93 protein-coding genes, 1 pseudogene and 2 riboswitches (1 of these 96 running past the window's edge) are annotated in these 115,343 nt (G+C 49.6%); of the genes and pseudogenes, 47 read left to right on the plus strand and 47 right to left on the minus strand.

Going from position 1 to position 115,343, the window contains the following annotated elements:
- Positions 1 to 235: 235 nt before the first annotated feature.
- Both ACY2RQ_RS07330 and ACY2RQ_RS07335 read right to left on the minus strand, forming a co-directional pair.
- Positions 236 to 1,660 carry a hypothetical protein gene (locus ACY2RQ_RS07330; protein WP_490112309.1) on the minus strand — a complete coding sequence of 475 codons (1,425 nt, stop codon included), beginning with the start codon at positions 1,658 to 1,660 and terminating at the stop codon, positions 236 to 238.
- Between the two features lie 107 nt (positions 1,661 to 1,767).
- On the minus strand, positions 1,768 to 3,588 hold the full coding sequence (locus ACY2RQ_RS07335; RefSeq protein ID WP_490112310.1) for an MFS transporter: 1,821 nt from the start codon (positions 3,586 to 3,588) through the stop codon (positions 1,768 to 1,770).
- A gap of 183 nt (positions 3,589 to 3,771) precedes the next feature.
- Here ACY2RQ_RS07335 and ACY2RQ_RS07340 point away from each other — a divergent pair, with 183 nt between their 5' ends.
- From ACY2RQ_RS07340 to ACY2RQ_RS07350, 3 genes are all read left to right on the plus strand, one after another.
- Entirely contained in the window at positions 3,772 to 4,080 is a 309-nt protein-coding gene (locus tag ACY2RQ_RS07340) for a high-potential iron-sulfur protein (RefSeq protein ID WP_490112311.1), read from the plus strand.
- 117 nt (positions 4,081 to 4,197) lie between these two features.
- The gene (locus tag ACY2RQ_RS07345) at positions 4,198 to 6,603 is read left to right on the plus strand and encodes a penicillin acylase family protein (protein ID WP_490112312.1); all 2,406 of its coding nucleotides are present in this window, start codon (positions 4,198 to 4,200) and stop codon (positions 6,601 to 6,603) included.
- Between the two features lie 85 nt (positions 6,604 to 6,688).
- Positions 6,689 to 7,363, plus strand: coding sequence for an HD domain-containing protein (locus ACY2RQ_RS07350; RefSeq protein ID WP_490112313.1), 675 nt, complete (start codon positions 6,689 to 6,691; stop codon positions 7,361 to 7,363).
- 57 nt (positions 7,364 to 7,420) lie between these two features.
- Here the strand turns inward: ACY2RQ_RS07350 and asd are convergent, their stop codons facing one another.
- Together asd and ACY2RQ_RS07360 are read right to left on the minus strand one after the other, a co-directional pair.
- Entirely contained in the window at positions 7,421 to 8,272 is an 852-nt protein-coding gene (gene asd, locus ACY2RQ_RS07355) for an archaetidylserine decarboxylase (protein WP_490112314.1), read from the minus strand.
- A 91-nt stretch (positions 8,273 to 8,363) separates the two neighbouring features.
- Complete coding sequence (locus ACY2RQ_RS07360) at positions 8,364 to 9,221, minus strand: sulfurtransferase (RefSeq protein WP_490112315.1); 858 nt, start codon at positions 9,219 to 9,221, stop codon at positions 8,364 to 8,366.
- Positions 9,222 to 9,396: 175 nt separating this feature from the next.
- Here ACY2RQ_RS07360 and ACY2RQ_RS07365 point away from each other — a divergent pair, with 175 nt between their 5' ends.
- Positions 9,397 to 10,551 carry a hypothetical protein gene (locus ACY2RQ_RS07365; protein WP_490112316.1) on the plus strand — a complete coding sequence of 385 codons (1,155 nt, stop codon included), beginning with the start codon at positions 9,397 to 9,399 and terminating at the stop codon, positions 10,549 to 10,551.
- A 2-nt stretch (positions 10,552 to 10,553) separates the two neighbouring features.
- Here the strand turns inward: ACY2RQ_RS07365 and ACY2RQ_RS07370 are convergent, their stop codons facing one another.
- Together ACY2RQ_RS07370 and rsgA are read right to left on the minus strand one after the other, a co-directional pair.
- The gene (locus ACY2RQ_RS07370) at positions 10,554 to 11,930 is read right to left on the minus strand and encodes a hypothetical protein (protein WP_490112317.1); all 1,377 of its coding nucleotides are present in this window, start codon (positions 11,928 to 11,930) and stop codon (positions 10,554 to 10,556) included.
- A gap of 111 nt (positions 11,931 to 12,041) precedes the next feature.
- Positions 12,042 to 13,058 carry a small ribosomal subunit biogenesis GTPase RsgA gene (gene rsgA / locus ACY2RQ_RS07375; RefSeq protein WP_490112318.1) on the minus strand — a complete coding sequence of 339 codons (1,017 nt, stop codon included), beginning with the start codon at positions 13,056 to 13,058 and terminating at the stop codon, positions 12,042 to 12,044.
- A gap of 188 nt (positions 13,059 to 13,246) precedes the next feature.
- Here rsgA and orn point away from each other — a divergent pair, with 188 nt between their 5' ends.
- A complete protein-coding gene (orn, locus tag ACY2RQ_RS07380; protein WP_490112319.1) occupies positions 13,247 to 13,804 on the plus strand; it encodes an oligoribonuclease in 558 nt (185 codons plus the stop codon).
- 224 nt (positions 13,805 to 14,028) lie between these two features.
- The gene (locus ACY2RQ_RS07385) at positions 14,029 to 14,904 is read left to right on the plus strand and encodes a TauD/TfdA dioxygenase family protein (protein WP_490112320.1); all 876 of its coding nucleotides are present in this window, start codon (positions 14,029 to 14,031) and stop codon (positions 14,902 to 14,904) included.
- A 20-nt stretch (positions 14,905 to 14,924) separates the two neighbouring features.
- On the opposite strand, the gene queG is transcribed toward ACY2RQ_RS07385, so the two are convergent.
- Positions 14,925 to 16,025 (minus strand): tRNA epoxyqueuosine(34) reductase QueG, encoded by a 1,101-nt coding sequence (queG, locus tag ACY2RQ_RS07390; RefSeq protein WP_490112321.1) that lies wholly within the window; start codon positions 16,023 to 16,025, stop codon positions 14,925 to 14,927.
- Between the two features lie 129 nt (positions 16,026 to 16,154).
- Here queG and ACY2RQ_RS07395 point away from each other — a divergent pair, with 129 nt between their 5' ends.
- The 6 genes from ACY2RQ_RS07395 (at position 16,155) to hflX (ending at position 22,680) form a co-directional block, all read left to right on the plus strand.
- Positions 16,155 to 17,663, plus strand: a complete 1,509-nt coding sequence (locus ACY2RQ_RS07395; RefSeq protein WP_490112322.1) for an NAD(P)H-hydrate dehydratase — start codon at positions 16,155 to 16,157, stop codon at positions 17,661 to 17,663.
- A 7-nt stretch (positions 17,664 to 17,670) separates the two neighbouring features.
- Complete coding sequence (tsaE, locus tag ACY2RQ_RS07400; protein ID WP_490112323.1) at positions 17,671 to 18,162, plus strand: tRNA (adenosine(37)-N6)-threonylcarbamoyltransferase complex ATPase subunit type 1 TsaE; 492 nt, start codon at positions 17,671 to 17,673, stop codon at positions 18,160 to 18,162.
- 37 nt (positions 18,163 to 18,199) lie between these two features.
- Positions 18,200 to 19,561 carry an N-acetylmuramoyl-L-alanine amidase gene (locus ACY2RQ_RS07405; RefSeq protein ID WP_490112324.1) on the plus strand — a complete coding sequence of 454 codons (1,362 nt, stop codon included), beginning with the start codon at positions 18,200 to 18,202 and terminating at the stop codon, positions 19,559 to 19,561.
- Between the two features lie 62 nt (positions 19,562 to 19,623).
- Positions 19,624 to 20,571: a tRNA (adenosine(37)-N6)-dimethylallyltransferase MiaA gene (gene miaA, locus ACY2RQ_RS07410; RefSeq protein WP_490112325.1), complete on the plus strand. Its 948-nt coding sequence runs from the start codon at positions 19,624 to 19,626 to the stop codon at positions 20,569 to 20,571.
- A gap of 218 nt (positions 20,572 to 20,789) precedes the next feature.
- Entirely contained in the window at positions 20,790 to 21,044 is a 255-nt protein-coding gene (hfq, locus tag ACY2RQ_RS07415; RefSeq protein WP_490112326.1) for an RNA chaperone Hfq, read from the plus strand.
- Positions 21,045 to 21,366: 322 nt separating this feature from the next.
- Positions 21,367 to 22,680 (plus strand): ribosome rescue GTPase HflX, encoded by a 1,314-nt coding sequence (gene hflX, locus ACY2RQ_RS07420; RefSeq protein WP_490112327.1) that lies wholly within the window; start codon positions 21,367 to 21,369, stop codon positions 22,678 to 22,680.
- Positions 22,681 to 22,689: 9 nt separating this feature from the next.
- On the opposite strand, the gene cfa is transcribed toward hflX, so the two are convergent.
- Entirely contained in the window at positions 22,690 to 23,943 is a 1,254-nt protein-coding gene (gene cfa / locus ACY2RQ_RS07425; protein ID WP_490112328.1) for a cyclopropane fatty acyl phospholipid synthase, read from the minus strand.
- A 328-nt stretch (positions 23,944 to 24,271) separates the two neighbouring features.
- Between cfa and hflK the strand changes: the two genes are divergently transcribed.
- From hflK to ACY2RQ_RS07450, 5 genes are all read left to right on the plus strand, one after another.
- On the plus strand, positions 24,272 to 25,489 hold the full coding sequence (gene hflK / locus ACY2RQ_RS07430) for an FtsH protease activity modulator HflK (protein ID WP_490112329.1): 1,218 nt from the start codon (positions 24,272 to 24,274) through the stop codon (positions 25,487 to 25,489).
- Complete coding sequence (gene hflC / locus ACY2RQ_RS07435) at positions 25,486 to 26,358, plus strand: protease modulator HflC (RefSeq protein ID WP_490112330.1); 873 nt, start codon at positions 25,486 to 25,488, stop codon at positions 26,356 to 26,358. The genes hflK and hflC overlap by 4 nt, the downstream gene beginning before the upstream one ends.
- A gap of 129 nt (positions 26,359 to 26,487) precedes the next feature.
- Positions 26,488 to 26,679: a DUF2065 domain-containing protein gene (locus ACY2RQ_RS07440; RefSeq protein WP_490112331.1), complete on the plus strand. Its 192-nt coding sequence runs from the start codon at positions 26,488 to 26,490 to the stop codon at positions 26,677 to 26,679.
- A gap of 93 nt (positions 26,680 to 26,772) precedes the next feature.
- Positions 26,773 to 27,957, plus strand: a complete 1,185-nt coding sequence (locus ACY2RQ_RS07445; protein WP_490112332.1) for an ATP phosphoribosyltransferase regulatory subunit — start codon at positions 26,773 to 26,775, stop codon at positions 27,955 to 27,957.
- A gap of 101 nt (positions 27,958 to 28,058) precedes the next feature.
- Entirely contained in the window at positions 28,059 to 29,354 is a 1,296-nt protein-coding gene (locus ACY2RQ_RS07450; RefSeq protein ID WP_490112506.1) for an adenylosuccinate synthase, read from the plus strand.
- An 80-nt stretch (positions 29,355 to 29,434) separates the two neighbouring features.
- On the opposite strand, the gene ACY2RQ_RS07455 is transcribed toward ACY2RQ_RS07450, so the two are convergent.
- From ACY2RQ_RS07455 to ACY2RQ_RS07465, 3 genes are all read right to left on the minus strand, one after another.
- A complete protein-coding gene (locus tag ACY2RQ_RS07455) occupies positions 29,435 to 30,223 on the minus strand; it encodes a hypothetical protein (RefSeq protein WP_490112333.1) in 789 nt (262 codons plus the stop codon).
- Between the two features lie 192 nt (positions 30,224 to 30,415).
- Entirely contained in the window at positions 30,416 to 31,561 is a 1,146-nt protein-coding gene (locus tag ACY2RQ_RS07460) for a hypothetical protein (RefSeq protein ID WP_490112334.1), read from the minus strand.
- 234 nt (positions 31,562 to 31,795) lie between these two features.
- Positions 31,796 to 32,437, minus strand: a complete 642-nt coding sequence (locus tag ACY2RQ_RS07465; RefSeq protein ID WP_490112335.1) for an isochorismatase family protein — start codon at positions 32,435 to 32,437, stop codon at positions 31,796 to 31,798.
- Between the two features lie 360 nt (positions 32,438 to 32,797).
- Between ACY2RQ_RS07465 and rnr the strand changes: the two genes are divergently transcribed.
- Together rnr and rlmB are read left to right on the plus strand one after the other, a co-directional pair.
- Positions 32,798 to 35,401, plus strand: a complete 2,604-nt coding sequence (gene rnr / locus ACY2RQ_RS07470) for a ribonuclease R (RefSeq protein WP_490112336.1) — start codon at positions 32,798 to 32,800, stop codon at positions 35,399 to 35,401.
- A gap of 69 nt (positions 35,402 to 35,470) precedes the next feature.
- A complete protein-coding gene (rlmB, locus tag ACY2RQ_RS07475) occupies positions 35,471 to 36,214 on the plus strand; it encodes a 23S rRNA (guanosine(2251)-2'-O)-methyltransferase RlmB (RefSeq protein WP_490112337.1) in 744 nt (247 codons plus the stop codon).
- A 110-nt stretch (positions 36,215 to 36,324) separates the two neighbouring features.
- Here the strand turns inward: rlmB and ACY2RQ_RS07480 are convergent, their stop codons facing one another.
- The 3 genes from ACY2RQ_RS07480 to ACY2RQ_RS07490 all read right to left on the minus strand — a co-directional run bounded on the left by ACY2RQ_RS07480 (position 36,325) and on the right by ACY2RQ_RS07490 (position 39,575).
- Complete coding sequence (locus ACY2RQ_RS07480) at positions 36,325 to 37,215, minus strand: ChbG/HpnK family deacetylase (protein WP_490112338.1); 891 nt, start codon at positions 37,213 to 37,215, stop codon at positions 36,325 to 36,327.
- A 2-nt stretch (positions 37,216 to 37,217) separates the two neighbouring features.
- A complete protein-coding gene (locus tag ACY2RQ_RS07485; protein ID WP_490112339.1) occupies positions 37,218 to 38,252 on the minus strand; it encodes a glycosyltransferase family 2 protein in 1,035 nt (344 codons plus the stop codon).
- 300 nt (positions 38,253 to 38,552) lie between these two features.
- On the minus strand, positions 38,553 to 39,575 hold the full coding sequence (locus tag ACY2RQ_RS07490; RefSeq protein ID WP_490112340.1) for an MBL fold metallo-hydrolase: 1,023 nt from the start codon (positions 39,573 to 39,575) through the stop codon (positions 38,553 to 38,555).
- A gap of 208 nt (positions 39,576 to 39,783) precedes the next feature.
- Here ACY2RQ_RS07490 and ACY2RQ_RS07495 point away from each other — a divergent pair, with 208 nt between their 5' ends.
- Positions 39,784 to 40,404 carry a TetR/AcrR family transcriptional regulator gene (locus tag ACY2RQ_RS07495; protein ID WP_490112341.1) on the plus strand — a complete coding sequence of 207 codons (621 nt, stop codon included), beginning with the start codon at positions 39,784 to 39,786 and terminating at the stop codon, positions 40,402 to 40,404.
- Between the two features lie 276 nt (positions 40,405 to 40,680).
- Positions 40,681 to 41,529: a hypothetical protein gene (locus ACY2RQ_RS07500; protein WP_490112342.1), complete on the plus strand. Its 849-nt coding sequence runs from the start codon at positions 40,681 to 40,683 to the stop codon at positions 41,527 to 41,529.
- Here the strand turns inward: ACY2RQ_RS07500 and ACY2RQ_RS07505 are convergent.
- The gene (locus ACY2RQ_RS07505) at positions 41,489 to 41,803 is read right to left on the minus strand and encodes an Mpo1-like protein (protein ID WP_490112343.1); all 315 of its coding nucleotides are present in this window, start codon (positions 41,801 to 41,803) and stop codon (positions 41,489 to 41,491) included. The genes ACY2RQ_RS07500 and ACY2RQ_RS07505 overlap by 41 nt on opposite strands.
- A 310-nt stretch (positions 41,804 to 42,113) precedes the next feature.
- On the opposite strand from ACY2RQ_RS07505, the gene selD reads away from it, so the two are divergent.
- On the plus strand, positions 42,114 to 43,151 hold the full coding sequence (selD, locus tag ACY2RQ_RS07510) for a selenide, water dikinase SelD (RefSeq protein WP_490112344.1): 1,038 nt from the start codon (positions 42,114 to 42,116) through the stop codon (positions 43,149 to 43,151).
- Between the two features lie 65 nt (positions 43,152 to 43,216).
- Here selD and ACY2RQ_RS07515 read toward each other — a convergent pair whose 3' ends face one another.
- The 3 genes from ACY2RQ_RS07515 to ACY2RQ_RS07525 all read right to left on the minus strand — a co-directional run bounded on the left by ACY2RQ_RS07515 (position 43,217) and on the right by ACY2RQ_RS07525 (position 45,508).
- A complete protein-coding gene (locus ACY2RQ_RS07515; protein ID WP_490112345.1) occupies positions 43,217 to 43,465 on the minus strand; it encodes a hypothetical protein in 249 nt (82 codons plus the stop codon).
- Positions 43,466 to 43,645: 180 nt separating this feature from the next.
- Positions 43,646 to 44,086 (minus strand): secondary thiamine-phosphate synthase enzyme YjbQ, encoded by a 441-nt coding sequence (locus tag ACY2RQ_RS07520; protein ID WP_490112346.1) that lies wholly within the window; start codon positions 44,084 to 44,086, stop codon positions 43,646 to 43,648.
- Between the two features lie 324 nt (positions 44,087 to 44,410).
- A complete protein-coding gene (locus ACY2RQ_RS07525; RefSeq protein WP_490112347.1) occupies positions 44,411 to 45,508 on the minus strand; it encodes a DUF2891 family protein in 1,098 nt (365 codons plus the stop codon).
- 213 nt (positions 45,509 to 45,721) lie between these two features.
- Between ACY2RQ_RS07525 and ACY2RQ_RS07530 the strand changes: the two genes are divergently transcribed.
- Together ACY2RQ_RS07530 and ACY2RQ_RS07535 are read left to right on the plus strand one after the other, a co-directional pair.
- Positions 45,722 to 46,063 carry an ATP-binding cassette domain-containing protein gene (locus tag ACY2RQ_RS07530; RefSeq protein WP_490112348.1) on the plus strand — a complete coding sequence of 114 codons (342 nt, stop codon included), beginning with the start codon at positions 45,722 to 45,724 and terminating at the stop codon, positions 46,061 to 46,063.
- Complete coding sequence (locus tag ACY2RQ_RS07535) at positions 46,060 to 46,353, plus strand: ATP-binding cassette domain-containing protein (protein ID WP_490112507.1); 294 nt, start codon at positions 46,060 to 46,062, stop codon at positions 46,351 to 46,353. The genes ACY2RQ_RS07530 and ACY2RQ_RS07535 overlap by 4 nt, the downstream gene beginning before the upstream one ends.
- Positions 46,354 to 46,757: 404 nt before the next feature.
- Here the strand turns inward: ACY2RQ_RS07535 and ACY2RQ_RS07540 are convergent, their stop codons facing one another.
- Positions 46,758 to 47,489 carry an isochorismatase family protein gene (locus ACY2RQ_RS07540; protein ID WP_490112349.1) on the minus strand — a complete coding sequence of 244 codons (732 nt, stop codon included), beginning with the start codon at positions 47,487 to 47,489 and terminating at the stop codon, positions 46,758 to 46,760.
- Positions 47,490 to 47,768: 279 nt separating this feature from the next.
- Positions 47,769 to 49,793 carry a PhoX family protein gene (locus ACY2RQ_RS07545; protein WP_490112350.1) on the minus strand — a complete coding sequence of 675 codons (2,025 nt, stop codon included), beginning with the start codon at positions 49,791 to 49,793 and terminating at the stop codon, positions 47,769 to 47,771.
- Positions 49,794 to 50,309: 516 nt separating this feature from the next.
- Here ACY2RQ_RS07545 and ACY2RQ_RS07550 point away from each other — a divergent pair.
- Positions 50,310 to 51,443, plus strand: coding sequence for a hypothetical protein (locus ACY2RQ_RS07550; protein ID WP_490112351.1), 1,134 nt, complete (start codon positions 50,310 to 50,312; stop codon positions 51,441 to 51,443).
- A gap of 14 nt (positions 51,444 to 51,457) precedes the next feature.
- Here ACY2RQ_RS07550 and norR read toward each other — a convergent pair whose 3' ends face one another.
- Positions 51,458 to 53,008, minus strand: coding sequence for a nitric oxide reductase transcriptional regulator NorR (gene norR / locus ACY2RQ_RS07555; protein WP_490112352.1), 1,551 nt, complete (start codon positions 53,006 to 53,008; stop codon positions 51,458 to 51,460).
- Positions 53,009 to 53,210: 202 nt separating this feature from the next.
- On the opposite strand from norR, the gene norV reads away from it, so the two are divergent.
- From norV to ACY2RQ_RS07570, 3 genes are read left to right on the plus strand one after another with little or no spacing between them, the layout of a single operon-like run.
- A complete protein-coding gene (gene norV, locus ACY2RQ_RS07560) occupies positions 53,211 to 54,446 on the plus strand; it encodes an anaerobic nitric oxide reductase flavorubredoxin (RefSeq protein WP_490112353.1) in 1,236 nt (411 codons plus the stop codon).
- 30 nt (positions 54,447 to 54,476) lie between these two features.
- Entirely contained in the window at positions 54,477 to 55,055 is a 579-nt protein-coding gene (locus ACY2RQ_RS07565) for a class I SAM-dependent methyltransferase (RefSeq protein WP_490112354.1), read from the plus strand.
- Between the two features lie 51 nt (positions 55,056 to 55,106).
- Entirely contained in the window at positions 55,107 to 55,448 is a 342-nt protein-coding gene (locus ACY2RQ_RS07570) for a TehB family protein (RefSeq protein ID WP_490112355.1), read from the plus strand.
- A 29-nt stretch (positions 55,449 to 55,477) separates the two neighbouring features.
- Here ACY2RQ_RS07570 and ACY2RQ_RS07575 read toward each other — a convergent pair whose 3' ends face one another.
- Positions 55,478 to 55,852 carry a hypothetical protein gene (locus ACY2RQ_RS07575; protein ID WP_490112356.1) on the minus strand — a complete coding sequence of 125 codons (375 nt, stop codon included), beginning with the start codon at positions 55,850 to 55,852 and terminating at the stop codon, positions 55,478 to 55,480.
- Between the two features lie 68 nt (positions 55,853 to 55,920).
- Positions 55,921 to 56,586: a hypothetical protein gene (locus ACY2RQ_RS07580; RefSeq protein WP_490112357.1), complete on the minus strand. Its 666-nt coding sequence runs from the start codon at positions 56,584 to 56,586 to the stop codon at positions 55,921 to 55,923.
- An 89-nt stretch (positions 56,587 to 56,675) separates the two neighbouring features.
- On the opposite strand from ACY2RQ_RS07580, the gene ACY2RQ_RS07585 reads away from it, so the two are divergent.
- Positions 56,676 to 57,311, plus strand: coding sequence for an MBL fold metallo-hydrolase (locus ACY2RQ_RS07585; protein ID WP_490112358.1), 636 nt, complete (start codon positions 56,676 to 56,678; stop codon positions 57,309 to 57,311).
- Positions 57,312 to 57,982: 671 nt separating this feature from the next.
- Here the strand turns inward: ACY2RQ_RS07585 and ACY2RQ_RS07590 are convergent.
- The 4 genes from ACY2RQ_RS07590 to ACY2RQ_RS07605 all read right to left on the minus strand — a co-directional run bounded on the left by ACY2RQ_RS07590 (position 57,983) and on the right by ACY2RQ_RS07605 (position 61,771).
- Positions 57,983 to 58,831 (minus strand): hypothetical protein, encoded by an 849-nt coding sequence (locus ACY2RQ_RS07590; protein WP_490112359.1) that lies wholly within the window; start codon positions 58,829 to 58,831, stop codon positions 57,983 to 57,985.
- A gap of 136 nt (positions 58,832 to 58,967) precedes the next feature.
- Positions 58,968 to 59,816, minus strand: coding sequence for a hypothetical protein (locus tag ACY2RQ_RS07595; RefSeq protein WP_490112360.1), 849 nt, complete (start codon positions 59,814 to 59,816; stop codon positions 58,968 to 58,970).
- A gap of 130 nt (positions 59,817 to 59,946) precedes the next feature.
- Positions 59,947 to 60,786: a hypothetical protein gene (locus ACY2RQ_RS07600; RefSeq protein ID WP_490112361.1), complete on the minus strand. Its 840-nt coding sequence runs from the start codon at positions 60,784 to 60,786 to the stop codon at positions 59,947 to 59,949.
- Between the two features lie 136 nt (positions 60,787 to 60,922).
- Positions 60,923 to 61,771: a hypothetical protein gene (locus tag ACY2RQ_RS07605; protein ID WP_490112362.1), complete on the minus strand. Its 849-nt coding sequence runs from the start codon at positions 61,769 to 61,771 to the stop codon at positions 60,923 to 60,925.
- A gap of 191 nt (positions 61,772 to 61,962) precedes the next feature.
- On the opposite strand from ACY2RQ_RS07605, the gene ACY2RQ_RS07610 reads away from it, so the two are divergent.
- From ACY2RQ_RS07610 to ACY2RQ_RS07625, 4 genes and pseudogenes are all read left to right on the plus strand, one after another.
- Entirely contained in the window at positions 61,963 to 62,247 is a 285-nt protein-coding gene (locus tag ACY2RQ_RS07610) for a hypothetical protein (protein WP_490112363.1), read from the plus strand.
- 367 nt (positions 62,248 to 62,614) lie between these two features.
- Positions 62,615 to 63,031 (plus strand): annotated as a pseudogene (locus ACY2RQ_RS07615) (IS1595 family transposase); the annotation flags it as partial.
- 206 nt (positions 63,032 to 63,237) lie between these two features.
- Complete coding sequence (locus ACY2RQ_RS07620) at positions 63,238 to 63,942, plus strand: isochorismatase family protein (protein ID WP_490112364.1); 705 nt, start codon at positions 63,238 to 63,240, stop codon at positions 63,940 to 63,942.
- 30 nt (positions 63,943 to 63,972) lie between these two features.
- Positions 63,973 to 64,158, plus strand: a complete 186-nt coding sequence (locus ACY2RQ_RS07625; protein ID WP_490112365.1) for a hypothetical protein — start codon at positions 63,973 to 63,975, stop codon at positions 64,156 to 64,158.
- On the opposite strand, the gene ACY2RQ_RS07630 is transcribed toward ACY2RQ_RS07625, so the two are convergent.
- Complete coding sequence (locus ACY2RQ_RS07630; RefSeq protein WP_490112366.1) at positions 64,159 to 64,473, minus strand: hypothetical protein; 315 nt, start codon at positions 64,471 to 64,473, stop codon at positions 64,159 to 64,161.
- Positions 64,474 to 64,560: 87 nt separating this feature from the next.
- The gene (locus ACY2RQ_RS07635) at positions 64,561 to 66,210 is read right to left on the minus strand and encodes an AMP-binding protein (protein WP_490112367.1); all 1,650 of its coding nucleotides are present in this window, start codon (positions 66,208 to 66,210) and stop codon (positions 64,561 to 64,563) included.
- 413 nt (positions 66,211 to 66,623) lie between these two features.
- Between ACY2RQ_RS07635 and purE the strand changes: the two genes are divergently transcribed.
- Positions 66,624 to 67,106 (plus strand): 5-(carboxyamino)imidazole ribonucleotide mutase, encoded by a 483-nt coding sequence (gene purE, locus ACY2RQ_RS07640; RefSeq protein ID WP_490112368.1) that lies wholly within the window; start codon positions 66,624 to 66,626, stop codon positions 67,104 to 67,106.
- 54 nt (positions 67,107 to 67,160) lie between these two features.
- On the plus strand, positions 67,161 to 68,312 hold the full coding sequence (locus ACY2RQ_RS07645) for a 5-(carboxyamino)imidazole ribonucleotide synthase (RefSeq protein WP_490112369.1): 1,152 nt from the start codon (positions 67,161 to 67,163) through the stop codon (positions 68,310 to 68,312).
- 144 nt (positions 68,313 to 68,456) lie between these two features.
- Here the strand turns inward: ACY2RQ_RS07645 and ACY2RQ_RS07650 are convergent, their stop codons facing one another.
- The 5 genes from ACY2RQ_RS07650 to ACY2RQ_RS07670 form a co-directional block, all read right to left on the minus strand.
- On the minus strand, positions 68,457 to 69,323 hold the full coding sequence (locus tag ACY2RQ_RS07650) for a hypothetical protein (RefSeq protein ID WP_490112370.1): 867 nt from the start codon (positions 69,321 to 69,323) through the stop codon (positions 68,457 to 68,459).
- Positions 69,324 to 69,515: 192 nt separating this feature from the next.
- Positions 69,516 to 70,313: a hypothetical protein gene (locus ACY2RQ_RS07655; protein ID WP_490112371.1), complete on the minus strand. Its 798-nt coding sequence runs from the start codon at positions 70,311 to 70,313 to the stop codon at positions 69,516 to 69,518.
- Between the two features lie 202 nt (positions 70,314 to 70,515).
- The gene (locus ACY2RQ_RS07660; protein ID WP_490112372.1) at positions 70,516 to 71,346 is read right to left on the minus strand and encodes a hypothetical protein; all 831 of its coding nucleotides are present in this window, start codon (positions 71,344 to 71,346) and stop codon (positions 70,516 to 70,518) included.
- A gap of 108 nt (positions 71,347 to 71,454) precedes the next feature.
- Complete coding sequence (locus ACY2RQ_RS07665) at positions 71,455 to 72,318, minus strand: hypothetical protein (protein WP_490112373.1); 864 nt, start codon at positions 72,316 to 72,318, stop codon at positions 71,455 to 71,457.
- A gap of 192 nt (positions 72,319 to 72,510) precedes the next feature.
- Entirely contained in the window at positions 72,511 to 73,317 is an 807-nt protein-coding gene (locus ACY2RQ_RS07670) for a hypothetical protein (protein ID WP_490112374.1), read from the minus strand.
- 168 nt (positions 73,318 to 73,485) lie between these two features.
- On the opposite strand from ACY2RQ_RS07670, the gene ACY2RQ_RS07675 reads away from it, so the two are divergent.
- The 3 genes from ACY2RQ_RS07675 to ACY2RQ_RS07685 all read left to right on the plus strand — a co-directional run bounded on the left by ACY2RQ_RS07675 (position 73,486) and on the right by ACY2RQ_RS07685 (position 76,616).
- Complete coding sequence (locus ACY2RQ_RS07675; RefSeq protein ID WP_490112375.1) at positions 73,486 to 74,127, plus strand: YfdX family protein; 642 nt, start codon at positions 73,486 to 73,488, stop codon at positions 74,125 to 74,127.
- A 439-nt stretch (positions 74,128 to 74,566) separates the two neighbouring features.
- Positions 74,567 to 75,247, plus strand: coding sequence for a response regulator (locus ACY2RQ_RS07680; protein WP_490112376.1), 681 nt, complete (start codon positions 74,567 to 74,569; stop codon positions 75,245 to 75,247).
- Positions 75,248 to 75,329: 82 nt separating this feature from the next.
- On the plus strand, positions 75,330 to 76,616 hold the full coding sequence (locus tag ACY2RQ_RS07685) for a sensor histidine kinase (protein ID WP_490112377.1): 1,287 nt from the start codon (positions 75,330 to 75,332) through the stop codon (positions 76,614 to 76,616).
- Positions 76,617 to 76,692: 76 nt separating this feature from the next.
- On the opposite strand, the gene ACY2RQ_RS07690 is transcribed toward ACY2RQ_RS07685, so the two are convergent.
- The 6 genes from ACY2RQ_RS07690 to ACY2RQ_RS07715 all read right to left on the minus strand — a co-directional run bounded on the left by ACY2RQ_RS07690 (position 76,693) and on the right by ACY2RQ_RS07715 (position 85,589).
- Complete coding sequence (locus tag ACY2RQ_RS07690) at positions 76,693 to 77,964, minus strand: ammonium transporter (RefSeq protein WP_490112378.1); 1,272 nt, start codon at positions 77,962 to 77,964, stop codon at positions 76,693 to 76,695.
- Between the two features lie 159 nt (positions 77,965 to 78,123).
- Complete coding sequence (gene glnK / locus ACY2RQ_RS07695; RefSeq protein WP_490112379.1) at positions 78,124 to 78,462, minus strand: P-II family nitrogen regulator; 339 nt, start codon at positions 78,460 to 78,462, stop codon at positions 78,124 to 78,126.
- Positions 78,463 to 78,911: 449 nt separating this feature from the next.
- Positions 78,912 to 81,644 carry a hypothetical protein gene (locus tag ACY2RQ_RS07700; protein ID WP_490112380.1) on the minus strand — a complete coding sequence of 911 codons (2,733 nt, stop codon included), beginning with the start codon at positions 81,642 to 81,644 and terminating at the stop codon, positions 78,912 to 78,914.
- Positions 81,645 to 81,935: 291 nt separating this feature from the next.
- A complete protein-coding gene (locus ACY2RQ_RS07705) occupies positions 81,936 to 83,051 on the minus strand; it encodes a hypothetical protein (protein ID WP_490112381.1) in 1,116 nt (371 codons plus the stop codon).
- Positions 83,052 to 83,300: 249 nt separating this feature from the next.
- On the minus strand, positions 83,301 to 84,161 hold the full coding sequence (locus ACY2RQ_RS07710) for a hypothetical protein (protein ID WP_490112382.1): 861 nt from the start codon (positions 84,159 to 84,161) through the stop codon (positions 83,301 to 83,303).
- Between the two features lie 282 nt (positions 84,162 to 84,443).
- The gene (locus tag ACY2RQ_RS07715) at positions 84,444 to 85,589 is read right to left on the minus strand and encodes an ABC transporter substrate-binding protein (RefSeq protein WP_490112383.1); all 1,146 of its coding nucleotides are present in this window, start codon (positions 85,587 to 85,589) and stop codon (positions 84,444 to 84,446) included.
- 76 nt (positions 85,590 to 85,665) lie between these two features.
- A riboswitch (guanidine-I (ykkC/yxkD leader) is annotated at positions 85,666 to 85,785 on the minus strand.
- Between the two features lie 368 nt (positions 85,786 to 86,153).
- Between ACY2RQ_RS07715 and ACY2RQ_RS07720 the strand changes: the two genes are divergently transcribed.
- The 7 genes from ACY2RQ_RS07720 (at position 86,154) to ACY2RQ_RS07750 (ending at position 94,778) form a co-directional block, all read left to right on the plus strand.
- Complete coding sequence (locus tag ACY2RQ_RS07720; RefSeq protein ID WP_490112384.1) at positions 86,154 to 87,233, plus strand: putative urea ABC transporter substrate-binding protein; 1,080 nt, start codon at positions 86,154 to 86,156, stop codon at positions 87,231 to 87,233.
- 23 nt (positions 87,234 to 87,256) lie between these two features.
- A complete protein-coding gene (locus ACY2RQ_RS07725) occupies positions 87,257 to 88,081 on the plus strand; it encodes an ABC transporter permease (protein WP_490112385.1) in 825 nt (274 codons plus the stop codon).
- Complete coding sequence (locus ACY2RQ_RS07730) at positions 88,081 to 88,974, plus strand: ABC transporter ATP-binding protein (protein WP_490112386.1); 894 nt, start codon at positions 88,081 to 88,083, stop codon at positions 88,972 to 88,974. The genes ACY2RQ_RS07725 and ACY2RQ_RS07730 overlap by 1 nt, the downstream gene beginning before the upstream one ends.
- Positions 88,975 to 89,014: 40 nt before the next feature.
- A riboswitch (guanidine-I (ykkC/yxkD leader) is annotated at positions 89,015 to 89,134 on the plus strand.
- Positions 89,135 to 89,194: 60 nt separating this feature from the next.
- Complete coding sequence (locus tag ACY2RQ_RS07735) at positions 89,195 to 89,962, plus strand: urea amidolyase associated protein UAAP1 (protein ID WP_490112387.1); 768 nt, start codon at positions 89,195 to 89,197, stop codon at positions 89,960 to 89,962.
- 11 nt (positions 89,963 to 89,973) lie between these two features.
- Complete coding sequence (locus ACY2RQ_RS07740) at positions 89,974 to 90,612, plus strand: urea amidolyase associated protein UAAP2 (protein WP_490112508.1); 639 nt, start codon at positions 89,974 to 89,976, stop codon at positions 90,610 to 90,612.
- 203 nt (positions 90,613 to 90,815) lie between these two features.
- On the plus strand, positions 90,816 to 94,418 hold the full coding sequence (uca, locus tag ACY2RQ_RS07745; protein ID WP_490112388.1) for an urea carboxylase: 3,603 nt from the start codon (positions 90,816 to 90,818) through the stop codon (positions 94,416 to 94,418).
- Positions 94,419 to 94,493: 75 nt separating this feature from the next.
- Entirely contained in the window at positions 94,494 to 94,778 is a 285-nt protein-coding gene (locus ACY2RQ_RS07750) for an accessory factor UbiK family protein (protein WP_490112389.1), read from the plus strand.
- Between the two features lie 34 nt (positions 94,779 to 94,812).
- Here the strand turns inward: ACY2RQ_RS07750 and ACY2RQ_RS07755 are convergent, their stop codons facing one another.
- The 4 genes from ACY2RQ_RS07755 to ACY2RQ_RS07770 form a co-directional block, all read right to left on the minus strand.
- Positions 94,813 to 95,469, minus strand: a complete 657-nt coding sequence (locus tag ACY2RQ_RS07755) for a DUF799 domain-containing protein (protein WP_490112390.1) — start codon at positions 95,467 to 95,469, stop codon at positions 94,813 to 94,815.
- Positions 95,469 to 95,837: a DUF4810 domain-containing protein gene (locus tag ACY2RQ_RS07760; RefSeq protein ID WP_490112391.1), complete on the minus strand. Its 369-nt coding sequence runs from the start codon at positions 95,835 to 95,837 to the stop codon at positions 95,469 to 95,471. The genes ACY2RQ_RS07755 and ACY2RQ_RS07760 overlap by 1 nt, the downstream gene beginning before the upstream one ends.
- Positions 95,838 to 95,853: 16 nt before the next feature.
- The gene (locus tag ACY2RQ_RS07765) at positions 95,854 to 96,534 is read right to left on the minus strand and encodes a CsgG/HfaB family protein (RefSeq protein ID WP_490112392.1); all 681 of its coding nucleotides are present in this window, start codon (positions 96,532 to 96,534) and stop codon (positions 95,854 to 95,856) included.
- Between the two features lie 254 nt (positions 96,535 to 96,788).
- Positions 96,789 to 96,956 (minus strand): hypothetical protein, encoded by a 168-nt coding sequence (locus ACY2RQ_RS07770; RefSeq protein ID WP_490112393.1) that lies wholly within the window; start codon positions 96,954 to 96,956, stop codon positions 96,789 to 96,791.
- Positions 96,957 to 97,443: 487 nt separating this feature from the next.
- Between ACY2RQ_RS07770 and ACY2RQ_RS07775 the strand changes: the two genes are divergently transcribed.
- A complete protein-coding gene (locus ACY2RQ_RS07775) occupies positions 97,444 to 107,286 on the plus strand; it encodes a hypothetical protein (RefSeq protein WP_490112394.1) in 9,843 nt (3,280 codons plus the stop codon).
- 47 nt (positions 107,287 to 107,333) lie between these two features.
- On the opposite strand, the gene ACY2RQ_RS07780 is transcribed toward ACY2RQ_RS07775, so the two are convergent.
- The 3 genes from ACY2RQ_RS07780 to ACY2RQ_RS07790 all read right to left on the minus strand — a co-directional run bounded on the left by ACY2RQ_RS07780 (position 107,334) and on the right by ACY2RQ_RS07790 (position 114,394).
- On the minus strand, positions 107,334 to 109,391 hold the full coding sequence (locus ACY2RQ_RS07780) for an FAD-dependent oxidoreductase (RefSeq protein WP_490112395.1): 2,058 nt from the start codon (positions 109,389 to 109,391) through the stop codon (positions 107,334 to 107,336).
- A 188-nt stretch (positions 109,392 to 109,579) separates the two neighbouring features.
- On the minus strand, positions 109,580 to 111,700 hold the full coding sequence (locus tag ACY2RQ_RS07785) for a dihydrolipoyl dehydrogenase family protein (protein ID WP_490112396.1): 2,121 nt from the start codon (positions 111,698 to 111,700) through the stop codon (positions 109,580 to 109,582).
- 66 nt (positions 111,701 to 111,766) lie between these two features.
- Positions 111,767 to 114,394, minus strand: a complete 2,628-nt coding sequence (locus ACY2RQ_RS07790) for a ubiquitin carboxyl-terminal hydrolase family protein (protein ID WP_490112397.1) — start codon at positions 114,392 to 114,394, stop codon at positions 111,767 to 111,769.
- A gap of 147 nt (positions 114,395 to 114,541) precedes the next feature.
- On the opposite strand from ACY2RQ_RS07790, the gene hemB reads away from it, so the two are divergent.
- Positions 114,542 to 115,343 carry the 5' portion of a porphobilinogen synthase gene (gene hemB / locus ACY2RQ_RS07795; RefSeq protein WP_490112398.1) on the plus strand. 206 nt of this gene lie beyond the right edge of the window, so the window shows 802 of its 1,008 coding nt (coding positions 1-802); the start codon lies at positions 114,542 to 114,544; its stop codon lies off the right edge, out of view.

A 115,343-nucleotide genomic window follows, 5' to 3' on the forward strand; every position in this document is an offset into this window, starting at 1 on the left:
ATGGACATGGAGAAAATCTTTGAAATCACCTGATGCCATCCTCTCTTCATGGCCGGTCGAAAAAAGCTCCCTGCCTTTTAAAGAGTATGTCATCGCCAGGCGCTAAATTAACCTTGGGTTCGCTCAAGGCTGTGAAAACGACTGGTTTTTTCTGTCTGCACTTTTCCCAACAGTTTTGCCTGACGACGAAAGGTCTTTAACTCCCTGAATCCATCTGCTTTTTATATTTGCGGTGCTACAGAGGTGTGCCCATCTTTGATGGACTAAAGGAAGGCAATGAAGCCCTGGGGGGCAATATCAATTTTCTGGTTTTAGAGTAAATTGCTTTTGGTGTCACAATTGTCGGTTCATTTCTTTTATGGGTTTCTGCCCACTCTTTCAGGATGTTTTTCAGTCTTTTGAATGTTCCTGCTGTTCGGGGGGTTTCATATAAACCTTCTCCAGCTTTCTCACTGTATGCAGAGAAGAGACGTTGATATAGATGCTGTGCCATGCGAACCCGCAGCATAAGCGCCAGGTCATGGTCTGACACATAGATTCTTTCTTTTGTGATACATCTTTTTACAAGTGATATATCAACCTTTGCGATGTTGAGCAGGAATTCATCAAATTTATAATTCTTCCCTTGTGATGGATTAAGTTTGAACATGTTATTGAGGAAATCAAAAGTTCTGGTCTTGGCATCAGGCTGTTCCATTGGAGGAGCGTAAATCTGGGAAATAATGCCTTTCACTCGAGCAAGTGTAATTTCGGATATAAGTTTTTCACAGTCTGGAACAGATAAATCAACAAGAAAAACCTGCAGGGCCATATCGGCGATTTCTTCAACCGTGTTATTGAAGAAGGTAATCGCAGCTTCATCTTTATGCCCTTTATAAGAGGTGCCTTCAACTTCTGTCTTAGATTTTCTGAGCACGAATAATCCGGCGAGACTTTGAAAACAGGTGCCACTTCGGCTTGAGAGGTTCATTGGAATGAGGCCGTCTTTTTTCTCTAATTTTCGGGGTTGTTCAAATCGGATTGCGTCACTGTAACGTTGGCACCAAATCTCAACATATGCGGTCATTTTTATGTTTGCGCTGTCTGCGGCGTGGCCTTTCGCCATTTGCTTTATTACTGAGATTGTCTCGAAGGCTATGACCTCTTTGAGGAAGTGTAAGAAGTAATCTTTAAATCTTGGCAGATAGTCTCTGGAAAACGCGTCAAGAATGACTTCTTGGAATATTTCATGGAAGCCTTTATCCGCTTCAGTTGTCAGGCATTTAAGCTCGTTGTGGGCGGAAGGAAACTCTGAAACTATTACATAATTTACAAGCCTTTCTATTTTCTTTCTGTACCAGTCTTCAGAAGTCGGGGCGATAGGTATTGACTGGGGTGACCTGAATTTTGTAAACAGCAGGGGAACAGGAGGAAGCGAAGGTGTAGCAAAGCCAGATTGTGTCATCCTCCCTGGTCGTGCGGTCTGTGGAGGTTGATTAAGTCCAGTCTGGCCAGGCACTCCGGTTATTGTAGCCTTTCTTTGGAAAGCCTGAACAGGTTCCACTTTCAGTCCAGATAGAAACTCGGGGCAAGGATCCTTACCGCTGGTTTCTTCCTGGCTCCAGCTCATTCTGCATGTTGATACTGGTCGTCCGTCCGACCCTCCAGATCTGACAGCCATAGTTTACTCCAGTTCATTGCTCAATAATGCTTTCAGGGAAGTCAGAGATATATGACTGCAAATAGAGAGATATATTCAAACAATCCGTAACAGGAGTGTTAGGTTATTTAGAGCAGGCTGTTAACTTTTGCTTCCAGTGATTTGGCGCTACATTCTTTCGCTTCCAAAACCGGTTCTGCAATAATCTCTACTCTGGACCAGAATCGTCTCGGGGCTTTGGTCAGCGCCATAGGTACGACGGGAACAGGATCTTTTTGCAGAATCAGGTTAATGCTTTTCTTGAACTCTTCAAGCTCGCCATCTTGCGTCAGACGCCCTTCTGGAAAGATACAAACGATATTGCCTTTCCGCAGCTCTTCGCTGATTTTCTCAAACGCCTGATTATAGACCTCAGGGTTTCTATGTTCTGAGCAGACAGGTATGGTTTTGCTCATTCGGAAAAACCAGTTCAGGCCAGGCATATTGTAAACGCTTAAATCCATAACGAAACGCACAGGTCTGCGCACAGTGCCTCCGATTAAAAGTGCAGCGACGTATGAGGTATGGTTGCAGACCATAACCGCAGCACCTTCTTGAGGGATATAGTCGAGGTTCTTATGGGTCACCCTGTACATGGTGTGGGAGAGCATCCAGATGACAAACCGCAGTATAAACTCCGGAACCTGAGTGTAGACATAACAGGCAACAATAATATTGGTGAGGGCAATGATTAAGAAGAAAACAGGTATAGAAAGTTTCAACACGCCGAGCAGAACAATACCGGCAATAGCGCTGCCAACCATAAACAGGGCGTTCATGACATTGTTGGCGGCGATAATCTGTGCCCGCTGTTCCGGTTTTGCCCGTTGTTGAATCAGGGCGTAAAGGGGAACGATAAACAATCCACCAAAGGCTCCAATCATTCCAAGGTCAAACAGAACACGCATATTATCGGAATGGCTGATAAATTCACCAGCACTCATCAATGGTGTGATGCCAGGTTCAGTCGCGAAATACAGGTCGATACCAAAAATGCTCAGCCCAAGGGAACCAATGGGCACAATGCCTATTTCAATAACATGGCCAGACAGGCGTTCACAGACGAGGGAACCCAGGGCAACACCAATGGTAAACAGAGCCAGAATAAGAGTAACCACCTGAGGGCCGCCCAAGAGAATATCCCGGGCAAAGTTCGGAAGCTGGGTCAGGTAGGCGGCTCCAAGGGCCCAGAACCAGGAGATTGCCAGAATGGACTGGAAGATGTCTTTATCCTGTCGTGCATAGCCCATGGTGCGCAGGGTCTGGGTGATTGGGTTCCAGTCCATCTTGAGTGCAGGGGCGGTTGCAGGAACAGAAGGTATGCTTCGACTGAACAGGTAACCGATAAGCGCGAAGATAATGACAGAGCCGGCAATCCAGTAATTGGATTCCGGAAAGGTGGTCAGAAAACCCGCTCCAATAGTGCCAGCGAGAATGGCAACAAAGGTGCCCATCTCTACCAAAGCATTGCCGCCTACCAGTTCTTTATCATCCAGAGCCTGGGGTAACAGCGCATATTTTACTGGGCCAAAGAAGGCGCTTTGGGTGCCCATAATAAACAGCAGAACTAACATGGCCGTATAACTGCCGGTCACAATGGCTGCGGCGGCAATAACCATAATGGCAATTTCCAGAAGCTTGATCTTGCGAATAATGGATGACTTCTCGTATTTGTCGGCAATCTGCCCTGCGGTGCCGGAGAACAGGAAAAACGGCAGAATAAACAGCCCGGCAGCAAGATTAACCATTGTATCTGCATTGACGGGGAGAGCGCTGGTTCCAGCAAAGGCCACCATCAGCATCAGGCTGTTTTTATAAACATTATCGTTGAATGCTCCCATAAACTGGGTGCCGAAGAATGGCAGAAAACGCTTCTTTCCTAGAAGGTGGAATTGGCTCTGGTCTGACATAACATCGTCCCTGAATAATTATCTTCGTCGCCGGAAAATTATATTAACGCCCGTTCAATAGAGTGAGTAGTTGGAATATGTAACACCGGGTATCAGGTGCTTTGCCTCAATGAATTAGCGTAATGATGTGGCAGCTTCTAAATTGTTGGTTTTAAACAGACAGAGGATTAAGGAGTCCACACCATGACGACTACAAGGCGCCGGTTTCTGCGTTTAGCTTCAGGAATAACCTTAATTCCCCTGCTTAATATTCAGAGCATTCACGGGGCAGTGTTAACTCCTCTTTCTGAATCTGAGTCAATGGCGAAGAGTCTTAAATACAGGAAAAACGCTTCAGAAGCGGAGAAAGAGAAGCTTCCCGGATATGTAAAAGGACACAGGTGCGATAACTGCATGCACTTTGTCAGTGGTAGCAATGGATGTCGGATTTTCCCGGGAAAGTCTGTTGAGCCGGGAGGCTGGTGCGCGGTCTGGGTGGCTAAACCTGCCTGATTAGAGGCAGCTTTGGAACAAAAACCACACTCCTGACTGTTTAAGTGCATTTTTCACTGGAACTCAGGAGTTTCTGCCCGTAGCCTTGAGTTCATAAGAATAATAAGGTGCAGTCTTATGTTGGCTAAACTGAACCGTCTGCTGTTACTGATCATTGTATTGATGGTGCTGGGTGCTCTGTCCCTGTATGGCCTGTTATCCCTTAGTCTTCCCAATCTTAATGATGATACCAGTACGCCACAGGTATCCAGCCCCGTGCGGATTGACCGTGACACCCGTGGTATTCCTACGGTGTCTGGTAAACACCGCCGTGACCTCGCTTTTGCCACGGGCTATCTCCATGCCCAGGATCGTTTCTTCCAGATGGATCTGAACCGGCGTAACTCGGCCGGTGAGCTGTCGGCTCTTGTCGGGTCAGTCGCCCTTGACCATGACAGTCAGGTAAAAATCCACCAGTTCCGTTCCGTCGCTGAAAGAGTTGTGAAAAACCTTGATCCGGAACTCCAGTCTTTTCTTCAGGCTTATACTGAAGGTGTAAACAAGGGCTTAAAAGACCTGGGAAGTCGTCCCTTTGAATACTGGGTTTTGGGGGAGCGCCCTAAGCCCTGGCAGCCGGAAGATTCGTTTCTGACGGTTTTCAGCATGTACCTGGATTTAAGTGATGACCAGGCATTCATGGATGACGCGAAAGGTTTTCTCTCCAGTATTGCCGGTAGGCAGGTAACGGAGTTTTTATCACCGCCGGCAACCCGCTGGGATGCGCCGTTGCAACCAGACACTTCTGGCCAGTTCCGTGAACCTGATATTCCTGCAGCCGACAAGATTAACCTGCGCAGTTTTTCCCCGAAAGATTTCGACAGCCTGACCGGCGAGCGGTACCCGGAAATTTTTGCCGGTAGCAATAATTTTGCCGTATCAGGGCAGCTGAGTAACCATGGTGGCGCCATTGTTGAAGACGATATGCACCTTAACCTGCGGATACCCACCAATTGGTATCGTATGCAGCTGGTTTATTCCGATGGTGAACAGGAACGGCGTATCAATGGCCTGAGCCTTCCCGGAACACCGTTTATTGTTGTGGGCAGCAATGGTTCCGTGGCCTGGGCGTTCACCAATACTTATGGTGACTGGAATGACAGAGTTGTGCTTGAGAGCTCTGGCAACGATATGTACCTCACGGAATCCGGAGCTCGTCCGTTTGAAACCATAGAAAGTATTATCGAAGTCAAAGGGGCGCAGCCGGTCACTGTGACCAATAAATATACAGTCTGGGGGCCGGTGGTTACGGCTTATGATGGTTCCCTCCATGCCCTGCGCTGGACAGCTTATAATCCTGAGGCCACCAATGCCAATCTGTTCCGGCTGGAAAAGGCTGAAGATGTTTTCCAGGCCATAAAGTTTGCCAATATCAGTGGCATTCCTCCCCAGAACTTCACTGTGGGGGATAAACACGGCAATGTGGCCTGGACTGTGGCTGGACGTATTCCCAATCGTTCAGGTGTTGATTCCACCTACCCACTGTCTGTGAATGAAGCTGCTGAAAACTGGCAGGGTTGGCTGGCTTCAGAAGAATACCCACGGGTTGTGAACCCTGGGAATGGTCGTATATGGACGGCCAACGCCCGTGTAGCCAGCGGCGAAGATTACGAGAAACTGGGCAATGGCGGCTATGCTCCTGGCCCGAGAGCCATGCAGATTCGTGATGCTCTGGTGAGCCGCTCGGACTTCTCTGAACAGGACATGTTGAATATCGCTCTTGATAATAAAGCCGGATATATGGGCGCATGGCGGCAGGTTGTACTGACCGCATTGAACAAAGACCCTGGAAATAACCCCGTGACGCTTGAAGGCAGAAAAGCTTTCCAGACGTTGATTACCAACTGGTCTGGTTCTGCGGATATAGCAGACAGCGGCTATCGCATGGCCAGGGAGTTCCATGATGCGGCAAAATTTAAGGTGCTCAAGCATCTGGGTCGTTATTTCCTTCTCCGTGCCGGTAAGGTTGGGCAGGTTGATGATGGCTGGCTGCAGAACCTGAACCGGAAAGAGTCGGCAGTTTTGCATTTGCTGGAGCAACAGCCACAACACTGGCTGCCACCTGTTTATACCAGCTGGGATGAACTGGTTCTGGAAACTGTGGATGAAGTGGTTGCGAACCTTGGAGGAGCAGAAGCTCTGCCTTTCCGCACCTGGGGTGAGAGAAATACTGCCAGAATTGCACATCCCCTGGCTTCTGCGATTCCTGGTGGTGAAGCGCTGTTGAATATGCCGAGCGCTCCCTTGCAGGGCGATCTCTGGACACCTCGAGCCCAGGAACCTTCCGGTGGTGTTTCTGAGCGTATGATTGTGTCACCGGGCCGGGAAGAAGAAGGCATTATGCATATTCCCGGCGGTCAGAGTGGTCATCCGTTGTCGTCTTTCTACCAGGCTGGTTATTACGATTGGCTGGAGGGGAATCCTAGCCCGTTCCTGCCAGGCAAAACCCGTCACAGCTTTAATGTTCAAGTGAAGAGATCAAAATAAAAAAACCAGAAGATGATAAAGCGCAGAGCAGGGCTGTTCACAGATTCAGGTTAGAATAGCGTCATTACTCACTGGACTGAGCGTTATGACGGATTTAAACAGCCCGGACACCCTCTCTATGCAGGCACTTCAGGAATGGGAGCACAGGTTTATTGATTATCTGAAAGATCATGAAACCGATGATCACTCCCATGATATGTCACACTTTCAGAGGGTCTGGAAGACAGCCTGTAAAATCATGGCTGAAGAGACCAGGCCAGTGAACTCACTGGTTGTTCTGGCAGCCTGTTATTTCCACGATATTGTGACCCTTCCCAAGAATCACCCTGAACGCAGTAAAACGTCTCAACTTGCGGCAGTGAAAACCGGCGAAATTCTCAAAGAACTGAAGTTTCCTGCTGAGTTAATCGAGCCGGTCTGCCATGCCGTTGAATCCCATAGTTTCTCAGCCAATATTCCGACCAGAACACCGGAAGCAGAAGTTGTTCAGGATGCTGATAGAATGGAGGCTATTGGTGCGATAGGTCTGGCCAGAGTTTTTTATACCGGAGGCAAGTTGGGTTCCAGGCTATTTGATTCCACTGACCCATGGGCTGAAAGCCGGGAACTGGATGACAGGCAGAATTGTGTTGATCACTTCTACTGCAAGCTGCTGACTCTTGGGGAAACCATGAAAACGGTTCCGGGTCGTGCCCTGGCAAAAGAGAACACAGCTTATTTGCAGAGTTTTCTGGACAAGCTGAAAGACGAACTTGGATAGCTCAGGGGATTTGCTGGTTTGCACTGAATAAATAGTGCAAACCATGGGTGAATGTCATTACTGGCTGATGGCCTGACCCATCTGGACAGTATCTTCAGCTGCCAGGCTTTCAGCCCAGGCAACCTGATCTTTACCGAACAGTACGATAGCGGTGGAACCCAGTTTAAAGCGGCCCATTTCTTCTCCCCGTTCCAGGGTGATTGCCTTACGGCCTTCTTCCGTGTAGTCAAATTCCTGCAGAGTGTGCTTTTTGGGAGTTACCAGTCCGGCCCAGACAGTTTCTATACTGGCAACAATCATGGCACCCACGAGGATGACCGCCATGGGGCCTTTCTCTGTATCAAAAATACACACTGCACGCTCATTGCGGGCAAACAGACGGGGAACATTTTCGGCTGTGGTCTGGTTCACGGAGAAAAGACGGCCGGGGACGTGAATCATCTTCCGCAGGGTGCCACCAAAGGGCATATGAACACGGTGGTAATCACTGGGTGCCAGGTAAATGGTGGCAAAGGAGCCATCATGAAACTCCTGGGCCAGCTGTGTATCCCCCCCCAGCAGTTCCGTCAAGCTGTAGTCATGGCCTTTGGCCTGGAAAACACGGCCATATTCAATTTTTCCAATCTGGCTGACTGCACCATCTGCCGGGCAGACCACAAGGTTTTTGTCTTCAGGCAGAGGTCGTGCGCCTTTCTTCAGGGCGCGGGTAAAGAAATCGTTAAAGCAGGCGTAAGCTTCGGGGTTTTCTTCTACAGCTTCGCTCATATTGACGCTGTACTGCCTGGCAAACCAATTGGTGAACGGGTTTTTAATGGCAGGCCAGGTGCATTCGGCAAGAAACCCGACACAGCGGGAAAACAGGTGATGGGGCGTCAGGTATTGAAGAGCTATAAAGAGTTGTTTTTTCAAAATCTGTATTCTGTATCTTCTGATTAATTGGTTTGAATATGAGCTTACCGGCGGACTCCTGTTGAGGGCAACCCCGGCACAATCAGTTAAATCAGTTAAAGCAGTTAGGCAGGGCAACGGGGGTGTCTGTCCGGTTTCCCCATTCTGACCATGAACCGTCGTAGGCGCTTATTCGGGGATACCCCAGAATTCTGGCCGCAAGATAGGTAAATCCTGAGCGATGGTGGCTCTGGCAGTGGGTCACAATGTTTTTATCCGGGCCAAGATTCAGGGTTTCCAGTATGCCGGAAAGGTCAGACCGAATACGCAGGTTGCGTTCCTGGTCCATACCCTGGGTCCATTCAAAGTTTACGGCTCCGGGAATATGGCCGGCTTTGCTCGCCAGTTGTTTGATACCTGCATACTCTTCCGGAGAACGGGCATCCCAGACGGCAAAACTTTCTTCAGAGTCGTTATTCTTCAGTTTGGCGATAATATCTTCTGCGGTCATGCGGACTTGGGGGTTCACAATGGCCAGCTCAACAACAGAAGACTCTGGAATGACAGCTTCTTTCTGCAGGGGCAGGCTGGCCGCCAGCCAGGCGTGCAGGCCGCCGTTGAGGTAAATAATCTTCTGGTGACCGATAAGGTCCAGGGTCCAGGTCAGGCGTCCGGCCCAGCCGCCCCCTTCATCGTCATAAACAACTATGGTTTTGTCGCTATGGTAACCCACCCGGCTGAACAAGACGTTCAGGGTTTCCAGAGAAGGAAGCTTGCCGGTGGCCGGTGGCACGGGAGCAACAAGTTCTCCGGGGGCAATATGGACCGCGCCGGGAATATGAGCCTGCTGATAGGTCGCAGGGCTGCATACATCCAGAATCAGCAGCTGTTCGTCCTGCTGCTCGTTTTGAAGCATGGCCGCCAGCTGTTCAGGCTCGATCAGCTCAATGGAGGGGAGGGTATTGCTCATTTTTATGGTCCCGGTTGTCGCTGATAAAGAAGGCAAAAGAGCCTGCATTGTACTGTAGCGTGAGGGTGCCGCAAGCTTGATTGGCCTTTCGTTTCCCAATAAAGCTGGCATCACCCCTGCCATGGACTATTACTTTGGCTCCCGGACAGTCTGAGAGAAGAGTCGGAGAGAAAATATGCGCTTTCTGCAGATATTAGTGGTTGTGGTAACGGTGCTTGCCGGCAGTTGGCTGAGGGCGGATGAATGGCTGGTGGCTGTTCTCAGCGGTAATGCCCGGGCGGATGCCTGGCTGGTTCCCCTTGAAGGTGGTGAAGCTCTTCTGCACACAATGGCAGACTCCAAGGTTGAGTCGGCCTGTGTTGGCCATTATGGCAATATTGCTTTCAATCATTTCAGGATGACTGAACATCATGCTGGCTTTCTCTGCCAGAAACTGCTGGACAAACTGTTACCCGATGTTCGACGTCTTAAGGAGTCCGGAGCCCTTGGGGATAATCCAAGAATATCATTTCTCTACGCTATAGCCGGGCTGGATGCCGTTGATGGCTGGGTGCCCGGTTACAACTCTGTAGATGGGCGCAAGGCTTTGAAGCAGTACGAAGCCTTGGTCGACGCGAGGTTCCAGGCCAATGGTCTTGAGCTGGCTACTCTGCTGGGAGTGAGTGATGGCAGTCTGCTGCTGGATGCTTTGCACAGTGGTGAGGATGGTGCCGGTAAACTGGTCATTTATGACGATACCTATGGCATTGGTTACAGGCTGAATAATGGTGTGGTGGAGAAAAAAGTCGAGGCGTTTGATGTTTCAGGCAAACCAGCGGGTGGATTTTTCCAGCTGGGTTATGAAGGTGGGAAGCTTCTTGCGGATGCCGGTCAGTCTGACGCAGCCAGCCTGATCCGGCAGGTTAGGAATTTCTGGCAGAAACAAAATATTAATTACACGCCCGCGGAAATTCGCCTGCGTTACAGCTCCAGTAATCGTGATGAACTGGGAGGAGTGATGTCCCGCCTGATCAAGGATCAGTTCCTGGCAGGAAAGATAGATGACTATCTGCTGGATGCAGTGACCAAAACAGTCAATTCACTGGCTTATCTGGCTTATGACATTGAAACTCCGAATCCGGGACAGCTGGCCACAGTCAAAATTATTGGATTTTATGGTAACACCCTGAAGGGGTTGCCCGTTCTTAAGGAGAGATTCTATTCCCTGACCGGAAATACTATTGAGCCTGAATTGATAACCGGTGAGGTGTTGAACAGAGCGCTGGCCCGTTCCGCTGCCCGGGTGTTCAAGCGGGTTATAAACACCCGCTATGGCAGTGATATTCCCTGAACCTATTGCTTCTTGAGCTGCTCTCTCTGCGACATCAGAAGAATTGCGCTCTGGTGTTGCAGGTGAGCAAATTCCTTAACGGGAATAATCACGGCGTTGTCTATCAGCTCCCGGGCTTTGCCCGGAGGCAGTGTTGCTCCAGTATGTACATCTTTTGGCAGGTGTAGTGTATCGGCAATCGCTTTGGCGGTTGTTGTGAGCAGTTTTTTATCTGAAAACATAATATCCGCTTCTTCACCAACAATAATTACTTTTGATTTCTGGCTTTGGAACTGACTTGCTTCTCTGGCATAAAGCATCAGGGTCAGGTGAACAAAGCTTTTTCTGGCCTTGCTCAGCATATGAAGGGCTGATAAACGAGCTTGTTTGTATATTTCTTCCAATTCCCCCGGGTTGCCGGTAGTGTTAATGGCGAGATCGGTCCTGTCGGCCAGAGCAGGAGCGCTGGTAGTTTCACCAGCAATACCTCCAACGATACGGCCAAAATTATTAAAGCCTTTACCGTTCTGTAATCTCTTGATGTTGGCTGTGCTTCCTCCGGGGTGATTTGCTGTCAGAGGGTTCCTTTCCACCACTGTCCGCAGGCTGCGGTTACCTTCACTGTCATAGTTCAGGTATTGCTGGAACAGGAGGCCTACTTCATATATACCCCCTTTTTTGGCCATTTCCGCGGGCATCCAGCCTCCCAGGGGCTGGGCTTTGCGTCCTTTAACCAGATAGGGCTGGCTGATGGTTGTGGAATGAATAACCAGAGCTGTTTCGTCAGTATTAAAGGAGCCTGAGTACACAGCCGCCATGGCGGTAATCAGGTGGGTATCCTGTTCGAGACGAACGTTAACTTTTTTTTGTCCTTCTGTTCCAGAGTCGGGAAGAAGCGCTTCAATAATTTTCTGTTTAAAAGCGCACTGGAAAAAGTCTGTTTTGTTACTTGCCCTGTAGCAGAGGCTGATTTGCTCTGGTGTCAGAACGTCCGCCATTATGCTTCGCGCAGGCGGGGTTACTGTTCTGGAGGCGTCGGCTCCGGCGGCTCCGATATAAACCTGCAGCACTTCATTCTCCATTCCTGTGTCTACCAGTTTCTGGCGGATTGCCGGGGCAGATTCCCTTATACCTTTCTGGAACAGCGCCACTGGAGAATCATTGAATCCGAGGGAGGGGGGGTGCCCATACATATCGGCACTATCCCAGGTATTCAGGGAGTATTCGTACAGAGGATGTTGGGAACCACTCTGCCCAAAGGAGAGGTGCATGCCGGTGTTGGATATATAAATACCCAGTATCGGTATGTCAGCGGCCCGGGCTGTGGGAATGCAGAGCATCAACAAGCCGGTAAAGGCCAGGATTGTTACGACTGTGACACGCAAAACTTGGGAAAACATACATCTACTCCCTGTCAAAATATGAGTACTGTTGGTTTTGACAGTTATCAGCAGGATTTGTTGTCCGAAGTAAGTTAGACCTTAGTCTTGGTTTTTGCTCAATTCCCGTTCTCAGCCATTGAGAGATGCCAGTATCTGACGGTAGGAGTCCATGCGCTCAGGACGAATTTTACCTTCATCAAGGGCCTGAAGCAGGGCACAGCCGGGTTCCTGTTCATGGTTACAATCCCGGAAACGGCAGTAGCCGATATAGTCCCGGAATTCCCGAAAGCCGTTGAGAACATCCTCTGGTTCCATATGCCACAGGCCGAATTCCCGGATTCCCGGAGAGTCAATCAGGCTGCCGCCTTCCGGGAAGTGGAACAGCTTTGCTGCGGTTGTGGTGTGGGTGCCTTTGCCAGTTTGTTCGGAAAGGGCACCGACCTTGGTGTCTATGCCTGGCAGCAGAGCGTTCACAAGTGAGGATTTGCCAACCCCTGATTGCCCGACGAAGATACTGGTGTGTTTTTTCAAAAGATCTTTGATGCTATCCAGCCCATGCTCTTCCTTGGTGGAGGCGGTGAGTACCTGATAACCCAGATCCCGGTAAGTGGCCATCAGATTCTGCAGGCGATCACGGTTGCGGTCATCAATAAGGTCGGTTTTGTTCAGCAGTAGAACTGGCTCAATATCCACCACTTCGGCTGCCACCAGGTAGCGGTCAATCAGGTTGGCATGGGCTGTGGGAACAGGGGCGACGACCAGTACGATATAGTCGATATTGGCGGCCACAGGCTTGATCTTACCGTAGTTGTCCGGACGACAGAGTTCGCTGTCCCGGGGGCGCTGGGCCACAACCACGCCAATATCATCTTTTCCCGGGCACCAGACAATACGATCCCCCGTCACCAGGGGAGGGAGATTTGCGCGCAGGTGGCAACGGTAAATGGAGCCGGGTTCAGAGGGGCGCTCGATATCAAGCTGAACACCGTAGTGGGCGATCACAAGGCCATCTTCTTCGGGGCCCAGCTCGCTGGTGTTCAGCTGTTCCTGGATTTTTTCCTCCCGGTGTAAGGCTCGTGCTGCACGCTCGTCCTGAATTTTCTGGATACGCCAGTTCTGGCGGCGGTTCAGCTTGCGTTTGGCCATGGAAAAAATAATACCGGGAGAGAAGAAAAAAGATGAGCTGTTTGCATGATATTGCCCGGCACGATTATGATGAGAGTTTGAACCTTAATCAACTTGTCAGAACTGGATATATCCTGAGAGTCTGTTCACGATAAAATTGTGAACAGACTCTAGATCTGACTGTTATATGTAATAGGCTTCCCTGAATTATGGCGCAATCAAAGCCCTCCAAGGCTGATAATCTGGTTTGGCTTGATCTGGAAATGACTGGTCTTGACCCCCGTACTGACAGGATCCTCGAGGTCGCGACTATTGTGACAGACGCCTGCTTGAATGTGTTGGCGGAAGGGCCGGTGATTGCGGTGCATCAGCCAGATGAAGTGCTCGACTCTATGAATGAGTGGTGTATTGATACCCACGGTCGTACTGGTTTGACCGAGCGGGTACGCCAGAGCACTGTTGGAGAGACGGAAGCTGAACAGATGACTCTTGACTTCCTGAAGCAGCATGTCGAGCCGGGTCAGTCCCCCATGTGTGGCAACACTATCGGCCAGGATCGCCGCTTTCTGTTCAATTATATGTCCGATCTTCACGACTTTTTCCATTACCGCAACCTGGATGTAAGCACTCTGAAAGAGCTGGCCCGCCGGTGGAAGCCGGAGTTGCTGAAAGGCCTAAGTAAGGAAAGTTCCCATAAGGCCATTGAAGATATTCGGGAATCTATTGATGAGATGAAGTATTACCGGGAACACTTCATAAAACTCTAAACCCTTAAACCCCTATCTAAACCTATACTCTGATAGATACGCGAAGTTACATAACATGAAAGAGTTATCCACATGATTGCAAAAGGGTATTTCGGTTAACCTTTGCACAGGCGATTTTTGTTTCTGAATTGCATGTTGGTTCCCGGCTTTTCCACTACGGCAAAAAGGATGTTGTGCACCTATACCTTTAATAACTATTCAATAAAAGGTAGAGGTGCGGGAACATGAACATTGCGCAACACCTCCGCCCTTTGGGCGTGACTGTAGAAGGTATTGATCTGAGCAATATCAATACATTTGACATGAGAATGATTAAACTGGCTCTGGCCCGTTACGGAATGCTGGTATTCAAGAAGCAGCTGCTCACGGATGCTCAGTTAACAGCTTTTGCCAGAAAGGTTGGATCGCTGGAAGAGTCTGCCCGCAAGATCAGTATGACCAGTGAGATTAAAACCGTCGCTAATCTTACAAACCTGCGCAATTACAAACATCAGAAACTTGGCTTTCCCAGTAACGATACGGATTACTGGCACTCCGACCAGGAGTTCCGTCTACACCCGGCATCACTTTCTATTATCTATTGCCTGATTCCGTCATCCCGGGGAGGGGCAACCAGTTTTGCCAGCACCCGTATTGAAGACTTGTCCCTGTCTCCTGAGCTGGTGAACAGCCTGTCCGGGCAGCATGTAACTTATATGCCAGCGAAGACAAATATGCCGGCGAAGACAAACGACAATGCCGATATGATTGAGGTATCCCATCCTCTGATACAGAGAAATCCGGTTACCAACAAACAGAGTGTTTATATCAGCGAAAATACCGTCCGTTTCCTGGGAATGGATAATAGTGATGGTCAGGCTCTCAAGGAAGCGCTTCTGGGAAGAATTCTGGAACCCGAAAATATCTACTCCCATCACTGGGAGATGGGTGATCTGGTATTGTACGACAATACCCAGCTGGTTCATCGTCGTGAAGCCTTTGAAGGCGTGCGCTGGCTGAAAGGCGTGAAAATATATGCGACACCCGATTATTTCTCTGTGCCGGAAGGTACTGTGGTGGATGATCACCCTGCCGCCCTGTTCGGCAAGCAGAGTGCCTGATTGTGGTTTATGACAGCGTGTTAACTATTGTGCTGTGCAAGAGCCCAGTGGACGTGTTCCTGCACTATTTCTGAAGGGTGGTTCTTCCGGCTTTTTAAAGTGTTCACAACTTTCTCCGTTGTCGGAGCATTTCCCAGACCTACCGCCAGATTGCGAAGCCACCCTTCAAAGCCGGTTCTGCGAATAGGGGAGCCAGCAGTTCTTTCCAGAAACTCCTCTTCAGTCCATAAGAACAGGTCGGCCAGCTCTGTGGAGTCCAGCTTGTGCCGGGGCAGAAAGTCTGTCTCCGTTGTGGGTTTTGAGAACTTGTTCCAGGGGCAGATAATCTGGCAGTCATCACAGCCAAATACCCGGTTGCCAATGGGTTTGCGGAACTCTTCCGGGATTGAGCCTTTCAGCTCAATGGTCAGGTAAGAGATACAGCGTCGGGCATCCAGCTGGTGGGGGGCAATAATGGCGTTGGTCGGGCAGATGTCAGCACAGGCGAAACAGCTGCCGCAGTGGCTGGTTTCCTGGGGTTTATCCACGGGCAATGGAAGGTTGGTAAACAGCTCTCCGAGAAAGAACCATGAACCGGCCTTGCTGTTCAGCAGCAAGGTGTTTTTGCCAATCCAGCCAAGCCCGGCCTGCTGGGCCAGGGCTTTTTCCAGTACAGGCGCGCTGTCGACAAATGCCCGGTAACCAAAATTGCCAACCTGTTCTTCAATTTTCTTACCCAGGCTGGTAAGACGTTTACGAATAACCTTATGATAATCGCGGCCCAGAGAATATCGGGATATGTAGGCTTTCTCTGGCTGTTGAAGGATTTTTATAACCTGGGTGTTTCCGGGAAGATAATCCATACGTACAGAGATAATACGCAGGGTTCCCGGTAACAGCTGTTCCGGATGAGAGCGCATATCGCCGTGGCTGGTCATGTAATCCATTTCCCCGTGGAAATGGTTTTTCAGCCAGTTTTTCAGGTGCTGTTTATGTTCACCCAGTTCAATACCGGTAATGCCGGCATCCTGGAATCCCAGCTCCCTGGCCCAGTGTTTGATATTAACAGCCAGTTGTTCCAGTTCCTGTGGCGTGAGGGAGGGTGAGGCCACAGGTTGTGGAGTGTTCGATGGATTGGTCACTTATTTGAGTATGTTCACGATGTATAATGCGGTTAATTAGGCTGTGTTGATGGTCAGGTATGCACTGCCTGACAGCCATCTTGCGTTTCAGTTTATAACCTTTCAAATTCTGGCTTCCCGGGGGCAGCTATGGCCGGCAGTTTACCACATACGCTCTATACCGCCGAACAGATCCGGCGTCTGGATGCCCATGCCATTCACAACCACCGTATACCCGGCATAGAGCTTATGAAAAGGGCCGGGCAGTCGGCTTTCGATATTATCCTGAAAACCTGGCTGCAGCACGGTAAGTACAAATCCCTGCAGGTTTTCTGCGGCTCGGGTAATAACGGTGGTGATGGCTACATTATCGCGGCCCTGGCCCTGCAGCGGTATATCCCAGTGCGTGTGGTGACTCTGTGCCCTCAGGAAAAACTGACCGGTGATGCCTGCAAAGCCTGTGAATGGTTCAAGGAGCTGGGGGGGCGTTCAATGCCCTGGGCCGGTGATATTCCCCTTTTCGGCGACGTACTGGTGGATGCCATGCTGGGTACAGGATTAAGTGGTGATGTGAGAGGTGACTATACCGATGCCATTGCCCTTATAAGTAACTCCGGAAGGCCTGTGCTGTCGGTGGATATTCCCTCCGGCTTGTCTGCCGATACAGGAGCCGAACTGGGCTGTGCCGTACATGCGGATATCACCGTTAGCTTTATTGGCATGAAACAGGGGCTTGTCACCGGTGCCGGGCCCCGTTGCTGTGGTCAGCTGTACTTTTCTTCCCTCAGTGTTCCGGCGTCGGTGCCTGAGAGTGAACTCCCGGCTGCGAAAGTTATCAGTCGAGCGGATATGTCGGTTCATATCCAGCCAAGGGCACGGGATTCCCACAAAGGGGATTATGGCCATCTGCTGGTGGTAGGTGGTGATACAGGCATGGGGGGGGCGGCTGTGATGACTGCGGAAACCGCCCTGCGTTGCGGAGCGGGAAAAGTCACTCTGGCCACACGCCCGGAACATGTGCTGGCCAGCATTGTGCGCAGGCCGGAAATGATGGTGCATGGTGTGGATTCTCCGGCAGCCATTCAACCTCTTCTGCAGGAAAAGACGGCAATTGCCATTGGCCCGGGGCTTGGTCAGAGTGACTGGGGCCTGAACATTCTGAAAGCCATTCTGGTGTCTGATCTGCCCATTATTCTGGATGCGGATGCCCTTAACCTTGTAGCCAATAATCCAGAACTCCTGAAGCCTCGTCAGGATTGCGTGATGACTCCCCACCCGGGAGAAGCCAGCCGGTTGCTCGGCCAGTCTGTTGCCGACATTTCCAGGGATCGATTTTGCGCAGTAGAAGCATTACAGACTTTATGTGGAGGCACCGCAGTGTTAAAAGGAGCAGGAAGCCTGGTTTGCTCCGTTGATGGCATGTTCGTCTGCACGGACGGTAATCCGGGCATGGCCGTGGCAGGCATGGGGGATGTGCTGACCGGTGTGATCGGTGCCCTCCTTGCCCAGGGGATGGACAGCTCTGACGCTGCCAGTCTTGGAGTATGGCTTCACGCCAATGCGGGAGACCAGTGCGCAGCGGAGGGGGGGGAGTCAGGCATGGCTGCTATGGATTTAGTACCGGCTATTCGTCGTTTAATGAATAGCCTTTGTGAATAAAAGAGATATGTCTGAGAGTAAATACCCGGAAAAGCATAAGTACCCGGAAAATTATAAGGTTGAACTTGTCGGCGAGCAGAGCATGGTGGATTTTGGTCGCCGCATTGCTGAGGCGAGCCAGGGGTGGGGGGTTATTTACCTAGAGGGTGATCTCGGAGCTGGTAAAACCACATTAACCCGGGGCATTCTGAGGGGGTTTGGCCACGAAGGCGCGGTGAAAAGTCCAACTTACACCCTGGTTGAGCCTTACGAGATGGAGGGTCAGTCAGTCTACCACTTTGACCTTTACCGTCTTGGAGATCCGGAAGAACTGGATTTTCTCGGGGTGCGGGAATACTTCGGACCCCATGCCCTCTGCCTTGTGGAGTGGCCAGTCCGGGGGCAGGGTTTCCTTCCTCCTGCCGATATTATTATCAGAATTGATTACCAGCCGGAAAGCCGTCTGCTGGTGGTTGAGCCGGTCAGTAAACATGGGCAGACTATCTGCAAGGATCTTTGATTTGGCAGCCTTTACAGGGATGACAACGGAGTAATATGTGGCGCGTGAAATAAAGCTATCCAGACGGAAGTTCAACAAAATAGCTTCGGTGCTGCTGGCATTCATTACCTTGCCTGGTATTTCTGTGGCTCAGGCCGCAGATGCTGCTGTGCAGGGGGCAAGACTCTGGCGTTCTCCGGAGAAAACCCGTCTGGTTTTTGATCTCAGCAATACCGTTGAACACAAGATATTCTCCCTGAGCAAACCTCATCGTCTGGTGATTGATATCAATCAGACCCGCCTGCCCGGTTCACTGGCGGATTTGACCCTTGGCGAGACTCCCATCAAGAAAATCCGCTGGGCGACCCGGGATGGCAAGCACCTTCGTATTGTTCTTGATCTGAAAGAGCAGATCAGCCCCCGTAGTTTCGTACTTAAGCCCAATACGACATACGGCCATCGTCTAGTTATTGATCTCTTTGACAAGCAAGCCGCCGCAGCCAGCGTAACCAGGCGTCCGGCTGCCCAAGACAGTAACCGGAATATTGTTATCGCCATTGACGCCGGGCATGGAGGAGAAGACCCAGGCGCTATCGGCCACCGTGGAGCCCGTGAAAAAGATGTAGTACTGGCGATTGCCAAAGAAGTCGCCGCGCTGTTTAAAAAGGATAAAGGTTTCAAACCCGAACTGGTTCGCACGGGGGATTATTATATTTCCCTGAGGGGCAGAACCTCCCTGGCCCGGAAAAAGAACGCGGATGTTTTTATTTCCATTCATGCGGACGCATTCAAACGCAAGAGTGCCAGAGGCGTTTCGGTTTTCACTCTGTCCCAGCGGGGCGCATCATCCGAGGCGGCCCGTTGGCTGGCCAACAAGGAAAATAACGCTGACCTTGTGGGTGGCGAAGATGGTGTAAGTCTTGGAGATAAGGATGATGTCCTGGCCAGTGTGCTGCTGGATCTCTCCATGACCGACAGCCAGGCCCGCAGTGCCAAAATTGGTACAAAAGTGCTTGGTCATATGGGGCGGATTAACAAGCTCCATAAAAAGAAAGTGGAGCAGGCTAACTTCGCGGTTCTGCGCTCCCCGGATATACCTTCCATTCTGGTGGAAACAGGATTTATCTCCAACCCCACAGAAGCCAGCAAGTTGGTTACCAAAGCCCATCAGCGCAAGCTGGCACGGGCTATCCATACCGGGGTGAAGGAGTTCTTTACCAAAAACCCGCCGGCAGGAACGTGGGTGGCCAACAGTCGTAATAAAGGCGGCTCCGGTGCCCGTACCTACAAAGTTCAGCGGGGGGATACTCTCAGCGAGATCGCCAGCCGCTACGATATCAGCCTCAGTAAGCTGTTGAGCACCAATAGTATGAGAATGAGGGATACCCTGAAAGTTGGGCAGGTGTTGCGTATTCCCTAAATCCGTAGTGTTGGTTAGAATTCCCGCCCTTTCCGCACTCTCTTTTTGCTGACAGGTGACCGGTGATCGAAAACCTACCGCCCGCCATTTTTCTGATGGGGCCAACCGCCTCAGGTAAAACTGATCTGGCTGTTGCCCTCCATGAGCAGATGCCCATCGACATTATCAGTGTTGATTCAGCGCTGGTGTACAAAGGCATGGATATTGGCACGGCAAAACCTGATGCAGAACTTCTGGCCAGGGCTCCCCACCGGCTGATCGATATTCGTGATCCGGCCCAGGCTTACTCTGCAGCGGAATTTCGGGAACACGCGCTGCGGGAGATGGAAGAAATCAGCGCCAGAGGGCGTATTCCACTGCTGGTCGGTGGTACCATGCTCTACTACAAGGCCCTGCGTGATGGCCTCGCAGACCTTCCACCTGCCGATGAAAGCGTACGCGCGGATATTCTCAGGCAGGCTGAACAGGAAGGCTGGGAGAAGGTTCATGGTCGGCTGAAGAGTGTGGACCCGGTATCCGCTGAACGTATCCATGCAGGTGATCCCCAGCGTCTTCAGCGTGCTCTGGAGGTTTATCTGGTGAGCGGGAGAACCATGACAGAGCTGGTCGCCGAACAGCAGAGGATGGAATTACCGTTTCGGGTACTGAACATCGCTGTTGCGCCCCCGGAGCGCAGTGTTTTGCACGAACGTATAGCCAGACGTTTCCATATGATGCTGGAGGCTGGTTTTATTGATGAAGTGCGGGAGTTGTATGCCCGCGAAGACCTCCATCCCGGTCTGCCATCCATCCGTTGCGTAGGCTACAGGCAGGTGTGGGATTATCTGGCCGGGGAATTAAGCCATGGGCAGATGGTCGATAAAGGGATTATCGCTACACGGCAACTGGCCAAGCGGCAGTTTACCTGGCTGAGAAGCTGGAATGATTTACATTGGTTCGACAGTCTTTCGGATAGTCTGACAGATTCAGCTATGATGACTGTAAAGAGATGGTTGGATGAAGGTAAGTAATTGGCGGACAAAGGACATAAAATGGTTCTTTCGTACCTCTAGCTAGTATTACTTATTGTATGCCCATAGGTGCTGACTTAAAGTTCTTCGGTTTTGACTGTATACAGATTGAACAATTAAGCTGTCTGCTTTTTCTGTATCTGCTAACCTGTTAGCCGTTCCAAGCCGGACTTTGAGCACAGGCTTTTTATAATTCGACAAATAAAAGGAGTATGGAAATGTCAAAAGGGCATTCCCTACAAGACCCTTATCTGAACGTTCTGAGAAAAGAGCGTGTACCTGTTTCCATTTATCTGGTGAACGGTATCAAGCTGCAGGGCCAGATTGAGTCTTTTGACCAGTTCGTGATTCTGCTGAAGAACACAGTTAGCCAGATGGTATACAAGCACGCAGTTTCCACTGTTGTGCCCGGCCGTCCCGTGCGTTTGCCTATGCCTAATCAGGAAGGCGAAGAGCTGCCCCACCAGGAATGATCATGCCTTTGGCCTGATGTCTGGGTGTGGCATAATAGTTTTGCTGTGTTGTTTTTTCTTGCAGCGAAGCTCTGATTACGATTGATACGGCAAATCCTGAAGGCCTTAATATTCGAGACCCTCAATGTTTGAGGTCTAGTTATTCAGGCTTGAAAAAAGCCAGACTTCCTTTTGGAAGGTCTGGCTTTTGCGTATCAGAAAACTCTGGATTAGGCTGTGTTGACAATTAAACATGCAGCCTGGTGAATTTCCTCTGTTTGGCGTGAATATTTATCCAGTTACGGGCACAATGCCCTGAACAGATTATAGTGGAGCAGATCGCTTGTTTTTTGAGCGTCATGAAGGTGGCGAGAAAGCCGTACTTGTCCATCCTGAATGTCTTGATGATCAACAGAGAGAAGATCCCAGGGAATTTCAGGAGCTGGTTCGGTCAGCCAATGTTCAGCAGGTTGCATTTATTGTTGTAGCTAATTCCAGGGTCAGCCCGCGCTATTTTGTTGGCAGCGGTAAACTGGAAGAGATTCGCCAACAGGTTTTGGCAAACAATGCGGATGTTGTTTTATTTAATCATGGGCTTTCCCCCAGCCAGGAACGTAACCTCGAAGCTGAATTAAAGTGTCGTGTGGTTGATCGTACGGGGCTTATCCTGGATATCTTTGCCCAGCGGGCCAGAACCCATGAAGGTAAACTGCAGGTTGAGCTGGCCCAGCTGGATCATGTAAGTACCCGCCTGGTACGTGGCTGGACCCACCTTGAACGCCAGAAAGGTGGTGTTGGCCTGAGGGGGCCGGGTGAAACCCAGCTGGAAACTGACCGTCGTTTGTTACGGGTCAGAATCAAAAGCATCAAGCAGCGCCTTGAAAAAGTACGCAGGCAGCGGGATCAGACACGTCGTTCCCGTAAGCGTGCGGATATTCCCCTGGTATCCCTGGTGGGTTATACCAACGCCGGGAAATCTACCCTTTTCAACATTGTTACCGAATCCGGGGTATATGCGGCTGACCAGCTGTTCGCAACACTGGACCCGACCCTCAGACGCCTGCAGATAAACGACTTTGGGCCTGTAATTCTGGCGGATACGGTTGGTTTTATCCGTCATCTGCCTCATAAGTTGGTACAAGCGTTCAGGGCGACTCTGGAAGAGTCCGCCATGGCTGATTTGCTGCTCCACGTGATTGACTGCGCGGATACGGAAAGGCAGGGCAATATCCGTGAAGTTCATTCTGTACTGGAAGAGATAGAGGCCCATGAGCTGCCCCAGCTCGAAGTTTTCAATAAAATAGATCTGCTGGGTATGAAGCCCCGTATTGACCGGGATGAAAATAATCGTCCCCGCAGGGTGTGGATTTCCGCCCAGAACAGTGAAGGGCTTGATCTTTTGCAGCAGGCCATCGCGGAAATCCTTGGGGAGGATATTCTCCATGAATTTTTGCCAGTTCCCCATTCCCAGGGACGATTGCGTTCACGACTGTATCAGTTAGGTGTCGTCCAGAGCGAGACATTTAATGATGATGGCATTCCGGTTCTTGAGGTAAGAATGCCCCGGCAGGAACTGGAACGGCTGGTTCTGCAGGAAGGTGCTGAACTGCCCTGGGAGTTGCCGGATAAAGAACCCTGGATGAGGGGCGACGAGTAATTTGCATCCTTACCGCGGGGCGTCATAACGCCCTTCGGTACCGGGGTGACGGAGCACCAGCTGCCACAGCTGCAGGCTTCTTGCCCGAAAAGCCCCGGCGCACAGCAGCAGATAATAACGCCACATTCTGTAAAAGCGCTGACTATAATCATGTTTCAGTTTTGGCCACCCGTGTTCAAAATTCCGGTACCAGTGCATTAAGGTTCTATCGTAATCCGGGCCGAAGTTTTGCCAGTCCTCCATAATTAACAACCCTTCATGGGCGTGGCTTATCTGTAAGGCGGAAGGAATTTTGCCGTTGGGGAAAATATATTTTTCAATCCACGGATCAACATCGGAGGAGGTGAGATTATTTCCGATGGTATGTAACAGAAACAGACCCTCCGGTTTTAGCAGGCGGGACACACATTCCATATAGGTCCGGTAATTCTTCTGGCCGACATGTTCAAACATGCCGACGGAAGCGATATGGTCAAACTGTCTCTCCAGAGTACGGTAATCCTGGAGAAGAATTGTTACCGGCAATCCTCGACACTTTTTTTCCGCAAGGATCTTCTGCTCTTCTGAAATGGTGATTCCTGTTACTTTCACACCGTAATGCTCAGCGGCAAAAGCCGCTAATCCGCCCCAGCCGCAGCCGATATCCAGCAGGTGCTGGCCGGGCTGAAGATGCAGTTTTCGACACACCAGATCCAGCTTATGCTCCTGGGCCATATCCAGGGAAGTTGCTTCTTTCCAGTAGGCGCAGCTATATATCATGCGCGCGTCCAGCATGTACTGAAAAAGTTCATTGCTTGTGTCGTAATGTTTTTTCCCCACCAGAAAGGACTTTGTCGGGGAGTTGTGAGTGGGGACATGGGCTGACAGCCAGTTCAGGATATGTTGCCAGAGAGTGTGTGCAGTGTTCTGTTCCCGGAGAAGGAGCCGGTAGAAAAGCTCATCCAGGGCCTGGCAGTCCCACCACCCTTCCATATAGCTTTCACCCAACCCGAGGGAGCGGTGACGGCGAACCCGGGATAATAATTTAGGGTTGTGGACTTGAATATCATGGGGACGGGAACCATTAAGAGTAATGTCCGCGGTTTGTAACCAGTGGGCCAGAATACTTCCGAGGGGACTCCCCTCTGTCTCTGTTTGAAGTGGTATGATTGAGGAAAACCTTGCGGACGGCTGCGAGGTTGAGGCTTGAATGGATAAAGGCTTTATCGATGAAGACGTTATTGATGAAGCCCGTACTGATGGCGTTTTTGATTCAGGAGGCATAATCAAACCTCTTTGCTGTCAGGTGTATTGCTCTGTATGAGCCGCTGAATCGAGTGTTTGCCAGTTTAGTTGAAAGAAATACTTAGATGTATACCGTGTATAAACAGCAGTGGAGGTTGCGCCTGATACGGCAGTAACTCTACAATTTGCCCGATGGCTGCGGAAGCTGGTGTACAGTGAACAGCGCGCGTATACCGCTACGGGCCATTACTGACAGAGACTGGCATTGTGTATGCTCCGGGGATTCAAATTACGGAGAGCACCGCTGGTTCTGGGCTCTGTCTGTGCGACCAGGCAGTGGAAGACAACGCTGAAGACGGAGAACCTTATGGCCTGGAATGAACCGGGTGGTAATAATCAGGACCCCTGGGGGGGTGGCAATAAAGGCAATAATCAGGGTCCCCCTGATCTTGATGAGGCCTTTCGCAAGTTTCAGCAAACACTGAAAGGTATTTTCGGGGGGGGCAGCGGCTCTTCGGGGGGCAACGGTTCCAAGGGAAATGCCAGTGGGGGTGGCAGCGGTCTGGTTATCGGCATAGCTGTTATTGCGCTGTTTGCTTATATCTGGAACGCTGTTTACACCGTTGATGAAAAAGAGCGGGCGGTTATTCTGCGTTTTGGTAAATATGTAGAGACCGTGGAACCCGGACTGCATATGTATTTCCCTCCGATTGAAACAAAGTTCCAGGAGCCGGTAACTCAAATCAACACGTATCGTCTCAGTCAGGCCATGCTGACCGAAGATGAGAACATTGTTGAGGTTGCCATGTCTGTTCAGTACAACATCTCCAACCTGGAAGATTATGTACTGAAGGTTTCCAATCCCGGGCTCAGCCTGAAGGAAGCGACCCAGAGTGCCCTGCGCCATGTTGTGGGTGGCTCTGAGATGCATCAGGTGCTGACCGAAGGTCGTGAAGTTCTGGGTGATGACGTGAAAGAACGCCTGCAGAGCTATCTGAACTCCTACGGAACAGGTCTTAATATAGTGAAGGTCAACATTGAAAGCTCCCAGCCTCCCCGACAGGTGCTGACAGCCTTTGACGATGTTATCCGTGCCCGTGAAGAAGAGCAGCAGGAAAAGAACAAGGCGGAAGCCTACGCCAACCAGGTTGTACCGGAAGCCCGAGGTGACGCCCAGCGTATCATCGAAGAAGCCGAAGGTTATCGCCAGGAAGTTGAAGCCCGTGCCAAGGGTGACGCAGACCGTTTCAACAAACTGCTGACAGAATACCAGAAGGCCCCGCACGTTACCCGCGAGCGTCTATATCTCGAAACCATGCAGGATGTTCTGTCTTCCAGCAGCAAGGTGCTGGTGGATGTGAAAGGTGGCAACAATATGATGTACCTTCCACTGGACAAGATTATGGAAGGACGCAGGGTGCGCAGCAGCGTGGGTAAGAGCAGTGCCAAGAGTGGTACCGGTGCGGATAGCTCCAGTGGTGAGTTGACTCTGACCCAGGATGAGATCAACACTCTGGCTGATCAGGTAGCAGCTGAAATCAACCGTCGTGTTGCCAACAGCCGTACAGGGAGGACCGCACGATGAGCACTAAAATGATGTCTTTCGTCATCGTTCTGGGGCTGGCTGTAGTGGTGGTTGCTAACAGTCTGTTTATCGTGACCGAGCGTGAGCGTGGCGTGCAGCTGCGATTTGGCCAGATTGTTAATGCTAATCTGGCCCCCGGCCTGCATGTGAAAATACCGTTTATCGACAAGGTGCGTATCTTTGATGGCCGCCTGCAGCCTCTGGATGTTCCCCAGGCACGTTTCCTGACTCTGGAACAGAAAGCTGTGATTGTTGATGCCTATATCAAATGGCAGATCAAGGATGTGCAGAAGTTCTATAAGGCTACCAACGGTGATCTGCTCCGTGTGAACCAACTGTTATCCCAGCGTGCTGACTCCCGTCTGCGTAACAGCTTCGGTGGACTGACTCTGAATGAAGTTGTGTCCGGTCGTCGTGAGCAGATGATGAACGAAATCACCAGCAGCCTGAACCGCATTGCGGAAAAGGAACTGGGTGTGGTTGTCCGTGATGTTCGGGTTAAGAAGATCGACCTGCCAGAAGGCGTGAGTGATTCCGTATTCCGTCGGATGGCCTCTGAGCGCGAGAAGGAAGCCCAGGAATACCGTTCCAAGGGTAAGGAAATGGGTAAAGCCATTCGCGCCAGCGCCGACCGTGAGCGTCGGGTAATCCTGGCGGACGCGTACCGCAAGGCCGAGGCCCTGCGTGGTGAGGGTGATGCCCAATCCGCGGCAATTTATGCCAGTGCTTACACGCAGGACGCGGACTTCTACTCTTTCTACCGCAGCCTTCAGGCTTACCGGGATTCCTTCAACAGTCCTTCCGATGTGCTGCTGCTGGAACCTGACAGTGATTTCTTCAAGTTCCTGAACACGCCAAACGGTCGGTAACACGGGGCTTAGTACCATGTCGGTAAGCTCCAGGGCTATCGGCATGGTATGGCTCTTATGGTATGATCAGGCAAACCGGGTTCGCAGAACCCGGTTTTTTCATGTATAGCGTATAAGGTATACAGATTTATGAGTTTTTGGCAGGAGCTGGGCGTTGCGTTCTGTCTGATGCTGGTACTGGAAGGTATTATTCCTTTTTTGTATCCCCAGCGATGGCGACAGCTTGTTGCCCAGTTGGCCCGTGTCGATGACCGCAGCCTGAGGCTGATCGGCCTGGCCAGCATGGTTATCGGAACCGTACTGCTTTACCTTGTGCGCTGACAGTGTGGAATCGTGTGTTTTTCGGGCTAATGCACTTTAAGTTAGTGCACATTCAATAAGAAAGGTTCCCAGAGAATCGGAGAGACGGGGAAAATGACGATAGCGGATCGCTGGTTGTTGCCGGATGGTATTGAAGAAGTGCTCCCTCCCGAAGCCAGGCAGGTTGAGCATATGCGCCGTGAAATACTGGATTTGTATGCCTCCTGGGGCTACGATCTGGTTATCCCTCCCCATATCGAATTTCTCGACTCTCTTGTTACCGGCTCAGGTTCAGACTTGGATCTGATGACTTTCAAAATTACCGATCAACTTTCCGGGCGCACCCTGGGCCTGCGGGCTGATACCACCCCTGCCGTTGCCAGAATTGATGCCCATAACCTGCGTAAGGACTGTCCTGTACGGTTATGCTACGCAGGCAGTGTATTCCATACCCGTCCGGCGACGCTAGCCGCGTCCCGTACACCTATTCAGCTGGGGGCGGAACTCTATGGGCACGCTGGCCTGGAAAGTGATCTGGAAGTCATCTCCCTGATGCTGGAAACCCTGGCCAGTGCAGGTATCTGCCAGCCAACGATTGATCTTGGCCATGTGGATATTTTCCGCCAGCTGGTTCAGGTCGCAGGCCTGGATAAAACCTCTGAGTCTGAACTGTTTGATGCTCTCCAGCGTAAAGCAATCGGTGAAATCAATGCCCTGATTGAAGGACAGATAAAAGATGCCAAAACAGCGGCCATGCTGCTGGCTTTGCCGGAACTCAGTGGTGATATCAGCGTGCTGGAGAAGGCTCGCAAGGTGCTGGACAAAGCGCCTGCCGCTGTTCAGGAGGCCATTGAGCTTCTGGAAAACCTGGCAAACAGAGTGAAGGCCGCATATCCCGCTGTCGCTTTGTATTTTGATCTTGGCGAGCTGCGTGGATACAACTATCACACAGGTGTCGTTTTTGCCGCTTATGTGGCCAGTGAAGGCCAGGCTGTTGCCAAAGGTGGTCGTTATGACGGTATCGGCGAAGCCTTTGGCCGTGCGCGTCCGGCCACCGGTTTCAGTACTGATCTGAAAGTTTTATTACGTCTTGGCTCTCCTGCAGTATCGGAGCAGTCCGGGGCTATTCTTGCTCCGCCTGAAGCTGATCCGGATGTTGTCCGGCAACTGCGGGCGGGTGGAGAATGTGTTGTCAACCGCCTGTTTGATCATTCTGATGCCGCCAGCCGGTTGGGGTGTGACAGAGAGTTGAAGAACGTCAATGGCAGCTGGCAGATCGTTCCTGTTGAACAGGACTGATTGAAGGCAAAACCTGCCTGCTGGCAGCTAACGTTTAAAGGCTGGTGTCTGACGCATAGTATGTGGACGGCGGTCGGTTTTTTTTTTACCGAGATGAAATGATGGGCAAGAACGTAGTCATTCTGGGCACCCAGTGGGGTGATGAAGGCAAGGGCAAGGTTGTTGACCTGCTGACCGACCAGGCTTCCGCAGTCGTCCGTTTTCAGGGCGGTCACAATGCCGGTCATACGCTGGTCATTGATGGTGAGAAAACAGTCCTGCACCTGATTCCTTCCGGTATCCTGCGTGAGAATGTGACCTGCTACATCGGAAACGGTGTTGTGCTGGCTCCTGATGCGCTGCTGAAAGAGATGGCAGAACTGGAAGAGCGAAATGTACCTGTACGTGATCGTTTGCGCCTGAGTCCGGCCTGTCCGCTGATCCTGCCTTACCACGTAGCCCTGGATCAAGCTCGCGAAGCTGCCCGTGGTAAAGCCAAAATCGGAACGACCGGTCGTGGTATTGGCCCGGCTTACGAAGACAAGGTGGCCCGTCGCGGGCTGCGCCTGAGTGATCTGCTGCACCCAGAGCGTTTCGCTGAAAAGTTGAAGGGCATTATGGAGTACCATAACTTTGCCCTTGAACATTACTACAAGGCTGAGCCCCTGAACTACGAAGAGGTTCTGGAGCAGGCTCTGGAGTGGGGCGGTCAGATCACGCCAATGATTGACCGTGTCACCGACAGCCTGCATGAGCTGCGCAAAGAGGGTGAGAACATCCTGTTTGAAGGTGCCCAGGGTTCCCTGCTGGATATTGATCACGGTACCTACCCGTTTGTAACCTCCTCCAATACTACCGCCGGTGGTGTGGCTACAGGTTCTGGTTTTGGTCCTCTGTACCTGGATTATGTTCTGGGTATCACCAAGGCTTACACCACCCGTGTGGGTTCCGGTCCATTCCCCACTGAGTTGTTTGATGACGTTGGTGAACACCTGGGCACCAAGGGGCATGAGTTCGGTGCGACCACTGGCCGTGAGCGCCGTTGTGGTTGGCTGGATGCTGTGGCCCTGCGTCAGTCCGTACAGATCAATAGTGTATCCGGCATCTGCCTGACCAAGCTGGACGTTCTGGATGGTCTGGAAACCGTGAAAATCTGCACCGGTTACAAGAACAGCGCCGGTGAAGATATTGTGACTCCCAATGACGCGGAAGAGTGGGAAGAAATCACTCCGGTTTACGAAGAGATGCCCGGTTGGACGGAAACCACCTTCGGTGCTCGTACCCTGGAAGCATTGCCCGCTAACGCTATCGCTTATATCAAGCGTGTAGAAGAAGTTGTCGGCGCGCCGGTTGATATTATCTCTACCGGCCCGGACCGTAAAGAGACCATTATCCTACGTCACTCTTTTGAGGGATGATTTTTAAGCCATAAGGCTTGAAGCAAAAAAAGGGGCGAAAGCCCCTTTTTTATTCGACTTGTTTCACGATTAACCCTTGTTCAGAGAAAACTGAGTAATATTTTAATAACGCTTCCCCGGGCTTTTATTTCCATATGCTTGTTGTACATCAGGTCTTTTTCACTTTCTACCCAATGCGCATGGGTGGTGAATTCAGATCTGTTCATGCTTGGAGTCTGATAAGCATAATGAGTGTCTGGCCCAAAAGTGAAAACGAGTCCTCGTTGCCAGTCCCCATGGGTGTAGTAGTGCCAGGGAATAGGGTTTCGTGAACCCAGGTAGTCGGCAAGGTTTGTGGCAGATACGCAGTCAACCACTTCCTGCATCAGAAGCCTGCTCAGCCCCGTGTAAAATTTAACTGGCAGTATCACCAGGTAGGGGGACAGGCGTTTGAGAGTGCTGACGCACCGGGTTGCCAGAGGTTTTGGCAATATTGCTTCTGTCTCTTCTTCCGCCCCTGGTCGCTTCTGGTTGAAAACTGGTTCCTGCCTAGAGGTTAAAGCGGAAACTTTCCTTTCCAGCCACTGGTTGAATCGTTCGGCCATTATCATGTATGTGAGAGGGTGAACGGCAACCAGCGTCCTGAATAGAATGCCTTTTGCGGTATCCTTAATCAGTTCACAGGCACCAGTCGTGTAGGAAGCATAAGATGGCTCAAATGCTTCAGATGAATGAAATGCATAATAGGGGTCATATGGGTGGACAGTTCTGTTTTCTGCCGTTTGGGGGCAGCTGTTCTTGTCCGTCTTTGGGTTGTCGTAAGTGTTGGCTGATTTGTCTGTAACTGGGTTTTGGTAAAGCCATGATGTCAATATCGTGGAAAGCCCCATAAGAACCTCCTTTCTCCGTTAGTCTGAAGCTGGTTCTCCCATACTTTTGGAACCACTATTCCTTTAAAAGTTGCATTGCCGACTGGCAAGTACACCTGACTATTTTGACAAGATGACTAATCGGAAAGTTCAAAGGAATTCCCATAATTCTTCTGAAAACAGAACGTTCCAGCCCTGTTAAACAAAGGATAATTAATCCCAGTCCAAGGGATGAGTGTATGGTGTTGTCTGAAAGGCTAAATTCGAGAAAACATCAAGAAAGACCTTAAGGGGCAGTTGGAACGTACCATCACCAAAAACCTGACGTTTATCATTATTATCCCCCACCCACTTTTCCTTAAAGGTTGGATTATGAGGATTAACTACTGTCACTAATCTTTTACCAGGATCATAACCAGTAACTGCATAGGCATGGTTAGTGAAGATAAATACTTTGTGCTTATAGTTTCTCTTTTTCGCACTAGCCATAAAAAAATGACCAGATGAAAGTTCATCATTTAGAAAGTTATGCCACTCATCAAGAGTTCGAGAGTCGTTATGGGAGTAACCGACATCACTAAATTGAAAATACTCAAGCACTGTTGAAATAAATGCCTCGTGATTGAGCCTTCTCATGTCGTTAAACGCTACAATAGAATCAATATCGGTATTGACAGGTAAATCGCGGTGCATCTGGGCATAGCTGTATAAAGCAAAGGCCCTTTCCAGGATTATGGCCCACATTCCGTTTTCCGCAGAGTGTCCATAAAACTGCATATCAAAGAAATTGGGTTTTTGGATATAAATTGGTGGACGCCCTGGTGGTATAACAATGACTCCTTGATGCCCATCATCATAAAGCATATTTTCAATACTTTCCCTCCCCTGTTCCGAGCTTGCCATTGAAATAATAAATGCGATAAGAGAACAATCCCCAATCCAGGGGGATTGTTTTACGTTTTCTGGCCTGATGCTCTCGCGTCCCTGAGGAAAGAGCGGCATATTTTCCCAGTGCTCATGATTGGTATTAACCCTTGCGATGTTTAATGTTTGTTTGGGTGGATTTTTTAAAAATTGGGTGGCTGTTGTCGTGGGAGGGACAGACTTTATCCAGGAGCTTTTGATGTAATGGGCCAGAATGGCGGCTTCTTCCTTATTCAACTGCTCGTGCATGGATCTGTCAAAAAGCTCTTCTTCCGATAATATGCCATCACGATTTGCATCCGCTTTCAAATACAGCTTTATGGATGTTATTTCAAAGCCCTCATTATTGGCGACAAGGCATGGGGAAACAGCAGCCATCAGCAGAACTAGAATGGCAGGCAGGAAGAAATCTGAACTAAAGCGTGATTCCAGCATATCCTGAACTTCCCTGTACGACGTTAGAGTGCATTCCCTTGCCTGTCCCTGGCAATGGCACTGTTCTATTGCCTTGAGGGCGATTCCCCAGGGCAACTGTCAGCAATATTGGCATAAGGTGTAAGCCTTACTAACTTCTGACAGCCTTGTTAGTCAGAAAGTTCCCCTGCTTCCTTAACGGAGGAACTCTCCCCTTATGGGACTTTGGTAGGAGAGCCCGGGTTGAAACAGATTCTAAAGAATAGTGCAGCGACCGCTGCTCCCTGAGGCCGACTCCTGGTTGATGATTGTCAATTTGGAAAACTTTCGAGCCAGTTTACGCCAGGCAATCTTCTGCTGTTGTGGAAGATTGGTGCCAAGGATCTGAGCAAGTCTCACGTCTATGGCTGTGGTGATGATATTCAAGTCATGGTCAACAGCAACTGAGAACCCTCTTTTCAGGGCTCCTCCAGCGGTGCTGTGTATACACATCAGATCGAAACAACCGGTGACCACAAGATCATTAATACCTTCATTATTCAAAGTGTGTTTAAGCTTTCCATAGATGTATTCATCGGTAACAGCGCCCTGGTCGGAGCTTGGAACAGCAACTGTCTTGAAAGCGTTTTCATGTTCTTTGACAAAAGTTTTGAAATAAGAATTTCTTTTCATTGGAGTCATGATTTCAGGAATAGTTTCACCATACCCTCTGTAGTTGACATTAATAAGGTAAATATTTTCCCGGCTGGCGAAGTGATTGATCAAACTGATCTGTTCTGAAAAAACTGACTCCATGGTGCTTTCTGGAAACACCACTTTATAGTCCTGCTGCATATCTATAACCATAATGCCCACTTTTTTCCCCTGGGCCAGCAAATCCTCAATGTAGCGGGCCATATCTTCCCAGGAGCAGAAGGAAGGGGACGCATACAGAAGAGAAAACAAGAAACAGCTACAGAAAAGAGCAAGTCTTATTTGTATGGATGACATATTGCAAATCCCGGAAAGAACAAAGGCGGCAGCTACTGAAAGGTAAAGGTTGCGGGGGACATGGAATTTAAGATGGATACGGCAGTATTGTAGAAGGTCTGACGACAGTTGTTAGGAATATTGCTATCAGGTGTCAGTCCCGGTAATTATGGCATCTCTGTTAGTCAGAAAGTATCTCTGTTTTCTTATGATCATTTCCGGCGTTTCATCGCCTGAGCTGCCTGGTAAGCGTATACTGGACGGCATATGAAAATTTCAGGGAACAATATGTCCAGATCATGGCGGTCAGAAGACCCCGATGCCAGCCTTGAAGCCGGTAAATATGAGAGCCCGGTACCCAGCCGTACCCTTATCATGCAGCAGCTTGAACAGCGGGGAGCCCCGACTCCTTATGAAATGCTGGTGGATGGGTTTGGCTTGGAGGATGAGGACGAGCAGGAGGGTCTGCGCCGCAGATTGATAGCCATGGTGCGGGACGGGCAGCTGTTGCAGAACCGTAAGGGCTCTTTTGCCCTTATCGATAAAATGGATCTGATCGTCGGCAGGGTTCAGGGTCACAGGGATGGCTTTGGTTTTGTTATTCCCAGTGAAGGCGGCGATGATCTGTTTCTGACGGCCCGCCAGATGAAGGAGCTGTTTGACGGAGACCGGGTGGTTGTCCGGGAAACAGGCGTGGATAACCGTGGCCGTCGCTACTGTGCGATAGTGGATATTCTTGAGCGCAGTGTCAGCCAGGTTGTAGGCCGTTACCATGAAGAAGATGGGCTTGGTTTCGTTTCCCCGGAAGGGCGACGAATGACCAATGATGTGGTGATTGAGCCAGGTGCTTTAATGCCCAGTGAAGGGCAGTTTGTGCTGGTTGATATCAAGGAGTATCCCACCAAACGACATCTGGCGATTGGTGTTATCCGGGAAGTGCTTGGCAACCGCCAGGACCCGGGCATGGAAATCGAACTGGCTGTCCGTGGTCATGAGATTCCCAACGAGTGGCCGGAAGACCTGCTCAAAGCTGTCAAAGGTTTTCGTCCGGAAGTGACTGAAGCTGACAAACAGTATCGCGTTGATATGCGAGGTGTGCCGTTTGTTACCATTGATGGTGAAGATGCCCGGGATTTTGATGATGCCGTTTACGCGGAAAAGAAACAGTCTGGTGGCTGGCGTCTGTATGTCGCTATCGCGGATGTGTCCCACTATGTGAAACCGGGCGCTGCGCTGGATCGTGAAGCCCGTAACCGTGGTAACTCCGTATACTTTCCCGGTCATGTGATTCCCATGCTGCCGGAAGTACTGTCCAACGGACTGTGCTCCCTGAATCCCCATGTGGACAGGCTGGCCATGGTCTGTGAAATGACCGTCAGCGTTAAAGGTAAACTCAGTGGTTACAAGTTTTATGAAGGTCTTATCCAGTCCCATGCACGGCTGACCTACACCAAAGTAGGTGCCATGCTGGAGACACCGGAAGAAGAAACTGGGGCAGCACTAAGAAAAGAGTACAGTGATGTAGTCCCCCATCTGGATGAGCTGTACCGGCTTTACCATACCCTGAGAAAGACCCGTGAAGAACGGGGAGCAATTGATTTTGAAACCACCGAAACCCGGATAGTGTTCGATGCTAACCGCAAGATCGACAAGATTGTTCCCACTGTTCGTAACGATGCTCACAAGTTGATTGAGGAATGTATGCTGTGTGCCAATGTGGCAACAGCACGATTCCTGGAAAAGCATAAGCTGCCGGCCCTGTACCGGGTCCATGAGGGGCCTACAGACAAGAAACTGGAAAGTCTGCACAGTTTCCTTGGCGAGTTGGGTTTAAGTTTGCCTGGGCGCAATAAGCCCACGCCGGGGGATTACCAGCAGCTTCTGGCTTTTATCGAAGACCGCCCCGACGCCCATGTTATTCAGGTGATGATGCTGCGCTCCTTGAGCCAGGCGGTGTATGCCCCGGAAAATAATGGTCACTTCGGTTTGGCGTTTTCGGCTTATGCCCATTTCACCTCTCCCATCAGGCGTTATCCGGACCTGCTGGTGCACAGAGCTATTCGTTATGTGATTCGCTCTGAGAAAGAGTCAAAGCATGTTAAGCGTGCTCCTGGCACAACACCGTTGAACAAAAAAGATATCTTCCCCTACGACACCGATGCCATGATGGTGTTGGGTGAACACTGTTCTCTCACTGAGCGCAGGGCCGATGATGCAACCCGTGAAGCGACAGATGCCCTGAAGTGTGAATATATGCAGGCCCATATAGGTTCTGTATACGATGGTGTTGTAGCAACAGTTACAGGCTTCGGGTTGTTTGTTGAACTGACGGATATTTTTGTCACCGGACTACTGCATATCAGTAACCTGCCCGGGGATTATTATCACTATGATTCTACCCGTCAGCGTTTGATGGGGGAAAAGACCAACAGACGTTTCCAGCTGGGCGATGCCATGACCGTGCGGGTAGCCCGGGTTGATCTGGAAGAGAAAACCATCGACTTTGAACTGGAGGATGCGCCGGTCTCCAGTCGAAGGGGACGTCGCCATTCAGCAGGTCGAGACAGCAAAAGCAATCTGCATGATGAGGCCCGGGCCAGGCGTGCAACCGGTCGTAAGCCCAGGTCTAACCAGCCTTCAGCCGGTGATATGTGGAGCACAAAGCCTCCTCGGTTGGAAGAAAAGGGGGAAGGTGACAGCCCTTCTGGCAGAAAGGGTAAGAAGGGCAAAAAAGGCAAGCGGGTTTCCAGAAAGAAGAAAGCCGCCGCTGGTCAAGGCGCTTCTGGTAAAGCTGCTGCCGGTACAGGAACGACTGCCCGTAAAGGAGGCGCTACTACCGGCACTGCGGCCAGGCCGAAAAGAAAGCCCCGTAAGCGTCCCCTTAAGAAATAATTTTATATTCAACAGCCCGCAGTGTGTGACTGGTCCACAATCCATGTTTCGGGCCAAGAGAGTCCCTGAATGACTGATAATGATATTTCCTTTGGTGTACATGCCGTACAGGCACTGCTGGAGAGTCATCCGGAACAGATTATGGAAGTCTGGTTCCAGAAGGGGCGCCGTGGTGGCCGCCTTGAAAAGCTGATTGAGGAAACCCGGGAAACCGGTATTCCAGTGAAGTTTGTTGATCGTGAACGACTGGATCGCAAGGTTGATGGGGTTCACCAGGGCGTTGCCGCCATGGTGCGGGCCGCAAAAGTGTATCGGGAGAATGACCTTTACACTTTGCTGGATAACCTGGAACAACCTCCGTTCCTGCTGATCCTTGATAGTGTGACTGACCCCCATAACCTCGGTGCCTGCATGCGTTCCGCTGATGCTGCCGGCGTTCAGGCGATGATTGTGGCCAAGGATAAATCCGCACCCCTGAATTCCACTGCCCGTAAAGTGGCCTGTGGCGCGGCTGAAACAGTTCCCCTGATTACGGTAACTAATCTGGCCCGTACCATGCGGGAGTTGCAGGAGCGTGGTATCTGGCTGATTGGCGCGGCAGGTGAAGCCAGCAGCAATATCTATACAACCGACCTGAACGGTTCCCTGGCCATTGTGATGGGGGCGGAAGGAAAGGGCTTACGTCGTTTAACCCGTGAGCACTGTGATGCGCTGGTACATATTCCCATGGCCGGTACAGTCAGCAGTCTGAATGTATCTGTGGCAACGGGTATCTGTTTGTTTGAAGCTTTACGACAGCGTACTTCCAGATAATTTCCTCTGTCGTTTTAGTGCTGTGTTCTGTCACTGGCCCGGATATTTCATAAATTGCCCCGACGCGATCTTCGGGGCAATTTATGAAGGCTCTTTATGAAATACCTGGGCTAGACCTCAAGGGTTTTCGCTGGTGGCAGGGCATTTAAGTGTTGTGACGAAAATAACTTCGTTCCCCGAACAATTTTAATTCTATTCTGTTTGAGCCTGGTTTCCAGCCAGCGGCTTGCGATGACATTGCGTTCTTTCAGTCTGGCATCGGAATAACCTGGATGGCACATAATTAATCCCTGACCGCTGCTAAGGTTTAACCACTCTTCTAGCAGAGTTTTGTAAGGAGCATCTGGCTTCAGGCTGTATAGTCCATGGAAAGAGCCATTGGTGTAAATGCCACAATTCATTAGACCAGTTTTATGCTTTGCTGCCCCAAGAGTGTGAAGAGTTAATGCTTTTAAGCCACCATTTAAGTCACTTAGATTGTCTAAGTTTGAGTGGACTGAGCGAACCCAGAAATTTTTGTTGTGCAGATTTTGAGATTGCAGAAATTGTAGAACAATCTCCCGAATAACTGGCAGCATATGCACATGCTGGTGACCATCCAGATAATCAGGGCATCTGCCAAGTGTTTCTGTCAGAAGGCCCCACTGGGCTTCAAGCTCTCTATAAATATATTGCCGAAAATATTTATTAATTAATTTAAACCGTGTTCTTAGTAGCCAGTTTGCCAGGGAAGGAAAACCCTGTTGAAAGGCTGGTGTAAGTCCACAGCCATCGGTCAGGTTAAAATGCAGGCCGATATCTGCGATAGCAGGCAACAGCCGTAGCTGTTTAATATCGGATTTCCATTGTTGCTGTGATCTCTGGCTGTAGACCATTACGCTGGTGGCTGAAATCCTCCTTTTTTCCCAAAGCCCTCGAATCGCCGTAGATACATCTGCTGACAAACCATAATCATCAGCGCAGAGAACCAGCCTTTTTATTGTGTCTGGTGAGCCTTGCATAGTCAGGATTCCGGTGGTCTTGAGGGGCGGCAATGACCCGGAGGTAGATGGAGCCCTGTTGTTCGGCAGGGAAAATCCACAACTCCGTGATCAGTCAGTACCTGGGTGCCAAAGCGTTCTTTGACAAGATAAACCGGGCGCTGCTTGATCTCGCTGTAAATACCGGAAATGTACGCACCGATGATACCCAGTCCAAGCAGCTGTATGCCCCCCAGAAAGCAGATAAGGACAACGATTGTTGGCCATCCGGCGACCGGATTATTGGTGATCAACGAGTCAATCAGGATATATAAGCCGAATCCCGTGGCCAGAAAAGACAGGAAAAATCCTAACAGGGAAACCAGCCTCAGAGGCATAGTTGAGAAGGACGTAATGCCAGTCAGGGCGAGTTGTATCAGTTTTCTGGAAGGAATATGGCTTTTGCCATTTGGACGTCTGGCGGGTTGAAAAGGGATGCCCTCTGATCTGAAGCCGACCCAGGCACAGAGGCCCTTCATCAATCTGCGCCTTTCCGGCATACGACGCAGAGCCAGGACAACTTTCCGGTCCATAAGCCGGAAATCCCCGCCGTTGGGGGGGATAAACACGTCTTCGCTGGAATTCATCATGCGGTAGAACAGAGAGGTAAACAGCTTGTGTAAGAAGGATGTCCGGCGCTTCTGGCACACGCCATAAACCATATCAACACCGTTCTGCCAGCGCTCAAGGAAAGTCTTTATCAGAGGAAAGGGGTGCTGGAAATCGCTGTCGATGAACAGCACTGCATCCCCGGCGGCGAGGTCCAGACCCGCTGTCAGAGCAGCTTCCTTACCAAAATTACGGGCCAGTACCAGAACTTCCAGGGGATAGAGCTGGCTCAGGGCGTGAAGATGGAAAACGGAGTTGTCTGTGCTGCCATCGTCAACAGCAATAATCTGAAATTTATCAACCAGTTTTGACAGAAAGGAGCATAGTTCTGAGATAAACGGGCGTATTAATTTTTCTTCGTTATAAACAGGGACAACAATACAGAGGGAGGGGGGCTGGCTTCGATGCATGGTCTGACTCCGGAAAAATTCCCTGAAAGATAGACACTCCGGCGAAATCCAGGGAAAAATTACTTCGGGGACCGTGCGGTTAGGCGATCACAAAGTGAGTTTCTGGCTCTGTATACTGATGTTTAAGAACCAGTCAGCCAGGTTGGAATGGGAGCACTGCTGCAGGAATTCTGAGTAAGGCTAATGAGGTTTACGACGGAGTACTGGATGAGATGGCAAAAGAACGCAACTGCGAAACTAATTTAAGGCCACGATTGTTGTGGCCTTTTTCATAGTGGTGAAGGTGCCGGGCTGCTCTGTTTATCGCCACCAGGATACCTGATCAACCTTCTGATCCGGCCTGATCACTTCACCAAACTTCGGTGTGATGACCTGCTGGTTATTTTTTTCCGCAGCTCTTAGCACTCGCTCCATGGGCTCATACCAAGGGTGCATCGCCAGATTAAACGTACCATTATGCACTGGAACCATTACCTTGCCCTTTAAGTCCATATGGGCCTGCAGGCTCTCTTCAGGAAACATATGAATATTGGCCCAGTCTCTGTCATAGGCACCGGTTTCGATAAAAGTCAGGTCAAAAGGGCCGTAACGGTCGCCGATGGTTTTGAAACCATCAAAATAACCACTGTCGCCACTGTAGAAAATTCGCTCTTCATCGGTCATCAGTACCCAGGAAGCCCAGAGGGTTTTGTTGCCATCCAGCAGGCCCCGGCCGGAAAAATGCTGTGCCGGCGTTGCAATCAGATTCACATGGCCGGCTCTGGCCGACTGCCACCAGTTCAGCTCGGTAATCTTGGCTTTCGGAACGCCCCAGCGTTCCAGTGTCCTGGCAATGCCAAGGGGAACATAGAACTGCTTAACCCTGGGGTGTAACTGTTCGATGGTGGCGCTGTCCAGATGGTCGTAGTGATTGTGGGAAATGACTATCCCTTCTATTTCAGACAGCCCGTCAATGTCCATGGGTACGGGGTGAAAGCGTTTTGGTCCGGCCCATTGCACGGGCGATGCCCGCTCGGAAAATACCGGGTCCAGAAGCCAGTAACCGCCATCAAGGCGCAGTAATATGGAAGAGTGGCCGAGTTTGACCGCCAGTGTGCCGGTGTTGGCTTCAAGTTCTGCCATGGAGATCTGCTTTAATGGCAGCGATTCCGCGGGCTCTGGATCAACAGTTTTTTCAAAAAAATAGCGCTTAATCATGCCGGGCATATCCCGCAGACTGGCGGACTGGGCCCCACTTTCGTTGTGAAACCTGCCGTCACGGAAATGCTCCAGGCCGGGCCACTGCTGTTCTGATGTGGAACAGCCGCCCAGGGTAGTGTTCATAACTAAAACTCCTGCAATACCCAGAATGAAGAGACGGATTCGAGCCGGCTTCATCATCATTGTTTCCTGTCAGTAAGGTCAGCTGATCAAAGTTTTCCATGAATGACCAGAAGGTAAACTATACCGTGCAGTATACTTTTGTGTTTCAGAAAGTAAACCATGCAGTGTAAAATAACCACTTCTATCCGTTTTAACGAGACCCTGGGTTGTGGAAAAACAGAGCAGTCGCAGTGAACGCAAACGTACAGCGATAGTGCAGGCGGCCATCGCCGAACTGAAGGAAAAAGGTTTCCAGAAAACCAGTATGGACCGGATAGCTGCTCGGGCAGAGGTATCCAAGCGTACGGTTTACAACCATTTTTCCAGCAAGGAAGCCCTGCTGGCCGAGATTACCGAAATGCTCTGGCAGGAAGGGCTGAAGGTGGCCGAGTCGGCCTATGACCGGGAGAAGCCCCTGGCAGAACAGCTTACCACCATTGCCCGGCGAAAAATGGCGATGTTTGTTTCCAGGGATTTTATCGACCTCTCTCGGGTGGTTATGATGGAGTACATGCACTCCCCGGAGCTGGCCCGGCAGGCCATGGAAAAGTTCAGCCGCTCGGAGTCCGGGGTGACACGCTGGATCAGGGCGGCCATCGACGACAACCGCCTGAAAGCCGTGGATCCCGGTTTTGCCGCCACCCAGTTTCTCTATCTGTTGAAGGGGTTTGCCTTCTGGGACCAGATCATGGGCTGTGTACCAGCACCATCGGCCCAGGAGCAGGAGCAGATTATTTCATCCGCTGTTGCCATGTTCCTTAACCATTATCAATGTGCTCAGTCACACTAATGGCTCAATAATTACCGCTGCCTGTAGTGATGTTTTCTTCGTGGGTATTCCGGGGGGGGTCTTTCCGGGTAAAAGCCAGACTGTTTAAGTGACTTGCAGTGACTGATTTGTTAGTGATTTTGCAGGATGAGCAAGCAGAATGCACTGATCTATGATTCTGTCGGTTGCTTGCTGATGATTACTCAGAGTTCAAGTTCTGCTTCCTGCAATACCGTTTGTGATTGGGGTGGGAAGGTTTCTGCTGCCCATGAGAACCTGCAATACTGGTTGGGGCATTTGGTCAGTCAGGTTGATCCTTCTATTAAGGAAGAGCTTTTAGTTGGGAGAGCATACCGACTTATTGACGGGCATGCCCCACCTGTAGCTGTATCAGACTTCGAAGAAAAATACTGTCGCTGTTTTATGGAGATGATGCCTTCCAGGTTTGAAGACAGGGTATCTGTTTATCACGGTATAGGGGGGCAACCTCATCCGGTTCAGGAATGCTTCCAAAAGCGTTGTCAGTCAGATAAACAGTTTTATTATATTTACTCTTTTAAAAAAGAGTATGAGAAGCTCTGGCCCTGTGCAACATTGGTTTTTTTCTTTGAAACTGAGAGCTGGGATTCAGTCGCTGATATTATTGCTGGAATAATTTCTTCGGGGAAGTATGCAAAAGAGGTTCATTCTTCCAAAATATGTGCTCCTGCCTCTCTGCAAGATATTTCTATATCAGCAATTTTCTATCTTGATCGGGCAGTTATACCGGAAGAATTGATTACCTATCTTGAAGATAAGATGAGGAAGATAAAGAAAGTTGAACATACTTTGCCGGGAGCTTTGGGTATACGCCCCTGGCTTTACTACACCGAGCAGATTACCAAGACCATTGGGTGCCAACCCCAGAGCCGGGCACAAATACTTGCTAAAGCTGTGGGGTATCTGCGGGCTCATCCTGAAGCCAGCAAAAGGGACGCTATCTCCAGAGCTGCAGATATTCTTGGATATATGCCCTCCAAACCTGAATTCCTGAAATCAACCGAGAATAAACTGGAAGATTTGGACTTGGAAGAAGGCTTTTCAGGCAGTAAGTCAGAATTGGCTTCTAGCTGCGAAAACGCCCCAGCAGAAAATCCTTCAACATAACCCAGTCCCCAAGAAAGCTGTAAAAAGGGTACTGGAACGTTGCTGGTTTGTTTTTCTCAAAAACAAAGTGCCCAATCCAGGCAAATCCATAACCAATTATCGGAGTGAACAGTAACAAGAGGTATTGCTGGGTGATCAGGCTATAGGCCCAGAGAGCCAGTACCAGAGTACTGCCGATATAGTGCAGGACCCGACAGGTTGGGTTTTTGTGTTCATCCAGATAAAAGGGGTAAAACTCAGCGAAGGATTGAAAGGTTTTTTGGGTGTTATCCATGGCGGTTCTCCCTGGCAACTACTTTTACAATGACTTTTACAGTGACTTGTTATTGTTCTGTTCAGCTTAAGGAGCAGAGGCGTTCAGTATAACGCTGTGGCCAGGCATGAAAAACCGGAAATAAAAACAGGGGCGGTTTGTAAGCTTTGGGGCGATAAGAAGAACCGGTGAATGGCCTGTTCCGCTTTTATTAATGGGGGTATTAACGGAGGATTTTCAGGCTATATAAATTTGGCTCTGAATATCGCACTCCTGTAGAGTGGCCGGCTTCGCTCTCTATTGAACAGAGCACGCATTTTGAGGAACACCCATGAGTGATATAAAGCTCACTGAATACAGCCACGGCGCAGGTTGTGGCTGTAAGATTTCCCCTCAGATCCTGGATCAGATTCTCCAAAGCCGGATAGACCTCCCGGAATTCCCCGGCCTGCTGGTAGGCAATGCTTCAAAGGATGACGCGGCTGTATTTGACATGGGCAATGGCGAGGGTGTGATCAGCACCACAGACTTCTTTATGCCCATAGTGGATGATCCTTTCGATTTTGGCCGTATCGCCGCGACCAATGCCATCAGTGATATTTATGCCATGGGTGGTCAGCCGATGATGGCCATTGCCATTCTGGGCTGGCCGGTGAATAAACTGGGGCCTGAAGTGGCCCGGGAAGTGATTGATGGTGGACGCCAGGCTTGTAAAGACGCAGGTATTCCCCTGGCTGGCGGCCACAGCATTGATGCCCCCGAACCTGTTTTTGGTTTGGCTGTGACCGGTCGGGTTGCCCTTGAGCATTTGAAACAGAATGACCAGGCTAGAGTCGGCGACCGGCTGTTCCTCACCAAACCTTTGGGTATTGGTATTCTGTCTACAGCCCAGAAGCAGAAGAAAATTGCTCCTGAACATGCTCATATCGCCAGGGATGTTATGTGTCAGCTGAACAAACCCGGCGCAGACTTCGCTCGACTGTCGGGGGTGTCTGCCATGACGGATGTCACCGGTTTTGGTCTTTTGGGGCATTTACTGGAGGTTTGTGAAGGCAGTGGCGTTAAGGCTCGGCTGAATGAAGATTCTCTGCCACTGTTACCCTGGGTTGAAGATTACAGGGTTCAGGGCTGTGTGCCCGGTGGTACAGAGAGGAACTTCGCCAGTTATGGTCATAAAGGCCCGGAACTGAGCCAGAGGCAGAAAGAGCTGTTGTGTGACCCCCAGACCAGTGGTGGATTGCTGGTGGCTGTCAGCCCGGATGCGGTTGAAGAGTTTATGGCAATGGCAGGTAAGTATACTATCCAAATAGCAGAGATTGGTGAGCTGGTGGATGGGGCTTCCCAAAAGGAAGTGGTGCAGATTATCTGAGGAAATAAAAAAGTCTTCAGACGTAAAAGCGGGAGTTCAACACTCCCGCTTTCTATAACCAATCATTAAATTGGACGGTTCCCGTAGTTAGATTCAGGTTTCTTGGGGGGATCTGCCGTTACGTTAGAAGGGACTTCCTGAATCTTACCGCCATTCGCCAGGTACTCTTCAATCTGGCTGTCCAGCATTTCCCTTAATCTGCGTCGTGATTCGACAGTGCGTTCATCCGGTGATTCGTCTTTACTGCCGAGGTAAGAAAAATCCGGACCTTCATTTCCAGTTTTAGCTTTTCTGGTGGGCTTTTTCCGTGCCATTGCCAGTCCTCTTTTTTACTGGGTGGTATATCAGCCTTTAGGCGAATACCTTGAGTATTTATTATTATTTTTCTCAATATGCGTAACTTCATGTTGCGCATATCCATTTATAAATGCTTTTTCTAAAACTTGCCAATAAAAAAATATTAGAAGATGTGGGTAATTTATCCGCTTGATGATTTATATTCGTTTGTCCTGCGAATTAGATTCACCCTGAAGAGTCGCAACAATTTGTCTGTGACTGCCATGATTCCTGTGTTCCCCCAGCCAGATTCCCTGCCAGGTGCCGAGAGCCAGCCGGCCATTACGAACGGGAATCATCAACCCGGAATCCAGAATGCTGGACTTAATGTGGGCGGGCATATCATCCGGTCCTTCATCCGTATGCAGGTAGGGATGGTTCTCCGGCGCTAATTGGCTGAGGTGCCGTTCCATATCTTCCCGAACTGTTGAGTCGGCGTTTTCGTTAATGGTCAGAGAGGCCGAGGTATGCTGGATAAAGATATGGAGAAGCCCGATTTGACAGGTTTTAATCTCAGGCAGATGTCGTTGAATAGTGTCTGTAATCAGGTGAAAGCCCCGGGGGAAAGGAGGAAGTCTGATCAGTTTCTGTTGCCACATGAGCTGATTCCTGTCTGAGTCTGTCACACACAGCAGTTTACCCCACTATTGCTTGAAAGTTGTCCTTGAATCCAGCCGTAGCTAAGGCTACGCGCCCAAAGTTGCGCCTTGAAGGATGAAGAATTCACCCGTCAGAACATTGCGAAGGCGACTGACCAGGTGCTTATGATATATTGGAATAGACTTCGTCTTGTTTCATGGGATATCGGGGCTAGTCTTTTGTTTTTATTCCATATGCATCTTGAGGTTCGATCAAGTGATGTGCAAGCATGTGGTTCGTTTGATTTATCAATTTCCTGTTCTCAGTGTGATGATTTTTTGATTTTATAGTTGATGAGAACTTAACAGGTAGATTGCCCAGGTTCCCAGCCAGTGCCGGGCATCGTAATGCAGATCATCCTTAAGAATGGTACTGAAAGCCACCTGCTGATGCTGATCAGCCAGGGAAAACAGCGTTTGCCGGCGTGAGTCCTGCTCGGGCAGGGCATTGCCGATACGTTTCAGCATCCAGGCCCGACTGAAATTCAAACCATAATAGTGGGTTCTCCAGCCTTCTCCTTCCGGCGGTGACAACCAGTCGTCTGCACCGGTGATCTGGGGCAGAAAGTCACCGAGCCATTGAGAGAACTCTTCCTGGGGCAGTATTCGCGCCATCAGATCAGCAATCGCCAGACCGCCGGAAAAGATATCGTAAGTTCCCGGTTCCAGCCCTATCGGGAAATTCTTCTCCGACTGATAAAAAAATCGCGCCTTGGCTCTGATCAGTTTTTCAAACTCAGGATCGGTTTCTGCCAGATCCGTATCCAGCAGCATTCCAAAGGCATAGGCGGTATTGAAATGCCAGGCCCGCTTGTCAGGTTCGGTTAACTGCTCACAATAGTTTTTCAGGTCATCCTTTATGCACTGTTCCAATGGCGCTATGGCTTTTTGCCAGTACTCGGGCTGCTCAACAGCCGGCAGTCTACGAAGAGCATCTGCCAATGCCAGTAACCAGACCATGCCATAGGGGGTTTCGTAATTCTGAAAGGTATCCGTCCTGGTGGCGGGAATCTCTGCCTCAAGCTTCTCGGCAATTAAATGCTGATTCAGGAGAGCGATAATCTCATCTTTTCTTGAATGATCCGGCCAGCGCAATAATATCTGAACCAGTGCCCAGTGGCTGTGAACCGCTGAATGCCAGTCATAGCTGCCATAGAATGCCGGATGATCTTTTTCCGGATCCTCAGAGAGTTTGCACTCAATTTCCCAGTGAGGTGTTTTCTGGACAGTACATTCCAAAGCCAGTTCAATGCATCGATCCCGGACTTTTTCCTGAATTGATATCTGCGGGCGGGGCTCTTCAGGCTGCTCAGGCTGCGACCCTGGAACCGGATGATCTACGCACGAGTACAAGGGGGGCGTGAAATTGGGTTGAATCTGCATAGTATCACTCCATTGATTTTTGATTTTTTATGCATATAGGCATTCAGACAGTAAAACAAAAAGGAAGCTCTCTAACAGACTAACCAGCTTGTTAACAAGACAGGCATTTCCCGCCTCTGCCTCCCAGAAATTACATACCTGAAACAGCTCGGTCACAGAAATATCACAGAGCCGCAGCATTATGGGGTGACGTTCCCTATCTGGCTGTTTTCAATGAGTAGTTTAAGCATTCAGACATTGTGCAAATCCTGGGGTGATCTACCGGCTGCGGACGATATCAGTTTCACGGTGGAATCCGGGGAGTTTGTCGTCCTGCTGGGCCCGTCCGGCTGTGGCAAATCAACCACCCTACGCATGATTGCCGGCCTGGAAATACCCGATAGCGGCAGAATATTCCTTGATGGCAACGACATTACTGCAATGCCACCCGGAAAGCGGGATTTGGCCATGGTGTTCCAGTCCTACGCCCTGTTCCCCCACCTGAACGTAAGGGACAACATTCTCTTTGGCCTGCAGGTACGCAAAGTCAACAAAGAGGAAAGCACCGCAGGCTGAACTTCGTAGTGGAGCTGGTTGATCTCAGCCCTCACCTTGATAAAAAGCCCGGCCAGCTCTCCGACGGGCAATGCCAGCGTGTAGCTCTGGCTAGGGCGGTGGTTTCTGAAGCCCGCCTGTGTCTGATGGATGAACCACTCTCCAACCTCGATGCCCGCCTGAGAGCCGAAATGCGCAGCGAGTTGCGGGCCCTTCAGCAACGTCTGGGTATGACCGTACTCTATGTCACCCGCGACCAGACCGAAGCCATGAGCATGGCCGATCGAATTATCCACTTACGGCACCATTGATTATGATGGTAATCCTGAGTCCTGTCCTCAAGGCGGTGGGGAATGCTGTCAGCATCAGCGGAAAACCATTCATCATGGTGATCAGCCTTTTACTCTGCGAGTGGCAGAATGGTCCGCTTTCGGCATTCTGCTTCATGTGGATAGAAGTTCGCCTGATGTAAGGTTGAGGAAGAGCTTTTCTGTTTCAAACCTGGATAGGGATACTGACTCGTTACAGATTGATTGTTTGCATGATGATTACCAAGGTTTTTATATCGTTATTAAACAGTGCAGGAATAATTTCCAGGAATGCAGGGAAATCTAGGTTTTCTGATGAGGATGTCTCACTGTACTGAGCATCGCTGGTATCCAAATAGGGGTAAGGGAATCAAATGGTTTAATACTTTCCAGCCCTTGTGGCTGCTTTAAAGGATTACACAGCGCTCGCTTCGCCTTATGATTTCAAACCTCTGGTTAATAATTGTCAGCTTTTCGTATTTCTTGGCAACCAGTTCCCAGCGTTCGTCCACATACGCATTCCACTCTCTCCAGCTTATATATCTTCCTAGATACTCCCGCCGTGTAGGAATATTGAGATCATGATCAACGGCTACAGAAAAACCACGCTTAAGAGCCCCTATTGCTGTTTTTTTTACACAGGCCATACCATAGGCTCCGAAAACAACGAGATCTTCAATACCTTCACCGGCCAGGGCGTGCTTGAGCTTACCGAAAATCCTGCTGTCATCAAAAACAGTTTCATTACCAGAGGGCATAGAAATTGATTCAAACGCATTATCAGTTTTTTTAGTGAATGTTTTGAAAAATATGTTTTTTTCCATTTCTGGAAGGATATCCAGTATCGTCTTGCCATGTCCTTCGTAATTAATATTCACAATATATATATTTGATTCCGTGGCAACCGCATTGAGAAAAGAGATCTGGTTTGCGTAAACACTCCTGATTATGGCCTCCGGGAAGCTATCCTCAAACTTGGTTTGCATGTCAATTACTAAGACGGCGACCTTTTTCTCTTGAGACAGCAAGCTTCTCGTATACTCAAGCAGTTCCTCCCACCCACCATAGCTCCGAAGCGTCAGGGCTAACAGAAAAAAGAGCAGGAGCCTATTGAGGCTTTTGACGGAAGTTGTTCCCATTTCTAAGTCCTGGATGGGTGTGCATCAGTCTCACACCCAAGACATGTTGTGTTTTTTGTGGCCGAAACTGGTACGAAAATGTGATTTGCTGGCCATGCCTCAGAAAAAGCGGCTAACGACATCGCAATGTAAAGGAAGGCTTTGCTTCTTCACCCGTTTCCACCTCTCACTCTCTCTGCAGATACGAAGTTGCTGAGTATAGTCAGTGGGAGCTGAAGACAAGAAGATATGCCGCAAAAGCGGCATATCTGTTTCGTATATAAAAGGAAGAAAATTCGATTAACTTCCTATAATACCGCCGTCGTCTTTGGTAACCAGTACGGTGGTGGAACGTGGGCGTGTTTTACCATCGCTGGCCGGATAGCTCAGACCGGGGTGTTGAATGTTCACCCACATGCTACGGCCATCAGGGGTGGTGGTTACACCGGTAATTTCACAGCCACGGGGGCCGGTCATAAAGCGTTTTACTTCACCTTTAGCCGGGTCACAGCACAGCATCTGGTTGGTACCCATATTTACATTCAGGTCTTTTTTGTCCCCGTAATCGGTCTGAATCCACAGACGACCATCAAAGTCGAACCAAAGTCCATCGGGGGAGGAGAAAATATCCCCCTTGATATTGCCGATATGGTTCTCCGCAACAGCACTGCCGTCGGCCAGAATTGCTCCGGGCTTGTCGCCAGCCATCAGGAACATTTCCCAGTCGAAGGTTGTCGCAGTCGGGTCACCGCCAGCTTCGTTAAAGCGAACAATCTGGCCGTGACGGTTGTCCTTTCTGGGGTTGGCGGCATTGGTTTCCTGGTCGTCTTTCTTGCCCCGGTGCTTGTTGTTGGTCAGGGTGACAAAGACTTCACGGGTCGTAGGATGAACAGCCACCCACTCAGGACGGTCCATGGTGGTTGCGCCAACAATATCGGCGGCACGACGGGCATTGATCAGTACGTCAGCCTGGCTGGTGAAGCCGTTGCGACGGGTCAGGCCACCCTGCCCGTAAACCAGGGGCAGCCATTCGCCTTTGCCATCTTCGTGGAATGCCGCGACGTAGAGAGTGCCGCTGTCCAGCAGTTCGTTGTTGGCCTTTCTTGCTTCAGGAATGTTACCGGGCTGGTAGGGCTTGTCGGCCACAAACTTGTAGATATACTCGCCACGGGTGTCATCGCCGAAGTAGTAGGCCAGGCGATTGTCCGTCCCCAGGGACATAGTGGCGCATTCCCGCACCAGGCGACCCATGGAAGTACGCTTTCTGGGCTTGCTGGTTGGGTCGAAAGGATCAATCTCTACAACCCAGCCAAAACGGCTGGGTTCGTTTACGTAACCGCCGTGTGCCTGGCTTTCATCGGGGGTGGCGTTAAAGCGTGGATCGACCGCTTCCCAGCCGTAGTATTTGCTATTGGGGCCGTTGGCAACGCCGTAACGATGGTGGGAAACACGCTTCTTGTGATCCGCTTCGTCACGGTTTACGAAGTAGTTTTTCCAGTTTTCTTCACAGGTCAGGTAAGTGCCCCAGGGGGTAACGCCCATGGCGCAGTTGTTGAAAGTTCCGAGAACTTCTTTACCGGCCGGATCGGCAACGGTTTTCAGGAAGTCTGTGCCTGCGGCTTCGCCGGTCAGCTCCATGGGGGTCATGGCAGTAATACGACGGTTATATTTTGAGTTAAGTACACGCTCCCAGCCGTTTGCGCCTTTTTTTACTTCAATAATGCTGACACCGTGGGCCGCCTGTTCCTTCTTTACTTCTTCCAGAGGGCGAATCAGGTAACCATTCTCGTCTTTATCAACAGTCATACCATTGGGATGCAGGGTCTGGTTGATGTACTCATGGTTCATCACCAGCAGACCGTGGTTGTTCGGGTCCTGATCCATAGGGAAGAACCACATGCCGTCATGGTTCTGGCCCGCCTGCTTCATCTGTTCCTGCCAGGTATTGGAACCATCAGCTTTCCAGGGTGCGGCACCGGGTTCAACAGCATCACCCCAGGAGAAAAAAGCCTGGGCAGTATAACCTTCGGGTACGGTGACGGAGTCAAAAGCTACGCCTTTTTCAACGGGAACAGGCTTAAAACCGATAGTGGGAGCGGAAGCTGCCGCCGCTTTCGGGGCCGACTCACTGCTGCAGCCGCTGGCAGACACCAGGGAACCGCCGAGGAAGCCAGCCATGGCCAGACCGATGCCGCCTTTCATAAAGTTACGACGACCTTCCGCGACCATGGAATCAAGATTCTGGTTTCCGGAAGTATTATCGGGAGTGTCGTCTACCGCTTCTATCTGTTCATGGTATTCACTGTGGGATTTGCCAGACAGCATAAATCTTTCCTCATCATTTTTACTTTGAAAGTGCCGTCTTTATTTTTTGATTGAGGCACTTTCAGGCAGGGTGCCTGTACACGGTCATGAATGTTATACGGAGGGTTTATGACAGTTTTGTTAGAGACAGAGGGTCATTTCGGTTCAATAATCCGCAATTTTCGGGTTTGTTTATGGAATAGCTGAAGAATATGTGTGGGTGACATTGTTCGCACACGAACAATTTCTCAAAACTGTTTCTGTTAATCAATTCTAATGGTGCTGATGCCGCCGGTTCAGGGATTCTATTGGGCCCCTGGTCAGGGGCATGGCCAGTAGCTGCGGGGCAGGGCTAAAAATCCTGGGCAGATTACCTCAGAAGAGCCTTTGATTATTTCCGTAGTTATGTATGGTTCGATAGGAAACTATCGGTCGTTTCCCCATCAGTTATTGGAAGCGATAACTGGTTTTCATCGCTCTAATCAGCGCCAGCGGTGCCGATATGGAGATTAGACTCCAGAAAAAGCAGATTGAACTATGATCCAGCCAGGCCAGCCCCCGTCCCCCAGTCGCCCTCCCCGAAAAGTAAAAATCAATACGGGAGAGAAGATTAAAAGAGCATTACTCTGGGTTATCAGAAAGATCACCCCGGAAAGACTGTTGCCAAAAGGTTTCAAGGCCGGTTGGAAGCGCCTTAATGATTACCAGGTCAGTGAAATGGCGGAGATTGCAAAGCCACGGATGGCAACTGGGGGTATGCCGGGAACAACCGATGAATGGCTGGGGAAGATAAAGGAGGATTTCCAGGGGGGGAAGCCATTCTTGAAAGATGCCCTGGCCCGTTATCCTGACATGTTCGGACTGACCTTGAAAACCTTCACTGGAGAGCAGATGAGGGTTCTTTTAAAACATGCCCAGGGCAGATTAACATCAGCATCTGTGGATGAGGCCCGGGATTTGACCAGGGTTGTATTAAAAAGTCTGCCTGATGGGAAAGCAGTAAGCAGCCTGGGAGATGAAGTCCAGCACTCGCCTGTACGTATAGCCCTGAAGCTTTGTGGTTCGGATGTTACACCGGAGGTTATGTCTGCGGTGCTCCAGGAAACTGCTCGGGCAGGAAAGCTCTCAGTTGGGGATTTAATACAATTTCCCATCACAACCAATGTTACGCCTTTGAGTATGGCATTAGCGGCGGGTGATATGCAGGATGAAGTCGATAACTGGTTGACCGTGGGCAATAAACAGATACCTCCCCTGCACTTTCTGGACTGCCTGAAGGGCGAAGCTGTAGTAGAGTCGCCTCAGCATGCGGCTTATGCTATTTCCATGATTGCCCATCGTCAGGCTGGAATTGATAAATCTGACAGGCTGTTCGAGGCGACATCTGTTTTTCTGGACGAGCTGTTGGCAAAGGGGTTACCCGCATACAATGACATGAATCCCCAGTCACAGATAGTGGGTGAGGATTTCAACCAGTTGTTAAAGGAACTGGAACATATCACTCCGGAGCAGTTGCAGATTTTGCGTGGAGGGCCGCCCATGAAGCAAACCTTATTGCTCTCAGATCTGGGCTGGTACCCGACAACAGGCTATGGTCGGTATGACAAGGCAACCATGAATGCCCGAACCTTCCTCGGTAATTACTTTATAGGCCAGTTGTCACAGGAGTAACTGTGATGAAAGAGTTATTTCAACATTAAGCGTTTTCCCAGCCGGTGCAGGTTACCGACATCAACACCCAGCTGTTTCGCTGTTTTTGCCCAGTTATTATTGTTTCTCTTTAAAAAGCTGAGGATGATTTTTTTCTGAAAATCATCTGTTGCTTCCCGCAGGCTGGTAATATTTGCAGGAATAAAATTACCGTCGCGTTGTTTTCTAACAGAAGGAATAGCTGTTCGTTCATTCTGCAGGGAAAGGTGCTCCGGCAGAATCATTACGTACTCATCAACGGCTTCTACCCGGGCAAGAATCGCCGCTCTGTGAATGCAATGTTCAAGCTCCCGCACATTGCCCGGCCAGTTATATTCCAGCAGTCGTTTATGGCAGGAGGCGCTCAGACTCAGGTGCTGAAGCCCGAGTTGGGCGCGACATTTCTCAATAAAAAAACCTGTCAGCAGCAGTGCGTCTTCTCCCCTGTCCCGAAGGGGAGGTACATGTACCGGGAAAGCACTGAGACGATGGAAAAGATCGGCCCTAAATCGCCCCTCCTCAACCTCTGTTTCCAGATTCCTGTTGGTAGCGGCAATAATGCGGGTGTTGACCTTTAAACTTCTGTCGTCGCCTATGCGTTGCAGGTCGCCGTACTGCAGCACTCTCAGCAGTTTGGATTGCAGGGCTAAAGTTAGTTCACCCACTTCATCGAGGAACAGGGTGCCGCCGTCCGCAAGTTCAAACTTACCTTTGCGATGACTGATGGCACCGGTAAACGCTCCTTTGACATGGCCAAACAGTTCGCTCTCGGCAACTGTTTCCGGCAGGGCAGCGCAGTTGAGGTAAACCATAGAGTGCTCGGCTCGGACGGATTTTGAATGAATCTCGTTGGCAACCAGCTCCTTGCCTGTGCCTGTTTCCCCGAGAATCAGTGCGGTCATATCGGTACTGGCCACAACATCAACCTCCTTTCGCAGGGTCTGCATGGCAAGGGACTGGCCAATCATTTCAATTTTGACGCTGCCCTTTTGAGGCTCCTGCTGAATACCTCCGGGTATGGCAAAGCGCGCTGTCTGGTTCTCCAGCTGCTCCATTAACAGAGCATTGTTCAGGGACGCCGAAGCTATGGCGCTGACTGTTCTCAACTCATCATCGCTGAAACCGTCAAACTGATCCGGAGAAAAGCCATCAATAGTCAGGGCTCCGATTAAGCGTTCATTGGCGACCAGAGGCAGGCCAACACAGGCATGAACCTTCAGCTCTCCTTTGAGGGATGGAATCAATCCGTCGTAAGGGTCGGGTAAATCGCTATCTGCGGGAAAGCGAACTATATCACCGGCTCGGGCAATGGCTTCCAGTCTGGGGTGTTTTTCAAGGGCAAAGTGTCGTCCAAGGACATCCGCCGCCAGGCCGTCGGTGGAGAGGGGAACAAACTTCTGTTCCTGAAATACAAGCAGCGCTGAGGCTTCACAGTGAAACAGATCTCTGACAATAGCCAGCATACGACTGAAACGGTCTTGTGAAGAAATGCCGGTGGTCATTTCCAGGGCGAGTTTGGTGAGGTCTATGGAGTGGTCTTTGTTCATACAGCGAACGTCGTTTGAATGATTGTTAAAAGCATTGTTAAAAACATTGTTAAAAGGACAGTGACTGTCATTATGACATTTTTATGAGGGTGTCATAATGACATTATTAACGTATAAAACCCTCTAAACTGAAGGGGTTAAGAGTTGGCATGGCACATGCTTTATAGAAAGTAAATTAAACTTTCAGGCTGGAGACATAGTCATGTCCATTCATATCAAAAGCAACATCCACTGGGTTGGTCAACGTGACTGGGAAATCCGTGACTTCCACGGTACTGAGTTCAAAACTACCAAGGGTACCAGCTACAACAGCTATCTGATCCGTGAAGAGAAGACTGTTCTTATTGATACTGTAGACAGCAAGTTCAGCCGTGAATTTATCCTGAACCTGGAGCAGGAAACTGACCTGAGCGAGATCGACTACATCGTCATTAACCACGCTGAGGAAGATCACGCGGGCGCTTTGTCTGAACTGATGTCCAGAATTCCCGGCACGCCTATCTACTGCACTGAGAACGCGATTGATTCCATTGTAGGTCATCACCATCATCCGGAATGGAACTTCAACACCGTAAAAACCGGTGACAGCCTGGATCTGGGCAATGGTAAACAGTTGGTATTTGTAGAAGCGCCCATGCTGCACTGGCCCGATAGCATGATGACTTATATGACTGGCGATTCGGTTCTGTTCAGCAACGACGCTTTTGGTCAGCACTACTGCGACGAACGCCTGTTCAATGATGAGATTGACCAGAACGAGTTGATGGAGCAGTGCCTTCGTTATTACTCTAATATTCTGACACCCTTCAGCGCTCTGGTGGTTGCCAAGATCAAAGAAGTACAGAGTTTTAACCTGCCGGTGGATATGGTCGCTACTTCCCACGGTTGTGTCTGGCGTGACAATCCCATCCAGATTATCGAAAAGTACATGGAGTGGGCCGGGGCTAATCATTCTGGCGGGGCCTTCCAGGAAGGTCGTATCACTATTTTCTACGACTCCATGTCCAACAATACCCGGATGATGGCGGACGCTATTGCCCAGGGTATTCACGAAGTGGATTCCCAGGTAGCGGTAAAGGTGTTTAATGTGTCCCGCCATGATAAGAATGAGATTCTGGCGAACGTTTTCTGCTCCAAGGCTGTGCTGGTGGGCTCTTCCACCATGAATAATGTAATGATGCCGAAGATCGCAGGCATGCTTGAAGAGATCACCGGCCTGCGTTTTCAGGGGAAAAAAGCAGGGGCATTTGGCAGTTATGGTTGGCATGGCGCAGCTGTGGACAGAATTCATAACCGTTTGCAGGAAGCCGGGTTCGATGTGGCCGATAACCTGAAAATCAAATGGAAACCGGATGCTGACGCTCTTGCACAGTGCCGTGCCCACGGACGTAAACTTGCGCTGCAATGGCAGGTACAGCAGAAGACACAAGCCGCCTGATATATATAAAGGGAAGTTAAAGGAAATATTATGGTACAGCCCAAGCCTATCAGTTTTACCGAAGCGGAACGCCTGAGCGAGATCTTTGACTCAGAGAACCGGGAAGAGTGGCAGAATACCTCCCATATACTGAAAACCCTGGCCCTGACGTCTGATGATATGGTGATTGCCGATGTGGGGGCCGGTACAGGTTATTTCTCCAGCCAGTTTGCTGACTTGCTGCCGAAAGGGAAGGTTTATGCGCTGGATACTGAGCCAAATATGGTTAGTTATATGGATAACCGTTTTGCTGGAGAGCAGAAAACCAATATCGAAACCGGGTTAAGCCAGCATACTGATCCGTGCTTGCCGGGTGGATTGGATATGGTGTTCCTGGCCAATGTTTATCGTTTTATTAAAGAGCGGGATGTTTTTCTCGCTAATATGTTCAAACAGGTTGGCGAGAAAACACAGATAGTGTTTGTCGATTTCAGGGGCAGCAACGCCCGTGTAACACCTCAGCAGGCGGTGAATGAAGTCACTGAAGCCGGGTTTGAGATTGAGGATATGGATATGACCGGTTGCCCGGATCACTACATTCTTCGATTCAGAAAGCCCTGTGCAGCCTGAATGAGTATTTGAACCCTTGGATTTGTAAATCAAGTTTTTGAGGCAGTAACCATGAGCCACCTTCGTATTCCCGCAGACTGGACCATTCAGCGTTCCACACCGTTCTTTACCAAAGAGAATGTCCCGGCGGCCCTGCTTTCTCATCACAACACCGCGGAAGGGGTATTTGGCCAGCTGTGCGTGATGGAAGGCACGGTCACCTACTATGGTTTCCCGGATGCGGAAACAGAAACCCCGGAAGTTAAGGTCGTGATTAATGCCGGACAGTTCGCGACCAGCCCTCCCGAGTACTGGCATCGCATTGAGATAAGCGACGATGCCCAGTTTAATATCAATTTCTGGTCCGCGACGGCTAAGAAAGACCAGCCATTATTTTCCACAAAGAGTAAATGAATAATGCTAACTGGATAAATCCTGTCTCTTCAAAAATCGGGCAGAGGGCGGACATGTGTACAGTCGCCACCTGTGCCATTATAGAAAAAGTTGTTGGGGGTCACAGGGTTTGGGTACTCCGTACAGCCGGTTGTTATTTGTGCGTTGATGTTTGTACAGGCACGTTTTATATCGTCGTCGGAGGGGACAATAAACGCCTTCACAAAATGGGTGTAAACCCAGAGAGGGCTGTGCCAGTATTTACTATTGATACAGCAGGCGTAGTAGTGCCGGTTATCCATCTCATCACACACACCATAAGACCCTTTTGGTAAGTCGGCGTGGGTGACAGAAGATAAACCCCATGTACAGAGCATGAGTGCGCTCAGGTGATGACGGTGTGAAAGACGGGGGAAAGTCAGCATGGTTATGTATCTCCGGAAAGAAATGTCCCCAGGGTTTGTCCAGCATGGGATACCTGACGGTTTGGAGTTTATTTATCCGGCGCGAAAGTCTGGGTCTCGTGGCAGGAAACGCTCGCCCAGCCAATTCCCCGTCCATCACTTTCCAGCCAGCAGTAGTTATGCTCCGCCTGTCCCATAAATCGGGTTACAGACTTGTTCTGTAATGAATAATTTATGGCAAAGTACTGATCCTTGGGGAAGCACCCGGTGGCGCCGGGTTTGAGCGAAACAGTTGGCAACAGGCAGTTAGTAATCTGGCCCTGGTCGTTTGTTGGGAGAAACAGGACAGTCTGCGTCAGTGCATTGGTCATGTAGAGGTGAACACTGGTATCACATCCTGAAAAGTCCTTTCTGGTGCAGAAGGTCTCCACCAAAGTGTCTGTAACCTGGTGATTGAGGCTCAGCGCACACTTGTCATTCCGGTTAATGCTCTGTCTTATCAGCTCTGTGGGAATAGTGGCAGAGGGTGTTATCGCCATCATCTCATGGCTGCCGGGAAGGCAGGACTGTTGCCCTTTGGGAATATGCAGTTGCCGTTGGGCTGACATATCGTAAATCGTGACATTTTCTCCCGATGTGTTTGTTAGCAGGAACTCCGAGAAGAAATCGCACTGTACAGCAGGTTTACCCGCAAAAGTGCCCTGAACGCTCAAGAGAAAGCAGCTGAAAGTGCCAAGGGATCGTAAGTAGTTCATGGTTAGCAGCACATTAATAATGTGCAGGAAGAATAGGCCGGATTCTCCGTTATGTAATGGTCATGGGGCAGCCCCTGAATGGAGTGGGAATGATGAAGCAGTTACAACCTGATCTCTGGCAGACTGAGCTGTACAGCTCTGGAATTTTAAACAGCTACGCCTATTTCCTTGAAACACCGGACGACAACATACTGTTTTATAACACTGGAAATAATGCCGACCTCCAGCATATACAAGAGCTTGGCGGTATAACTTACCAGATGTTAAGCCACCGTGATGAGGCGTCACAATCCCTCTCTCGCATCCGGGATATGTTCAACTCCACCCTGTGCTGCAGTGAAAAGGAGGTTAAGGGGGTCAGCAAACATACCAAAGTGGATAAAGTGCTTGAGCCGGGTATCCAGAGTGGCGTCAGCATTCTCGCTACGCCGGGGCATACAGATGGCAGTATATGCTTCTTCTACCGCTCTCCCCATGGGAAAAATTACCTGTTTACCGGAGATACCTTTTTTCTCTGGAATGGTGAGTGGCATACGTTGGTTCTGTCTAATGCCGGAGGGAGCGAAAAGGCCCTTATCAGCAGTCTGAAGAAACTGCGTAAACTTGAGCCGAACCTGATAATGAGTAGTGGGTTTGTTGGTCAGGAGGGCATGGCAGAAGTGACCAGCCAGCAATGGACAGACGCTATTGATAGAGAAGTTGATCGGCTGAAGCATAGCTCCTGATATAACGCCTGCACCAAGTGAGCGAAAGGTGCTCCTGAGCTAAACGTTCTGGACTCAGTCTTGAACTGATCTACTTTAATCGAAGTCTTATTTCAAAGTTCGGTTAAAGGTGGCTCATATTATGGTGTCTGTATATAAAAGCGTTTTAGCTTCTGTTTTTGGGGTATTAGTTGTTGGGTATTGTTCTGGCAATAGTATCCATGACAATGATGAAGCAAACTGCAACAAGCAGGGGCCAACTGCATGTTTACATCGGGGTAAGGACTTCAAGCTTTATGGTTATGCTCATATAGAAGACGATGAGTCGACTTGTTATGGTTATTGCAATGATGGTGGTTGGAGTAGCCAGATATATTGCTCCTGGCCACTGGATCATCCAGATAAGGTGCATTGCCAGCGTTGACAGGACAGAGCATTAATACCGTTGTAGTTTATCTGCTGGCTTTTAATATTATGCGGCCTGTTTGCGGATAAACCACATTTGAAATTTCCCTGAAAGAATACCAGCACATCTGGGTGGTGTGCGTTATCATCTTCTGGCCCACCTGATTGTAGTGTGCAGGATATTAAGATCCTGCACACTACCACTCATACAGATGGAAGTATTTGTTTTTTACTCGTCTCCTCATGGTAAGTCCTGCCTGTTTACCAGCGATACCATTTTCCAGCCCCTAGGGTAATTCAACTGTGCCGGGAATATTCAGTTTATGTTTATCGCAGGCCGTGTGTGTTTTCATAGTACCCCACACCATCCCTATGCCAACACAAAGCCCTCCCAGGTTCGCGTAACCAATTTGGGATCGATCGGCTGAGTTGTGCTTCAACCATATATGTTCGTAAAAAACGAGCTGGATAGATGCCATGAAAAAGTTTTCTGAGATATGCGAGCATATATCCTGTAGTTTAATGGCCCCTGAGCCTTTAGCTCCGCCAGCAGACACCCCGATGCCTCCACTTGAAAATTCTAAAACCCCCCCGCTCCCGGGCCAGATAGAGCACCCGGCACCTCCACCCACAAGAGCCGCTCCGCCACAGGAGAACGAGGCACCAACCCAGCCATTAGCATCGTAAAAACCACCAACGGGCTGATCGTCTACAGACAGAAAAACGGGCGTGCTGCCCCCGGAAACCGATAAAGTGTGCTGATCCTGGCTGTGATCAGGCTTATACGTAAAGGGTTTTGTATGCCACCAGGTTTTGTGTTCACCGGTTGTGCTGAGATGAATCTGATACTGCCGCCCTTCCTGCAGCTGCACCTGATGTGTGAGCGGTTGGTCGTCTATTATATTGTTGGTCGCCAGGAATACTGTTTTTTCAATATTTTCAGCCGGTTCAGTGTTGCCGGAAGACGGGGAACGGAAGAGCGGAGGAACAGGTGGCGCTTCGACAACCCGAAGCTGGTGAACATTCTGCACAGTCCCCAGACTGGTTTTCAGCGGTAGATCGACGGTGACAGAAACCTCACCGGACCAGGCTCTGAAGGCAGCAAGCCAACAGGCAGCCATAATACATACACGCATATACTACACCTATACCTACAACTGACAGGTTTGAGGTTGCAAGTATAGACAACAAAGGGCTGGCAGATTTTTATGCCAGCCCTGATCTCTCCATGGTAAGTCCTGCCTGTTTACCAGCAATACCATTTTCCAGTGGCTAGGGTAATTCAACTGGGCCGGGAATATTCAGTGTATGTTTATCGCAGGCCGTGTGTGTTTTCATAGTACCCCACATCCCCCCCGCGCCAATACCAAGCCCTTCCAGGTTCGCGTAACCAATTTGGGACGGATCGTCTGGGCCGTACTTCAACCATATATGTTCGTAAAAAACGAGCTGGAGATAGTCTATGAAAAAACCATTCGGGATATGCCAGCATATATCCTGTAGTTTAATGGCTCCTGAGCCTTTATCTCCTCCAGCAGATAAACCGATGCCTCCACCTGAAAATTCTAAAACCCCCCCGCTCCCGGGCCAGATAGAGCACCCGGAACCTCCACCAAAAAGAGCCGCTCCGCCACAGGAGAACGAGGCACCAACCCAGCCATTAGCATCGTAAAAACCACCAACGGGCTGATCGTCTACAGACAGAAAAACGGGCGTGCTGCCCCCGGAAACCGATAAAGTGTGCTGATTCTGGCTGTGATCAGGCTTATACGTAAAGGGTTTGGTATGCCACCAGGTTTTGTGTTCACCTGCTGTGCTGAGGTGAATCTGATACTGCCGCCCTTCCTGCAGCTGCACCTGATGTGTGAGCGGTCGGTCGTCTATTATATTGTTGGTCACCAGGAATACTGTTTTTTCAATATTTTCAGCCGGTTCATTGTTGTCGGAAGACGGGGAACGGAAGAGCGGAGGAACAAGTGGCGCTTCGATAACCCGAAGCTGGTGAAGATTCTGCACAGTCCCCAGGGTGGTTTTCAGCGGTAGATTGACGGTGACAGAAACCTCACCGGACCAGGCTCTGAAGGCAGCAAGCCAACAGGCAGCCATAATACATACACGCATATACTACACCTACAACTGACAGGTTTGAGGTTGCAAGTATAGACAACACAGGACTGGCAGATTTTTATGCCAGCCCTGATCTCTCCATGGTAAGTCCTGCCTGTTTACCAGCAATACCATTTTCCAGTGGCTAGGGTAATTCAACTGTGCCGGGAATATTCAGTGTATGTTTATCGCAGGCCGTGTGTGTTTTCATATAACCCCACATCCCCCCCGCGCCAATACCAAGTCCTCCCAGGTTCGCGTAACCAAGTTGGGACGAACCTCTCTCCAACCATACACGTTCGTAAAAAACGAGCTGGAGATATGACAGTAAAAAATGTTCTGAGATATGCCAGCATATATCCTGTAGTTTAATGGCCCCTGAGCCTTTATCTCCTCCAGCAGACAAACCGATGCCTCCACCTGAAAATTCTAAAACCCCCCCGCTCCCGGGCCAGATAGAGCACCCGGAACCTCCACCCACAAGAGCCGCTCCGCCACAGGAGAACGAGGCACCAATCCAGCCATTATCATCGTAAAAACCACCGACGGGCTGATCGTCTACAGACAGAAAAACGGGCGTGCTGCCCCCGGAAACCGATAAGGTGTGCTGATCCTGGCTGTGATCAGGCTTATACGTAAAGGGTTTGGTATGCCACCAGGTTTTGTGTTCACCGGTTGTGCTGAGATGAATCTGATACTGCCGCCCTTCCTGCAGCTGCACCTGATGTGTGAGCGGTTGGTCGTCTATTATATTGTTGGTCGCCAGAAATACTGTTTTTTCAATATTTTCAGTCGGTTCAGTGTTGCTGGAAGACGGGGAACGGAAGAGGGGAGGAACAGGTGGCGCTTCGACAACCCGAAGCTGGTGAACATTCTGCACAGTCCCCAGACTGGTTTTCAGCGGTAGATCGACGGTGACAGAAACCTCACCGGACCAGGCTCTGAAGGCAGCAAGCCCACAGGCAGCCATAATACATACACGCATAAACTACACCTATACCTACAACTGACAGGTTTGAGGTTGCAAGTATAGACAACAAAGGGCTGGCAGATTTTTATGCCAGCCCTGATCTCTCCATGGTAAGTCCTGCCTGTTTACCAGCGATACCATTTTCCAGTGGCTAGGGTAATTCAACTGTGCCGGGAATATTCAGTTTATGTTTATCGCAGGCCGTGTGTGTTTTCATATAACCCCACATCCCCCCCGCGCCAATACCAAGCCCTCCCAGGTTCGCGTAACCAAGTTGGGACGGATCGTTTGGGCCGTACTTCAACCATATATGTTCGTAAAAAACGAGCTGGAGATATGCTATGAAAAATTGGTTTGAGAGATCCCAGCATATATGCTTTAGGTCAATGGCCCCTGAGCCTTTAGCTCCGCCAACAGACACCCCGATGCCTCCACTTGAAAGTTCTAAAACCCCCCCGCTCCCGGGCCAGATAGAGCACCCGGAACCTCCACCCACAAGAGCCGCTCCGCCACAGGAGAACGTGGCACCAACCCAGCCATTATCATCGTAAAAACCACCGACGGGCTGATCGTTTACAGACAGAAAAACGGGCGTGCTGCCCCCGGAAACCGATAAGGTGTGCTGATCCTGGCTGTGATCAGGCTTATACGTAAAGGGTTTTGTATGCCACCAGGTTTTGTGTTCACCGGTTGTGCTGAGATGAATCTGATACTGCCGCCCTTCCTGCAGCTGCACCTGATGTGTGAGCGGTTGGTCGTCTATTATATTGTTGGTCGCCAGGAATACTGTTTTTTCAATATTTTCAGCCGGTTCAGTGTTGCCGGAAGACGGGGAACGGAAGAGCGGAGGAGCAAGTGGCGCTTCGACAACCCGAAGCTGGTGAACATTCTGCACAGTCCCCAGGGTGGTTTTCAACGGTAGATCGACGGTGACAGAAACCTCACCGGACCAGGCTCTGAAGGCAGCAAGCCAACAGGCAGCCATAATACATACACGCATATACTACACCTATACCTACAACTGACAGGTTTGAGGTTGCAAGTATAGACAACAAAGGGCTGGCAGATTTTTATGCCAGCCCTGATTTTATATTTACGCCTCAAGCTCCCAGACAACCTTTCTGGAATCATCCCTGTAAAAGCAGGTCTCTCTCAAAAGCAGCCGCACGGCTCTGTTGAGCTTTCTAGTGGATGAGCTACAAGGACTATACTGATAGCGACTTTACTCCCACCGGGAGAGCTATCGTGCAACAACAGGCCTTCCTTAAACTGCTCCAACCGCTTGATTCCTTGATTGCCAGACCACTAGAAACACTCAAGTCTTCTTTGCCAGAGCCAAAGGCTATCGACTCTCAGGCAGGGCACTCCGTCGTCTTTGACGCCATAGTCGACCAGTTTAAGCAATCCCCATATTGCCCCCACTGCCGCAGTGATAACGTAGGTGGCTGGGGTATGCAAAGCGGTCGTAAACGATAATTAAGTGCCACGAGTGTCGAAGAACGTTCAATGCCATGACTGAAACCCCATTAGCCAGGCTGTACATCCGAAACAAGCTTGATGCATACGTAAACTGCATGAGAGGTCATACAACTCTGCGGGAAGCAGCCGAACACTGCCAGATCTCTCTGCCTGCATCTTTCCTACTCCGTCATCGGCTGATGGCCATCAGCCAGTCTGATAAAGCTGAGCTTTTGACCGGTATTTCTGAAATGGATGAAACCCTGTTCCTTGAAAATCACAAGGGAGAACGGGGTTTAGAGGGTGCTGCCAGAAAGCGAGGCAAACGACCTTTACGGGGAAAGAAGAAAAAGCAGTCTCCTGACGCAGGCCAGAGACCGGTGAAAAAATACCGGTTATGGTGGCCTGTGACCGTGAAAACCATGTCACAGACGCAGTCCTCAAACATATCAGCGCTGCTGAACTGGAAGCAGAACTTAAAGGTCGAATTTCACCCGGTTCCATTCTATGTGCTGATGCTCATTTGAGTCATGAGAGCATTGCCAGAAGTCTTGGACTGCAGCTCAAAGAACTGGTTACAACAGCAGGCGTTCATGTTCTTGAGAAGATTTATAACATCCAGCATGTGAATGCCTACCACATGGATTTGAAGTGCTGGATCAATGGTTTCTTCCGAGGTGTGGCTACCAAAAATCTGTTCAAGTATCTGGGGTGGAAACGCTATCTCAAGACCGAGCGATTCTCAGAAAACAGTTTTTTAGAACGGCTAGAAAGTCACTGGGTTAAACCACTTTTAAACTGAACAGAACCCAGCCGCACCCTGTGGCTGGAGCTGCCCATTGAAAAGTTGCAGCCGCTGCTACTGGAGTGCTTTGTTACCTTGATGGAACAGGAGCTGAATTATCTTTTAGGCTGAATAATTGTCTGAAGAATATGGCAAGTGCTGGAAGTAAGCAAGCACACTTCATCAGTATGCACGCTATGAGAAATACACTGCAGGTGACAGACATGAAAAAGGTTTTATGGTTAACGCCGCTGCTTACTCTTTGGCTGATCACATCATCAGTACGGGGACAGTGGCAGGATTCGGTTGAATACATCAAGAGGCTTATCGCCAGCAACCGAAGTGTAGCTGTACTGGTCATTGATATGCAGACCACGTTCCAACGGTTCTGGCTTCCGGGGGAGTCGGCTGCGGTGACGGGTGAAATTATCCAACTTATTAACAATCTGCCCCCCTCCGACAAGCTGAAGTTTATAGACGTGCGTTTTCGGGATAAAGGAACAACCCTGGGCGATATCGTTGAAGCCATCAAAGAAAAAGAAGTATTTCATGTTTTCCTGAAAGAGGGATCTGATGCTTTTGAGCATCAACCTCAACCTCCAGTCGCACCAGAGGGCGTGTCTCCCGGCGATATGATTCAGGGTCAGCTGGGTCATTATTTAAAAGAGCGGGGTGTAACAGATATTGTCGTCACAGGATGTTATGACGGCGTATGTGTCGCCTCGACTGCAGTCAGCGGTGCCCGGGAAAATTTTGAGGTTCACGTCGACACCGATCTGAATATTATGAATATCGCTATCCCTGGCTACAGCGATGAGGGTTACCGAACCGATATCAGGGATAGCCTCCGGGCGTGGGAGCAGAGGTACCAGGAGAACCCTCGTATTCATCCAATCACCAGACAACCCGACACTTCCTGTCACCTTTGACAAAGGAACCAGTCAGAGAATGACAGCAGTATGAAAAAGCAGCAGGTCTCTCTTAAAAGCGGGAGTACATTATGGATGGGACTGCTGATTGAAAAGGTCACTCTGTCTATTGCAGAGCAGTCTTGCACAGCCATTGAAAAACTACAGCCACTGTTACTGGAGCGCTTTGTCACCCTGATGGAAAAGGAGCTGAACTTTGTCTTCAATATCGAGTGATCAGCAAGAGCCGTCCCATGAACAGCACTGCCGCCCTTCCTGCAGCTGCACCTGATGTGTGAGCGGTCGGTCGTCTATTATATTGTTGGTCACCAGGAATACTGTTTTTTCAATATTTTCAGCCGATTCATTGTTGTCGGAAGACGGGGAACGGAAGAGCGGAGGAACAGGTGGCGCTTCGACAACCCGAAGCTGGTGAACATTCTGCACAGTCCCCAGACTGGTTTTCAGCGGTAGATCGACGGTGACAGAAACCTCACCGGACCAGGCTCTGAAGGCAGCAAGCCCACAGGCAGCCATAATACATACACGCATATACTACACCTACAACTGACAGGTTTGAGGTTGCAAGTATAGACAACACAGGACTGGCAGATTTTTATGCCAGCCCTGATTTTATATTTACGCCTCAAGCTCCCAGACAACCTTTCTGGAATCATCCCTGTTGGATTGAATCAGCGGCTGGTACTTTTCACTGAGTGCCTTGCGTTTGATTTTCATGGTTGGTGTGAGAAGCTCATTTTCTATGGACCACTCTTCACGCACCAGGTAAATATGAGAGATACATTCCGGTGCCGGCAGCGTACTGTTAATCTCCTTCAGACGTTTGTTGAGTTCTTTCTCAACGGTGTCCTGGTTCTCATTAAGGAACATGTCGGACAGGCGCACCAGGGCGACCGGCTGGTGCAGGCCGTGACCAAGTACACAGACCTGAGAGATTTCCGGGCAGGTATTCAGCCTGTTCTCCAGGGGCAGGGGTTTCACAAACTTCCCTTTGGAGGTTTTGAAAACCTCACTGATTCTTCCGGTAATATGGAGTTGATTGTTTTCATCCAGATAACCGCTGTCGCCAGTATGGTAATAACCATTCTGAATGGCCTGGGCGGTTTTTTCTGGTTCGCGATAGTAGCCTTTCATCAAACTCTGGTTGCGCAGCAGAACTTCGCCTTCATCAGAAATCACCAGTTCATTATCAACCAGAGGGTGTCCAACTGTTCCCCTGGCAAGCTCAGAACCGTTTGATGTGGTGCCATAACCGAAGGTTTCGGTCATACCATACACTTCCCGCAGACCCACTCCCAGGCTGGCATACCAGCTATGCAGCTCGTCGGGGGTCAGGGCTGAGCCGGTGATATAAAACTCCACACTGGCAAGGCCCAGTTGCTCCAGAACTTTCTGACGGGTGGGCTCGCGGGTTTCCGGGTTATCCAGCAGAGCCTTGAGCTGTTCCGGCGGAATACTGGCTTCAACGCCTTCTTTAAACTTCTGCCACAAGCGGGGAACAGAGAAGAACATGGTGGGTCTGGCCCGCTGCAGATCCTGAATAAATGTTTCCTGAGATTCCCCAAAAAAAACCTGTGCGCCAGTGTAGAGGCTCATCAGTTCAATAAGGGCCCGTTCGGCAATATGGGCCAGTGGTAAATAGGAGAACAGCCGACTCTTGTCGTTATGGTTATAAATATTCACGTATCTGGTCATGGCATAGGAGGCCACAGCGTAATCAAACATAGCCCCTTTCGGATTGCCGGTTGTGCCAGAGGTGTAAATGATAGTGAAGAGTTTGTCGGCGGGGTAGTTGGGGCTTTCTGTCATTGGTTCGGTGGTGGCGATGATCTCATCCAGTGTGTGATCAGTCGCTCCAACCGCGCTCGAAGTGCCAATGGTGCGAATTTTCTCCGGCAGGGCGTGAACAACCGGATCATTTGCCGGGCTCGTCCCCAGGAATATCAGCGGGGCATCAGAATGTTCAAGAATATAACGAATCGACTCTGCGGGTTGACCACTGTACAGGGGAACACTGATATGCCCACTGAGCATAATTGCGCAGTCAGCAATAAACCATTCAGGGCTGTTTGGCAGATAAATGGCAATGCGGCTGCCTTCGGGGTAATTCAGGGAACGGATGAACGAGGCAAGGCGTCTGACTTTATCCGCGAATTCACCCCATGTCAGATGGTGCCACTCACCATCTTTTGCCTGACTGATGTAGGTTTTGTCTTTAGCATGCTGTTCCCGGTAATAGAAACAGTCGAGGGGGAGTTTGTCCTGCATTGCTACTCCTTATAGTTATGGCATTCTTATAGTTGTGGTATTTTTATAGGTTGTGGCGTCTGCATAGTCGCTTTAATGGTGCTCTTATTCTGGTTGTTATTCTTATTGGCAGGGCAACGTTAACCATGGCCTGAGAATGATTCAAGTTAAGATTTGTGTATGGCGGGATAATTTCATTGGGTAGAAAAGGGGCTGGTTAGCCCATCTAACCCAAGCTGATTCCATGATCTCGTCTGACCCACTACCATATAAATCACTGGGTGTTAGTGGAATGAATCAAGCACGAATTATGGTGAACTCTGGCAAAAGAACCACACCAAACCAGCCCAAACCTGATAGAATTCCTAGCCTTTAAAATATCAGAGTTCGCTCGACGCGCTTAATTCGCTCCAATCGCAAAGCAGGACTATTAAATGACAACGGCTTTGGTTCATATTGTGATGGGCTCTCAGTCCGACTGGCCAACCATGAAAAAGGCTGCTGATATCCTGGATCAGCTGCAGGTTCCCCATGTTGCCAAGGTAGTATCTGCCCATCGTACCCCCGACCGTCTGGTCGAGTTCTCTAAAACTGCCGCAGATATTGGCTGCAAGGTTATTATTGCCGGAGCCGGCGGTGCCGCTCATCTTCCGGGAATGGTCGCTGCCATGACTCACCTGCCCGTGGTAGCCGTGCCTGTTCAGAGCCGCACTCTCAGTGGTATCGACAGCCTGCTGTCTATCGCCCAGATGCCCAAAGGCGTGGCTGTAGCAACCCAGGCTATTGGTGACGCTGGCGCTGCCAATGCCGGCTTGATGGCCGCTCAGATTCTCGCTACGTCCGATGAAGCCCTCACCCAGAGGCTGATTGACTGGCGTACCCGTCAAACCGAAGGGGTTCCTGAAGACGTCGAGTAATACGAAGATTAATACTGATTTTTTTTGTCATATTTGAGTGGAAGTGACTTCATTATGCACATCTCCATTATAGGCTGTGGACAGTTATCCCAAATGCTGGCTTTGGCTGGCAGGGCAATGGGAATGGAGTTCAGCTTTCTGGCAGAACAGGGTGAATCCACCCAGTGTATTTCCGGGCTTGGTAGCGTGGTGACCAATGAAGGAATGTCTGCTGAAGGGATATATAAAGCCCTGGGACAACCGGATGTTATTACCATTGAGCGGGAAGCCGTTAATGTTGCTTTGCTGAGAGAGCTCAAGGCTTTCTGCCCCGTTTACCCCGATCCGGACATTACCTGGGAAATCCAGAATCGCCACCGTGAAAAAAATCTCGTCCATGAACTGGGTCTGGCAACTTCACCCTGGGCCCGTATTCAGGGTGAAGAGTCATTGCCAGACGCTATTAATACCATTGGTGGATTGCCGGTTGTGGTTAAATCTACGGAAGATGGTTACGACGGCCATAACCAGTGGGTCATTGATACAGCCGACCAGATGGAATCCTTTGAATCTGAACGCAGGTTGATTCTTAAGGGGGAAAATCAACACAGGCACGCAGTGCATGAATGGATTGTTGAAAAGAAAATTCCCTTTGAACGTGAAATTTCTGTTATCGGTGCCCGTAATGCTGATGGTTCCATTGTCTCCTACATTCCGGGAGAGAATGTCCATAAAAACGGAATTCTGTATACATCCATAGTACCTGCTCCTGAACTTTCAGAAACACTCAGGGCTAAAACCGCCAGCTACATTTCCACCCTGCTGGAAAAAACAGGTTATGTCGGCGTGCTGGCTATTGAGTGTTTTGTAGTGGGAGATGAGTTGATCGTAAATGAGCTGGCTCCCCGTGTTCATAACAGCGGTCACTGGACAATGGACGGTGCCGATACCAGCCAGTTTGAAAACCATATTCGAGCTATTGCCAATCTGGCTCTGGGCAGTACCGGTCATCATGGCATTGTGGGTATGTACAACCTGTTGGGTAAAACCTTATCCGACAATACCGCTCCGCCAACAGAGCTGGTTCAACCAGAACATTATCTCCACTGGTACGGTAAAACTTCACACCCGGGTAGAAAGCTTGGCCATGTGAATGTGCTTGCCGGCTCCGGAGAAGATCTGGCTGCTGGCTTTGAAGTCGTTCAAAAGACATGGCTGGAAAGCTGATATTAATCAGGGCTCCTGTCTTCTATAGCTCTGAAAGCCGTTAAGCGATATAAGGAAAGGCCGTTCTGGATACAGTATTCTGTATGCAGAGCGCCCTTTTCTCTGGACCGGTTTGCAGGGGTCGTCAGTTCAGTGTAAGGAAATTCATTCCACTGTTTTGTTTTTCACATCGCAGGCCGTGTGTACGAGCATATTCCCATATGAAAATCCCAGCCCAATTAAATATAATCCTGGTAGATTCGCGTAACCTACACTGTTGTTTGAATCTATGCTTAGCATCCAGATATGTTCGTAAAACAAGGCTCCAGCATAATGTACGGCAAATCTTGTTGCTGCTCCCCTGTCTTTTTTATTGTTGATTGTACCGCATATAGACGGCACATCAACGGCCCCGGAACCATGACCTCCACCAAGATTAACGCCAACAGTGACGCCGGCATATTTTAAAAGCCCCCCGCTTCCTGGCCAGATAGAGCATCCCCATCCTCCAGGCCCAAAACCCAGGCCGCCACAGGAGATTGTGGCACCAACCCAGCCATTGGCATCATAAAAACCACCTGCAGATTGACCGTCAATAGACAGAAAAACAGGCGTACTGCCGCCGGAAACCGAGATGGTGTTCTTGTTCTGGTTGCGGTCAGGCCTGTAGGTAAAGGGTTTGGTATGCCACCAGGTTTTGTTTTCTCCTGTTGTGCTGAGATACATCTGGTACTGCTGCCCCTCCTGCAACTGTACCTTGTGTGTAATCGGTCGGGCATCCATGGTGGTGCCGGTTGTGGTATGGGTCGCCAGGAATACTGTTTTTTCAATATCTTCAGTCGGTTCAGTGGGGTCGGGAGACGGAAAATGGGAAAGCGGGGGAGAAGAGGAAGCCTCGACAATCCGGAGCTGGTGGAGATTCTGAACCGTCCCCAGGCTGGTTTTCACGGGGAGATCAACGGTGACGGAAACCTCGCCGGACCAGGCTCTGAAGGCAATAAGCCCGCATACTGCCATAAGACATACGCGCATAATACGACACCTGTAATTTACAGATTCAGGCCCACAATTGTAGTAAAAAGATCGTGATCCGTATGCTTGTCTTGCTGCTGGGTGAACTCTCCGGAATCAAGAAAATGGGGTCAGGTAATTTTTAAAATGTGCCTGCCCCATTTTGTTCGGTTTTTTAGTGTTGCTTGAATCCAGCTTCAGTTCGCATTCCGTTTATTTACAGGCCGTGTGTGCGGCCATACCACCATTCGTAATCCCCCCGCCTAAAAAGAGCCCTGCCATATTCGCCCAACCCATGTTTGGATCAAAGCCTGGTCCCCCCAGCCAGAGGTGTTCGTAAAACACGACACCGACAAAGCCCATGATAAAATTAGCCGTGTCATCGTTTTTGATTGTGTCGCATATAGTCTGCAGATCAATGGCCCCGTCGCCAGAACCAAAACCTATAGAAAAGCCACCAGCGGCGGACAGATATTCTAAAATCCCCCCGCTTCCGGGAAGGATAGAGCACCCATGTCCTCCACCCAAAAAAGCAAGGTTGCCACACCAGAATTTGGCGCCAACCCAGCCATTGGCATCATAAAAGCCACCCGCAGGCTGCCCGTTAACAGACAGAAAAACAGGTGCGCTGCCGCCGGAAACCGATAGGGTATTACGGTTCTGGCTGCGGTCAGGCATGTAGGTAAAGGGTTTGGTATGCCACCAGGTTTTGTTTTCCCCGGTTGTACTGAGATACATCTGATACTGTTGCCCCTCCTGCAACTGTACATTATATGTAACCGGTCGGGCGCCTATTGTATTGTTGGTCACCAGAAATACAGTAGACTCAGTGTTGCTGGACGGAGAATGGGCAAGCGGGGGAGAAGAGGGGGCCTCGACAATCCGGAGCTGGTGGAGATTCTGAACCGTCCCCAGGCTGGTTTTCACGGGGAGATCGACGGTGATGAAAACCTCGCCGGACCAGGCTCTGAAGGCAGCAAGCCCACACATGGCCATAAGACATACGCGCATTATACGACACCTAGAATATACAGGTTCAGGTTCGCAAGTATAGATATAAACAAAAGGCACTGGATTTTTGTGAAAAGATTGCCAGATTCAAATTTTTTAAAAACTGTGCAGAAAATGGGGTCAGATAATTTTTAAAATGTGCCTGCCTCATTTTGCTCGGTTTTTTAGTGTTACTTGAATCCAGCTTCAGTTCGCATTCCGTTTATTTACAGGCCGTGTGTGCGGCCATACCACCAGCCGTAACCCCCCCGCCTAAAAAGAGCCCTGCCATATTCGCCCAACCCATGTTTGAATCAAAGCCTGGTCCCCCCAGCCAGAGGTGTTCGTAAAACACGACACCGGCAAATCCCATGACAAAATTAGCCCTGTCATCGTTTTTGATTGTGCTGCATATAGTCTGCAGATCAATGGCCCCGTCGCCAGAACCAAAACCTATAGAAAAGCCACCAGCTGCGGACAGATATTCTAAAAACCCCCCGCTTCCGGGAAGGATAGAGCACCCATGCCCTCCACCCAGAAAAGCAAAGTTGCCACACCAGAATTTGGCGCCAACCCAGCCATTGGCATCATAAAAGCCACCCGCAGGCTGTCCGTTAACAGACAGAAAAACAGGCGCGCTGCCGCCGGAAACCGATAGGGTATTACGGTTCTGGCTGCGGTCAGGCATGTAGGTAAAGGGTTTGGTATGCCACCAGGTTTTGTTTTCCCCGGTTGTTCTGAGATACATCTGGTACTGCTGCCCCTCCTGTAGCTGTACCTTGTGTGTAATCGGTCGGGCATCCATGGTGGTGCCGGTTGTGGTATGGGTTACCAGGAATACTGTTTTTTCAATATATTCAGTCGATTCAGTGGGGTCGGGAGACGGAAAATGGGAAAGCGGGGGAGAAGAGGAAGCCTCGACAATCCGGAGCTGGTGGAGATTCTGAACCGTCCCCAGGCTGGTTTTTATGGGGAGATCAACGGTGATGAAAACCTCGCCGGACCAGGCTCTGAAGGCAATAAGCCCGCATACTGCCATAAGATATACACGCATATACGACACCTGGAATATATAGGTTCAGGTTCGCAAGTATAGATATAAACAAATAAAAATGGGGTCGGGTATTTTTTGAGATACAAAACATACCTGACCCTGATTAGTTCAGTTTTTTAGTTTATTGCAGGCCGAGTATTTATCTATATTCCCTTTCGAGTACCCCCCGCCAGGAAAAAAATACCCTAGCATATTCGCGTAACCTATGCTGTTCTTTGTATCGTTGCTTAGCATCCACAGGTGTGCGTAAACTAAGTAGCTAGCAAAATCTATGTAAAAAACAGGGTCCGTGTCTGTTACTTCCCCAGCTCTTATTGTTTTGCATATAGACGTAAGATCAATGCCCCCGGTGCCATGACCTCCACCAATATCAAGGCCAGGACTATCACTGCTTGTATATTTTAAAACTCCTCCGCTCCCGGGCCAGATAGAGCAATTATATGTTCCAAAAGGCCCTGCACTAAATCCGCCACAGGAAAACGTGGCACCAACCCAGCCATTGGCATCATAAAAGCCACCCGCAGGCTGCCCGTTAACAGACAGAAAAACAGGCGCGCTGCCGCCGGAAACCGATAGGGTATTACGGTTCTGGCTGCGGTCAGATCTGTAGGTAAAGGGTTTGGTATGCCACCAGGTTTTGTTTTCTCCTGTTGTGCTGAGATACATCTGGTACTGCTGCCCCTCCTGCAGCTGTACCTTGTGTGTAATCGGTCGGGCATCCATGGTGGTGCCGGTTGTGGTATGGGTCACCAGGAATACTGTTTTTTCAATATCTTCAGGCGTTTCAGTGGGGTCGGGAGACGGAGAATGGGCAAGCGGAGGAGAAGAGGGAGCCTCGACAATCCGGAGCTTGTGGAGATTCTGAACCGTCCCCAGGCTGGTTTGTATGGGGAGATCAACGGTGACGGAAACCTCGCCGGCCCAGGCTCTGAAGGCAATAAGCCCGCATACTGCCATAAGACATACGCGCATAATACGACACCTGTAATTTACAGATTCAGGCCCACAATTGTAGTAAAAAGATCGTGATCCGTATGCTTGTCTTGCTGCTGGGTGAACTCTCCGGAATCAAGAGAATGGAGTCAGGTAATTTTTAAAATGTGCCTGCCCCATTTTGTTAGGTTTTTTAGTGTTGCTTGAATCCAGCTTCAGTTCGCATTCCGTTTATTTACAGGCCGTGTGTGCGGCCATACCACCATGCGTAACCCCCCCGCCTAAAAAGAGCCCTGCCATATTCGCCCAACCCATGTTTGGATCAAAGTTTAGTCCCCCCAGCCAGAGGTGTTCGTAAAATACGACACCGACAAATCCCATGATAAAATCAACATTGTAACCGGTTTTGATTTTGCTACATATAGTCTGCAGATCAACGGCCCCGTCGCCAGAACCAAAACCTATAGAAAAGCCACCAGTTGCGGACAGATATTCTAAAATCCCCCCGCTTCCGGGAAGGATAGAGCACCCATGTCCTCCACCCAGAAAAGCAAGGTTGCCACACCAGAATTTGGCGCCAACCCAGCCATTTGCATCATAAAAGCCACCCGCAGGCTGCCCGTTAACAGACAGAAAAACAGGCGCGCTGCCGCCGGAAACCGATAGGGTATTACGGTTCTGGCTGCGGTCAGATCTGTAGGTAAAGGGTTTGGTATGCCACCAGGTTTTGTTTTTCCCGATTGTGCTGAGATACATCTGGTACTGCTGCCCCTCCTGCAGCTGTACATTATATGTAACCGGTTGGGCGTCTATTGTATTGTTGGTCACCAGCAATACGGTAGAGTCAGTAGGTTCAGTGTTGCTGGACGGAGAATGGGCAAGCGGGGGAGAAGAGGGGGCCTCGACAATCCGGAGCTGGTGGAGATTCTGAACCGTCCCCAGGCTGGTTTTCACGGGGAGATCGACGGTGATGAAAACCTCGCCGGACCAGGCTCTGAAGGCAGCAAGCCCACACATGGCCATAAGACATACGCGCATTATACGACATCTACAGTATACATGTTCAGGCTCGTAAGTATAGATATAAGCAAAAGGCTCTGGGTTTTTGTGAGAGGATTGCCAGATTCAAATTTTTTTAAAATTTGTGCCAGATTGAGAAGAAGTTAGCCTCCTAATATACCTCCCACCAACTAAAGGGAGATAATAATGAAAACGTTAAAGATTACGGCGGTGGTTTTTTCTGGCGTTCTCGGATTAACTGCCATGAGTGGTGCCGCCGTGGCTGGTGGGAAAGACAAACAAGAGAATGAAACTGTTTATGTTGTTGATAGCGTCACAGTTCCTGGCCATGCCCGTTCGGTACTGTCAGATGTCAGTAATGCCCGGCTGGCGCTGTTTGAAGGCTACACAGATGCCGCTAATGACCTGATCAAGAAAGCTCAGTCCTCCTTCGACAAGAGTGTCAGCAAGTATGCTATGAAGCTGGAAGATGATCAGGGCTATGGTGTGCCAATACAGAGTTCCGTAACTTTTTCTGAAGACTTCAAGCCTACGCCCAAAACCACAAAGGCTATAGAAAAAGCGGGTGAGCTGGCTCAAAAAGGTGAGACCCATAATGCCTATGCAAAAATGCTGAATGCCGGGGTTGAGCTGGACTTCAAATACGCCATGCTCCCTTTGGTTACCACTATTGAAGGGCTGCAGCTGGCCTATGACAAGTTAGAGGATGGCAAGTATTACGAAGCCAACCTGCTGCTGAAGTCAATTGAAAACTCTGTTGTTGTCGAAGATTTTGGTGCCCTGGAAACGCCAAAACAGGGATACACATGGGAGACTATCTCCAAATAATAAGCGTTGTAATAAGAGTTGTAATATTAGAGTTGTAATAAGAGCTGCATAATCAACTCTGTCTGTTTTTGGGACTCCCTGTGTTTGTTCAAGGCTGTGAACGGCCACGCACAATTCACAGCCTGCTGTAATGTAGTTTCTCTTACGTGGAATGACGATGTTCCGATAACCCCAATTCGGATGTGCCCAAACGTGAGAGAAAAGCAAGACTGGGAGTCCCCCTTTTTGCGCCTGGTTCGCCTGTCTCGGGCTGGATGTTCCCGCTGGGGTTTTTCTGCCAGAACGCCAGTCACTTTCCCAGTGTTCGGAAAACACCCGTTCTGTTTCCGTCCGGCAAGTCCTGTATATGTGTGGCAGCCTCATGCCAGAAATACCCCTGTAGTATTGACCTGATGTACGCGTTATATTGCCGTAAAATCATAAATACTAGCTCTCAACTATGAACATACTTCTTGCGGAAGACGACCCTGTTAATGCTGATTACATAAAGCGGGGGCTGCTTGGCAAAGGCTACTCTGTTGACTGTGTCGCAGATGGCAGAGAAGCTTTGAATTACTGCCTTTATCACCACTATGACCTTTTCATTGCCGACAGAATGCTGCCGGGAATGGATGGTCTGGCTGTTGTTAAGGCTTTGCGCGCCAGCGGGAATCAATTACCGGTTATTTTTCTGACAGCTCTTTCTGATGTAGACGACAAAGTTGAAGGGCTTATGGCGGGAGGGGACGATTATATTGCAAAGCCATTCCATTTTTCTGAATTACTGGCCCGTATTTACGCCCTCTCCCGCAGGCCTGCCGATAGCAAAACAGAGATGACCAGACTTTCTGTCCATGATCTTCATCTCAATCTTTTATCCCGGACAGTAGAGCGCCAGGGACAGGTTATTGAGTTAAAAAACAAAGAATTTGCACTTTTGGAGTTGTTACTGCGTAACTGCGAGAGAATTGTCAGCAAGATTCTTATACTTGAACGGGTCTGGGGCTTGAATTTTGACCCCGGCACAACAGCTGTTGAAACACATATCAGCAAACTGAGAATTAAGGTTGACAAGCCTTTTGATCAGCCTCTGATTCATACCGTACGCAACATGGGATACAGTATTCGTGCTCCGCGCTGATATTCTTTCTGGCTCACCCTTTCAGCTGGCTTTACGCTTGTGTACGTGCTTTATTCTACTTTTTTCCATCGCGGGTACTGCTTTGGTTACTGGCACCACCTCGGTACTTGAAGAGAGTGTGCGTTCCAGAATACTTGAAGAGTTCACTCTCTTTTCAAATATCTATGAAACTGAAGGCAGAGCAGGCTTGACCAGGGTCGTACAGGAGCTGTCCCGTAATAGCCGGTTGATTGAGCAGAGGATTGGTGTTTTTGATACCAATAACAATTATCTCGCAGGGGAAATCTCACTTCTGCCTGATATTATAGGTTTTGACACAACAACTCTTTCTTTAGTTCGAGCCTCCCCCTTTAATGAGCAGTATCACAGCCAGATATTTCATACTGGTGGTATGTCTATTGTCATAGGTCGCAGTACAGCCGGAATAGAGCATCTCGAACAACACCTGATTACAGGGCTTTTTATTGCGGGTAGCTTGTTATCTCTGGGGATTTTGCTGCTTGGTTACCTGTTCAGTTATCGTTCTTACCGTAAACTCCAGAATATGAGTGATGCGTTGCAGGATATTTCCGAAGGAGGTTTTCAAACCAGGATTTCTGTTGCCCAAAAGCCTGGTCAGATTGATCTTATCGCCATCCAGATTAACCGCCACCTGGATCACCTTGCACGTCTGGTCTCGGGCATACAGTCAACAGCGGCGGCTATTGCCCATGATCTGAAAACACCCCTGTTCCACGCTAAAATCGCTTTATTTGAGGCCAGTGAGCTGAATGATCTGAACAAGGATTCAGGGGATAAAGTTGAACTGGCAATTCAGAAGCTTGAAGACCTCAACCGGACGTTTGACACTATCCTGCGAATATCCCGCTTGAAAATGAAAGGGCAAAACAGCAGTTTTCGTGCGACTGACCTGAATACACTGGTAGAAAATGTTATTGAGCTTCTGGAGCCTGAAGCCAGGAACTATGGCCTGTTCCTCACTATGGATCTGGAGCAATCACCGATTCCCATAGATTGTGATTCAGACATGATTCAACAATTATTGATCAATCTGATAGTCAATTGCTTCACCCACTGCGCTGAAGGTTGTCAGGCTGAAATCCAGACACAAACAACTGGTCAACAGGTTGTTCTTTGCATTAAAGATAATGGGCCGGGTATTCCGGATTCAGAACTTCATAATGTCCTTGAGCCCTTTACCCGGCTTAACCAATCACTGACAAAGCCTGGCAGTGGGCTGGGTCTCGCTTTGGTAAAAGCCATCGTAGACCAGCACCGAGGCACCCTGGAACTGACCAATCTCAATCCGGGGCTGGCAGTTACCATACTGCTTCATAGGAGCAGCGAGTTACTGAACTTCCACAAATAAAACGCCCTTCCGGTTTAACGGAAGGGCGTTTTCACAGGGCCGATTTAAAGTAAATCAAGTCTTACTTATTGGTGTCTTATTTGTTAGTAAATTCGGGGTAAGCTTCCATACCACACTCAGCCAGATCCACACCTTCGTACTCTTCTTCTTCGCTGACGCGGATGCCGGTGATAGCCTTGAGCACGCCCCAGACGATCAGGCTGGTTACGAATACCCAGGCGAAGATAGTCGCGGCACCAGCCAGCTGGCCAGTGAAGGAAACACCGGAGTTAGTGTAAGGAACAACCAGCAGACCGAACAGACCAACAACACCGTGTACGGAGATGGCGCCGACAGGATCATCCAGCTTCAGCTTGTCCAGAGCCAGGATGGAGAAGACAACAATCACACCACCGATGCCGCCGATCAGAGTAGCCTGAATCGGCGTAGGAGTACTGGGTTCTGCAGTAATGGCAACCAGGCCAGCCAGAGCGCCGTTCAGGCACATGGTCAGGTCAGCCTTGCCGAACAGCAGGCGGGCAGTAATCAGAGCGGATACCAGGCCACCGGCAGCGGCAGCATTGGTGTTCAGGAAGACCATGGCGACGCTGTTGGCGCTGGCAATATCACCCAGCTTCAGAACGGAGCCGCCGTTAAAGCCGAACCAGCCCATCCACAGGATGAAAGTACCCAGAGTGGCCAGAGGCAGGTTGGCACCGGGGATAGCGTTCACTTCACCGTTCTTGCCGTACTTGCCTTTACGAGCCCCCAGCAGCAGTACACCAGCCAGGGCAGCAGCGGCACCAGCCATATGTACGATGCCGGAGCCGGCGAAGTCGGAGAAGCCAAGGTCGCTCAAGCTGTACAGGTCAAATACTTTCTCGCCGCCCCAGGTCCAGGCACCTTCCATCGGGTAGATAAATGCGGTCATAACCACGGCAAACAGCAGGAAGCTCCACAGCTTCATACGCTCGGCTACAGCACCTGAGACGATGGACATGGCAGTAGCAACAAAAACCACCTGGAAGAAGAAGTCAGAAGCCTTGGAGTAAACCGCTCCGCCCTCAATGCCACCTTCGCGGCCGGAGAACTCTTTCAGGGTGTCTGCAACGTGAGTGTCGCCTACCAGTACGCTGTCCAGCAGTACACCACCGCCGTACATAATGTCGTAACCGACAATCAGGTACATGGTGCAGGAGATAGCGAACAGGGCAACGTTCTTGGTGAGAATTTCAGTGGTGTTTTTGGAACGGACCAGACCGGCTTCCAGCATTGAAAAGCCAGCGGCCATCCACATAACCAGAGCACCACACACCAGAAAGTAAAAGGTGTCCATTGCATACTGCAAATGGAAGATTTGATTTTCCACAGTCGTAAACCCTCAGGATCTTGGAATTATTCTTTTGAAATCATTCTTTTGAAATCATTCTTGCCGGCTAATGTGCCCCACCCCGGCATGTTTTTATTTTTGCTTATTCTTGGTGATCTGGCCCTGGGCGGGCCATGATCGAAAACTCGCTACGCTGGCTTAGATAGCCGCGGTATCGGTTTCACCGGTACGAATCCGGATAGCCTGCTGCAGTTCGGTAACGAAGATCTTGCCGTCACCGATCTTGCCGGTATTGGCAGCCTTGGTGATGGCTTCGATAACCTGGTCCAGCAGGTCATTACCAATAGCCACTTCAATTTTTACCTTGGGGAGGAAGTCCACAACGTACTCAGCACCACGGTACAGTTCGGTGTGGCCCTTCTGACGACCGAAGCCTTTTACTTCTGTCACAGTAATACCCTGTACGCCGATATCGGAAAGAGCTTCCCGAACGTCATCGAGTTTGAAGGGCTTGATAATGGCTGAAACTAACTTCATTGCACATCTCCTGAATGTTGCGCCGGCTTCCGTAATTTGAGCGGTTAACCTGGCTTTATTTTCCGGGGTGTCCTGAGGGGCAGGACAAGTTTACGCTTTTGTCTCTGGGGTTATAAGGGTTTTGCGCAGTCGCGCAGAACCGCTTTTTTGCAACCCACCACTTTAGCCCCTGCGAGCAATATCCCTTTTGTTATTGCCGTTTTAACCGTTCCTGCTCTTTGTTCGGCATCCTGTCTCTGAATTAGCAGTCATCGTGCCAGTATATAAAAGTGTAATTATTTCAATAGGTTGGTTTGTTTCTGGTATGGGTGAAAATAATTCCAGTGCAGCCAGTGTCTCGTGTTGGTGCGCGGTGTCACGGCACCGTTTCGTTTTTATGCACAATGCTGGTGCGTTTATGCGAAGGTTGAGAAAAACGTCTGGAATCGCAGCGGGGTATGTTCGGAAAGTTAAAGCCAATTATTTCGTACTGCAGGCTGTAAGTCTCTGGCAACACATCCGGCTATCAGATGCAGCCCAAGCATAAGGTAACCCAGCCCGAAAACCCCGCTGTTCCATCCCATTGAGTGACCATGCTTGGTTTGGAATTCTTCCCAGTCCTTGCCGATGGGGCACCATTCACCATAGATGTCTTCGGGAGGGGGAACATTGTTAATGACATGTTGCATCAGGCAGTCACTGTCGGGGGATTGTTTTGCTGTCCAGTAAAGGGTTTCCCGAGCCATTCTATTGCGCCACAGAAGGAACTTTTCCCGGGTTTCGAAATAGCTCGCAACCGTAAATTCTGCATTGCCCAATAACTGGCCAAGCATTGCGTCCAGGCTTTTTTCAACAAAAACCCCAAGTTTCTCAACAGCGTCAAGATTGCGGTAATGGTAATCAGGTTCATCTCTGTGGGCGCGACAGTAGTGCAGAACTGCGGCCACACTATATTCACTCAGGCCATTGAGAAATGCGCATCGCTGCCCGTAACCGGGAGGGTGAAATTCCGATCTTGCTGAATCCAGGTAGCTGGTGATATGAGGGTAAATGTTTGAATCACCCCAGTCCCGGAGCCCTGTCCAGCCCCAGTCGGACTGGTTTATGGCGATACTGTTCCAGCCAGCCATTGCTCCAGTAAATGAAAGTTCCTTGTTAAACAGGTGAATCAGGAAAAGTTCCCTGTTTTCATAACCTACATGGTGGTAGGCGTAAATTGTTGATGGAAAGATAACCCCGGCACTGGCCCATAAGCCAAGGTCACCGCAGGTTTTTACCAGCACGTCATCCAGTTCATGGAGAGACTTTCCTGGCAGCAAAGTATGAGCCAGATCGCTGTAATGTCTATCCCGGGTTGTAAAGGTATACAGCAGGTAATAAGTCTGCCCGCCAAGTGTCAGTGTCTCCAGCTCGGAAGAAAACTGCGCCTGAAGGGTTTCCGGCAAATCTGTTGTTTTCAAAAGCTCCAGACCTTCTGACCGGGGTGGCTCGCTTTTCAGCTGTCTGGCCCACACTTCGGCATGAACAAAATTATGGGTTGCCTCTTCCGCAAAAAATTCATCCAGGGGTTCATTGGCACGCAGAAATTTGATACGGAAACACCGACCTTCCGAATCCTGGCTGTTTTTCTCATAGAGAATCGTTCGACCACCATAAATCTCCCAGCCTGGCGGAAGGCTCTGCATAACAGGCACCCTGTTTGCGTTTAATTGTACCTGGGCTTTCTGGCAATGCTGCTGGATGGCGGCCTGTAAACGGCGGCCGGTATCAGTATTGCGCAAAGCAAACGGGCGGCAGGTCAGCACAATATCTTTAAGCATTCTGGGAACGGAGGAGAAAGATTCTGCGTGCAGTGAGCAGAAGTCCGCCAATACCTCACTCACCGGAATGGGAGCCGCCTCTTCCCCGAAATAACAGGTATCTCCTGTTTTCAAGAGCAAATCCTTGTCACTAGCCTGCAGGCGATCTCGCTTTTCCGCCAGAAGGGCAAGCCTGGGAACATGGGGCCAGAGATCTTCACGATTTAACCAGGCAGAAATATTGCCTGGGGATGTGCGGCAGGTCTCCTGAAAAAGCGCCATACCACTGCTTTTATCGAGTGTGTCTATAAGGCAGGGCAGTGAAAAATTGGATCTTGCCATGACCTTCCTTAACACATCGGGGTGGTTAAGAAGTCTTGAAAATGCGCCATCATCAAACATCCCCCCCCTTTGGCAGGCCAGTGTGCACATCTCATAATCCATTAGCTCTAGAGGTACATGGGCTATTACGTATGGTTTTAGCAAGACTGCTTTTTCACACCAGCTGCGATGTTTCAGCAGTAGCGTTTTCGGGATGTTTTGAATACGGGTTGGATAAGCGCGCAGATAGCGTTTGCACAGGAATTCTGGTGTCTCGGTATCATCAAGAAATCGAATGGATAGCCCTGTTTGACTGAGGGTTTCCTGAATACGGGGTGATTCTTTAATTAATTGTTCTGGAATGAATTGACAAGCTTTGTCACCATGCTTACTCAGCAGCATCAGGCAGCGATCTTCAGTCAGCCACCTGGAGGGGGCTGAATCATGCAGGTAATCCGCTATTCTGGTGTTGGCATCGGCACTGAGTGCAACATCTACCATAGTGTCAGTCCAGTTGTCCTGGGGGATGTCAAACAGGCATGTAGGCTTTCTTTCCAGAGCACTACAGCAGATGGTCTCGAATGAGGGCCATCGAGGGTTAGCATATTGAGACAAATGAGGGTATGTGGTAATAAAAGAAAGAATGACCCCCTCTTTTCGGAACCTTTCAGGGAGGTTAAAAGGCACTGTCCCTCTGTACTCCTGCAGGAAAGTGGCATAATCAAAAGAGTCATCTTCTGATGGATTTCTGTATAGCGGTACAAAATAGGGTATGCGACGACAGCAGTGTTCAATCAGAATCGGATCTTTCTGCAAATATGCAGGAAGACGGGTATATGTCCGAGGGGCGTTGACAACCAACTCAACAGCCATAGCCACATCCAGAGGAAAGTTATTGGGCAGATGACGGAGAATGACTTTTTTGCTTTTCATGAACTCAGGTGTCAAAACCTGCTGCAATACGGTGAATTCTGTTTTTTCCAGCCAGTCCAGATGATATTGATTTTTGACTATTCGCTGAAATAGCTCAACGGAATCTATCCATTCCGCCTTTAGCCCCAAGTGCATTTCCAGAAGCTGCATTTCCAGAAGCTGCCTGTCCAGTTCACCTCTCTTGGGAACAGCAGGGGAACAGTTGGGAACAGCAGGGGAACACGGCTGCAGCTTTCTTTTCTTAAGTGGTACTGCTTGAGCTTTGGACGTCTCTGAGCCATTTCTTTTTAACGGTGACGTTAGAACGGGTGTTTCTGTTCCCCTCTGAGCAACCCATGGTTGCTCAGTATTTCTGTACCAGAGGTGTCGAAGCCTTTCAAAGCAAGAGGTGAGCATCGACTAATCTCCCTGGTGGCTGTCAATTCGGTGATGTCAGCCCGTTCATTTCATTTCGAAGGTTGCAGCCCCTGTGGTGGACTTATGCTTCAGGTAACAGGCTGTGATGATAATCCCGCCGGTCAGAAAGACCAGAACAGCTGAAAGAACGCTGCCGACGACAGCCCCGGCTATGACACCCGAGTTATCCCTTTCTTCTCCGATGATTGTGGGCATGGGTGTGGTTGCAGATGTCGGCATGATTGTTCCAAACGGTGCATTGGTTTGAAAGGTCATTGTGGTGGTTACTGGTCTGTCGTCCACTGTCCGGGTCAGAGCCATCGTCATGGTGGATGAGGTGGCGGGCTGTTGTGAAGGTTGTGAAGAGATCGTCAGCGTGGCTGTTTCTTCACTGTCGGGCAGGGTGAGGGTGCCGCAGGTTGACAGGTGCGGGTCTGTGTTCGGGCCGCAGCCTGTTTCGGTGTACTTGTAGAACAGCTGGCTGCCCGGCACCAGAGGGTTCTGGATAATCACTGTATTGTCAGCTGTCGTCCCGGTGAAATACCCCTCCACCTGGAAAAGGTCTGTCCTTTTACCATTGCTGCCCGCACCACTGCCTGCACCGCTGTTGTCCCCCTGGGTTGCAGGTTGCGTAACGTTCACCTGGTAGTAGCGCAGGGGAGTATCCCCGATCATAAATTCACTGGGCGAGGTTGTATCCGGGTAGGCGATATGCAGTGTGAGATTCGGTTGCCCACCGATCAGATTCAGTGCCGGCGCTGTAGGCAGGCCGCCGACTATGGCCACTGCCTGTTCGTTTACGCCCATGCCATTGTCGGTGCACAGTAATTGATGGGCTGGCAGAGGGGTCCGCAGGGTTGTGGCGGTGCTGGTAAATCGAGTGCCGTTAACGGCTGTCAGTTTGAGAGTGTAAAGCGAAGGATTGCCCAGGGCCTGTGTGTCATTAACAGTGTCGAATGCATCAAAAAACGTTTGACTATTTGAGGCTGTTTCGCGCCAGACGAGTGTTCCAGTGTTTGTTGTGCAGGTCACTTCGCTGCCCACAGGCCCATTGGCGGGCAGGCACCGTGGGCTGATTTCCACAGACGCGTTGGCCAGGCCCAAGCCCAGGAGTAACCCTGACGCTAACAGGCTTTCCTGAATTTTTTGCCATCTTGTCATTGTTCAGTCCCTTATTCCGTTCACTGATTGTGTGGATTCACGGGTCAATAGAGCGGGCTTGTGGTCACAAAGTTTCCTGCCAGTAACCTTGCTGTTAGCAGAAGTAACCTTGTTGTTAGCAAAAGTTGTTAGCGGAAATAGCTGTTAGCAGAATCTGGATTTATCGATTTTCTTATAGAAGAAATTGGTGACCGGCTGACCACTATGTCTGAGGAGGTTCGCTGAGTCTGCAATCGCTGGTAAAGCGCTTCAGAGGGTGCAGGTATTTTTGTCGGGTATGTCCGGAAAATTAAAGCTAATCATTTCGTACTCCAGATCATTATCGCCCTGGAAGATCGGTTTGTTGGGAGAGTATTTTTTGAAGTATCTGGTCATAGTGCTGTAAAAACTTTTTCCTTCCCTGATTTTTATCTGGGTCAAGGTAAGGTTATCAGCGATCAGGTATTCCTGATCGTTGACTTTGACACAAACATAGCGGTGGGATGAGGATTTGTCTGCGGACCGAACCCTCATACTGGTAAAACTGTTGGAATCCATTGCCTGAAACAGCTGGTTGGTTTTTTGAACCGTCAGAAAGTCCGGAATGAATCTACCATTCATGTCTTCTACCGGAAAAGCGTGCAGTGGGAAGTCTCTGGCCATTTCCGGGGGGAGCACCCGGTAAAATTCAAAGCTGCTGGCCACGGCTTTCTTCAGAGAAAACACATCGGCCATCGCACCATTAATAATGACATCAATGCCCGGGTAAGAGTCCAGTATGCTGTCAGAGAATTCCGCAGGTGTTCGCGCTTCCTCCGGTGGGTTGGCCATGGGTACGCTTTTGTACTTGCGTGGAAATTTAAACAACCCATTCTTTACTCCCTCAGGCCCATACTGCAGGTAAAGAATAAGAGATTCGGAAATATATGTGCAGAACTGCGTGGAGCTGGGATATATATCAGGGAATCGCTCGGTTAAATATTTATCGGTAAAATTCCGTGCATCTTTTACAACCTGCTGACAGGATTCTCCCGCCTCCAGCTGCTTTTCCAGAAAACTCTTTCCGCACCACCCATATGGGCATGTGAACACCAGCAGCAAGGTGGTCAGTCTCAAAACAACAACAGACAAACTGGGTGACCGGGAGCCAAAACAGTTCATGGGCAAATAGTCGTATAGGTGAGGTAAAACCTGAACTATATAGCAGGTATGTACCAGAATGCGGCAACAAAAGTGGCAGATGCTGAACGGGATCAGGATGCGGGACTGTCTACTTCCCTTCGGATTGTTTGCAGTCAGCGTGTTGATAGAGAGCTGTTGGCGGTCCTCCCTTTGAACTGTCCCTCCTTTGAACTGTCAACATAGAGTGGAATTGCTCAAAGGAAGGGCCGCCAGGCGAGATAGAAAAGTGCCTTACATGTTTCTATAGTCCCACTGCTCGCCAGCCAGCTCGTAGCTGGTGCGAATCAGCCCAAGCCCCTTCAGGGCTTTCTGAATATTTGTATTCAGGGTCTTCAGGTTATATTTGTAGTTTTCATCCTGCAGGAAACTGATATTGCCTTCCCGGTCGATGAACCGGGCATCCCAGAACAGGTCTTCCATGGGGCCAATGGCGGTTTTGTCATCCAGCAGAATGTCTGCGGAGGTTTCCAGAAGCTCCAGTCTTTCCGGCTGGCTGAGATGACTCATGGTTTCCATCAAATTCATTTGACTTAGAATCAATGCATTGACGAAACGCTGGACCATATCCCGGTTTTTATTCAGGAAGTCACTGCGAACCACATAGACGTCAGCAATAATATGACGGGCAAACATGGTAGACGTAATAAGTCGTGCGCCTTTTACTGAACCACGGTTGCCGGTACCAACAGTGCGGTTGGTGGTCAGTACCAGGGCGTCCGGCAATACCATAAAGGCGGCGTCTATATTATCCCGAATAAAGACTTCAGGAGGGGAATCGGGGGAAAGAGTCAGGTCCGGCTGCCAGTTGATGGTGACATCATCCATTGACAGGCGTTCTTTCTGCAGAATGGTGGTAAGAAAGTCTACGTGGGGGCCATAAGCCTGCAGGGAGATGGTTTTCCCCTTGAGCTGACTGGTTTTCATAATGCCCTGTTTGGCCACCAGGCCGTCCCCACCCTGGGACCAGGTCATCTGGTAAATCACCACAGGTTTAGTGCGCGGGTCCTGGTTCAGCAGTTCTACGGCCTGGTTACACATGCCGACTGTGCAGCGCAGGAAAGGGGTTTTACCGGAGATATAATCCCTGAGCTGCTGTTTGAAATCATCCTGACGCACCAGCTCAAATTTCAGCCCGGCCTTATCAAACGGGCTGCCTTTTTTGGTGGTTTGGCTGATACCGTTGGCATTAATGGTGTTCATATCTCCACCCCAGGTAATCAGGGGCAGTTTGATGGTCTTGTTACTGGCAACTTCACCAACGGGTGTGTTGATGGCATCGATCAGTGGTCTGGGGGATAAGTCTTGGGCTCTGGCCAGGGTGGCAAGAATTGCAGTAAGACAGACCAGCAGGAATGCCTGACAGGCTCTGATAAGCATCTTGTCTCCAAATAATTGTATAGAGTCGTTCTGGACAGACGAAACGGCCGTTTAAGCACTCATCATGCGTGCTTTGATCTCCCGGGCTTTTATCCCTCCGTGTAACCTCGCCATCTATACAACACCTGTGAGGTCGATAACTCTCGGACCAGACACCTGAATAATTATCCCGGCCGGAACCCTAGTTATCTATTCAATATTACAGTGGACGCTTCACTTCCTGATTATCTGCATATGTTTGTTTAACAGTGTGTTCGATTAACAATGGGCTGGCCAAAGTTAAATTTTGAGACGATGGAAGTTATTATCCATCGCTTCAGTATTCTCAGGCGCGCTATTATTCACAGATAAACGAGAAGGTATATGTAGTAAATATGTAACATTTCAATTTTGTGCGCTGGTTCTCATTCGGTGGGAAATAGAGATTGAACTGTTATTATTATTACCTAAGGTTGGCAGCTTTATGATTGATATGAGCGCCTTTTAGGGGGTTATGTCATCAGATCAGCCTGTACCCGGATTTAATAATACTGGTGACAGGGATGTAACAGGAAGGAGCTTCAAATGAATAATAACAGTCCTTTTGCCTCACGCATTCTCGGCGTGCTGGTGGTGTGTATGACCCTTTTGTCCTGGACCCAGTCCGCTCAGGCGAAGGCTATGGAAAAAGACAGTTTTAAAGTGTGCTGGTCTATCTACGTCGGCTGGATGCCCTGGAGTTACGGTGATGAAAGCGGCATCGTGAAAAAGTGGGGGGAGAAATACGGCATTGATATCGATGTCGTTCAGATCAACGACTATGTTGAATCAATGAACATGTACACAGCCGGTGAGTTTGATGCCTGCACCATGGCTAATGTTGATGCCCTGACTATTCCCGCTGCAGGTGGTATTGATTCCACGGCTCTTATCGTTGGTGACTTTTCCAATGGTAACGATGGTCTGGTTCTGAAAGGCGCTGATAAGCTGGAAGCCCTGAAAGGCCAGAAAGTGAACCTGGTTGAATTGTCCGTTTCCCATTACCTGCTGGCCCGTGCCCTTGATTCGGTTGGTATGAGTGAAAGAGATCTGACCGTGGTCAACACTTCTGATGCAGATATCGTTGCTGCCTACAGCACTCCGGAAGTGACCGCTGTTGCTACCTGGAACCCCCAGCTGAGTGAAGTCAGCTCCGCAGCGAACAGCACCAGGGTGTTCGACTCCAGCATGATTCCCGGTGAAATCGTAGATACCCTGATCGTAAATACCAAGACTCTGGAGGCCAACCCCAAGCTGGGTAAGGCTCTGGTTGGCGCCTGGTATGAAATCATGGGCCTGATGGAAGCCAGGAACAAAGCTGCTCTGGAACAGATGGCGACGGCTTCTGGTACTGACCTGGCCGGTTACAACAGCCAGCTGGATTCCACAAAGATGTTCTACAGTGCCGCTGAAGCCGCCAGGTTCACCAGCAGCAAAGAGTTGGTGGAAACCATGAAGAATGTAAGCCAGTTCTCCTTTGACAAGGGGCTGCTGGGTGAAGGCGCCCAGGACGCTGGTTTTGTGGGTATGGAATTCCCCGGCAACGTCATCGTTGGCAACAAGAACAACGTCAAGCTGCGTTTCAACGCTGATTACATGACCATGGCGGCAGAAGGCAAGCTGTAAGCTTATATGGTGGATTGTATATAGTGCGACGTATTATGAATATCAGCCCGGGCCGCCCTTTAGGGGTGGCTCTCGGGCTGATTCCGTTTCTGGCGATACTTGTCGTTTATATTCTGGCGTCGTCAGCACGGCTGGAAGAGAACCCGGCGGATAAACTCCTGCCGGGTTTGTCGACTATGGCTGATGCCATGACTCGTCTTGCCTTTGAGCCAAGTCGCCGAACCGGTGAATATGTGTTCTGGCAGGATACTCTGGCCAGCATGGAACGCTTGGGTTATGGCGTAGGCATCAGTGCTTTGATCGGGTTGGTGTTTGGCAGCCTGACCGGGCTGATCCCTCTGTTTCGCGCCAAAATGTCACCTCTGATTACGGTGCTCTCAATGGTGCCGCCCCTGGCGCTGTTACCCATTTTGTTTATTCTTCTCGGAATTGGTGAAGTTTCAAAGGTTGCCCTTATTGTGTTTGGGGTCGCGCCGTTTATCGTTCGTGATCTGCAGCAGAGAACCCAGTCTTTTCCCCATGAGCAGATTGTCAAAGCCCAGACACTTGGTGCCGGCACCTGGCTAACCCTGGTGAGGGTGGTTATACCTCAGCTGATGCCCCGTTTGATTGATGCGGTGAGGCTATCTATGGGAGCAGCCTGGTTGTTCCTGATAGCGGCGGAGGCCATCGCTTCAACGGAAGGCCTGGGTTACCGAATCTTTCTTGTTCGCCGTTATCTTTCTATGGATATTATTCTGCCCTATGTGGCCTGGATCACCCTGCTGGCCTATGTGATGGATGCTTCCCTGAAGCAATTATCCCGCAGACTGTTCCCCTGGTATCACGCTGAACAGGAGGTACGCTGATGTTGCAGTTTCAGAATGTCTGGCAGGAATACGACGGGCAGGTGGTACTGGAACGGCTCAACTTTACCGTAAACAAAGGCGACTTTGTCACAATAGTTGGCGCGTCCGGCTGCGGTAAATCAACGCTGTTAAGGATGTTGCTGGGATCAGAACAGCCGAGTCGGGGAAATATTCTTCTGAATGGCGAACTCCTTGAGCAGGAGCCTTCACCGAAGCGTGGCATTGTGTTCCAGCAGTACTCAGTATTTCCCCATCTGACTGTGAGGGATAACGTTGTATTTGGTCTGGAGCTGCAACAGAGCCGTTGGCTGGGGCGTCTGTTTGGTAAGGCGAAAGTGCAAGTCGTTCAGCAGGCGGAAGATATGCTGAAGTCTGTTGGGCTGGGGCATGCCATGGATAAGTATCCAACGGCTCTTTCGGGAGGAATGCGTCAGCGCCTGGCGATTGCCCAGTCTCTGGTGATGGAACCTGAAATCCTGCTGCTGGATGAGCCTTTTGCTGCTCTTGACCCAGGTATTCGCCGGGAGATGCAGGATCTGCTGCTGGAACTCTGTGAACAGACCGGTGTAACCGTATTTATGGTGACCCACGATATTCAGGAAGGTTTCCGTCTTGGTACCCGGCTCATGGTTGTGGATAAGGTGACAAGCAGCCATAAGAGTGAAGCCAATACCGGTGCCATGATAACCTATGACCTGCCGTTAAAAAGAGCGACCTCTGGTCATGCATCTTCAGAACCTGCCAGTGCAGAACCTGCCCGTGCAGAAGAAGCCGCATACCAGAAATTACCACAACTGAATCAAAAAACTGTTAAGCCAGCGATGTCTGACGACAGGACAGACAAGAACAGTACAGACAAGAACACAACAGAGGTAGAAGACGCAGTAGCCTGAATGGCTTAAGCCGTTCTGGTGAATGGACAACAGTCTTTACACAATAGATAACTAGGGTTCCGGCTGGGGATATTGACTGCCAGCGACTGGTCCGAGAGTTATCGACCTTTTCTGCCTTAAGGCTTCGAAGGTTACACGGAGGGATAAAAGCCCGGGAGATCACGACAAGCGTCCATGGTTTCTGCCTGTGTAACATTTTGGTGAATAGCCCGGAGTATTTATGGAAGGCCGCCCAGAAAAACAACGTTCAAAATTCCGAACCTCGGAACAATCTCTTTACGAAGACACGATCCCACCAGCATCACATTGGTCTTTGACCATGAAACGCGGTCATGTTCTGCGCCTGACAGATATTGACGGCGGCGCGAATGTAGGGATGTTGTTTTACAACCCCGTTAATCTGCTGGAACGCTATAACGCCCCCGATACTTTGAAGTGTCAGCACACATTCAAGTTGGCCCAGGGCCACTGTCTGTATTCGGATATGGGGCGAATCTTCTGCTCAATCACCTCAGACAGCCTGGGCTGGCATGACACCGTATGTGGCAATGCTTCCCGTGATCTGGTTGAGGAAAAATGGGGGCGGAAGACTTATCAGAATTACCATAACGACCGTAATCAAAATGGTACCGGCAGTTTTCTGGTGGAACTGGCCAAATACGGGCTGGGCAAAAAGGATATGGCCGCCAATGTTAACTGGTTCAGCAAAATTGCTCCGGATGATAAGGGTAATCTGCGTTATCAGGAAAACTATTCCCGCCCGGGTGATTCTGTCGATCTACGCTTTGAGATGGATACTCTGGTGCTGTTCCACACCTGCCCGCATCCGTTAAATCCTGCTGAAGAATACCCCCGTAAGCCGGTAACTTATCAAATTCTGAAAGCTGCTCCTGTGGCCGAGGATGATGAGTGCAAAAACAGCTGTCCGGAAAATCTGCGTGGCTTTAAAAACAATGAACTGTTCCATCTTCAGGGTAATTGCTTGTGATTAAAAAAAGCATGATAAAAGAGAGTCTGTTAAACCCTGATAATGCCAGTTACCGCAAGATGATTCCGGCCGGTGATTACTGGATGCATATGGTTGGCAAAGGCCAGACCCTGCGCATCCTTGATCTGGAAGGTAATCAGGCGGCGGATACTCTGTTTTACAATACCTGGGATCCGACCGAGCGTTACAGTGCCATTGATACTGTGCGTGAGCAGTCTAATGTTTACCTGACCGCCGGCTCAAAATTGATGTCCACTGAAGGGAATGTGCTGCTGGAGATTATTGCCGATACCTGTGGCCGCCACGATACTCTGGGCGGTGCTTGCGCGGCGGAATCCAATACTGTGCGTTATGCGCTGGAAAAGAAGTGTATGCATGCCTGTCGGGATTCCTGGCTGCTTGCCGTGGCGGAGAATGAGCAGTTCGGCATGACCAAGCGGGATATTACCCATAACATTAATTTCTTTATGAATGTGCCGGTGACTCCCGATGGTGGCCTGACCTTTGAGGATGGTATCAGTGGTTCCGGTAAGTATGTGGAGCTGAAAGCGGAGATGGATGTAATCGCTTTAATCTCCAACTGCCCTCAACTTAATAATCCCTGTAATGCCTATAACCCGACGCCTGTTGAGGTTTTGATCTGGGATTGATGTTTGTTATCGATGCCAGAAAAATCGAGTGAAAGGGATATGTTTGCAAAGCCCATGGATGGGCTGAGAGCGCTTCAGGGCAGGACAGCCCTGCAGCGCGGCAAATATATCCCTTTTGCTTGATCTGAAAACGGTCAGTGGACGACCTCTGACTGATAAAGAACAAGGGCTGGACGACCTGCCCACAGAATAAACAACAAAACATGTTTAAAAAGATTCTGATTGCCAACCGTGGTGCCATAGCTACTCGCATTATCCGCACCCTTCGCAAAATGGGAATTCAATCCGTTGTCGTTTATTCCGAAGCAGATGCAGACTCTCTTCATATCAGTCAGGCAGACGAATCCTGGTCACTCGGTGAAGGTGCTGCACAGGATACTTATCTTAACCAGGACAAGTTGTTTGAGATTATCCGCCAAAGTGGTGCGGAAGCTGTTCATCCCGGTTATGGTTTTCTGAGCGAAAATCCTGAATTTGTTGAACGCTGCGAGAGGGAAGGTGTGGTCTTTCTGGGGCCAGCGCCGGACCAGATACGGGCTTTCGGATTAAAACATACCGCCCGTGAACTGGCGGAAAAGACCAGTGTTCCATTATTGCCGGGCACAGGGCTGCTGGAATCCTGTAATGAAGCCTGCCAGCAAGCCGGAACCATTGGTTATCCGGTTATGCTGAAATCCACCGCCGGTGGTGGCGGTATAGGTATGCAGCTCTGTTACAGCGAAGACGAGTTACGTTCTGCCTGGGATTCCGTACGACGGCTGGCGGGCAATAACTTTTCCAACAGTGGTGTGTTTCTGGAGAAATTTGTTGAACAGGCCCGGCATATTGAAGTCCAGGTATTTGGCGACGGCCAGGGTAATGCCATTGCCTTTGGAGAGCGGGACTGTTCCAGCCAGCGGCGCAATCAGAAGGTTATTGAGGAAACTCCGGCTCCCGGGCTTTCTGAACAGGTTCGTGCAAAGTTGCAGAATGTCGCTGTTCGGCTGGTGGCCCAAACCAGTTATCGCAATGCCGGTACCGTTGAATTTATTTATGACCAGCAAACTTCAGCGTTTTATTTTCTTGAGGTCAATACCCGCCTGCAGGTTGAACATGGGGTAACCGAGCAGGTCTGGGGTGTGGATCTGGTGGAGTGGATGGTACGTCACGGTGCCGGTGAGCTGGGTGATTTGAATGTTCTGAAAGAGGGTTTAAAGCCATCCGGCCACTCTGTTCAGGTGCGGCTTTATGCGGAAGACCCCGGCAAAGATTTTCAGCCTTCTGCCGGTTTGCTCAGTTATGTTGATTTTCCGGAACAGGGTGATGGGCTGCGTATAGATCACTGGGTGGAATCCGGAGTAGAAGTCTCTCCTTTCTTCGATCCTATGCTGGCCAAGGTTATTGTTACAGCTGAGAATCGTGAGCAGGCAATCAGCCAGCTTTCCGCAGCATTGGATAATACTGAACTCTATGGAATAGAAACCAATGTCGCTTACGTGAAAAGTATTCTTGGCAGTGATGTATTTGCTCAAGGGAAAACAACCACCAGAACACTGTGCAATTTTCCATATCGGGCGAGCACCATTGAGGTATTGTCCGGCGGTACCATGAGCACGGTGCAGGATTATCCCGGTCGTACCGGCTACTGGGATATTGGCGTACCGCCTTCCGGCCCTTTTGACAACTGGTCTTTCCGACTGGGTAACCGTTTGCTGGGCAACCGGGAAGAGGCGGCAGGATTGGAGATTACCTTCAACGGCCCAACCCTGAAATTTAACGGCGGTGCTCGTGTGGTGCTCGCCGGTGCTCCCATGGATGTCACCCTCAATGGAGCAGGAGTTCCTTTCTGGGAAACCATTGAAATATCTGCCGGCAGTACACTGAAAATCGGTAAGGCTGGCCAGGCCGGTGCCCGCAGTTATCTGTTAATTGCTGATGGTCTGGATTGCCCGGATTATTTGGGTTCGAAATCTACCTTTACACTGGGGCAGTTTGGTGGGCATGGGGGGCGGGCTTTGCGTACCGGTGATGTCCTTAGATTCTTCGGGGAAGATTCTGCTTCAACCATAACAAGCCTGCCCGATTCCCTGCGTCCGGCTATCAGCAATATCTGGGATATTCATGTGACCTGTGGCCCCCACGGTGCGCCGGATTTCTTTACTGAAAAAGATATTGAAACCTTCTTTGAGGCAGAGTGGGAGGTTCACTACAACTCCAGCCGTACCGGTGTTCGCCTGATTGGTCCCAGGCCGGAATGGGCACGCTCCGACGGTGGCGAAGCGGGTATGCATCCTTCAAATATCCACGATAACGCTTATGCCGTAGGTACCGTAGACTTTACCGGGGATATGCCGGTGATTCTGGGGGTGGATGGACCGTCCCTTGGTGGCTTTGTCTGCCCTGTGACTATTGTGGCCGCTGAACGCTGGAAGATCGGACAGTTAAAAGCGGGAGATAAAGTCCGCTTTTTACCTGTGTCTCTGGAAGCAGCGGTTGAACTGGAAAAGCAGCAGAACCAACTTCTGGAAAACCTGAAAGGCAATATTCAGCTGCCGGAAATTTCCGGTAGTACCAGCCCGATTTTGAAAACCATCAGTGAACAGGAAAACGGTGTGCAGGTGGTGTACCGGCCATCGGGGGATAAGTATCTGCTGGTGGAATATGGCCCGCTGGAGCTGGATATTACCCTGCGTTTTCGTGTTTATGCCCTTATGCTCTGGTTGCAGAAACAAAGTCTCAATGGCATTCGTGAGCTGACACCGGGCATTCGTTCCCTGCAGGTACACTACGACAGTCTGATAATATCTATTAATGAACTTCTTGAGGTTCTTGCCCAGGGGGAACGTGAACTGGCGGATAGTGAGAAACAGGAAGTTCCCTCCCGTATTGTTCATATACCCCTGTCCTGGGATGACGACGCATGTCGTCAGGCCATTGAAAAGTATATGCAGTCTGTTCGCTCTAATGCTCCCTGGTGCCCGAGTAACCTGGAATTTATTCGGCGTATTAACGGCCTGGAGTCTGTTGAAGAGGTTAAGAAAACCGTCTTTGATGCCAGTTATCTGGTGATGGGGCTGGGAGATGTTTACCTTGGCGCGCCTGTTGCAACGCCCCTTGATCCAAGACACCGTCTGGTGACTACAAAATATAATCCTGCCCGTACCTGGACGGCTGAAAACTCTGTTGGTATTGGTGGTTCATATCTATGTGTATATGGAATGGAGGGGCCGGGCGGTTACCAGTTTGTTGGGCGAACCCTGCAGATGTGGAACCGTTACCGGAAAACGGCAGAATTTGAGCAACCATGGCTGCTGCGCTTCTTTGACCAGATTCGCTTCTATGAAGTCAGCGCGGAAGAGCTGCAAACAATCAGGAAGGCATTTCCCCGTGGGCAATATCCTCTGAAGATTGAGCAGAGCACCTTTAACCTGAGTAACTATCAAGAGTTTCTGCAGGAGAACCGTGAATCCATAGAAGCTTTCACCCGTCAGCGGGAAAAGGCGTTTGATGACGAGCTGCAGCGCTGGATTGAAACCGGGCAGATTAATTTTGAAACTGACCAGGCCCTGACGGGTGAAGATGAGGTTGAAGATAGCCTTGAAAATCATCAAACAGCGGTAGAAAGCCATGTGGCCGGAAGTATCTGGAAAACCCTGGTTAAACCCGGAGATACAGTGGCAGAGGGGCAGCCTGTGGTGATACTGGAATCCATGAAAATGGAAATAGAAGTGGCTGCACCGGTTGCCGGTACAGTGGACTCACTGAATCGCCAGCAGGGTGAGCAGGTCAGTGCCGGTCAGCGCCTGCTGGTTCTGGACGAGGCGTAATTCCGGCAGGCTTTGACGGTTTCTGTCCCCGCCGGTATTCTGCCGGGGAATACATTCACTCCAGGTGGGGGCAGCATGATTGATAAGGCCGACTTTATTGGCACCGTAACCGGTAAATTGCAGGATCTGGTCGGCAGTGGCCCTGTCCAGCCTCTGAAAGAGGATCTGGAAAAGAATATCAAGGCTGTTCTGTCCAGTGCTTTCAGCAAAATGGAGCTGTTAACCCGGGAAGAATTTGAAACTCAGGTTGCAGTACTGCAGCGCACCCGGGAGATGGTGGAAGCTTTGGAAAAGAGGGTTGCGGAACTGGAGAAAGAGATTGAAGAACCCCAGCCGACAGGTGAGAGTCTGTTGAAGTAGAAGTAAGGGCAGTCTTAAGGCTGCCCTTCAGTTTTTACTGTTGCCCTTTAACGGCTTGTCGGTAGGGGCCATTGAGAAGACCCGAGTGCTGATTTCCTATGGCGATGGTGTTTGCCATATTAGAAACCTCGGGGGTCATATCAAAAGTGGAACCTATCATTTGCTGAACTGCTGCGGCAATCAGCATACCTGCTAAGCCACCACCGGAGTTATTCTGAGGGGAATGTTCGGCATAGGCAAGTCCATCCCATAATTGCTGACCTGTTTTCGTATCAACAAGTTTTAAGTGAGCCTTTACAATGGTGACCGAAGATACAATATTGTATTTTTGCCCCCACTCCTCTATCTGAACATAGAGGACAGCATCTGCCCCTATGTGTTCACGTATTTTATCCAAAGGGATAGAGTTCATCTCTGCAGGGGTCGGAAGCCCGTTCTCTTTCAAAAACTGGTCAATAACCGCAACAGGGAAAACATAATATCCTTTCTCAGCCAGTGGTTTGGTGATTGTAGACAGGTATATATATGGAGCATTTACCTCAACACTGTCATTCATTGGGGGGATGACAAGTATAGAGCGAGGCTTGTTATTCTTAAGGGCGGTGTAATCATACGGTTTTTGAGTTACACACCCTGTCAAAAAAATAGTCAGTACGGGCAGAATAAGTATTATTCGACGAATAAAGCTCATTACAGTTGTGCTCCTTTTTTCTGATTACGGAGCAGGGTGTCTACAAGAGCTTTTGATTCGGGGAACAGTTTTTTCTCTGTCATTAGAGCCTGATTGGCCTGCTGAATTTTTCCTGCAGAGGAATACAGCATGGCAAGGTGGATGTGAAGACCTGGTGGAACAGACTTTCCGGTATTCTCAGCTTGCTGGATATCCACAAGTAGTTTGTTGATTTGCTCATCTGCAGATGTTTCACCAGGCTCTGTGTACATAGTACGTATCTGCTCCTGGTAGTCTCCCCAGTAATAAAGATTGTTGTTTTTGTTCACACATGCTGTGAGCAGTAACGATGCCGATAATACGACGCTTAGATTTATTAGCTTGTACATAATTTACTTCTTAATATTATTTTTCTACCGTCCACATACCGTTATCAAGGTCAGCGGTCATGTTATTTACTGCTTCTTTTATAGCAAAATTTAGCACTTTACCGTTCAGTGTGGCGTCATAGCCTGCACTGCCACCAAAACCAACAACCTGACGATTGCTGAGTGCGTATTCACCAGCTCCCTGGGTGGCGTATACGATTTCGGATGTGAGAACATCGACAATATTGAGTGAGACTTGGGCGTATGCTGTCTGTTTTTTGCCTGCGCCTAAAATGCCGAATAGTTGCTTGTCTCCGGTGACCTTACGGCCGAACTCAGTCACATCACCAGTGATGATATAGCGAGCACCACTTAACTGTTGTTTTTGACCGCGAAGAGAGGCTTCATTACTGATATTGCTCATATTCGTGCGATCAACAACTTTAAAACGATTTGTTTGTTGCAGGTGGGTTTTTAAAATGGTTTTGGCCTGATTGCCTAAGCGGTCGCTGCCCGACGAGAACATTCCTTGCATGTAATTTGAACGATTATCAAACTGTCCTACAGCAAGTGTTGTTTTTATTCCCGCATATGGGGTGTTATGAGTTGTCACCTTTTGAGGGATAACTGTCTGGTGAGTCTCTGTAGCGCACCCGGGCAACAGTATTGCGGTCAGGACTGCAAAAGAAAGACTTTTCCCAATGGTGGGCATGTGCATAGTAAGTACCGTATATTTTGTATTGTAGTGTCGGTGGTTGCACTATATATCATGTCATGTTCGTGTATGTAATCCTATGTTGCTTCTATGGGGTTAGGATCCAGAAAATCGAATTGGACTCAACACTTTTGAGGATTTCGATAGTGCTTCTAAGAAAGCACAATGGAGTTTTTCGAATTTGCCACGATGCAGGCCCTTCCTTACGGAAGCCCAGTATTCATCAGCTTCGTTAATGGAAAGTGGAGACAAAAAGACTACACCGCTTCTTTATATTCAGGTTCCTGATGTACCCCGTGAGATACCTTATTGCCATCGCTGTCTACAGATACCATAACCACACGGTCAACATGGGTAATCACTTCATGGGTCATCTTGTTTCTGACCTGGCATTCCAGAATGATCAATGTTGTACCAATGTGCACCAAGTTGATGCCTATCTCTACAACATCCCCCAGGCTTCTTCATCAATCCAGCTCAAGACTGTCCCGCCAAACAACCGACTGGCGTGGTTCAGGTCTTCGTGCTTGATCATTTTGCGTGTGTAGAATTTCATTTTTCTTCCGTGTTGTGTGGACGTTCTGCCAAGCAATAGCATATTTCAGGCCAATGACGAAAAATCTTTTGATCCCAATCCATGAACCTGAAAATGCTGCCTATACTTGATGCCCTCAGGATTTTAGAAAATGAGAATAAGCAGTGCGGCCATTCAGGTTGGGTACCATAGTACTTTTTTGTGTCTGTGATCTTTTCTGTATTTGTAAATTGTGGTGTCTGTTCAGGGTTAGTGCTTTAGCTCTGGCCTTATTGTTTTTTCCTGTTAATGGGTTTTCAGCTTCAAAAACTGATGTTAAGAACCTTCCTTCTGCGTCTCCTCCTCCTCTTCTTGAATCTATTGAAAGGAGAGAAGGGGTGAATACTCCTTCCCAAAAAGAAAAAGGTGGAGATGTTGCCTCCAACCCTTTTGTAATGCTCGGTTTGCTGGGGGAAGAGAAAGTTGCTGAACATTTTCATCGCAGAATAGAAGTCGTGCCAGGCAGAGGATTGTGTATAGCCGATGCAGTATCTCTTCAGCATCCTGTCGCTGACTATCATGTTGCCGGGAAAAGGCTCTTGGCAAAAGTGGTTATTCCTTACTGGCAGGGAGAGCTGGATAAGCCCGGCAAAAGTGCAAAATTAAAAAATTATGAGAATCATGTAGAAAAAAACAGCAAGTCCAGTGATGGAAAGACACTGGAGGACAGACTCAAGAAATACAGGGGTATTGTTGATGGAAGTATCAGGGTAAAGGATCTTGATGATGTGGATCAGCTGCTTATTGCAGGGAGTACAGCGCCACTGATTATTTATTATCCCCTTGGTACGGGAACAACATTCCTGCCCATGAAAGTCATTGATAATGGGGAACAGGTTAATATCCATTATTACTCCCTGCAGGAGTTTCATTCGCGTCAAAAGAGAGCCGACTGGATATACCTGATTTACAGAGAAAGAGGGAAAGAACCTCACTATGACGCTATGGTTTCTTCTTCCAGCCGAAAGCGCAGCCCTGCATATCATGAACTTGAAGATACCCTGTTTAACACTCCTCAAACCCTGAATCAATTGATGCAGATAAAGCAGTTCTATCTGGAAATGGGAGATATGAATCTTGAAGAGTCCGACAGGCGTGATCTTTTTCAGTTACTGGACGACCAGATAGCAGCACACACACCACAACTCACACCAGTACCAGAAACAGCAGAGCAAAAGGCCGCTGTCAGTCATTTGCCAAATCCCAATACTGAATCTGTACAAAAGGAACAGACTGTTCCGGTTCCAGCTTCTACTCCAGTTACTGTCTCGCATCCTGCTGCTGAGCCAACTTCAGTTTCTGCCCCTTTGCCTGAAGGCAAGCCCGCTCCAACACCCGCAGGCAAGCCTGCTTTAACAATTATGGTGTTAACATCGCAGGAAAGCTCGCAAGTGCTCAGTAACCCTCAACAGCAGTCAGGACAAAAAGGAGGAAAGCAGAGACGAAAGGAAATAAAGCAGGCTGAACGGGACCGGGCGGAAAAAGAGAAGATATTTATTGAAAGAGACAGGGTGAGGGAAAAAGAAAGAGAATATAAAGAAGATCAGAAGAAGTTAAGAGAAGCCGCACTGAGAAGTATTGAGGAAGCGAGTAAAGAAGCCACCACAGGCTTGAAAACTGCTCAAGTTCCCCCGTTAGTCAAGGCTGCTCACCAGCCCGACAAACCGTTATCAAAAAGAGTGTATAAAAGGCAGCAGCGCCAGGTCAGATCTTTTTCCCAAAATCAGGAAAAATCAAAAAATACTGCCCTGACTTCACATAAAACCTCTGCCCTGAAGGTGAGTCCCGAGCCTCCTGGTACGAGAGTAAAAAAAATCACCAGCCCTCCTGTGGCAACGTATACAAGAGCGGATACGAAAGAAGCTGTTACGCCATCTGAGCCTGTAACAGAGCCGGACCCAGCCAGGTCTGAAATAATAAAAGATTCTTCAGGGCAGATGACGGAAACATTAACAGAGCCTGTTAAAGGAGATATTGTCAAAAAAGATATTGTTGAAGAGGAGCAGGTTAAAGAGGAGCAGGTTAAAGAGGAAGTTGCTGCTGTCATAGGCTCCTCCCCGGAACCCTCTTTCAACCCACTTACTTCTAAAACTAAAGGCCGAAGAAAAAAAGGCAATAGCAGAAAGGTAAACAAGGGCGAAGAGTTGAAGACGGGAGTCGTACAGGCAGAGCCCCCACAGCAAGAGTCTCCACAGCAAGAGGGAGCAAAAGCCGCCGGGGAAAGTCCGGGAGAGTTCTGGGATAATGTTATCCGGCAATGGATGAATTGTGTCCGCGATATTCACAAACTGGAAAAAGATGATCACGCTCTTGCCCATTTTGTGTTTTACCTGGCAGACCTTTTTGATATTCAAGATAAGGTTTACTGGAAGAAAGTTATTGAACCGAAGACCATTGAAGCGATAAATCGCTTTATCAATGAACTGGAGACATTAATAAAAAATCCCGTTGTTCGTCTGAATGTGAACTGGGTGCGCTTTGATATTTTAAATACCTTAACCGGTTCAACCATGCGTACGCAGCATACTCAATTAACATCGAAAGCTGATATTGAAAGTAGAAAAATATGGGAGGAGAAGCAGGAAAAAATACAAGTAAGCTATAACGCTTTATTCAAATCCTGGACGAACGAAGAGAATTCTTCAGACATTAAGGCATCTTTCTATCGGACAGGTGTTTTACAGCAGGCAATGAAATTCTCTGACAAAAGCCAGACATTGCTGGAAACAATGCGTCAGATATTTGAGCAGCAAGTGAATCTTCCAGAACAAAGGAAACCATGGGCCCCCGTACGTTCTCTTCTAGCCCTGCAGATGAAGGGTGTTGGCGTGCGAATGATAAATCCTGATGGTTCTGTAACTCTGGCATGGGAGCCTGCTGTGGGTAGCACGCCAATATTGAACCTGGGTTATGATCAGCGTGGCCTGTTAGAGCAGACCGGAGATTCTCAGTTTGCGGCTGCTTCTTTGTATACAGAGCCTTCCCATGAAGCGCATCCAGAGCAGGAAACTGCATTCCAGACTGCTGATCTCACCGATGAAATTAATCAGTCACTCGAACAACTGAAAATAAGCCAGCCTCTTGAGAAGGAAACCCTGGGTATAGAAGGGCTTACACAGCTTAATGAAAGAGTACCACCCCTGGGGCAGTTTCCGATAATGCCAGGGAGCAGTACGGCAGTACTGGGTGACACAAGTCTGTGGAAAGCCATGGTCACCATGAAAGGTACACAGGAGCACAGGGAGAATAAGCCTCCTCTTCTGACTTTTTCCGTTCCTGGCAAGAGTCATGAACAAACTATATTGATACAGCGTTTGGAAGTTGCGGCTACTTATGGCCGTCCGGAGGGCTGGCTACTGGCTGCATTGCTGGAGATTTCAACGATCACTGACCGGCATGTGAATTACTCGCTGTCGCCACTGAGAATAAACAGGGTACTCCGTCCTTTACGTCTGGCGGCGATTGCAGGCTACAGGGATGCAGTCCGAATGCTGGCAGAGATTTATACCTATTCTCCGGGTCTGTTTGACCCCGAAGGCTTACAGCGCATTTTCCGGAGAATGAAAGAGAATGAACGTCCTTTTCCTGAAATGTGTGTTGTTTACGGGGGAAAAAAAGTCTGCAGTTACAAACAGGATCCATATCTTGATCAAGTTATAACTGTGCTGGAGGAGAATAACAGCAGGGAAAAGTTACAGAAGATATTGAACCAGGCCGGTCAAAAAGTCGGGATAAAAACGGATACCGGGCAGCCCGATCAGGTAATTATTGAAACCCTGAAAAACACTGTAAAACAGAGTGATGGCAGTCATGCGTACATTGTACGACTGGCCCGGGAATATGTATTGCTGGTGAATCTTGCGGCAGTGCAACAAGGGTTCAAAATGTCCGGAGACATGACCAGGTATTTCCTGAGTGCGGGCACTGTTGCCCGGGCCATGTTAAGTGATTCCAATATCCAGACTGTTAAAACCTGGACAGCCGTCAGAACCCCGGAAAATATGGGAGGTTTTGACAGCCAGGAACAGAAAAGCCAAGACTGGGCGAAAGTTGTAACGACCCAGGCCAGCCTTTCACCGGAGCCTCTTTCATGGATGATTACTCTTCTCAATGAACGGTTATCACGGAACCTTCCTGTTCCAATGGATTTAGTGGATGCCTGCATGGATCAGGTACGGACTCGCTCTCTAACCCTGCGCACCTGCGATGAGCGGATGTTAATCTCAGAAATAGTGGAAACAAGTGTATTACAGGGAAATGAACAGGCTCTTCTCAGGTTATGGCGTTATTTATCCCATAATATGGGGGGGGAACATGATCCTCGTATACTGGCCGTTCTTACCCCGTTAATCAGACTGAAATCTGTTGAAGCCCTCATTGGCAGCCATCTGGTTTTCCCGGCCAGCGAAAATGCTTTTCCTTCAATAGCCATGCTGTTGAACAGAGCCTCCGAAAGTAAGGAGAACTTCAGGCGGTCACTGCATTTGTTAAAGCAATTGCAGACCCAGAGTTTAAATATGTATGTTATCAAAGAGGCTATTCAGGCAGAAAACCTGATGATAGCCATGTCGGTCCCCGCAGACTGGAAAGCCCGTTCTGACAATGTGTTACCTGAAGTTGTCCCGGGCCTTGAGACCTGCAGGCTTGGCAAGGATGAGTTGACGTTTATGTCCAGACTTATCCATGGAGAAATTACGCTGGAAGCTGACTCCGTGTGGGATTTATGGAAAGCCAATTTTCCTCATCTGGAACAGAATACCCAGGATCTTGCCGCACTGGACCTCCATCAGATTATTAAGCCTTTATTGTCGGGAAATAAGTTAAATCTGGCAGCTTCGATAGAACAGCGAAAGTCAGTCTGGTTTCTGCTTCTTACTAAAGCCTTGAAGGGGGATGTGGAAGCTCTGTTTCTGTCGGCTGTTATAGCTGCGTCTTTTTGGGATTCTCCTCCCGCGCCGGATAAGCAGGGCTGGCCATGGATATCCCTTGTTGTATCCCCGCTGCTGCAAATATCAGCCTCACATCCCCAGGCTCGAATTATGTTGAGAGACACAATTCTGGCAAGGCGTAACCGGAGCCAGTTTTCTCTTTTGCTGTTACGGATGGTGTTTCATGAAAAAGGGGGCGGGAAATACCAGAACTATCGCTTCAGTCGTGATCCAATAACACCCGTTGAAATACAGGGGGACCAGAAAGAGTGGGAGCTACTCAGGGAGTGGCTGACAGATAAAAAACACTGGTCTGGTAAATCTCTGGTGGCCGCTGTACTGGCTATGGAGCACGATGTTGTAAAAAAAGATCCCACGATTGAGGCATATGAATATCCACTTGATGGAGAAATGGCTTCCAGGAGAGAGCTGAACCAGCAGCTTGCGTTATCGGCAAAGATGCTGATGAGAAGAACTCTTCTGGAAATTGCTTTGCAGAAAATGGGCAGAAACACAAATAAACAGGAAGAGACAGTCAACAGTAAGGAAGTAACAGATATTTATAAGGCGATCATACACCTGAGTCGAATGGGTACCCAGGACGCCGTGATAACAAGAGAAATGGCGGGGGTGGGAAGCGCCGATTCGATGCTGCTCTTTAATCAGGGATTGCTGGACTTGTGGGAGCTTGGCAGGGAGGTATTTCCAGGTAAGGCGGGAGTGGAAACAAGCCTTATGGCAAGCGCTTCAGCCCTGTTTCTTTCTCCGGAATATATGTGGAGAATTGTTAGTGCATTTAAAGTTTATCCCGATGCCTTTCCTTTCTTCAGCGAGCGTGTGCGTATTGTTGAGAATTTTAAACGTCAGTGGATGCCGTTAAATGAATCGACCGCGCATCTTCCTGTGCCATCTGACCGATTTGGCCTCAAAATGAAAAAGCAGAAGCTGAATCCCGTCCAGCGCGCGGAGGCCATGCGTATTGCGGTTAAAAACATAAGGGGAGCTATCCGTAAGACCGAATATATACCAGTGAATGACTGGGTATTTGCAGATTCCGGTTTAGATACAGAGGAAAATCCTCTGGAGGAAGATACTGCCAGTGTACAAAGCGCGCTGAAAATGAAACTCGCAGCTCTTGAATCGGAAGAGGGAGAAAATGACATTGCGGCTATCGCCGAACTGCAATACCAGCTGGCGCTCACCTGTTTTGGCGTAACAGAAAATTCTCCCTCCGGAGCACTGTTTCACCAGCAGATTCCGGCGGACAACCTTGCCCAGGGGGAGGCTTTACTGGCCCAGTGCTCAGAGGCGGGAATGATTGACTGTAAGTTATTGCAGATTTCCCTGGTCGCCGCAAAAAAGCTGACTGAAGCAGAGAATTCGCTTTCAAAACCCGGTCCGGAGCTGACTCAACAGGTTATTCTGCCATTAATGCGGCTGGCAGATAACAGCTACATGGCCGCCGAGCTACTGGCCAGAATTTTGCCCGTATATGGCAGCCATCATGTTCATTCCGGGTTGTATATACCTTTCCTTATCAGGCTGTTTTTGTCGTGGGGAGAGCGGCTTAAGCCTCCCGCATTTTACTTTGACAGTCAGGTTTACGCTTCTTTCAAAAGTCAGCCTCTATCGTTCTTAAGAGTGTTGGCGGGGGGCTATGAAGTACCCTGGAATCCCAGAGACTCAAAGCAGCAGTTATGGAGTATCGCCGCAGATATTCTGGCCACACACAACCAGCTTAATAAAGAGGAAGTGGTCGATTTATCCAGAAGAATGAATAAATTCCAGGAGAAGGATGAACACTGCGAAGACAGTGGATTGAGAGCCCTGCTCACAGTACTTATGCATAACCAGTCTAAAGGGTACCAGAGCTTAAAGGAGAGCATTCACTTCGTAATTCAAAGATTGCCAGAAACTCCATCTGAAAGAACGGTCATTAACAACATAAAGTTGGAAAATACGTCACGCTATCCACTGAGTGTCCACAGCAATGACGTGGAATTATCCCTGTTGTATGCAATGGAGAAGATGAATTCTGGGGCGCTAAAACGAGTCGAAGCGAGAGCTATAGAGTCCTTCCATCTGAAAGATATGTCTATGAACAACGCTGCGGCTGCAGTTCTTCCCGTGGAGCTTATGGCACGGAGTGGCATGCTGTATCGTGATGCGGAATCTTTGAAAAGACTTGCCAGTCTTTACCTGGACAGCCTTGATGAAGATGAACCCATTCCGTTTGCTGAAGAGAAAGCTGCACTGCTTCGGAAGCTGGCTGATGACTGGGGAGACGGGGACAGGGACTCTGACAGCGATACCACTGAGAGCCTGGTTGAGAGACTGGAAGAGCTTCAAATAAATAATTCTGAACCGGATGACAGAAGGAATGGAGAACAAGACGACAACCCGGTTCTTGAGCAGGATATACCCACCAGAAATATAGAGAAATGGCTTCATTCCAAAAAACTTGAACTCGCAGAAAAACTGTTTACGCAGGCCATAAAGGAAGTGAGCCAGACAATTCAGAGCACATCTGACCATATGGGTATTTTGCAGATTCAATGGCCAACGACCGCTGATCGCCGTAATCAGGTGTTAAAGCAACTGGAGTTGTCATCGCAGCTTGGTAATGGTCAGGCAGATCTGGCTCTGGCAATGATTGCAGAAGCTGAACATGATTTTTCCAGGGATGAGCCCGGAAAACTTTCACCTGAACGGGCCGGTTTGGTTGTACAGAGGGTACGGCAGGCCCTGAGACGTGGCCAGGTTCAGGCTATGAACTGGCTCTGGGATATGATGGTTGACAATATTGCCTTGTCTGATACAGCCGGTTATCTCGCCCTTGTTCGGGAAGGAATAAAGGTGATAAAGGAGCCTGATGGGTTTCTGCTGGAGTTAAGGTATCGGCCAGAACAGGGAGAAGAACATATTTATACAGTCCATCCCCATGGGATTCCAGTGGTGGAAGGGCGTTCTATCCTGACGAGTCTGCTCTGTATTCTGGGTGACACTGGGTCAGACAGAAGCAAAGCCCAGGAACTGGATAAATTGCGCACTCAGCTGAAAAGTGAAGATAAAATACACGATCAGTTGCTGGCATCAGTGATTCGGCAACTTGATCCAGATGTTATTCCTCCCCAGGAGAATATCTCCGATGTTATGCATGATGAGTTGTTGTTAAAAACATACCGGGATATCGGGCATATTTCTGGCCCATGGAATGTTCTGTGGAAAAGTAAGGATGAATTAAAAAGAAAAGCAGAATTAAGTAGAAATGATGAAGGCCAGTTGGTTGAATTGCTGCTGGCCAGCAAACAGGATGAGATTTTTGTTGCCCTGATCAAATACTGGCTGAACGTTCTTCAGCAAAGAATGGTTATTTCGCCGGGAAAAATAACGGAAGCACTTATACAGGAAGCCGCTGATACCGGAGCACTTAATCATTTTAAGAGCGCTGTTGCCTTCTCCCGGTTGCTTTATAAAAACAGGGAAAAGCTTATCCAGAAAAAGATTATCAGTGAACAGGATATTCACCGATGGTTAAAGATACTGCTGTGGCGAGCTATGGAGCAGGACAGTGCTGATGCCCCTGACTTATGGCATAAATGGTTTCATGATGTAGATGAAATGGCGGATATTGCCGTTCATCGTTATTTATTCCAGCTGGAGAGTCCACAAACAGAACCTGAGACCCGATTGCGAATAATAAAAAAGCTTATCGGTATTTTAAAAAGGGGAAAAAGGCCGGAGTTGGTGGATTTGGTCAGACCCTATATGGAACGCCAGAATCTGGCCGCTTTGTCGATGAAAGAGCTTGAGAGTATCGATAAGGTTTTTGGAACTGAGATTCTAAACAAGCAGTTGTTGAAAGCACTGTCGGACTGGTTACAACAGCATAACCTTGCCCAGCCCGATGATGACTTCAGTGAGCTTATCCTGATATTTGAGGAAAGACATAAACAACGTCGGGAGTGGTTGCACTGTTTTAATGAACTGAGCACAACCTCTGCCTATACCCGCGCAAAAAAAGAAGCAAAGCTGGCGCTGGGGCATTTGTTTGCTCATTTTGGTTTGTGGATTACAGGAAACGGTAAATTTCTTTCCGGACAATCCCTGGAGTTTTTGACTCCGAAGTTCCAAAACAAAGTGCTGTCCCTTTATCAAGCGGCTTATGATCTTGGTTACAACATCGTCGGGCAGAACCTTTCTATTGCCCATGAGGACAGACTGTCTGAAAGCATTGATCCGGGAACCGGGCTGGTTTCACAGGAGTGGCTGGAGAAGGTTCTGATTCCTTTGTCCCAGGCCGCGGAAGATTCTGTTGTTGCCAGAAGGCGGCTTAGCCATCACTTGCTTTCTTATCCGGATCTCAGGCATTTGCCTTATCTGGTCAGGTTACACAGTGTGGCCGCCCATGAAAGAAAAACAGCAAGGACAAAATTCTGCGGGGAGCTTGAAGACAGGGATAACCCCTTGTTAAAGGCAGAGCTCGCTGATATTCCCGAACATCTTGCGAATATACTGCAGGCAGATATTGAATCCCTTAAGGATACAGAATTAGGTCGTTTGATACTTTCCCACATTTTTTTGGATGATTGGAGCAAGAAGCCCGAAGCTGCCGTTGTACATACCCGCTATGCGGACCTATATATAGAGGGAACGAGGAGCCGTAAATGGAAGAGAGACTGGGAATATGTTGACCTGCTCAGGCTCTGGAATGATAGCGATATGTTTGACAGTAACCGTAAAAGGGATGTTGAAGCACTTTATACATGGCCAGGCAGCAACGCGGACCCAGTTCGAGAAAAATTGCAGAAAGTATCGAAAAAACCATCAGAAAAAATAGATATGAAGCTTATGGCCAATGGCAGCATATCGGTAAAAACCTATGAGCAGATGCTGCTGGATATGGAAAAAATCGTTCTGAAAGGATTTGGTCTGCCTGAAAATACAGGGCATAACAGTTTGCTGCCGGTCCAACTGTTACTGATGACTAATACTGGCTACATGCATACCCATGACATGCTTTTTTACGGCAAGCATTATCTTGATGCGTCACGACGTCCTGAATCGACTATTTCTATGGCAGAAGAAAAGGGGGTATTCCTATTGAAAAAGGCTGTGGATCTGGGAATGATGAATGCCTGCACAGTTCTGGCCGAGCACTGGGCGCATACAAGACCGGAGCATAGCCAGGCATTACTCCGGTTCAGGGATGAGGTTGATAGGCTGATAAAAGAAGCACGTACAGCGCAATAGAGCCTGCTGAGTTTTCTTATAAAATTTCAACAGGCTTACTACGGGGTTTAAAGCGTTGCTGCCAGTTCACTGGCCAGGCGTATGGCCCGCTTGGCGTCCAACTCTCCGGCATGTTCGGCACCGCCGACAAGATGCAGTTTATAGGGTTTTTTACCACTGATGTTTAGCTGGTTGTATAAGTCATTGTTACTGACCTGCCCTGTACACAGAATGATGTCGTCTACCTCAAGGACCCTCTGCTCAACCGGTAAATTCTTGCCGTTGCTGATAGAAATATGCAGTCCATGGTCATCTATCCTGTCGTAAGAAACACCGCCGATGGTTTCCACCTTCTTCATTTTTACAACGGCCCGGTGTACCCACCCTGTGGTTTTGTTCAGGCTCTTGCCGAATGCAGAGGTTTTGCGTTGAAGCATATAAATCTTGCGAGGTGAAGGATCTATTTCCGGCGGAACCAGTCCACCACGGCGTTCATTGGTGATATCAATGCCCCATTCTTTCATCCAGGCATGTTTATCCAGGGTCAGGGAATCGCCCTGATGGGAGAGGTATTCACACATATCATAGCCAATGCCCCCCGCACCGAGGATGGCCACCCTTTTGCCCAGATTCAGTCGATTTTGGAGGACATCCTGGTAGGTTTTCACTTTTACGTGACCAATGCCGGGGATATTCGGTACCCGTGGCTGTACGCCGCTGGCAACAACGATAACATCGAATCCTTCGGTTTTAAGCTGTTCCTGGGTGACTCGGGTGTTGAGTCTGAGGTCAATATTTTGCAGCTCCAGCTGCTTCAGGTAGTAGCGAATAGTTTCCCGAAACTCCTCTTTGCCGGGAATCATACAGGCGTAGTTGAACTGGCCGCCAATTTCGTCCCTGGCTTCAAAAAGGGTCACCCTGTGCCCTCGCTGGGCGGCAACTGTCGCACAGGCAAGGCCCGCAGGTCCGGCACCGATAACCGCGGTTCTGCGGGGTGTTGTTACCGGTAAATAAAGCAGCCTGGTTTCGTTGGCTGCTCTTGGATTAACCAGGCAGCTGGCTCGTTTGCCTTCAAAACCGTGGTCGAGACAGGCCTGGTTACAGGCTATGCAGGTGTTGATTTCGTCACTGCGGCCGGTAGCTGCTTTATTCACCCATTCCGGGTCTGCCAGGAATGGCCGTGCCAGGGATACCATATCCGCAGTATTGTCGGACAGCAGCTGTTCGGCGGTGTCCGGCATATTGATGCGATTGGAAGCGACAACCGGAATCTTGACGGCCTGCTTAACCTTTGCGGTGACTTCAGCAAATGCTGCCCTGGGTACAGAGGTGACAATGGTAGGAATACGGGCTTCATGCCAGCCAATACCTGTGTTCAGTAAAGTAACGCCACAACCCTCAAGGGCTTTGGCCAGGGTGATAACCTCTTCAATGGTTGATCCACCTTCAACCAGGTCCAGCATGGACAGGCGGAACATAATAATAAAGTCGTTACCAACCGCTTCCCGAATTCTGCGTACTACCTGCAGAGGAAAGCGGATACGGTTTTCGTAGGAGCCACCCCATTCATCGGTACGGTGATTGGTGCGTTTGTTGATCATTTGGCAGATGAAGTAACCCTCTGAACCCATAATTTCAACACCATCGTATCCCGCCTTCCGGGCCAGCCAGGCACAGCGAACATAGTCGTCTATGGTTTTCCAGATACCTTTATTGCTCAGCTCTTTGGGTTTGAATATAGAGATAGGGGATTTCACAGCTGAAGGGGCGACATTGAACGGTGTATATCCGTAACGACCGGCGTGAAGAATTTGCAGAAGGATTTTACCGTTCGCCTGATGTACGGCACTGGTCACTTTTTTATGAAAAGGCACCTGCCAGTTGGCGATAAGTTTGGAACCAAAAGGCAGTAAATCACCGGCCCGGTTTGGTGAGAAACCTCCGGTCACCAGAAGCCCAGCTCCACCCCTGGCCCGTTCGGCAAAGTATTCCGCCATTTCACTGAAGTGCCAGGGACGGTCCTCCAGGCCAACATGCATGGAACCCATCATCACCCGGTTTTTCAGGATGGTAAAGCCAAGATCCAAAGGTTCCATCAGGTGCGGATAGGGGCTGGTTGTCGTCATCTGGCATCGCCTTTAATTATTGTCGTTTGAATATAGTGGGCAGCCGATGGTTGGTAAATGACCTGAATAGGCAAGTAACTGATTAAAAATGACAGGAATAGCGTTTAAAAAGAAAAAGACTTTCCAGTCTTAGAGACTGGAAAGTCTTTATGGGCACTGCCTGAATGGAAGATGACTTTTTTGCTCTGTTACCCTCTGTGCCAGGTATGAAATCTGGCCAGCCATTTCATGGCTTTTTCCGGAACGTGGGCTTTTTTCCATTCTCCCGCCACATATTTATTGGTCTCTGAAAGGGTCGGGTAAATATGAATGGTGCCGAGAATTTTATTCAGTCCAAGGCCATGTTTCATGGCGGTGATATATTCGGTAATCAGTTCGCCGGCATGGTAACCGACAATAGTGCAGCCAAGGATTTTATCCTTTCCGGGCACGGTTAATACTTTGATAAACCCTTTGGCTTCGCTGTCAGCCAGGGCGCGATCAAGCTCATCAATACCAAAGCGGGTCACTTCGTACTCAATACCCTGCTCTCTGGCTTCCTGTTCATTCAACCCGACCCGGGCAACTTCTGGATCAATAAAGGTTGCCCAGGGCATAACTGAGTAATCAACCTTGAACTTTTTGAACCGGCCAAACAAGGCGTTCACCGCAGCATACCAGGCCTGGTGGGCAGCTGCGTGGGTAAACTGGTAAGGACCGGCAACATCTCCGCAGGCGTAGATGTTGGGGTATTTGGTCTGCAGGTACTCATTCACCGTAACTGTGCCATTAGGGTTGGTTTCCAGATCCAGGTGTTCCATGCCCAGTGATGATGTATTAGCTTTACGGCCCAAAGCGAGAAGAACAACATCGAAGTCTATCTCAACGGTGCTGCCGTTATGTTCAGCCTCCAGCCACTGTCGTTCGATTGTTTTATGGAACGCTACCGCATGATGATTGATTCGCAGGTCGATACCATCTTTGCGGAACTGTTCCATAACCACTTCTGCAACGTCTTTATCTTCCCTGGGAAGAATCCGGGCAGAACGATCTACCTGAGTGACCTGAATGCCCAGACGACAGAAGGCTTGAGCCAGCTCTGAGCCAATGGGGCCACCACCCAGAACCAGCAGACGCTGTGGCTTTTCCCGTATGTGCCAGATGGTATCTGAGGTGTAGTAATTGATCTCTTCTATACCGGGAATAGGTGGAACAAAGGGCTGGCCACCGCTGGCAATAATAATATTCTTGGCCTTGATAACTGTATCGCCGGTTTTGACTTCCCAGGGAGAGAGCAGGGTCGCTGTGCCCTGGACACAGTCAACACCCAGGCCGGTGTAGCGTTCAACAGAGTCGTGGGGTTCTACCTGTTTGATAACAGACTGCACACGTTCCATAACTGCAGGGAAGTTAATCTCCCCTTGAACATTATCAATACCAAATTCACCGGCCCTGTGCAGGTAATGGTTTATACGGGAAGAGCGGATCAGGGCTTTGCTGGGCACGCAGCCGGTGTTCAGGCAGTCACCGCCCATTTTGTGTTTCTCAATCAGGGTGACTTTGGCTTTTACCGCAGCCGCGATATAGGCGCTCACAAGCCCGCCAGAACCGGCACCAATAACCGCCAGGTTGGTATCAAACGACTTTGGCTTGTCAAAACCTTTATAAACCTTGCGAGCCTGAAACATGGCCATAATTCTCCGGGCAATCCATGGGAAAGCCGCCAGTAACAGGAAGGAGAGAATCAGACCGGGGGTGGCGATGCCTTTAAGGGAGAGCTGATCCACCTTTCCAAGTTCCGCGCCCGCATTAACATAAACGGCAGTACCCGCCAGCATGCCCAGCTGGCTGACCCAGTAATAGGTGCGAACCGGTATTCTGGTCAGGCCCATTACCAGGTTAATGACCATAAATGGCACAGCAGGAATCAGGCGCAGGCTGAACAGGTAGAAGGCACCGTCTTTTTCTACGCCGTCGTTTACTGTTTTGAGGTAACTGCCAAACTTGTTCTGCACCCAGTCCCGAAGCAGTGTCCGGGACGCCAGCATGGCCAGGGTCGCGCCAATAGTACTGGCGAACGAGATAATAATCAGTCCCTCAACCAGTCCGAACAGTGCTCCTCCAAGCAGGGTCATAATCGCGGCGATGGGCAGGGACAGGGCCGTTACCGCGACATAGGCGATAAAAAAGACCGAGGCCGTAAGCAGGGGGCTGGTTTCCTTCAGGTTGCTGAAAAAATCGAAGGTCAGGTACTGGGAGAGGCCCAGCCCATAAAATATGGCAATGGCACCGACAATAGCTCCTACGATAAGAATTTTGTTAAAACGCATGAATACCCTCGATCTGTGCTTCTTATGTCAATGGATACGAGCGGTATGGGCCTGTGGATTCAGCCATTATCTCTGGAAATGGAAGATATAAGGGTCAAATTCATTTACTTCCATATAATTATTCAGGAGTTCCAGAGGGGACATCTGCCTGCCGGGGGCCGGTACCAGTTTGACAACATGTGATGCCATATCATCATGAATATACCAGTTACTGCCCTGGCGTACAGCGGTTATATAATGGCCGGACGTAATATGGGAGCCATGGTGCATAATCACAGCATCCAGGTTCATACGCACAGACTTCACCACCCCAGTTTTGAGGTTATGCACAGGGAGATTGATAACACCGCCCCCCGTCAGCAGATGTCGTGATATTCTCCGAAGCTTGGCCTGGTCACCGGCATGGCCAAAGATTTTGGCCTGAAGGCTGACTTCTCGAAGCTGGGCAGGGTTTTTATGGCCAATCATGGGAGTTCTGTATGGTGTGAAGTTTCCTCCATATTGTCTTACATGGACGTCTGTTACATCCATATCGCGGGCATCTTTCGGGGACAGATATATCTTGTTGTTGTCGCTGATCTTCTCTTTCGTCAGGTGCCACTTATTGAGCAGGCTGTCATAGTTTTTGATCTTCCTGCTTCTTACCAGATTGGCCGGAGGCAGGGAAATTCTCAGACAGTCGCTGGGGTAGGTATCCCATCTCTCTTTTTGATAAGGTCTGTTGTTGATGTGGTATTTGTAGTCATAGCCTTCAACAATGGCTCTTCGCGGGTTGCCCGTCAGCCCGAATGCGCAGGACAGGCCGACTATCAGTTCATCAGGGTCCTGCTGGTCCAGGTACTTCATGCCCGAGCTGTTGAGAATATTCTGAAAGAGGTAAACCTCTGGTGCTTTTTGCCCGAACTCCAGAGCGTTGATATAGAAATCAATCTGTTGTTTGCTCAGTTGTGAGTTGATTAGCGGGTTGTTACCGGCCCTTTTCATAGTGCGTATAAGCGTGGTGAATGATTTTCTCAATCTTTCATGGGCGTTTTTCTGGTCACTATCATTCAAACTGGCGGACATATGAAAGCGGTCGTTTTCTATATCTTTGAGGTCGCTTTCCTGCAGAGTGTGGGTGAAGTAAGCAAGGGTTGAATTAAAAAAGCAGTTATTTCCGATATGGTTAAGAGTTGGTTGTGACTGTTCCGTTGCTTCGTACAACTGTTCACTGGGAATATGGGCATTTATGGCTTTTACCAGTTTGTTCTCCATCATAAGCATTTCGGCGGGGGTACTGGTATTAAATGAGGGTTTGTTTGCCGGGAATCCGGGGTGATCGTGATCTCCATCATTCCAGCCCAGGCCAAAACCTCCACCCATCCGGGGCAGACCGAACCAGCCAAGCGCTCCACCGCCTGCAAGAGAGGCGACCTCCGGGCGAAGCCCCAGAATGGACATACCTGTTTTCAGCAGGCTGTTGGCAACCAGCCAGGTGATACCGTAGGGCACCAGAGAGGCGAGATCACTCTGCCACTCTTCAAGGACAGAAATCAGTGGTGCCACCGGTGTCGGCAGGGTTTGAGGAATACTGCGCTGGTCTTTAGAACGGGAGTAGAGCAGCAGTCCTGTGTTATTAGCAGGGAGATTAAATGCGTTGAGGCTGTTTGGATTTCCTAAAGGCCATGCCAGAGTCATGGCGCAAAGGGACGGGTTCTTACAGGGGGGCAGACCGACAATATACCTTTCACCAAGTGTCCGGCCAGTTGTGGGAAGAAGGGGGGCAGTGTCCTGATCCGGCTGGAAGCGCATAAAAGTATTGTTTACCGATTCCTTACCTGAGAGAAGCGTGCCTGTTTCGCACTGTCCGGCGGCCATCGACCTTTCCATCAGGCAGGCAAGAACATTATTAACAGCCTGCAGGCCAGATGGTTGAAGCAGTGACAGGAGCGCGGGAGCTTTCTGATACTTGCTTTGGGTTTTCAGCATCTGCCCCCAGTGGGGGATTTCAATATGAACGGATTTCTGGCTGGACAGACCAAGTATCAACATGGCAGGCGAGGAAAACGAAGGCCAGATGATTTCAAGTTGGTCACTGCTGAGGGCGATAAGCAGCCGGGCCAGTCGGGTAATGGGTGTTGTTGCCTTAAGGCCATCAAGGGGCAACCCGGTCAGCACTTCCGGAAGCATGGTAAAAACCAAAGCCTGATAGCCTTCCTGCGTCTGTGAAGTATGGAACTCCAGAAAGAAGCGTTCCGCAAGGGTTGGGTTATCAGCGATGGTTATCCTGTGCTGCTGAAAGCCCTGGAACTCTGAAAAGTTCTTCCAGGCCTGATACAGGTAGTAGGCCGGCAGAGCCAGGGTGGGCAGGCTGGAGACGGTTCTTGTCAGGAAGTTATTGCAGTCAAAGGCTTCCGGCATGCGCTTTATAGCGGCGGTGGCCAGGGCCAGGGCGGAGACCCGGATTAGCTGGGGAAGAAAGTAATACTGCTTGAAGCCAATTCCCTGTCCCTTTTTCCACATCAGCCAGCTGCCAGAGGCACCTTCCATATACCATGTCGGTCCCAACGCTGCTTCTTTGGCTGAGGCGGCGACCGGAGCCTGTTCTCCGGCAACAGGAGTACTGTCTGCGAAGACTACGGCCTCGGACCAGGCTTTTGGCAGCCATGGGCATATCAGCAGCAGTATCCGGATAACAGTTCGGGCAGATGGCATAGGGTTTCCTGTCAATCAGGGAAGCCTAAAAGTAGCAGGCTGCCTAACTCCGGTTCAGATAGGAGAGGAAAAAGTCCATAATAGAGAAGCTTGCGATTACCTGCGGTGAAACCTTCCGGCAGGATATGATAGTTAAAGGAGTCCCCAGTGAATCAGATCCAGCGCCCTTTCCCGTCAGCCCGTCCCCGGCGTATGCGCAGAGATGATTTTTCCCGGAGGCTGATGAGGGAAAACAGCCTTTCTGTCGACAACCTGATTTACCCTGTTTTTGTGCTTGAAGGTCAGATGACCCGTGAGGCCATCGCGTCCATGCCAGAAGTGGAACGCCTGAGCCTGGATGAGCTGCTGAAGGATGTAGAAGAGTGGGTTGAGCTTGGCATTCCCGCTATCGCGCTGTTCCCGGTGATCTCCGCTGACCAAAAGTGCCTGGAAGGCAAAGAAGCCTGGAACCCCGATGGTCTGGTTCCCCGTACTGTTCGGGCGCTGAAAAACCGTTATCCGGAGCTGGGTATTATCACTGATGTTGCTCTTGATCCTTACACCAGTCACGGACAGGATGGTGTTATCGATGAGAGCGGTTATGTCCTGAATGATGAAACCGTTGAAATCCTGATCAAACAGGCCCTCTGCCATGCTGAAGCCGGCGCGGATATTGTGGCACCGTCGGATATGATGGATGGCCGGGTTGGCGTAATTCGTGAGGCACTGGAAGAAAACGGTCACATATATACACGTATACTCTCGTATGCTGCCAAATATGCATCCAGTTATTACGGGCCTTTCCGGGATGCGGTAGGTTCCAGAACGAATCTGGGTAAGGGGAATAAATATACTTACCAGATGGACCCGGCCAACAGTGATGAAGCCCTACACGAAGTGGCCGCAGACCTTGCTGAAGGCGCAGATATGGTGATGGTAAAGCCGGGCATGCCTTACCTGGATATTGTTC

It is taken from the genome of Parendozoicomonas sp. 209JJ7-1, assembly GCF_058147085.1.

Coding starts and splice junctions, on each gene's coding strand:
- ACY2RQ_RS07330 (WP_490112309.1), bottom strand. CDS start 1,660: ATGGCTGTCAGATCTGGAGGGTCGGACGGACGACCAGTATCAACATGC.
- ACY2RQ_RS07335 (WP_490112310.1), bottom strand. CDS start 3,588: ATGTCAGACCAGAGCCAATTCCACCTTCTAGGAAAGAAGCGTTTTCTG.
- ACY2RQ_RS07340 (WP_490112311.1), top strand. CDS start 3,772: ATGACGACTACAAGGCGCCGGTTTCTGCGTTTAGCTTCAGGAATAACC.
- ACY2RQ_RS07345 (WP_490112312.1), top strand. CDS start 4,198: ATGTTGGCTAAACTGAACCGTCTGCTGTTACTGATCATTGTATTGATG.
- ACY2RQ_RS07350 (WP_490112313.1), top strand. CDS start 6,689: ATGACGGATTTAAACAGCCCGGACACCCTCTCTATGCAGGCACTTCAG.
- ACY2RQ_RS07360 (WP_490112315.1), bottom strand. CDS start 9,221: ATGAGCAATACCCTCCCCTCCATTGAGCTGATCGAGCCTGAACAGCTG.
- ACY2RQ_RS07365 (WP_490112316.1), top strand. CDS start 9,397: ATGCGCTTTCTGCAGATATTAGTGGTTGTGGTAACGGTGCTTGCCGGC.
- ACY2RQ_RS07370 (WP_490112317.1), bottom strand. CDS start 11,930: ATGTTTTCCCAAGTTTTGCGTGTCACAGTCGTAACAATCCTGGCCTTT.
- rsgA (WP_490112318.1), bottom strand. CDS start 13,058: ATGGCCAAACGCAAGCTGAACCGCCGCCAGAACTGGCGTATCCAGAAA.
- orn (WP_490112319.1), top strand. CDS start 13,247: ATGGCGCAATCAAAGCCCTCCAAGGCTGATAATCTGGTTTGGCTTGAT.
- ACY2RQ_RS07385 (WP_490112320.1), top strand. CDS start 14,029: ATGAACATTGCGCAACACCTCCGCCCTTTGGGCGTGACTGTAGAAGGT.
- ACY2RQ_RS07395 (WP_490112322.1), top strand. CDS start 16,155: ATGGCCGGCAGTTTACCACATACGCTCTATACCGCCGAACAGATCCGG.
- tsaE (WP_490112323.1), top strand. CDS start 17,671: ATGTCTGAGAGTAAATACCCGGAAAAGCATAAGTACCCGGAAAATTAT.
- hfq (WP_490112326.1), top strand. CDS start 20,790: ATGTCAAAAGGGCATTCCCTACAAGACCCTTATCTGAACGTTCTGAGA.
- cfa (WP_490112328.1), bottom strand. CDS start 23,943: ATGCCTCCTGAATCAAAAACGCCATCAGTACGGGCTTCATCAATAACG.
- hflK (WP_490112329.1), top strand. CDS start 24,272: ATGGCCTGGAATGAACCGGGTGGTAATAATCAGGACCCCTGGGGGGGT.
- hflC (WP_490112330.1), top strand. CDS start 25,486: ATGAGCACTAAAATGATGTCTTTCGTCATCGTTCTGGGGCTGGCTGTA.
- ACY2RQ_RS07440 (WP_490112331.1), top strand. CDS start 26,488: ATGAGTTTTTGGCAGGAGCTGGGCGTTGCGTTCTGTCTGATGCTGGTA.
- ACY2RQ_RS07445 (WP_490112332.1), top strand. CDS start 26,773: ATGACGATAGCGGATCGCTGGTTGTTGCCGGATGGTATTGAAGAAGTG.
- ACY2RQ_RS07450 (WP_490112506.1), top strand. CDS start 28,059: ATGGGCAAGAACGTAGTCATTCTGGGCACCCAGTGGGGTGATGAAGGC.
- ACY2RQ_RS07455 (WP_490112333.1), bottom strand. CDS start 30,223: ATGGGGCTTTCCACGATATTGACATCATGGCTTTACCAAAACCCAGTT.
- ACY2RQ_RS07460 (WP_490112334.1), bottom strand. CDS start 31,561: ATGCTGGAATCACGCTTTAGTTCAGATTTCTTCCTGCCTGCCATTCTA.
- ACY2RQ_RS07465 (WP_490112335.1), bottom strand. CDS start 32,437: ATGGCCCGCTACATTGAGGATTTGCTGGCCCAGGGGAAAAAAGTGGGC.
- rnr (WP_490112336.1), top strand. CDS start 32,798: ATGTCCAGATCATGGCGGTCAGAAGACCCCGATGCCAGCCTTGAAGCC.
- rlmB (WP_490112337.1), top strand. CDS start 35,471: ATGACTGATAATGATATTTCCTTTGGTGTACATGCCGTACAGGCACTG.
- ACY2RQ_RS07480 (WP_490112338.1), bottom strand. CDS start 37,215: ATGCAAGGCTCACCAGACACAATAAAAAGGCTGGTTCTCTGCGCTGAT.
- ACY2RQ_RS07485 (WP_490112339.1), bottom strand. CDS start 38,252: ATGCATCGAAGCCAGCCCCCCTCCCTCTGTATTGTTGTCCCTGTTTAT.
- ACY2RQ_RS07490 (WP_490112340.1), bottom strand. CDS start 39,575: ATGAACACTACCCTGGGCGGCTGTTCCACATCAGAACAGCAGTGGCCC.
- ACY2RQ_RS07505 (WP_490112343.1), bottom strand. CDS start 41,803: ATGGATAACACCCAAAAAACCTTTCAATCCTTCGCTGAGTTTTACCCC.
- selD (WP_490112344.1), top strand. CDS start 42,114: ATGAGTGATATAAAGCTCACTGAATACAGCCACGGCGCAGGTTGTGGC.
- ACY2RQ_RS07515 (WP_490112345.1), bottom strand. CDS start 43,465: ATGGCACGGAAAAAGCCCACCAGAAAAGCTAAAACTGGAAATGAAGGT.
- ACY2RQ_RS07520 (WP_490112346.1), bottom strand. CDS start 44,086: ATGTGGCAACAGAAACTGATCAGACTTCCTCCTTTCCCCCGGGGCTTT.
- ACY2RQ_RS07525 (WP_490112347.1), bottom strand. CDS start 45,508: ATGCAGATTCAACCCAATTTCACGCCCCCCTTGTACTCGTGCGTAGAT.
- ACY2RQ_RS07530 (WP_490112348.1), top strand. CDS start 45,722: ATGAGTAGTTTAAGCATTCAGACATTGTGCAAATCCTGGGGTGATCTA.
- ACY2RQ_RS07540 (WP_490112349.1), bottom strand. CDS start 47,489: ATGGGAACAACTTCCGTCAAAAGCCTCAATAGGCTCCTGCTCTTTTTT.
- ACY2RQ_RS07545 (WP_490112350.1), bottom strand. CDS start 49,793: ATGCTGTCTGGCAAATCCCACAGTGAATACCATGAACAGATAGAAGCG.
- ACY2RQ_RS07550 (WP_490112351.1), top strand. CDS start 50,310: ATGATCCAGCCAGGCCAGCCCCCGTCCCCCAGTCGCCCTCCCCGAAAA.
- norR (WP_490112352.1), bottom strand. CDS start 53,008: ATGAACAAAGACCACTCCATAGACCTCACCAAACTCGCCCTGGAAATG.
- norV (WP_490112353.1), top strand. CDS start 53,211: ATGTCCATTCATATCAAAAGCAACATCCACTGGGTTGGTCAACGTGAC.
- ACY2RQ_RS07565 (WP_490112354.1), top strand. CDS start 54,477: ATGGTACAGCCCAAGCCTATCAGTTTTACCGAAGCGGAACGCCTGAGC.
- ACY2RQ_RS07570 (WP_490112355.1), top strand. CDS start 55,107: ATGAGCCACCTTCGTATTCCCGCAGACTGGACCATTCAGCGTTCCACA.
- ACY2RQ_RS07575 (WP_490112356.1), bottom strand. CDS start 55,852: ATGCTGACTTTCCCCCGTCTTTCACACCGTCATCACCTGAGCGCACTC.
- ACY2RQ_RS07580 (WP_490112357.1), bottom strand. CDS start 56,586: ATGAACTACTTACGATCCCTTGGCACTTTCAGCTGCTTTCTCTTGAGC.
- ACY2RQ_RS07585 (WP_490112358.1), top strand. CDS start 56,676: ATGATGAAGCAGTTACAACCTGATCTCTGGCAGACTGAGCTGTACAGC.
- ACY2RQ_RS07590 (WP_490112359.1), bottom strand. CDS start 58,831: ATGCGTGTATGTATTATGGCTGCCTGTTGGCTTGCTGCCTTCAGAGCC.
- ACY2RQ_RS07595 (WP_490112360.1), bottom strand. CDS start 59,816: ATGCGTGTATGTATTATGGCTGCCTGTTGGCTTGCTGCCTTCAGAGCC.
- ACY2RQ_RS07600 (WP_490112361.1), bottom strand. CDS start 60,786: ATGCGTGTATGTATTATGGCTGCCTGTGGGCTTGCTGCCTTCAGAGCC.
- ACY2RQ_RS07605 (WP_490112362.1), bottom strand. CDS start 61,771: ATGCGTGTATGTATTATGGCTGCCTGTTGGCTTGCTGCCTTCAGAGCC.
- ACY2RQ_RS07610 (WP_490112363.1), top strand. CDS start 61,963: ATGAGCTACAAGGACTATACTGATAGCGACTTTACTCCCACCGGGAGA.
- ACY2RQ_RS07620 (WP_490112364.1), top strand. CDS start 63,238: ATGAAAAAGGTTTTATGGTTAACGCCGCTGCTTACTCTTTGGCTGATC.
- ACY2RQ_RS07625 (WP_490112365.1), top strand. CDS start 63,973: ATGAAAAAGCAGCAGGTCTCTCTTAAAAGCGGGAGTACATTATGGATG.
- ACY2RQ_RS07630 (WP_490112366.1), bottom strand. CDS start 64,473: ATGCGTGTATGTATTATGGCTGCCTGTGGGCTTGCTGCCTTCAGAGCC.
- ACY2RQ_RS07635 (WP_490112367.1), bottom strand. CDS start 66,210: ATGCAGGACAAACTCCCCCTCGACTGTTTCTATTACCGGGAACAGCAT.
- purE (WP_490112368.1), top strand. CDS start 66,624: ATGACAACGGCTTTGGTTCATATTGTGATGGGCTCTCAGTCCGACTGG.
- ACY2RQ_RS07645 (WP_490112369.1), top strand. CDS start 67,161: ATGCACATCTCCATTATAGGCTGTGGACAGTTATCCCAAATGCTGGCT.
- ACY2RQ_RS07650 (WP_490112370.1), bottom strand. CDS start 69,323: ATGCGCGTATGTCTTATGGCAGTATGCGGGCTTATTGCCTTCAGAGCC.
- ACY2RQ_RS07655 (WP_490112371.1), bottom strand. CDS start 70,313: ATGCGCGTATGTCTTATGGCCATGTGTGGGCTTGCTGCCTTCAGAGCC.
- ACY2RQ_RS07660 (WP_490112372.1), bottom strand. CDS start 71,346: ATGCGTGTATATCTTATGGCAGTATGCGGGCTTATTGCCTTCAGAGCC.
- ACY2RQ_RS07665 (WP_490112373.1), bottom strand. CDS start 72,318: ATGCGCGTATGTCTTATGGCAGTATGCGGGCTTATTGCCTTCAGAGCC.
- ACY2RQ_RS07670 (WP_490112374.1), bottom strand. CDS start 73,317: ATGCGCGTATGTCTTATGGCCATGTGTGGGCTTGCTGCCTTCAGAGCC.
- ACY2RQ_RS07675 (WP_490112375.1), top strand. CDS start 73,486: ATGAAAACGTTAAAGATTACGGCGGTGGTTTTTTCTGGCGTTCTCGGA.
- ACY2RQ_RS07680 (WP_490112376.1), top strand. CDS start 74,567: ATGAACATACTTCTTGCGGAAGACGACCCTGTTAATGCTGATTACATA.
- glnK (WP_490112379.1), bottom strand. CDS start 78,462: ATGAAGTTAGTTTCAGCCATTATCAAGCCCTTCAAACTCGATGACGTT.
- ACY2RQ_RS07700 (WP_490112380.1), bottom strand. CDS start 81,644: ATGCAGCTTCTGGAAATGCACTTGGGGCTAAAGGCGGAATGGATAGAT.
- ACY2RQ_RS07705 (WP_490112381.1), bottom strand. CDS start 83,051: ATGACAAGATGGCAAAAAATTCAGGAAAGCCTGTTAGCGTCAGGGTTA.
- ACY2RQ_RS07715 (WP_490112383.1), bottom strand. CDS start 85,589: ATGCTTATCAGAGCCTGTCAGGCATTCCTGCTGGTCTGTCTTACTGCA.
- ACY2RQ_RS07720 (WP_490112384.1), top strand. CDS start 86,154: ATGAATAATAACAGTCCTTTTGCCTCACGCATTCTCGGCGTGCTGGTG.
- ACY2RQ_RS07730 (WP_490112386.1), top strand. CDS start 88,081: ATGTTGCAGTTTCAGAATGTCTGGCAGGAATACGACGGGCAGGTGGTA.
- ACY2RQ_RS07735 (WP_490112387.1), top strand. CDS start 89,195: ATGGAAGGCCGCCCAGAAAAACAACGTTCAAAATTCCGAACCTCGGAA.
- ACY2RQ_RS07740 (WP_490112508.1), top strand. CDS start 89,974: ATGATAAAAGAGAGTCTGTTAAACCCTGATAATGCCAGTTACCGCAAG.
- uca (WP_490112388.1), top strand. CDS start 90,816: ATGTTTAAAAAGATTCTGATTGCCAACCGTGGTGCCATAGCTACTCGC.
- ACY2RQ_RS07750 (WP_490112389.1), top strand. CDS start 94,494: ATGATTGATAAGGCCGACTTTATTGGCACCGTAACCGGTAAATTGCAG.
- ACY2RQ_RS07755 (WP_490112390.1), bottom strand. CDS start 95,469: ATGAGCTTTATTCGTCGAATAATACTTATTCTGCCCGTACTGACTATT.
- ACY2RQ_RS07760 (WP_490112391.1), bottom strand. CDS start 95,837: ATGTACAAGCTAATAAATCTAAGCGTCGTATTATCGGCATCGTTACTG.
- ACY2RQ_RS07765 (WP_490112392.1), bottom strand. CDS start 96,534: ATGCACATGCCCACCATTGGGAAAAGTCTTTCTTTTGCAGTCCTGACC.
- ACY2RQ_RS07780 (WP_490112395.1), bottom strand. CDS start 109,391: ATGACGACAACCAGCCCCTATCCGCACCTGATGGAACCTTTGGATCTT.
- ACY2RQ_RS07785 (WP_490112396.1), bottom strand. CDS start 111,700: ATGCGTTTTAACAAAATTCTTATCGTAGGAGCTATTGTCGGTGCCATT.
- ACY2RQ_RS07790 (WP_490112397.1), bottom strand. CDS start 114,394: ATGCCATCTGCCCGAACTGTTATCCGGATACTGCTGCTGATATGCCCA.